The 111,740-nt window shown below is 59.0% G+C and carries 107 protein-coding genes and 7 pseudogenes; 52 read left to right on the top strand and 62 right to left on the bottom strand.

Going from position 1 to position 111,740, the window contains the following annotated elements:
* Nucleotides 1–48: 48 nt before the first annotated feature.
* Complete coding sequence (locus AC1DQM_RS00570; RefSeq protein ID WP_138867763.1) at nt 49–390, top strand: hypothetical protein; 342 nt, start codon at nt 49–51, stop codon at nt 388–390.
* On the opposite strand, the gene AC1DQM_RS00565 is transcribed toward AC1DQM_RS00570, so the two are convergent.
* A complete protein-coding gene (locus tag AC1DQM_RS00565; protein WP_477745647.1) occupies nt 380–1,306 on the bottom strand; it encodes a LysR substrate-binding domain-containing protein in 927 nt (308 codons plus the stop codon). The two genes, AC1DQM_RS00570 and AC1DQM_RS00565, sit on opposite strands and share 11 nt — an antisense overlap.
* 105 nt (nt 1,307–1,411) lie before the next feature.
* On the opposite strand from AC1DQM_RS00565, the gene AC1DQM_RS00560 reads away from it, so the two are divergent.
* Complete coding sequence (locus AC1DQM_RS00560; protein WP_477745646.1) at nt 1,412–2,020, top strand: LysE family translocator; 609 nt, start codon at nt 1,412–1,414, stop codon at nt 2,018–2,020.
* On the opposite strand, the gene AC1DQM_RS00555 is transcribed toward AC1DQM_RS00560, so the two are convergent.
* Nucleotides 2,017–2,781 carry an ArsR/SmtB family transcription factor gene (locus AC1DQM_RS00555; RefSeq protein WP_477745645.1) on the bottom strand — a complete coding sequence of 255 codons (765 nt, stop codon included), beginning with the start codon at nt 2,779–2,781 and terminating at the stop codon, nt 2,017–2,019. The two genes, AC1DQM_RS00560 and AC1DQM_RS00555, sit on opposite strands and share 4 nt — an antisense overlap.
* 81 nt (nt 2,782–2,862) lie before the next feature.
* On the opposite strand from AC1DQM_RS00555, the gene AC1DQM_RS00550 reads away from it, so the two are divergent.
* Complete coding sequence (locus AC1DQM_RS00550) at nt 2,863–3,981, top strand: cytochrome P450 (RefSeq protein WP_477745644.1); 1,119 nt, start codon at nt 2,863–2,865, stop codon at nt 3,979–3,981.
* 359 nt (nt 3,982–4,340) lie between these two features.
* Here AC1DQM_RS00550 and AC1DQM_RS00545 read toward each other — a convergent pair whose 3' ends face one another.
* Nucleotides 4,341–4,679, bottom strand: a complete 339-nt coding sequence (locus AC1DQM_RS00545) for an FKBP-type peptidyl-prolyl cis-trans isomerase (RefSeq protein WP_033064132.1) — start codon at nt 4,677–4,679, stop codon at nt 4,341–4,343.
* Between the two features lie 165 nt (nt 4,680–4,844).
* Between AC1DQM_RS00545 and AC1DQM_RS00540 the strand changes: the two genes are divergently transcribed.
* From AC1DQM_RS00540 to AC1DQM_RS00530, 3 genes are all read left to right on the top strand, one after another.
* A complete protein-coding gene (locus AC1DQM_RS00540) occupies nt 4,845–5,918 on the top strand; it encodes a diguanylate cyclase domain-containing protein (protein WP_477742944.1) in 1,074 nt (357 codons plus the stop codon).
* A gap of 171 nt (nt 5,919–6,089) precedes the next feature.
* Nucleotides 6,090–7,382 carry an MFS transporter gene (gene tcuC / locus AC1DQM_RS00535; RefSeq protein ID WP_019579428.1) on the top strand — a complete coding sequence of 431 codons (1,293 nt, stop codon included), beginning with the start codon at nt 6,090–6,092 and terminating at the stop codon, nt 7,380–7,382.
* A 32-nt stretch (nt 7,383–7,414) separates the two neighbouring features.
* Nucleotides 7,415–8,191, top strand: coding sequence for a substrate-binding domain-containing protein (locus AC1DQM_RS00530; protein ID WP_018929737.1), 777 nt, complete (start codon nt 7,415–7,417; stop codon nt 8,189–8,191).
* Here the strand turns inward: AC1DQM_RS00530 and AC1DQM_RS00525 are convergent.
* Nucleotides 8,181–9,095, bottom strand: coding sequence for a LysR family transcriptional regulator (locus AC1DQM_RS00525; RefSeq protein WP_018929738.1), 915 nt, complete (start codon nt 9,093–9,095; stop codon nt 8,181–8,183). The two genes, AC1DQM_RS00530 and AC1DQM_RS00525, sit on opposite strands and share 11 nt — an antisense overlap.
* Nucleotides 9,096–9,288: 193 nt before the next feature.
* On the opposite strand from AC1DQM_RS00525, the gene AC1DQM_RS00520 reads away from it, so the two are divergent.
* Nucleotides 9,289–11,097, top strand: a complete 1,809-nt coding sequence (locus tag AC1DQM_RS00520; protein ID WP_477745643.1) for a monovalent cation:proton antiporter-2 (CPA2) family protein — start codon at nt 9,289–9,291, stop codon at nt 11,095–11,097.
* Between the two features lie 83 nt (nt 11,098–11,180).
* Here the strand turns inward: AC1DQM_RS00520 and AC1DQM_RS00515 are convergent, their stop codons facing one another.
* Nucleotides 11,181–11,753 carry a cytochrome b gene (locus AC1DQM_RS00515; RefSeq protein WP_064618341.1) on the bottom strand — a complete coding sequence of 191 codons (573 nt, stop codon included), beginning with the start codon at nt 11,751–11,753 and terminating at the stop codon, nt 11,181–11,183.
* 186 nt (nt 11,754–11,939) lie between these two features.
* On the opposite strand from AC1DQM_RS00515, the gene AC1DQM_RS00510 reads away from it, so the two are divergent.
* From AC1DQM_RS00510 to AC1DQM_RS00480, 7 genes are read left to right on the top strand one after another with little or no spacing between them, the layout of a single operon-like run.
* A complete protein-coding gene (locus AC1DQM_RS00510) occupies nt 11,940–12,617 on the top strand; it encodes a thermostable hemolysin (RefSeq protein ID WP_477745642.1) in 678 nt (225 codons plus the stop codon).
* Nucleotides 12,607–14,088: an AMP-binding protein gene (locus AC1DQM_RS00505; protein WP_477745641.1), complete on the top strand. Its 1,482-nt coding sequence runs from the start codon at nt 12,607–12,609 to the stop codon at nt 14,086–14,088. Before AC1DQM_RS00510 ends, AC1DQM_RS00505 begins: the two co-directional genes overlap by 11 nt.
* The gene (locus AC1DQM_RS00500) at nt 14,085–14,759 is read left to right on the top strand and encodes an iron-containing redox enzyme family protein (protein WP_349747417.1); all 675 of its coding nucleotides are present in this window, start codon (nt 14,085–14,087) and stop codon (nt 14,757–14,759) included. The genes AC1DQM_RS00505 and AC1DQM_RS00500 overlap by 4 nt, the downstream gene beginning before the upstream one ends.
* Nucleotides 14,746–15,555 carry an SDR family oxidoreductase gene (locus AC1DQM_RS00495; RefSeq protein ID WP_436275454.1) on the top strand — a complete coding sequence of 270 codons (810 nt, stop codon included), beginning with the start codon at nt 14,746–14,748 and terminating at the stop codon, nt 15,553–15,555. Before AC1DQM_RS00500 ends, AC1DQM_RS00495 begins: the two co-directional genes overlap by 14 nt.
* Nucleotides 15,552–16,196, top strand: a complete 645-nt coding sequence (locus AC1DQM_RS00490) for a tetratricopeptide repeat protein (RefSeq protein WP_477745640.1) — start codon at nt 15,552–15,554, stop codon at nt 16,194–16,196. The genes AC1DQM_RS00495 and AC1DQM_RS00490 overlap by 4 nt, the downstream gene beginning before the upstream one ends.
* Before the next feature lie 12 nt (nt 16,197–16,208).
* Nucleotides 16,209–16,871, top strand: a complete 663-nt coding sequence (locus AC1DQM_RS00485) for a response regulator (protein ID WP_018929746.1) — start codon at nt 16,209–16,211, stop codon at nt 16,869–16,871.
* Nucleotides 16,868–18,244, top strand: a complete 1,377-nt coding sequence (locus tag AC1DQM_RS00480) for a sensor histidine kinase (protein WP_477745639.1) — start codon at nt 16,868–16,870, stop codon at nt 18,242–18,244. The genes AC1DQM_RS00485 and AC1DQM_RS00480 overlap by 4 nt, the downstream gene beginning before the upstream one ends.
* A 235-nt stretch (nt 18,245–18,479) precedes the next feature.
* Here AC1DQM_RS00480 and AC1DQM_RS00475 read toward each other — a convergent pair whose 3' ends face one another.
* Nucleotides 18,480–19,376 (bottom strand): LysR family transcriptional regulator, encoded by an 897-nt coding sequence (locus tag AC1DQM_RS00475; protein WP_018929748.1) that lies wholly within the window; start codon nt 19,374–19,376, stop codon nt 18,480–18,482.
* Nucleotides 19,377–19,509: 133 nt separating this feature from the next.
* Between AC1DQM_RS00475 and AC1DQM_RS00470 the strand changes: the two genes are divergently transcribed.
* Entirely contained in the window at nt 19,510–21,159 is a 1,650-nt protein-coding gene (locus tag AC1DQM_RS00470) for a GMC family oxidoreductase (RefSeq protein WP_064618346.1), read from the top strand.
* A gap of 80 nt (nt 21,160–21,239) precedes the next feature.
* Nucleotides 21,240–22,862, top strand: coding sequence for an MFS transporter (locus AC1DQM_RS00465; protein ID WP_096480041.1), 1,623 nt, complete (start codon nt 21,240–21,242; stop codon nt 22,860–22,862).
* Nucleotides 22,863–23,036: 174 nt separating this feature from the next.
* Here the strand turns inward: AC1DQM_RS00465 and AC1DQM_RS00460 are convergent, their stop codons facing one another.
* Nucleotides 23,037–23,399, bottom strand: coding sequence for a DUF427 domain-containing protein (locus AC1DQM_RS00460; protein ID WP_111453470.1), 363 nt, complete (start codon nt 23,397–23,399; stop codon nt 23,037–23,039).
* A 222-nt stretch (nt 23,400–23,621) separates the two neighbouring features.
* Between AC1DQM_RS00460 and AC1DQM_RS00455 the strand changes: the two genes are divergently transcribed.
* The 4 genes from AC1DQM_RS00455 (at nt 23,622) to AC1DQM_RS00440 (ending at nt 27,495) form a co-directional block, all read left to right on the top strand.
* Nucleotides 23,622–25,571, top strand: coding sequence for a DNA topoisomerase III (locus AC1DQM_RS00455; protein WP_477745877.1), 1,950 nt, complete (start codon nt 23,622–23,624; stop codon nt 25,569–25,571).
* Nucleotides 25,572–25,633: 62 nt separating this feature from the next.
* On the top strand, nt 25,634–26,173 hold the full coding sequence (locus tag AC1DQM_RS00450; RefSeq protein WP_477745638.1) for a GNAT family N-acetyltransferase: 540 nt from the start codon (nt 25,634–25,636) through the stop codon (nt 26,171–26,173).
* 537 nt (nt 26,174–26,710) lie between these two features.
* The gene (locus tag AC1DQM_RS00445; protein ID WP_018929754.1) at nt 26,711–27,040 is read left to right on the top strand and encodes a hypothetical protein; all 330 of its coding nucleotides are present in this window, start codon (nt 26,711–26,713) and stop codon (nt 27,038–27,040) included.
* 152 nt (nt 27,041–27,192) lie between these two features.
* A complete protein-coding gene (locus AC1DQM_RS00440) occupies nt 27,193–27,495 on the top strand; it encodes a hypothetical protein (protein WP_018929755.1) in 303 nt (100 codons plus the stop codon).
* 1 nt (nt 27,496) lies between these two features.
* Here the strand turns inward: AC1DQM_RS00440 and cynR are convergent, their stop codons facing one another.
* Complete coding sequence (gene cynR / locus AC1DQM_RS00435; RefSeq protein ID WP_477745637.1) at nt 27,497–28,381, bottom strand: transcriptional regulator CynR; 885 nt, start codon at nt 28,379–28,381, stop codon at nt 27,497–27,499.
* A 118-nt stretch (nt 28,382–28,499) separates the two neighbouring features.
* Between cynR and cynS the strand changes: the two genes are divergently transcribed.
* The gene (cynS, locus tag AC1DQM_RS00430) at nt 28,500–28,967 is read left to right on the top strand and encodes a cyanase (RefSeq protein WP_018929757.1); all 468 of its coding nucleotides are present in this window, start codon (nt 28,500–28,502) and stop codon (nt 28,965–28,967) included.
* Between the two features lie 206 nt (nt 28,968–29,173).
* Nucleotides 29,174–29,833: a carbonic anhydrase gene (locus AC1DQM_RS00425; protein ID WP_477745636.1), complete on the top strand. Its 660-nt coding sequence runs from the start codon at nt 29,174–29,176 to the stop codon at nt 29,831–29,833.
* Between the two features lie 118 nt (nt 29,834–29,951).
* On the opposite strand, the gene AC1DQM_RS00420 is transcribed toward AC1DQM_RS00425, so the two are convergent.
* The 4 genes from AC1DQM_RS00420 to glsB all read right to left on the bottom strand — a co-directional run bounded on the left by AC1DQM_RS00420 (nt 29,952) and on the right by glsB (nt 34,116).
* Nucleotides 29,952–30,302: a BON domain-containing protein gene (locus tag AC1DQM_RS00420; protein ID WP_081625598.1), complete on the bottom strand. Its 351-nt coding sequence runs from the start codon at nt 30,300–30,302 to the stop codon at nt 29,952–29,954.
* 111 nt (nt 30,303–30,413) lie between these two features.
* Nucleotides 30,414–31,916, bottom strand: coding sequence for an aldehyde dehydrogenase family protein (locus AC1DQM_RS00415; RefSeq protein ID WP_064618355.1), 1,503 nt, complete (start codon nt 31,914–31,916; stop codon nt 30,414–30,416).
* Between the two features lie 83 nt (nt 31,917–31,999).
* Nucleotides 32,000–33,118 carry a DUF3616 domain-containing protein gene (locus tag AC1DQM_RS00410; RefSeq protein ID WP_477745635.1) on the bottom strand — a complete coding sequence of 373 codons (1,119 nt, stop codon included), beginning with the start codon at nt 33,116–33,118 and terminating at the stop codon, nt 32,000–32,002.
* Between the two features lie 89 nt (nt 33,119–33,207).
* Nucleotides 33,208–34,116 (bottom strand): glutaminase B, encoded by a 909-nt coding sequence (gene glsB, locus AC1DQM_RS00405; RefSeq protein ID WP_018929762.1) that lies wholly within the window; start codon nt 34,114–34,116, stop codon nt 33,208–33,210.
* A 228-nt stretch (nt 34,117–34,344) separates the two neighbouring features.
* Here glsB and AC1DQM_RS00400 point away from each other — a divergent pair, with 228 nt between their 5' ends.
* From AC1DQM_RS00400 to AC1DQM_RS00385, 4 genes are all read left to right on the top strand, one after another.
* A complete protein-coding gene (locus AC1DQM_RS00400) occupies nt 34,345–34,974 on the top strand; it encodes a ferric reductase-like transmembrane domain-containing protein (RefSeq protein ID WP_477745634.1) in 630 nt (209 codons plus the stop codon).
* A gap of 186 nt (nt 34,975–35,160) precedes the next feature.
* Nucleotides 35,161–35,676, top strand: a complete 516-nt coding sequence (locus AC1DQM_RS00395) for an HvfX family Cu-binding RiPP maturation protein (RefSeq protein WP_477745633.1) — start codon at nt 35,161–35,163, stop codon at nt 35,674–35,676.
* 47 nt (nt 35,677–35,723) lie between these two features.
* On the top strand, nt 35,724–36,422 hold the full coding sequence (locus tag AC1DQM_RS00390) for a dienelactone hydrolase family protein (protein WP_018929765.1): 699 nt from the start codon (nt 35,724–35,726) through the stop codon (nt 36,420–36,422).
* A 53-nt stretch (nt 36,423–36,475) separates the two neighbouring features.
* The gene (locus AC1DQM_RS00385) at nt 36,476–37,663 is read left to right on the top strand and encodes an MFS transporter (RefSeq protein ID WP_086946209.1); all 1,188 of its coding nucleotides are present in this window, start codon (nt 36,476–36,478) and stop codon (nt 37,661–37,663) included.
* Here AC1DQM_RS00385 and metC read toward each other — a convergent pair.
* The 6 genes from metC to AC1DQM_RS00355 all read right to left on the bottom strand — a co-directional run bounded on the left by metC (nt 37,660) and on the right by AC1DQM_RS00355 (nt 44,261).
* Nucleotides 37,660–40,419 (bottom strand): cystathionine beta-lyase, encoded by a 2,760-nt coding sequence (gene metC / locus AC1DQM_RS00380; RefSeq protein WP_477745632.1) that lies wholly within the window; start codon nt 40,417–40,419, stop codon nt 37,660–37,662. The two genes, AC1DQM_RS00385 and metC, sit on opposite strands and share 4 nt — an antisense overlap.
* Nucleotides 40,416–41,012 carry a cysteine dioxygenase family protein gene (locus AC1DQM_RS00375; RefSeq protein WP_258668818.1) on the bottom strand — a complete coding sequence of 199 codons (597 nt, stop codon included), beginning with the start codon at nt 41,010–41,012 and terminating at the stop codon, nt 40,416–40,418. Before AC1DQM_RS00375 ends, metC begins: the two co-directional genes overlap by 4 nt.
* A 17-nt stretch (nt 41,013–41,029) precedes the next feature.
* Nucleotides 41,030–41,866, bottom strand: a complete 837-nt coding sequence (locus tag AC1DQM_RS00370) for an amino acid ABC transporter ATP-binding protein (protein WP_477745631.1) — start codon at nt 41,864–41,866, stop codon at nt 41,030–41,032.
* Nucleotides 41,853–42,641, bottom strand: a complete 789-nt coding sequence (locus AC1DQM_RS00365) for an amino acid ABC transporter permease (protein ID WP_477745630.1) — start codon at nt 42,639–42,641, stop codon at nt 41,853–41,855. Before AC1DQM_RS00365 ends, AC1DQM_RS00370 begins: the two co-directional genes overlap by 14 nt.
* On the bottom strand, nt 42,631–43,353 hold the full coding sequence (locus AC1DQM_RS00360) for an amino acid ABC transporter permease (RefSeq protein ID WP_477745629.1): 723 nt from the start codon (nt 43,351–43,353) through the stop codon (nt 42,631–42,633). The genes AC1DQM_RS00365 and AC1DQM_RS00360 overlap by 11 nt, the downstream gene beginning before the upstream one ends.
* Nucleotides 43,354–43,418: 65 nt before the next feature.
* Nucleotides 43,419–44,261, bottom strand: coding sequence for a transporter substrate-binding domain-containing protein (locus AC1DQM_RS00355; RefSeq protein ID WP_086946203.1), 843 nt, complete (start codon nt 44,259–44,261; stop codon nt 43,419–43,421).
* Between the two features lie 240 nt (nt 44,262–44,501).
* Between AC1DQM_RS00355 and AC1DQM_RS00350 the strand changes: the two genes are divergently transcribed.
* From AC1DQM_RS00350 to AC1DQM_RS00340, 3 genes are all read left to right on the top strand, one after another.
* The gene (locus tag AC1DQM_RS00350) at nt 44,502–45,362 is read left to right on the top strand and encodes a LysR substrate-binding domain-containing protein (RefSeq protein ID WP_477745628.1); all 861 of its coding nucleotides are present in this window, start codon (nt 44,502–44,504) and stop codon (nt 45,360–45,362) included.
* Nucleotides 45,363–45,478: 116 nt separating this feature from the next.
* Nucleotides 45,479–45,640, top strand: a complete 162-nt coding sequence (locus AC1DQM_RS00345) for a hypothetical protein (RefSeq protein WP_018929777.1) — start codon at nt 45,479–45,481, stop codon at nt 45,638–45,640.
* A complete protein-coding gene (locus AC1DQM_RS00340) occupies nt 45,637–46,284 on the top strand; it encodes a helix-turn-helix domain-containing protein (protein WP_258668832.1) in 648 nt (215 codons plus the stop codon). The genes AC1DQM_RS00345 and AC1DQM_RS00340 overlap by 4 nt, the downstream gene beginning before the upstream one ends.
* A gap of 261 nt (nt 46,285–46,545) precedes the next feature.
* Here AC1DQM_RS00340 and AC1DQM_RS00335 read toward each other — a convergent pair whose 3' ends face one another.
* Nucleotides 46,546–47,058, bottom strand: a complete 513-nt coding sequence (locus AC1DQM_RS00335) for a hypothetical protein (protein ID WP_081626563.1) — start codon at nt 47,056–47,058, stop codon at nt 46,546–46,548.
* A 335-nt stretch (nt 47,059–47,393) separates the two neighbouring features.
* Between AC1DQM_RS00335 and AC1DQM_RS00330 the strand changes: the two are divergent.
* Nucleotides 47,394–47,534, top strand: a pseudogene (locus tag AC1DQM_RS00330) (AsnC family transcriptional regulator); the annotation flags it as partial.
* 20 nt (nt 47,535–47,554) lie between these two features.
* Here the strand turns inward: AC1DQM_RS00330 and AC1DQM_RS00325 are convergent.
* Entirely contained in the window at nt 47,555–48,196 is a 642-nt protein-coding gene (locus AC1DQM_RS00325; RefSeq protein ID WP_477745627.1) for an FMN-dependent NADH-azoreductase, read from the bottom strand.
* Nucleotides 48,197–48,300: 104 nt separating this feature from the next.
* Here AC1DQM_RS00325 and AC1DQM_RS00320 point away from each other — a divergent pair, with 104 nt between their 5' ends.
* The 3 genes from AC1DQM_RS00320 to AC1DQM_RS00310 all read left to right on the top strand — a co-directional run bounded on the left by AC1DQM_RS00320 (nt 48,301) and on the right by AC1DQM_RS00310 (nt 50,454).
* Nucleotides 48,301–49,155, top strand: coding sequence for a LysR substrate-binding domain-containing protein (locus AC1DQM_RS00320; protein WP_477745626.1), 855 nt, complete (start codon nt 48,301–48,303; stop codon nt 49,153–49,155).
* A 47-nt stretch (nt 49,156–49,202) separates the two neighbouring features.
* Nucleotides 49,203–49,628 (top strand): GNAT family N-acetyltransferase, encoded by a 426-nt coding sequence (locus tag AC1DQM_RS00315; protein ID WP_018929784.1) that lies wholly within the window; start codon nt 49,203–49,205, stop codon nt 49,626–49,628.
* 307 nt (nt 49,629–49,935) lie between these two features.
* Entirely contained in the window at nt 49,936–50,454 is a 519-nt protein-coding gene (locus AC1DQM_RS00310) for a cysteine hydrolase family protein (protein ID WP_105345673.1), read from the top strand.
* 122 nt (nt 50,455–50,576) lie between these two features.
* Here AC1DQM_RS00310 and AC1DQM_RS00305 read toward each other — a convergent pair whose 3' ends face one another.
* From AC1DQM_RS00305 to AC1DQM_RS00280, 6 genes and pseudogenes are all read right to left on the bottom strand, one after another.
* The gene (locus tag AC1DQM_RS00305) at nt 50,577–52,436 is read right to left on the bottom strand and encodes an ABC transporter ATP-binding protein (protein WP_258614476.1); all 1,860 of its coding nucleotides are present in this window, start codon (nt 52,434–52,436) and stop codon (nt 50,577–50,579) included.
* Between the two features lie 322 nt (nt 52,437–52,758).
* Nucleotides 52,759–53,955, bottom strand: a complete 1,197-nt coding sequence (gene fabV / locus AC1DQM_RS00300; protein WP_477745625.1) for an enoyl-ACP reductase FabV — start codon at nt 53,953–53,955, stop codon at nt 52,759–52,761.
* A gap of 211 nt (nt 53,956–54,166) precedes the next feature.
* Nucleotides 54,167–54,346, bottom strand: a pseudogene (locus tag AC1DQM_RS00295) (integrase); the annotation flags it as partial.
* Nucleotides 54,347–54,564: 218 nt separating this feature from the next.
* Nucleotides 54,565–55,161, bottom strand: a complete 597-nt coding sequence (locus AC1DQM_RS00290; protein WP_019579479.1) for a LysE family translocator — start codon at nt 55,159–55,161, stop codon at nt 54,565–54,567.
* A 108-nt stretch (nt 55,162–55,269) separates the two neighbouring features.
* The gene (locus AC1DQM_RS00285) at nt 55,270–56,106 is read right to left on the bottom strand and encodes an AraC family transcriptional regulator (RefSeq protein WP_019579480.1); all 837 of its coding nucleotides are present in this window, start codon (nt 56,104–56,106) and stop codon (nt 55,270–55,272) included.
* A gap of 397 nt (nt 56,107–56,503) precedes the next feature.
* Nucleotides 56,504–57,718, bottom strand: a complete 1,215-nt coding sequence (locus tag AC1DQM_RS00280; protein WP_477744683.1) for an MFS transporter — start codon at nt 57,716–57,718, stop codon at nt 56,504–56,506.
* Nucleotides 57,719–57,816: 98 nt separating this feature from the next.
* Between AC1DQM_RS00280 and AC1DQM_RS00275 the strand changes: the two genes are divergently transcribed.
* Nucleotides 57,817–58,758 carry a LysR family transcriptional regulator gene (locus tag AC1DQM_RS00275; protein WP_064618400.1) on the top strand — a complete coding sequence of 314 codons (942 nt, stop codon included), beginning with the start codon at nt 57,817–57,819 and terminating at the stop codon, nt 58,756–58,758.
* 599 nt (nt 58,759–59,357) lie between these two features.
* Here AC1DQM_RS00275 and AC1DQM_RS00270 read toward each other — a convergent pair.
* The 3 genes and pseudogenes from AC1DQM_RS00270 to AC1DQM_RS00260 all read right to left on the bottom strand — a co-directional run bounded on the left by AC1DQM_RS00270 (nt 59,358) and on the right by AC1DQM_RS00260 (nt 63,761).
* Nucleotides 59,358–62,069 (bottom strand): AAA domain-containing protein, encoded by a 2,712-nt coding sequence (locus AC1DQM_RS00270; protein WP_477745624.1) that lies wholly within the window; start codon nt 62,067–62,069, stop codon nt 59,358–59,360.
* 68 nt (nt 62,070–62,137) lie between these two features.
* A pseudogene (locus AC1DQM_RS00265) lies at nt 62,138–62,817 on the bottom strand (transposase); the annotation flags it as partial.
* Between the two features lie 47 nt (nt 62,818–62,864).
* The gene (locus AC1DQM_RS00260) at nt 62,865–63,761 is read right to left on the bottom strand and encodes a LysR family transcriptional regulator (protein ID WP_018930328.1); all 897 of its coding nucleotides are present in this window, start codon (nt 63,759–63,761) and stop codon (nt 62,865–62,867) included.
* A 129-nt stretch (nt 63,762–63,890) separates the two neighbouring features.
* On the opposite strand from AC1DQM_RS00260, the gene AC1DQM_RS00255 reads away from it, so the two are divergent.
* Nucleotides 63,891–64,349 carry a DUF6196 family protein gene (locus AC1DQM_RS00255; RefSeq protein WP_230139439.1) on the top strand — a complete coding sequence of 153 codons (459 nt, stop codon included), beginning with the start codon at nt 63,891–63,893 and terminating at the stop codon, nt 64,347–64,349.
* 166 nt (nt 64,350–64,515) lie between these two features.
* Here the strand turns inward: AC1DQM_RS00255 and AC1DQM_RS00250 are convergent, their stop codons facing one another.
* Both AC1DQM_RS00250 and AC1DQM_RS00245 read right to left on the bottom strand, forming a co-directional pair.
* Nucleotides 64,516–64,899: a tautomerase family protein gene (locus tag AC1DQM_RS00250; RefSeq protein WP_018930326.1), complete on the bottom strand. Its 384-nt coding sequence runs from the start codon at nt 64,897–64,899 to the stop codon at nt 64,516–64,518.
* Between the two features lie 210 nt (nt 64,900–65,109).
* Nucleotides 65,110–65,688, bottom strand: a complete 579-nt coding sequence (locus AC1DQM_RS00245) for a DUF4337 domain-containing protein (protein ID WP_018930261.1) — start codon at nt 65,686–65,688, stop codon at nt 65,110–65,112.
* 230 nt (nt 65,689–65,918) lie between these two features.
* Here AC1DQM_RS00245 and AC1DQM_RS00240 point away from each other — a divergent pair.
* Nucleotides 65,919–66,532 (top strand): annotated as a pseudogene (locus AC1DQM_RS00240) (LysE family translocator).
* Between the two features lie 91 nt (nt 66,533–66,623).
* On the opposite strand, the gene AC1DQM_RS00235 reads toward AC1DQM_RS00240, so the two are convergent.
* The 4 genes from AC1DQM_RS00235 to AC1DQM_RS00220 all read right to left on the bottom strand — a co-directional run bounded on the left by AC1DQM_RS00235 (nt 66,624) and on the right by AC1DQM_RS00220 (nt 69,514).
* The gene (locus AC1DQM_RS00235) at nt 66,624–67,040 is read right to left on the bottom strand and encodes a nuclear transport factor 2 family protein (protein WP_064618410.1); all 417 of its coding nucleotides are present in this window, start codon (nt 67,038–67,040) and stop codon (nt 66,624–66,626) included.
* Nucleotides 67,041–67,130: 90 nt separating this feature from the next.
* Entirely contained in the window at nt 67,131–67,751 is a 621-nt protein-coding gene (locus AC1DQM_RS00230; RefSeq protein ID WP_477745623.1) for an NADPH-dependent F420 reductase, read from the bottom strand.
* Between the two features lie 114 nt (nt 67,752–67,865).
* Nucleotides 67,866–68,831, bottom strand: coding sequence for an SDR family oxidoreductase (locus tag AC1DQM_RS00225; RefSeq protein WP_138867794.1), 966 nt, complete (start codon nt 68,829–68,831; stop codon nt 67,866–67,868).
* A 47-nt stretch (nt 68,832–68,878) separates the two neighbouring features.
* A complete protein-coding gene (locus tag AC1DQM_RS00220) occupies nt 68,879–69,514 on the bottom strand; it encodes an NADPH-dependent F420 reductase (protein WP_477745622.1) in 636 nt (211 codons plus the stop codon).
* Between the two features lie 161 nt (nt 69,515–69,675).
* Here AC1DQM_RS00220 and AC1DQM_RS00215 point away from each other — a divergent pair, with 161 nt between their 5' ends.
* Nucleotides 69,676–70,128 (top strand): winged helix-turn-helix transcriptional regulator, encoded by a 453-nt coding sequence (locus tag AC1DQM_RS00215; protein ID WP_018930255.1) that lies wholly within the window; start codon nt 69,676–69,678, stop codon nt 70,126–70,128.
* 60 nt (nt 70,129–70,188) lie between these two features.
* Here the strand turns inward: AC1DQM_RS00215 and AC1DQM_RS00210 are convergent, their stop codons facing one another.
* The 4 genes from AC1DQM_RS00210 to AC1DQM_RS00195 all read right to left on the bottom strand — a co-directional run bounded on the left by AC1DQM_RS00210 (nt 70,189) and on the right by AC1DQM_RS00195 (nt 72,558).
* Nucleotides 70,189–70,605, bottom strand: coding sequence for a nuclear transport factor 2 family protein (locus AC1DQM_RS00210; RefSeq protein ID WP_111453437.1), 417 nt, complete (start codon nt 70,603–70,605; stop codon nt 70,189–70,191).
* Between the two features lie 47 nt (nt 70,606–70,652).
* The gene (locus AC1DQM_RS00205; RefSeq protein ID WP_225602926.1) at nt 70,653–71,084 is read right to left on the bottom strand and encodes an ester cyclase; all 432 of its coding nucleotides are present in this window, start codon (nt 71,082–71,084) and stop codon (nt 70,653–70,655) included.
* Between the two features lie 80 nt (nt 71,085–71,164).
* Entirely contained in the window at nt 71,165–71,764 is a 600-nt protein-coding gene (locus tag AC1DQM_RS00200) for an NADPH-dependent F420 reductase (protein ID WP_138867796.1), read from the bottom strand.
* Nucleotides 71,765–71,823: 59 nt separating this feature from the next.
* Complete coding sequence (locus AC1DQM_RS00195; protein ID WP_018930253.1) at nt 71,824–72,558, bottom strand: SDR family NAD(P)-dependent oxidoreductase; 735 nt, start codon at nt 72,556–72,558, stop codon at nt 71,824–71,826.
* A 112-nt stretch (nt 72,559–72,670) separates the two neighbouring features.
* On the opposite strand from AC1DQM_RS00195, the gene AC1DQM_RS00190 reads away from it, so the two are divergent.
* From AC1DQM_RS00190 to AC1DQM_RS00180, 3 genes and pseudogenes are all read left to right on the top strand, one after another.
* Nucleotides 72,671–73,033 (top strand): winged helix-turn-helix transcriptional regulator, encoded by a 363-nt coding sequence (locus AC1DQM_RS00190; RefSeq protein ID WP_018930252.1) that lies wholly within the window; start codon nt 72,671–72,673, stop codon nt 73,031–73,033.
* Nucleotides 73,034–73,261 (top strand): annotated as a pseudogene (locus AC1DQM_RS00185) (transposase); the annotation flags it as partial.
* Between the two features lie 227 nt (nt 73,262–73,488).
* Nucleotides 73,489–73,887: a hypothetical protein gene (locus AC1DQM_RS00180; protein ID WP_245220381.1), complete on the top strand. Its 399-nt coding sequence runs from the start codon at nt 73,489–73,491 to the stop codon at nt 73,885–73,887.
* Nucleotides 73,888–74,006: 119 nt separating this feature from the next.
* Here the strand turns inward: AC1DQM_RS00180 and AC1DQM_RS00175 are convergent, their stop codons facing one another.
* Nucleotides 74,007–74,729: a tetratricopeptide repeat protein gene (locus AC1DQM_RS00175; protein WP_477745621.1), complete on the bottom strand. Its 723-nt coding sequence runs from the start codon at nt 74,727–74,729 to the stop codon at nt 74,007–74,009.
* Between the two features lie 228 nt (nt 74,730–74,957).
* Here AC1DQM_RS00175 and AC1DQM_RS00170 point away from each other — a divergent pair, with 228 nt between their 5' ends.
* Nucleotides 74,958–75,119 (top strand): DUF2986 domain-containing protein, encoded by a 162-nt coding sequence (locus tag AC1DQM_RS00170; protein WP_018930247.1) that lies wholly within the window; start codon nt 74,958–74,960, stop codon nt 75,117–75,119.
* Nucleotides 75,120–75,254: 135 nt separating this feature from the next.
* Here the strand turns inward: AC1DQM_RS00170 and AC1DQM_RS00165 are convergent, their stop codons facing one another.
* The 3 genes and pseudogenes from AC1DQM_RS00165 to AC1DQM_RS00155 all read right to left on the bottom strand — a co-directional run bounded on the left by AC1DQM_RS00165 (nt 75,255) and on the right by AC1DQM_RS00155 (nt 78,632).
* Entirely contained in the window at nt 75,255–76,304 is a 1,050-nt protein-coding gene (locus tag AC1DQM_RS00165; RefSeq protein ID WP_477745620.1) for an alpha/beta hydrolase family protein, read from the bottom strand.
* A gap of 235 nt (nt 76,305–76,539) precedes the next feature.
* Nucleotides 76,540–76,710: pseudogene (locus AC1DQM_RS00160) on the bottom strand (LysR family transcriptional regulator); the annotation flags it as partial.
* Nucleotides 76,711–76,730: 20 nt separating this feature from the next.
* Entirely contained in the window at nt 76,731–78,632 is a 1,902-nt protein-coding gene (locus tag AC1DQM_RS00155; RefSeq protein ID WP_477745619.1) for a potassium transporter Kup, read from the bottom strand.
* Between the two features lie 517 nt (nt 78,633–79,149).
* On the opposite strand from AC1DQM_RS00155, the gene AC1DQM_RS00150 reads away from it, so the two are divergent.
* Nucleotides 79,150–80,496, top strand: coding sequence for a PAS domain S-box protein (locus AC1DQM_RS00150; protein WP_477745618.1), 1,347 nt, complete (start codon nt 79,150–79,152; stop codon nt 80,494–80,496).
* 35 nt (nt 80,497–80,531) lie between these two features.
* On the opposite strand, the gene AC1DQM_RS00145 is transcribed toward AC1DQM_RS00150, so the two are convergent.
* Nucleotides 80,532–81,152 (bottom strand): cell wall hydrolase, encoded by a 621-nt coding sequence (locus AC1DQM_RS00145; RefSeq protein ID WP_064618431.1) that lies wholly within the window; start codon nt 81,150–81,152, stop codon nt 80,532–80,534.
* A 182-nt stretch (nt 81,153–81,334) separates the two neighbouring features.
* On the opposite strand from AC1DQM_RS00145, the gene AC1DQM_RS00140 reads away from it, so the two are divergent.
* The gene (locus AC1DQM_RS00140) at nt 81,335–82,186 is read left to right on the top strand and encodes a CAP domain-containing protein (RefSeq protein ID WP_064618433.1); all 852 of its coding nucleotides are present in this window, start codon (nt 81,335–81,337) and stop codon (nt 82,184–82,186) included.
* A 43-nt stretch (nt 82,187–82,229) separates the two neighbouring features.
* Here AC1DQM_RS00140 and AC1DQM_RS00135 read toward each other — a convergent pair whose 3' ends face one another.
* The 5 genes from AC1DQM_RS00135 to AC1DQM_RS00115 all read right to left on the bottom strand — a co-directional run bounded on the left by AC1DQM_RS00135 (nt 82,230) and on the right by AC1DQM_RS00115 (nt 85,247).
* A complete protein-coding gene (locus AC1DQM_RS00135; RefSeq protein ID WP_064618435.1) occupies nt 82,230–82,628 on the bottom strand; it encodes a YfeK family protein in 399 nt (132 codons plus the stop codon).
* Nucleotides 82,629–82,686: 58 nt separating this feature from the next.
* Nucleotides 82,687–82,911 carry a hypothetical protein gene (locus AC1DQM_RS00130; protein ID WP_081626573.1) on the bottom strand — a complete coding sequence of 75 codons (225 nt, stop codon included), beginning with the start codon at nt 82,909–82,911 and terminating at the stop codon, nt 82,687–82,689.
* Nucleotides 82,912–83,034: 123 nt separating this feature from the next.
* The gene (locus AC1DQM_RS00125; protein ID WP_007942075.1) at nt 83,035–83,271 is read right to left on the bottom strand and encodes a hypothetical protein; all 237 of its coding nucleotides are present in this window, start codon (nt 83,269–83,271) and stop codon (nt 83,035–83,037) included.
* Between the two features lie 61 nt (nt 83,272–83,332).
* The gene (locus AC1DQM_RS00120) at nt 83,333–84,121 is read right to left on the bottom strand and encodes a DeoR/GlpR family DNA-binding transcription regulator (RefSeq protein ID WP_064618439.1); all 789 of its coding nucleotides are present in this window, start codon (nt 84,119–84,121) and stop codon (nt 83,333–83,335) included.
* A gap of 232 nt (nt 84,122–84,353) precedes the next feature.
* Nucleotides 84,354–85,247: a LysR family transcriptional regulator gene (locus AC1DQM_RS00115; protein WP_477745617.1), complete on the bottom strand. Its 894-nt coding sequence runs from the start codon at nt 85,245–85,247 to the stop codon at nt 84,354–84,356.
* A gap of 86 nt (nt 85,248–85,333) precedes the next feature.
* Between AC1DQM_RS00115 and AC1DQM_RS00110 the strand changes: the two genes are divergently transcribed.
* The 5 genes from AC1DQM_RS00110 (at nt 85,334) to argE (ending at nt 90,521) form a co-directional block, all read left to right on the top strand.
* Entirely contained in the window at nt 85,334–86,128 is a 795-nt protein-coding gene (locus tag AC1DQM_RS00110) for an NAD(P)H-dependent oxidoreductase (protein ID WP_477745616.1), read from the top strand.
* A 659-nt stretch (nt 86,129–86,787) separates the two neighbouring features.
* Nucleotides 86,788–88,098: a flavin-containing monooxygenase gene (locus AC1DQM_RS00105; protein WP_086946176.1), complete on the top strand. Its 1,311-nt coding sequence runs from the start codon at nt 86,788–86,790 to the stop codon at nt 88,096–88,098.
* A gap of 24 nt (nt 88,099–88,122) precedes the next feature.
* Complete coding sequence (locus tag AC1DQM_RS00100) at nt 88,123–88,539, top strand: RidA family protein (RefSeq protein ID WP_477745615.1); 417 nt, start codon at nt 88,123–88,125, stop codon at nt 88,537–88,539.
* A gap of 156 nt (nt 88,540–88,695) precedes the next feature.
* Nucleotides 88,696–89,373, top strand: a complete 678-nt coding sequence (locus AC1DQM_RS00095; RefSeq protein WP_138867805.1) for a DUF1028 domain-containing protein — start codon at nt 88,696–88,698, stop codon at nt 89,371–89,373.
* On the top strand, nt 89,370–90,521 hold the full coding sequence (gene argE / locus AC1DQM_RS00090; protein WP_477745614.1) for an acetylornithine deacetylase: 1,152 nt from the start codon (nt 89,370–89,372) through the stop codon (nt 90,519–90,521). Before AC1DQM_RS00095 ends, argE begins: the two co-directional genes overlap by 4 nt.
* Nucleotides 90,522–90,536: 15 nt before the next feature.
* Here argE and AC1DQM_RS00085 read toward each other — a convergent pair whose 3' ends face one another.
* On the bottom strand, nt 90,537–91,448 hold the full coding sequence (locus tag AC1DQM_RS00085; RefSeq protein WP_019648652.1) for a LysR family transcriptional regulator: 912 nt from the start codon (nt 91,446–91,448) through the stop codon (nt 90,537–90,539).
* Nucleotides 91,449–91,908: 460 nt separating this feature from the next.
* Here AC1DQM_RS00085 and AC1DQM_RS00080 point away from each other — a divergent pair, with 460 nt between their 5' ends.
* From AC1DQM_RS00080 to AC1DQM_RS00070, 3 genes are all read left to right on the top strand, one after another.
* Nucleotides 91,909–93,324 carry a purine-cytosine permease family protein gene (locus tag AC1DQM_RS00080; protein WP_111453417.1) on the top strand — a complete coding sequence of 472 codons (1,416 nt, stop codon included), beginning with the start codon at nt 91,909–91,911 and terminating at the stop codon, nt 93,322–93,324.
* A 248-nt stretch (nt 93,325–93,572) separates the two neighbouring features.
* Nucleotides 93,573–93,860 (top strand): hypothetical protein, encoded by a 288-nt coding sequence (locus AC1DQM_RS00075; protein WP_111453416.1) that lies wholly within the window; start codon nt 93,573–93,575, stop codon nt 93,858–93,860.
* Between the two features lie 104 nt (nt 93,861–93,964).
* Nucleotides 93,965–94,279 (top strand): hypothetical protein, encoded by a 315-nt coding sequence (locus AC1DQM_RS00070; RefSeq protein WP_177431090.1) that lies wholly within the window; start codon nt 93,965–93,967, stop codon nt 94,277–94,279.
* Between the two features lie 141 nt (nt 94,280–94,420).
* Here the strand turns inward: AC1DQM_RS00070 and AC1DQM_RS00065 are convergent, their stop codons facing one another.
* Nucleotides 94,421–94,843 (bottom strand): HD domain-containing protein, encoded by a 423-nt coding sequence (locus AC1DQM_RS00065; protein ID WP_477745613.1) that lies wholly within the window; start codon nt 94,841–94,843, stop codon nt 94,421–94,423.
* A 510-nt stretch (nt 94,844–95,353) separates the two neighbouring features.
* Here AC1DQM_RS00065 and AC1DQM_RS00060 point away from each other — a divergent pair.
* The gene (locus AC1DQM_RS00060; RefSeq protein WP_477745612.1) at nt 95,354–95,647 is read left to right on the top strand and encodes a fructose-bisphosphate aldolase; all 294 of its coding nucleotides are present in this window, start codon (nt 95,354–95,356) and stop codon (nt 95,645–95,647) included.
* 72 nt (nt 95,648–95,719) lie between these two features.
* Here AC1DQM_RS00060 and AC1DQM_RS00055 read toward each other — a convergent pair whose 3' ends face one another.
* From AC1DQM_RS00055 to AC1DQM_RS00005, 11 genes and pseudogenes are all read right to left on the bottom strand, one after another.
* Nucleotides 95,720–97,480, bottom strand: coding sequence for an isocyanide synthase family protein (locus tag AC1DQM_RS00055; protein WP_477745611.1), 1,761 nt, complete (start codon nt 97,478–97,480; stop codon nt 95,720–95,722).
* Between the two features lie 27 nt (nt 97,481–97,507).
* The gene (locus tag AC1DQM_RS00050) at nt 97,508–98,224 is read right to left on the bottom strand and encodes an HAD family hydrolase (protein ID WP_064618464.1); all 717 of its coding nucleotides are present in this window, start codon (nt 98,222–98,224) and stop codon (nt 97,508–97,510) included.
* Nucleotides 98,224–99,219, bottom strand: coding sequence for an L-tyrosine/L-tryptophan isonitrile synthase family protein (locus tag AC1DQM_RS00045; protein ID WP_477745610.1), 996 nt, complete (start codon nt 99,217–99,219; stop codon nt 98,224–98,226). Before AC1DQM_RS00045 ends, AC1DQM_RS00050 begins: the two co-directional genes overlap by 1 nt.
* A gap of 310 nt (nt 99,220–99,529) precedes the next feature.
* Nucleotides 99,530–100,174 (bottom strand): amidase, encoded by a 645-nt coding sequence (locus AC1DQM_RS00040; protein WP_477745609.1) that lies wholly within the window; start codon nt 100,172–100,174, stop codon nt 99,530–99,532.
* 98 nt (nt 100,175–100,272) lie between these two features.
* Complete coding sequence (locus AC1DQM_RS00035; protein WP_477745608.1) at nt 100,273–100,485, bottom strand: hypothetical protein; 213 nt, start codon at nt 100,483–100,485, stop codon at nt 100,273–100,275.
* Nucleotides 100,486–100,779: 294 nt separating this feature from the next.
* Entirely contained in the window at nt 100,780–101,337 is a 558-nt protein-coding gene (locus tag AC1DQM_RS00030; protein WP_477745607.1) for a hypothetical protein, read from the bottom strand.
* Nucleotides 101,338–101,758: 421 nt separating this feature from the next.
* On the bottom strand, nt 101,759–102,007 hold the full coding sequence (locus tag AC1DQM_RS00025) for a hypothetical protein (protein WP_168206144.1): 249 nt from the start codon (nt 102,005–102,007) through the stop codon (nt 101,759–101,761).
* A 219-nt stretch (nt 102,008–102,226) separates the two neighbouring features.
* The gene (locus tag AC1DQM_RS00020) at nt 102,227–102,859 is read right to left on the bottom strand and encodes a hypothetical protein (protein WP_477745606.1); all 633 of its coding nucleotides are present in this window, start codon (nt 102,857–102,859) and stop codon (nt 102,227–102,229) included.
* Nucleotides 102,849–111,302, bottom strand: a complete 8,454-nt coding sequence (locus AC1DQM_RS00015) for a two-partner secretion domain-containing protein (protein WP_477745605.1) — start codon at nt 111,300–111,302, stop codon at nt 102,849–102,851. Before AC1DQM_RS00015 ends, AC1DQM_RS00020 begins: the two co-directional genes overlap by 11 nt.
* Before the next feature lie 15 nt (nt 111,303–111,317).
* Nucleotides 111,318–111,458 (bottom strand): hypothetical protein, encoded by a 141-nt coding sequence (locus tag AC1DQM_RS00010; RefSeq protein WP_477745604.1) that lies wholly within the window; start codon nt 111,456–111,458, stop codon nt 111,318–111,320.
* A gap of 24 nt (nt 111,459–111,482) precedes the next feature.
* Nucleotides 111,483–111,740, bottom strand: a pseudogene (locus AC1DQM_RS00005) (ShlB/FhaC/HecB family hemolysin secretion/activation protein); the annotation flags it as partial.

Genomic DNA, 111,740 nt, shown 5'->3' with positions numbered 1-111,740 from the left:
CACTAGACTTGCCACGTGCAACCGCCATCAACAGGTGCCACCACAACCATGGATAAATTCTGGCGAAAGTATCTGGCCTTGCTGGAAACCGACTTCACCACGCAGGTGTTCGACAACATCAAGAACCTGCTGGTGTGCGCCCTGCTATTCGCGGCGGGCACCAACGCGTTGCACGGCGGTCATCAGCTGTTCATGGGAATGCTCGCCTCAAACCTCGCCGGCTGGGGGTTGATTGCAATATCAGCACTGTTGATGCTGCTCAGTGTCAGCGACGGCTTGCGCCGGCTGTCCAGGTTGCCGTATCACACGGCGTTCCAGATCATCCTGGGTCTGGTTTACCTGGTGCTGGCGGTGCGGGTGGTGGAGATCGTCTGGGATTTCAGAGCCTAGCGGTCACGGCACGAGGTGTCTGCCAACTCAGCTCATCCTGAGCAATCCGGGCAAATAACCACTCCACAAAGATCCGCGTGTGAGCCGTCACGTCCGGCGCAACACCGTAGTAATAACGCGGCAACGGCATGCGCAACTCGGGTAACGGGCAGATCAGGCGTCCGCTCGAGATATGGCTGCCCAGCAAAGAGGTCGGGCACAGGGCAATGCCCTGTCCATCCACTGCGGCCTGAAGCACCAGGTGCATGTGATCAAACTGCCGGGTGACCTGAGTGGCTGACTGGCTTTGACCAAAGTGCATGGCCCAATTGTGCCAGTCTTCGCGACGGGCCTTGGCGGTCAGTAACGTATGCCGACTCAGGGACGTGAGGTCTTCAAGTGGCAGGCGCTCGATCAGCGCAGGGGCCGCGACCAGCAACAGTTCGTCTTCGAACAGCGCTCGCGCCTCAATCGCCGGTGCCCAATCGTCACGACCACGGCGAATGACGATATCGAACCCGTCGCGTGTCTGATCGGGTGCCTGGGTCTGGGTGATCACCTGCGGTTTGATGCCGGGGTGCCGCGCAACGAAATCCGCCAGCCTGGGCGTCAGCCAAAGCATGGCGAAGGACGGACGCACATTGATCTTCACCGTAGGCAGCGAGGCATGCTGCTTGAGCGCAGTGGCGGCATTGGCGATCTGCGACAGCCCGGCGCTGACCTGCTCATAAAAGCGCTGGCCGGCCGGCGTCAGCACCGATTGACGGATACGTCGCTCGAACAGCAGCACCCCCAGGTATTCCTCGAGCAATTTGATATGCCGGCTGACGGCACTGTGGCTGACATGCAGCTCTTCGGCCGCCAGGCTGAAGCTCTGATGACGAGCAGCAACGGCGAAGGCGCGAACAGCATTAAGAGGCGGTAATGGATTGATCATGCGTCTAATTTAGTCACCTATGCGCTGTAATTAAAGCGTTTGTCACGCCCTCCTCGCCACGCCAATCTGCCAGCACGCAGCCAATGCCACCTGACGGAGCAAGCCATGACCAGTTACGGACTCTTTGTACTCTTCGCCACCCTGACCATTTTGAGCCCGGGACCTGGTGTGGTCCTGACCCTGTCCAACGCGGTGCGCCACGGTTGGAGGGGGGCCGTGCCGGGCATTCTGGGAATTGCGTCGGGGGCGTTTGTGGTCGCTGCCATCAGCGCCACCAGTGTTGGCCTGATACTCAGCACCTCGGCGAACGCCTTTATCGCATTGAAATACGCAGGAGCCGCCTATTTGTTGTACCTGGGCTACAAAAGCTGGCGCTCGGATCGTTTCAGCACGCTGCTTGAAACGCGCCCTTCAAGCCCGGGTTATCGCTTCCTTGAAGCGGCTTCGATGCAGCTTCTGAACCCCAAGGCGGTGTTTTTCTTTTTGGCGGTGTTCCCGCAATTCATCGACACTTCGGCGCACTTCTACAGCCAGTTCATCAAGCTGGTCGCCTCCTACGGCGTACTGGTGATCCTGGTGCATGGCAGCTATGCCTTGCTCGCCAATGCCGCCAAAGGCTGGTTGTCGAGCCCGAAAGGTTCCTGGCTGACCGCAAAAGTTTCGGGCGTGACCTTCGCCGGTTTTGGCGTGCTCATGGCCTCGGCCAGTCGCTAAGTCGCAGGACTGGCGATCGCGCGGCGCCTGTTCCCGGTGGACGTGAGTGGCGCTGTCATTCCCTGAATCGGCAGTTCAACGGCGAACCGGTGACCGAGTTCCTTTCGCCCCACCGCCGTCAACGCCAACGCCCGACTGTCCAGATCCTGCGTCACCCATTGGCGTTTGATCGCCGTTTGCAGCAACGCCGCGCCCAAGGCACCGCCCAGGTGCGGCCGACGCATGCTCCAGTCCAGGCACGGGCAGGCAAAGCGGCGGCGCAAAGTGCCGAGGTCTTTGACGTCGATGCCCAATCCTTCGAACAACGCTTCACCACTGTCGCTCAATCGATAAGCCTGCTCATCGGTTTGCAGCAACCACCCCGCGTCGATCATCCGGTCATGCAGCACCACTGCCAACGTGCCGGCCATGTGGTCGTAGCAGGTGCGGGCGAATTGCAGGCGGTCCGGGGTGCGCGGGTTGAACGTCGGCACGGCGTTCTGGCCGATCACCATCAGTGCTTCGAGTGCCTGGGCCACGCGTTTGTCCGCGAGGCTGTAATAGCGATGGCGGCCCTGAACGTGCAAACGCACCAGCGCCAGTTCCTTGAGCTTGGCCAGGTGTGCGCTGGCGGTCGAGGCGCTGACTTCGGCAACCGCCGCCAGCTCGGTGCTGGTGCGGGCATGGCCGTCCATCAGCGAGCAGAGGATTTTCGTCCGCGCAGGCTCTGCAATCGCTGCGGCCACTTGAGAGACGCCAACGTCATGTTGTTCTGCGTTCATATTTCGCTCCCGGACGAATCAAGGCCCTTTCGGACTGGTGATAGTAGCAACACTTTTCAACCATCGATAAGGCTGCGACCCATGGACCCGATCATCGCTGCGACTCACGCCGATCCTTACCCCTACTATGCGCAACTGCGTGCCGAGGGTGGATTGGTTTTTCATCAGGGACTGAAACTGTGGGTGGCCAGCAGCGCCCGAGCGGTTGCTGCCGTGCTGGCGCATCCGGATTGCCATGTGCGGCCGGCGCATGAGCCGGTGCCCAAGGCAATTGCTCAAGGCATGGCCGGCAAGGTGTTCGGTCAGTTGATGCGGATGAGCGAGGGTGAGCGGCAGCGTTGCCCGAGGGCGGCGATTGAGCCGGGGCTGGCGCTGATTGATGTGAATGAAGTCAACTCACTGGTCAGTGCTCGGTTGATTACCCCTGGAGCCGATGGGTTGTACGCGGCGATGTTTCGCGGGCCGGTCTGTGTAGTGGCGGCGTTGCTGGGCTTTTCTCCGGCTCAGGGCCGGGCCATTAGCGAGCTGACCGCTGACTTCGTCGCCTGCCTGTCACCCCTCAGCGACCAGGCCCAACTGGACGCTGCCCATGTTGCGGCAGAACAGCTGAAGGGATATTTCATCGAGCTTCTGGCTGATCCGAACAATCGAAGCACCCTGCTCGCCGGTATCCGGCAGCGCTTCGCCACCTCAACCGACCCGCAAACCTTGATCGCCAACCTGATTGGCCTGTTCTCCCAGACCTACGAAGCCACCGCCGGGCTGATCGGCAATGCGCTACTGGCGTTGAGCCGAAACCCGCAGATCGACTCGACTCAAGTCAACGACCTGATCGCCGAAGTGCAGCGCTTCGATCCTCCGGTGCAGAACACCCGCCGCTTCGTCGCCGCACCGTGCGAAATCGACGGCGTGAACCTGAACCCCGGCGACGTCATTCTGGTGCTGCTGGCCTCGGCCAATCGTGATCCGCTGCTCAATGACGATCCCGATACATTCCTGCTCGAACGCCCAAACCGCCGCAGCTTCACCTTCGGCGCCGGCCGTCATCAATGCCCAGGGCAGGTGCTGGCCTTGAGCATTGCCCGCGCGACGTTGGTTGATATCCTGGCGATGAAACCTGTTTTGGGCCGGTTGACCTGGCACTACCGCGCCTCTCTGAACGGGCGCATTCCTTTGTTTACTGATCTGCCGAACGCCTGACAGAGCGTGTCATCGTTCATCGCGAGCAGGCTCGCTTGCACGCATCGCAACACAGTACTTGAGGTTCAGCAGTCAGCATATTGGGCAAACTGACCGTGAACCGGGCGCTGGACAACATCGATCCACGGAAACAGCGGCTGAATTGTGGCGAGGGAGCTTGCTCCCGCTCGGGTGCGCAGCAGCCGCAAAACTGGCGAGTGGAGATTCCCTGAAACGCCGCATGCACAGGTTTCAGGGTCGCTGCGCAACCCAACGGGGGCAAGCCCCCTCGCCACAGCAAGCCCCTCGCCACAGATAGCAAAAACCCCGCTCTCTCCTCTCAGAAACAGCGGGGTTGATCATTTCAATTCACTCGCCCATCAATCATCCCGCGTCAGCACTTCCAGCAATTCAATCTCGAAAATCAGATTCGAATTCGGCGTAATCGCCCCCATCGAGCGCTCGCCATAGCCCAGGTGCGCCGGCACCAGCAGTTTGCGTTTACCGCCGACCTGCATGCCCATGATTCCCTGGTCCCAGCCCTTGATCACCCGCCCGGTGCCAATCACGCACTGGAAAGGTTTGCCCCGGCTATAGGAAGAATCGAATTCGGTGCCGTCTTCCAGCCACCCGCGATATTGGGTAGTGATCAGCGCGCCTTTGACGGCAGCTTTGCCGTCGCCCACTTCAAGGTCGATTACCTGCAACTCATCATTCATTACATTCACTCTATCTGTGCGCTTGCCCGAGCGGGCTTGATGGGCGCCGTTTTCCCAGAAATGCAGGCCATTGGCAACCGTTTCGCTCTGTATCCGGCAGTGGTCGTGAACTAATATACCCGCCACCTCCCCCACGGTTCGATACGCCATGAGCGCAATTCCTCAATGAGTCAGCTCTGGACCGACGTCACCATCGGCTCGCTGACCCTTGCCCTGATCGTCGCGCTGATTTGGCGCGATCGTTCGTTGCAAAAGCAGTTGGCCGAGTGCCGTGCGCTGATCGATAGCCTCACCGAGGGACAAAGTATCCACCAGGAAGGCGACGCCGAGCGCTTCAAACGCAGCCAATACTTCGCCCGCATCGGCACCTGGGACTGGGAGGTTGATACCGACAAGCTCTATTGGTCGGATGCAATCTACGGGATGTTCGGGTTCAAGATCGGCGAGGTGACGCCCTCCTACGCCCTGTTCTGTTCCTGTGTGCACCCGGACGACCGGGTCAAGGTCCGCGCCGGTGAATTGCGTTGCCTGGAAACCGGCGAAAACCACGACGAGGAATACCGCGTGGTCTGGCCGGACGGCAGCATCCGCTGGCTGCGGGAGACCGGCAATGTGGTCAAGAATGAGCATGACGCAACGATCAAGATGATGGGCGTGGTCCGCGACATCACCGAAGAAAAAGCCTCCGCCAGTTATCTGCAGCACCTGGCCCATTACGACCCGCTGACCGGCCTGCCCAATCGCCTGGTGCTCGAAGAGCGCCTGTCCGCTGCCCTGGAACACGCCCGCCTTAGCGCCACGCGGGTGGCGCTGGTGTTTGTCGACCTCAATGGGTTCAAGGCGATCAACGACCACTACGGCCATGCGGCCGGCGACCGCGTGCTGATCACCACCGCGACACGCCTGAAGAGAATCCTGCGCTCAACCGACACCGTTGCCCGGATCGGCGGCGACGAGTTCGTGGTCATCCTCCAAGGACTTCCCCAAGGCAACAGCCTGCAAGACGAAGCCCGCAGCATCTGCCAGAAAATCTTCATCGAACTCGCACCGCCAGTGACCATCGGCAACGACCAGCGCCACATCGGCAGCAGTCTCGGCGTGGCGGTGTTCCCGGACCATGCGCCGAGCATGGACCGGTTGATTCACATTGCCGATCTGGCGATGTATGAGGCCAAGCGCAGTGGGAATAATCAGTATCGGTTGGGGAACATCAGCCCAATACGCGTTCACAGCGAATAGCCTTGGGCAAACGCCGCGTCTCTGGGTCGGCAGCATTGATCCGCTTCATGCATCAATACATACCAACTATGCAATTAACATATCGATGTCCCTGCTCCACTATCCACCCTAATAAGAACCGTGCACCGCGTCCAGGCAGTGCACGTCATAAAAGCGGTGGAGTACACGTCAATGACAGCATCAATCCATTCCGGTCGCTCCCGGACCAGTGCGATTTTCCGAGTGACCTCGGGCAACTTCCTCGAGCAATTCGATTTCTTCCTTTTCGGCTTCTATGCCACGCAGATCGCTGCCGTATTTTTCCCTGCCAGCAGCGAGTTTGCGTCCCTGATGATGACGTTCGCGGTGTTCGGCGCGGGCTTCCTGATGCGTCCGTTGGGCGCCGTGATACTGGGCGCTTACATCGATGATGTGGGGCGCCGCAAAGGGCTGATCGTCACCCTGTCGATCATGGCCAGCGGTACGATTCTGATTGTGCTGGTGCCCGGATACGAAACCATCGGGCTGTTCGCCCCGGCCATCGTGCTGATCGGCCGATTGCTGCAAGGCTTCTCGGCCGGTGCGGAACTGGGCGGTGTATCGGTGTACCTCGCGGAGATCGCCACTCCTGGCAACAAAGGTTTCTTCACCAGTTGGCAATCAGCGAGCCAGCAAGTGGCGATCATCGTCGCGGCGGCTTTGGGCTATGGTCTGAACCAATGGATGGCGCCGACGATGATTGCCGATTGGGGATGGCGGATTCCATTTTTCGTCGGCTGCATGATCGTGCCTTTCATCTTCTTCCTGCGCCGTAACCTGGAAGAAACCGAAGAGTTCGCCGCCCGTAAACACCGGCCAAGCATGGGTGACGTGTTCCGCACCCTGGGACAGAACTGGGTCATCGTGTTCGCCGGGATGATGATGGTCGCCCTGACCACTACCGCGTTCTATCTGATCACCGTGTACGCGCCGACCTTCGGCAAAACCGTGCTGCACCTCAATACCTCCGATGCGCTGTTGGTGACCTTGCTGGTGGGCGTTTCGAATTTTTTCTGGTTGCCGATTGGCGGCGCGCTTTCAGATCGCATCGGTCGTCGCCCGGTACTGATCGCTATGGCGTTGCTGACGTTGGCCACGGCCTACCCAGCGCTGACCTATCTGGTGCAAGCACCGAGTTTCATCAACATGCTGTTGGTGCTGCTGTGGCTGTCGTTCATTTATGGCTTGTACAACGGCGCAATGATCGCCGCACTGACGGAAATCATGCCGGTCGAGGTTCGGGTCGCAGGTTTCTCTTTGGCTTATAGCCTGGCGACGGCGGTGTTCGGCGGTTTCACACCGGCCATATCGACCTTCCTGATCCAGTACACCGGCGATAAGGCCGCACCCGGTTACTGGATGAGTTTCGCCGCGTTCTGTGCCCTGTGCGCGACGCTGTTTCTCTATCGCCGTGCCTCTGGCCGCCTGCAACCGGCCGTGTCGTGAACCACCCAACCTCTAACTGCGAGAGCTATTTGATGAAAAGGTTTTTCAACTTTACCGCCCTGGCCCTGGTGGCCAGTCTCGGTCTGAGTTCGATCGCCCAGGCTGAAGAAATCCGTGTAATGACCTCCGGTGGTTTCACGGCGGCCTACAAAATCCTCGGTCCGAAATTCGCCGAGTCTAGCGGCAACACCCTGGACACCGCCCTCGGTCCATCCATGGGAAAGGCCCCGGAAGCGATTCCCAATCGTCTGGCCCGCGGTGAGAAAGCCGACGTGGTCATCATGGTCGGCTATGCCCTCGACGACCTGATCAAGCAAGGCAAAGTCGATCCCGCTTCACGGGTCGAACTGGCGGATTCGCGGATCGGCATGGTGGTGCGTGAAGGTGCGCCGAAGCCGGACATCAGCTCGGTGGAAGGCCTGAAAAAAACCTTGCTCGACGCCAAGTCAGTCGCCTACTCCGACAGTGCCAGCGGCGTGTATATCGAGGATCAACTGTTCAAGCGTCTGGGCATCGAAAACCAGCTCAAACCCAAATCGAAGATGATCCCGAAAATCCCGGTGGGCTCGGTGGTTGCCACCGGCGATTATCAACTGGGCTTCCAGCAGGTCAGCGAATTGCTACCGGTGCCTGGGGTGAGTTTTGTGGCGAAAATTCCGGAATCGGTGCAATCGGTCACCCGTTTCGCCGCCGGTATTCCGGTCAATGCGCAACACCCGGCCGAGGCCAAGGCGCTGCTTGAGTACCTGGCCTCCAGCGCAGCCCAGCCGGACGTAAAAGCGACGGGGCTGGACTCAGTCAGCCACTGACCGAAGGTTGCTGGACTTTCATTTCCACTACAAGACGCTCCAACGCCAATGCCGCCGGGGTTAACGTACGACCCCGGCGCTTGATCAACCCGACATTGCGCATCACCTGCGGATCGGTCAACGGTACCCGCGTCAGAATCGGGTGGTCCGCCGCCGGCATCGCCATCAACGGCACGGCAGCCACGCCCAACCCGGCCTCCACCAGACCGATCATGGTCGTCACATGACGGGTTTCGCAGATGCTCGGCCGCTGTGGCACCACGCCAGCCAGCGCTTGATCCAGCAAAAAGCGATTGCCCGAAGTCTTGTCCAGCGAGATGTAATCCTGCTGATAAAACTCATCCCATGTCACGCTGCTGCGTCCTGCAAGGGGGTGATCTCGTCTGCACGCCACCACATAACCTTCCTGCACCAGCGGCTCGAATTCGACTTCGGCCTCCAGGGTGCCCATGAAGCTCAGGCCAAAGTCCGCTTCACCGTTGACCACGGCACTCAATACCTCGTGAGCACTGGAGTCGAGCACCTTGACCTTGATCCGTGGAAATTGCCGATGGTAGTGGGCGATCACACGCGGCATGAAGTAGTACGCCGCCGACGGCACACAGGCGACGGTGACATGCCCGAGCCGGGTCGAGGCGACTTCGCTGATGCCCAGTAGCGCCACGTCCAGGTCATCCAGCAGGCGTTCGACGCTGGGCATGAAACCACGCCCGGCCTGAGTCAGGCTGACCCGGCGAGTCGTGCGTTCGAACAATTTCACGCCCAGAGCGTCTTCGAGCTTTTCGATCCGCCGGCTGAGGGCTGGTTGGGAGATGCGTACGGTGTCCGCAGCCTTGCGAAAGCTGCCCTGCTCAACCACGGCGCGAAAGGCTTGCAGATCGTTAAGGTCGAAGTTGATGGTCATGGTGCGCACTCGGGAACGAACAGATTGATCAGCTTATCCTATGAATGTCACTAATTGATGCTAAATGTAACGACATCTTGGGTGCCTGCAAAATTGCCATCGCGAGGCCCAAACATTTTCGTTCATGGCTGACGCATCCGGCTCCAGCCTTTATCCTTATCGCCCCCGCCGTATCGAGTTTTTGGAGTTTCACATGCCCCATGAAGGCAACCTGTTACAAGCCGCTGTCGTCTTTTTGTTCGCGGCGGTGCTCGCCGTTCCCTTGGCCAAGCGCCTGCAATTGGGGGCGGTGCTCGGCTATCTGTTTGCCGGGGTGATCATCGGGCCGTCGGTGCTGGGTTTGATCGGTAATCCACAAAGCGTCAGCCACATCTCCGAACTCGGGGTGGTGTTGTTGCTGTTCATCATCGGCCTCGAGCTGTCGCCGCGACGTTTGTGGGTGATGCGCAAATCGGTGTTCGGCGTGGGCCTGGCACAGGTGCTGCTGACCGGTTCGGTGATTGGTGTGCTGGCGTTGTTCGTGTTCGGCCAGTCCCTGAACAGCGCCATCGTGTTGGGCCTCGGCCTGGCGTTGTCGTCCACCGCGTTTGGCTTGCAAAGCCTGGCCGAGCGCAAGGAACTGACCAGCCCCCATGGGCGGTTGGCGTTCGCGATTTTGCTGTTCCAGGACATCGCCGCGATCCCTTTGATCGCGATGGTGCCGTTGCTGGCCGGCAGTGATCACACCAGCAGCGCGGCCGAAGATTTGAACCATGGCTTGCGGGTGCTGGGCAGCATCGCGGTGGTGGTGATCGGCGGGCGTTATCTGTTGCGCCCGGTGTTTCGCGCGGTGGCCAAGACCGGTCTGCCGGAGGTGTCCACCGCCACCGCATTGCTGGTGGTGATCGGTACGGCGTGGCTGATGGACCTGGTGGGCGTGTCCATGGCACTCGGCGCGTTCCTCGCCGGCCTGCTGCTGGCGGACTCCGAATACCGTCACGAACTGGAAGCGCAGATCGAACCGTTCAAGGGCCTGCTGCTGGGGCTGTTTTTCATCAGCGTCGGCATGGGTGCCAACTTGAGTCTGCTGCTCAGTGCGCCGGTTGTGGTGCTGGGGCTGACCCTGCTGCTGATCGCCATCAAGCTGCCGCTACTGTTTGTGGTCGGTCGACTGGCCGGAGGGTTGGGCAAGGTTAATGCGATTCGTCTGGGGATCGTGCTGGCGGCCGGTGGTGAGTTTGCCTTCGTGGTGTTCAAGATCGGTCGGGACCAGGGCTTGTTCGAGCCGCGCCTGTACGACTTGCTGGTGCTGACCATCACCCTGTCGATGGCGCTGACGCCGCTGTTGCTGCTCGCCTGCGCACGCCTGGTCAAACCCAAGGTGCAACCGGTGGAGGTGCCGCAGAAGTTCCGCGAAATCGACGCCGACACGCCCCGCGTGGTCATCGCGGGCATGGGCCGTATGGGTCAGATCGTGGCGCGGATTCTGCGGGCGCAGAACATCAAGTTCATCGCCCTCGACACCTCGGTGGAAACCATCGAACTGTCCCGCAGCTTCGGCGGCGTGCCGGTGTTCTACGGCGACCCGATGCGCCCGGAAATCCTCAGCGCGGCCAAGGTCGAGCAAGCGGAGTTCTTTGTGATCGCCACCGATGATCCGGACACCAACATCAAGACGGCCGAGGTGGTGCACAAGCTGTATCCGCACATCAAAATCATCGCCCGTGCCCGTAACCGTCAGCATGTGCACCGGTTGGTGGATGTCGGGGCGCAGGCGGTGCGGGAAACCTATTACTCCAGCCTGGAAATGACCCGGCGCACCCTGGTTGGACTGGGGCTGACCCAAGCCCAGGCGGATGCGCGGATCAAGCGCTTTACCCATCACGACGAACAGGTGCTGGAGGCTCAGCACGCGGTGTATGACGATGCGGCCAAGGTGATGCAGACGGCGCAGGAAGCGCGGGCGGAACTGGCGAAGTTGTTTGAATCGGATCAGCTGGAAGAGCAAGCGGGCAAGGTTTGAGGTGACAGTGATGACTTCATCGCGAGCAAGCTCGCGATGAACGATAACGCAGTGTTCGAGGCAGCCCGAACGTCCAGGGAAACTTATCGCTGACGCTCGTTGACACCCGCACCAAAGCCCTTGGGCAGCATGCGCGTGAGCGTGTTGTCGCGAACCCAGTAGTGATGGACCAACCCCGCCGCCGCGTGCAAACCGATCAGCCAGTAACCGGCACTGCCGAGCCACTCATGCCAATGCTTGAATTGCTTGGCCAGCACGGGATCAACCGCCACCGGCGCCGGCAGGAAGAAATCGAAATACGGCATTGGCTTGCCGCCGGCGGCCAGCATCAACCAGGCCAATAGCGGGGTTGCAATCATCAGCACATACAGCGCCAGGTGCATGAGGTGCGAGACGCCGGTCTGCCAGGTTGACAGAGCCGGGGTAATCGGTGGCCGGGGGGTGAGGCGCCCGAGCAGGCGGACCCAGACCAACGCAAAAATGCTCAATCCGAATAAGCCGTGAAGCCCCAGAAAAAGACCCCTCAAATCACTTCCACGGGGCAGTAGCCCTTTGATCTCGATGCAGCCATAAACGCCGACGAACAGCGCCAACATCAGCCAGTGCAAGGTGATCGAGAGTTTTCCATACCGGTGTACTGCTGAATCTCGGGTCATACAGAGCCTCTTGAAGATCGGTGGCGGCTGCCGACTCATTTCGTGCAGCCTGGATCCGGTTTCGTCGAACCGACCGGCGCCACCCTGCCTGTCCAGTCTTAAGACAATCTGAAGATAACCTTCAGACTTCGTTAAGAATCGCCTTTGATACTCCCCCCAAACTGACTCGGGGAGGCGTTCTTGCCCATGCACGATTTTGACTGGAACATTCCTCTGCCCCTGCACTTCGGTCAAGCCGAATCCTCGCAGATGAGTCTGGCCAGGGCCTTGCCGGACGATACCCAGCGACCCGTCTTCGAAGCTTTTATCCAGCAGCGTTTTCGCAAGGCCCATGGCGCCGATATCCGCCATTTCATGCCACAACTGTTCGGCCTGAGCGATGAGTCCGACACGCTGTGTGCGGTGGCCGGCTTACGACTGGCCAGTGCCGAACCCTTATTTCTGGAGCGTTACCTGGACGAGGCGATCGATCCGCTGATCAGCGCCGCTGCCGGCCAACCGGTGGACCGGGCCGGGATTGTCGAGGTCGGTAACCTCGCAGCCAGCGATACCGGTAGCGCGCGGCTGAGCATCGTCGCCATCACCTATCTGTTGGCCATGGGCGGGCTGGAATGGGTGGCGTTCACCGGCAACATCGGGCTGGTAAACAGTTTTCATCGCCTGGGTTTGAAGCCGGTGACGCTCTGCGCCGCCGATCCCGAGCGGTTGGGCGACGACCGTCACCACTGGGGCAGTTATTACGAGAGCCAGCCATGGGTGCATGTCGGCAACATCCGCGCCGGTTTCATTCATCTGCGCAACATCGGCCTGTTCAATCGCCTGGGGCTGCCAACCTCCCTTGAGGAGTCCAGCCATGTCGCCTGAAATGGAGCGTTTCAAACAAACCCTGCGCCATCACGCCGAACACAAAGGCAACGCCGTCGCCCTGTGGGGCGATCAGTTGAAACTCGACTACGCCAAGCTGTACGCCGAGGTCACGGATCGCCAACAGCGTCTTCGTGATGAGCACGTCAAAGTGGTCGCGCTGGCTCTGGACAACGGTACCGAGGCGATGCTCTGGGACCTGGCCATCCTGTTCGAAGGCCTGACCTGCCTGACGTTGCCGCCCTTCTTCAGCCCGGCACAACGCATTCATTGCCTGCAACAGAGCCAGGCCGAACGGGTGATTGCCGAGCCGGAACTGGACGCCGAACTGCAAGGGACCGGCTATGAACACACAGGCGAATTCTGGCGTCGTTCCTTCAGCGGCCCGAACCTCATCCCCGAAGGCACCGCCAAACTCACCTTCACTTCCGGCACCACCGGCACACCCAAAGGTGTATGCCTGAGCGCCGAAAGCCTTTTGCGAGTGGCCCGTGAACTGGATCAGGCGAGCAAGCCCACCCATCCGCGACATCACTTGGCACTGCTGCCCCTGGCGATCCTGCTGGAAAACCTCGGCTGTTATGCTGCGCTGTATGCCGGCGCGACCCTCAGCGTGCCGAGCCAGAAAACCCTGGGCATTCAGGGGGCCAGCGGTGTCGATGTGCCGCGCTTGTTGGGGTGTCTGGCCTCCCGCGCGCCCGAGAGCTTGATCCTGGTGCCACAGTTGCTGCTGATGCTGGTCAGCGCCGCCGAGCAAAAAGCGTTCAACCCCCAATCGTTGCGTTTTGCCGCCTTGGGCGGTGCGCGGGTTTCCGAAGAACTGCTGCATCGTGCCCAACGCATCGGCATGCCGGTGTATGAAGGTTACGGGTTGTCAGAATGTGCGTCGGTGGTGTGCCTCAATCGCCCCAGAGCACACCGCCCCGGCAGCGTCGGCCGGCCCCTGCCCCATGTAGAAATTCGCCTGGCCGACGACGGCGAAGTGCTGGTCAAGGGCTCGACCCTGCTCGGCTATCTGGGGCAAGCGCCCTACCACGATGAATGGTGGCCGACCGGCGATCTCGGCGAGTTCGACCCGGAAGGCTTTCTCTACCTCAACGGGCGCAAGAAACATCAGTTCATCACCAGTTTCGGCCGCAACGTCAACCCGGAATGGGTCGAGGCCGAACTCACCCAGCGTCGCCACATCGCCCAGGCGTTCGTCTACGGCGAAGCGATGCCGAGCAACTACGCCCTGCTCTGGCCCCATCGACCGGACTGCACCGATGAAGAGCTGGCCACCGCCGTGGCCCAGGCCAATGAGGCCTTGCCCGATTACGCCCAGGTTCATCACTGGACCCGTCTCGATCAACCCTTCACCCCCGCCAACGGCCTGCTGACCGCCAATGGCCGACCGCGCCGCGATGCCATTGTCGAGCGTTACCGGGCGCTGCTCACTGAATCCGTTTTCCCCGAGGTATCTGCACCATGAGTTTTTTCGACACGCTGCAAGAAGCCACCTATCAAGAACGCCACGAGCTGTTCAATCTGCCGATCATCCGCGATGCCCTTGAGGGCAACGTGAGCCTGGACAGCTACCGCGCCTTCCTCACCCAGGCCTACTATCACGTGCGCCATACCGTGCCGTTGATGATGGCGTGCGGCGCACGTCTGCCGCAGCGTCTGGAATGGCTGCGCAAAGCGGTGTGCGAGTACATCGAGGACGAATACGGCCACGAACAGTGGGTGCTCGACGACATCGCAGCCTGTGGCGGCGACAAAGACGCCGTGCGTGATGGTCGTCCATCGCTGCCGATCGAGTTGATGGTCAGCTTTCTTTACGACTTGATTGCCCGGGACAACCCGGTGGGCCTGTTCGGCATGGTCAACGTGCTGGAAGGCACCAGCATCGCCCTGGCCACCCACGCGGCCGGCAGCATCCGTGAACGCCTGGCGCTGCCGGAAAGCGCCTTCAGCTACCTCAGTTCCCACGGCTCACTGGATATCGAACACATGCAGACCTACCGCCGCTTGATGAACCTGCTCGAAGACCCGGCCGACCAGGCTGCGGTGATTCATGCCTCGAAGGTCGTGTACACGCTCTACACCGACATGTTCCGTGGCCTGCCGCGCGATGGGGAGAATCTGCATGCGCCCGTCTGAGGCTCGCGTGGTATTGACCGGTGCCAGCGGCGGCATCGGCCTGGCCATCGCTGGCACCCTGTGTGCCAGTGGTGCACACGTATTGGCCGTGGCCCGGCATCGAGAGTCGCTGGAGCCCTTGCTCGAGCGCTACCCGGAGCAGTTGCGCTGGGTCGGGGCGGACCTGACCCTGCCCGACGACCGGCGCAAAGTGCTGGCGGCGGCCGAGGCCATCGGCGGCATCAACCTGCTGATCAATGCCGCGGGCGTCAATCACTTCGCCATGCTCGAACAGCTCGATGACAGCGAGATCAACGCCATGCTCGCGGTGAACGTCGGCGCGCCGATCAGCCTGACCAAGTTATTGCTGCCGCTGCTCAAGCAGGCCGAGAGTGCCATGGTGGTGAACGTCGGTTCGACCTACGGCTCCATCGGCTACCCCGGTTACGCCAGCTATTGCGCCACCAAGTTTGCCCTGCGCGGTTTCTCCGAAGCCCTGCGCCGGGAACTGGCCGATACCCGGATCAACGTGCTCTATGTCGCTCCCCGGGCAACCCATACCAGCATGAACAGCGCGGCGGCCCAAGCGCTGAACGATGCGCTCAAAGCCAATGTCGACGACCCGCAGACCGTTGCCTCGGCGGTCATCCACGCCATTGCCGGTGACCGTCGCGACTTGTACCTGGGCTGGCCGGAACGCTTTTTCGTGCGCCTGAACAGTCTGTTGCCGCATCTGGTGGACCGTGGCTTGCGCAAGCAATTGCCGCTGATCCGTCGCCTGAGTCAGAAGACCGATAAGGAGAGCCTCAAACCATGAAGAAAATCCTCACCTGCTTGTTGCTCGCCGTGCTGAGCCAAAGCGTCTGGGCGCTGGACGCCGCCGATCAGCAGCGCCTCAATGCAATTCAACAAAGCTGGGCGCACATCCAGTACGAATTGCCCGCCGAGCAGCGCAGCGCCGCCTTCGAAAAACTCGCAGCCCAGGCTTCCTCGTTCACCCGGGAGCGCCAATCCCTGGCCGAAGCGTGGATCTGGTCCGGCATCGTCACCAGCAGTTGGGCCGGCGCCCAGGGTGGCCTCGGCGCCCTGAGCAAGGCCAAGGCCGCCAAAGTCGATCTGGAAAAAGCCCTGGCCATCGATCCCAAGGCCCTGCAAGGCTCGGCCTACACCAGCCTCGCGGCGCTGTATGATCGGGTGCCCGGCTGGCCTATCGGTTTCGGCGACGCCGACAAGGCCGAAAAACTGTTGAAGCAGGCCTTGGACCTGAACCCGACCGGCATCGACAGCCTGTACTTCTGGGGCGATCACCTTTACCGTCAAAAGCGCTATGGTGAAGCTCGGGACGCACTGCAAAAAGCCCTGCACGCCGCGCCCCGTCCTGGCCGGGAAAGCGCCGACGCCGGGCGTCGCAAAGAGATCGAAGCATTACTGGGTGATGTGAACAAGAAACTCGACTGACAGGAGTCCCGTGTGCGCTTATTACTGATCGAGGACGACGTAGCCCTTGGCGAGGGCATTCATCAGGCCCTGGGCCGTGAGGGTTACACCGTCGACTGGCTGCAGGACGGCAGCAACGCCTTGCATTCACTGCTCAGCGAAACCTTCGATGTGGCCGTGCTCGACCTCGGCCTGCCGCGCATGGACGGTCTGGAAGTGCTGCGCCGCTTGCGTGACAGCGGCTCGAACCTGCCGGTGCTGATCCTCACCTCCCGGGATGCCACTGAAGACCGCATCGCCGGGCTGGATGCCGGCGCCGACGATTACCTGGTTAAACCCTTCGACCTGGCCGAACTCAAGGCTCGCCTGCGAGCCTTGTTGCGCCGCAGTGCCGGTCGCGCGCAAGTGCTGATCGAACACGCCGGCATCTGCCTGAACCCCGGCACCCAGCAAGTCAGCTATCAGGGCGAACCGGTGGCGCTGACGCCCAAGGAATATCAACTGCTCCATGAATTGCTCTCGCCTCCGGGCCGGGTCATGACCCGCGATCACCTGATGCAACTGCTTTACGGCTGGAACGAAGAAGCCGAAAGCAACACCCTGGAAGTGCACATCCATCACTTGCGCAAGAAGTTCTCCACCGACCTGATCCGCACCATTCGTGGAGTGGGTTATCTGGTGGAGGAGCGTCGATGAGTTCGATCCGGCGTCGTACCCTGACGCTGATCATCGGCCTGATGCTGACGGGGTTGGCAATCCTCAGCGTGTTCAACCTGCACGACAGCAATCACGAAATCGCCGAAGTCTACGACGCCCAACTGGCGCAGAACGCCCGGCTGCTGCAGGGTGTGATGCGCATGCCGCTGGCCAGCCATGAACACGCCGAACTGTATCAAGCGTTCAACAAGGCCTTGAGTGAAGCGGTGCCGGGCGTCGATGGTCACCCCTATGAAGGCAAAATTGCCTTTCAGGTGTGGAATAGCAAAGGCGAAGTGCTGGTGCACACCGCCAGCGCCCCCTCCTTCACCGTGCCGCCGACGACACATGGTTTCAGCGATGTGGTGGATTTGAGCAGCCGTCATTGGCGGGTGTTCGTGCTCGAAGACAAAGAGAATGACCTGCGCATCTGGGTCGGTGAACGGGACGACGTGCGTGCAGACCTGGTCGACCGGATCGTGCGTCACACCCTGTGGCCCAATGTGCTGGGCAGCCTGATGCTGGCGGCCATGGTCTGGCTGGCCATTGGCTGGGGGCTCAAACCCCTGGCCGATATGGCGGCAACGTTGCGGGCACGGCACAGCGGTTCTCTGGAGCCGTTGCAACTGACCCCGTTGCCTAGCGAACTGGAACCGATGCAAGCGGCGCTCAATCGGATGCTCGCGCAAATTCAAGAGGTGCTTGGCCGTGAGCGGCGCTTCATCGCCGACGCCGCCCACGAATTACGTACGCCACTGGCCGTGTTGCGGGTGCATGCGCAAAACCTGCTGGAAGCCGGCACGGAACAGGAGCGTCGTGAGTCCCTGGCGTTTCTGATTGCCGGGGTCGACCGCGCCAGCCGTCTGGTCAATCAATTGCTGACCATGGCGCGTCTCGAACCCAAGGCCGTGGTGCCGGTGCTGCACAGCATCGACCTGAGTGAAACCGTGCGCGCCAGCCTGGCCCAGCTCACACCCTGGTTACTGAGCAGGAACCTGGAACTGGCTTTCGACGCCGAGGACCGGCCTTTCAAAGTCCTCGCCGACGCCGGCACCATCGACATCGCCCTGAACAACCTGGTCACCAACGCGGCGAATTTTTCGCCGGAGCATGGCGTCATCACCGTGCAATTGAGCCAGGATGACGGGTTCTACAACTTGAGCGTCCAGGACCAGGGACCGGGCATCGACGAAGCGGATCGCGCACGATTGTTCGAACGCTTTTACAGCCGTGGAAACACCGGCGGCGCGGGCCTGGGGCTGGCCATCGTCAATACCATCGCGACACGGCTGGGTGGGCGGATTACCTTGGTCAATCCGCCAGAAGGTGGGTTGCGGGCGACGCTGTCCATTCCTGTTGACCAGCACCATTGAACACTCTGTGGCGAGGGAGCTTGCTCCCGCTGGGCTACGTAGCGGCCCCAAAATCTGAACAATCGCCGATTTTTGTGAGTGCTACGCACTCAAGCGGGAGCAAGCTCCCTCGCCACAGGTTTCTCACTGACTCAAGATTCCATTACCCGAGCGAGGCTAGCCCGCGAAGAACGATAACGCGGTATGCCAGACCTGACGCCTTCGCAGGCAAGTCGGATCGCCGCACCGCTCGTTCCTACAAAGGAATGGAGCCTCGCAGCAGAGCCTGCTCACGCTCACACAACTCCACCACGTAATCCCACAACACCCGCAGCCGCACCGATTTGTGCAGCTCGCGCCGCGTACTGATCCAATAACTGCGCTGGATGCTTTCGTCCGGCAGCAACGGCACCAGTTCAGGATCGGCGCTGGCCATGTAGCACGGCAGCACGGCGATCCCCAGGCCCGAGCGTGCGGCCTGTTGTTGGGCGATGACGCTGGTGCTGTGAAACACCACCTGGGGGTTACGGCAGAAGCTGTTGAGGAACATCAGTTCCTGGCTGAACAGCAAATCATCGACGTAGCCGATCCACGCGTGGCGGCCGAGGTCTTCGCGGCTGCGCAGCGGTGGCGAGCGGTCCAGATAGGCCTGGCTGGCGTAGAGCGCCAGTCGATAGTCGGTGAGTTTGCGGGTGACCAGCATATCGGCGGCCGGGCGTTCCAGGTGAATGCTGATCTCTGCTTCACGGTTGAGGATGCTGACGAAGCGCGGCACCGCCACCAGTTCCACTTCCAGCCCCGGATAGCGTTCGAACAAGCCGTTCATGCGGCTGGCGAGGAACATGATGCCCAGCCCCTCCGTTACCCCGACGCGGATCTTGCCCAGCGGCGCGGTGGATTGGGTGATTTCTTCCTGGGCCAGCAACGCGACGTTTTCCATGGCCTCGGCATGCTTGAGCAGCGCTTCGCCAGCCGGGGTCAGTTCGTAGCCTTGGGCATGCTGGACGAACAGTGCGGTGCCGAGGCTTTTTTCGATGGCCTCGATGTGCCGGGCCACGGTGGCGTGGGTGGTGTTCAAGCGGCGGGCGGCGGTCAGCAAGCGGCCGCTGCGCTGCAATTCAAGAAAAAACCGCAGGTCATTCCAGTCGAACATGAACCATCCTTGACGTTATGCCGTTAACAACGCTGTTTAAAAACGCACAGCAGCTGCGCAAAAACTAACATTCTTTTAACGAAAGCTAACAACTAGGATGACTGACAACAAGAACAACAATACGAGGTCAGGGATGCAGACTTCCCTTGATGAATACGATTACATCGTGGTCGGCGCCGGGCCGGCCGGGTGTTTGCTGGCCAATCGACTGTCAGCCAACCCGCAACACCGCGTGTTGCTGCTCGAAGCCGGCGGCCGCGACAACTATCCGTGGATTCACATCCCCGTGGGTTACCTGTTCTGCATCGGCAACCCGCGCACCGACTGGTGTTTCAAGACCGAGTCGCAACCGGGCCTGCAAGGCCGCGCCCTGAGCTACCCGCGCGGCAAGGTACTCGGCGGCTGTTCCTCGATCAACGGCATGATCTACATGCGCGGCCAGGCTGGCGACTACGATGGCTGGGCGGCCGAGGGTAATCCTGGGTGGGGCTGGCAAGACGTGCTGCCGCTGTTCAAACAGAGCGAAAACCATTTTGCCGGCGATTCGGAGTTTCACGGCGCCGCCGGCGAATGGCGGATCGAGCGGCAACGTCTGTCGTGGCCGATTCTCGATGCCTTCCGCACTGCTGCCGAACAAAGCGGCATTGCCAGCATCGATGACTTCAACCAGGGCGACAACGAAGGCTGCGGCTATTTCCAGGTCAACCAGAAAGCCGGGGTGCGCTGGAACGCGGCCAAGGCGTTTCTCAAACCGGTCCGCCACCGCACCAACCTCACGGTGCTGACTGATGTTGAAGTCGACCGCGTGCTGCTGGAAAACGGCCGTGCCTCGGCGATCAGCGCCCGTTGGCAAGATAAGGCGAAAACCTTCAAGGCGCGCAAGGAAATCATCCTGTGTGCCGGCTCCGTCGGTTCACCCGGCATCCTCCAGCGTTCCGGCATCGGCCCTCGCCCGCTGCTGCAACAACTCGGCATCGGCGTTGCCCATGAACTGCCCGGCGTGGGCGGCAACCTGCAGGATCACCTGCAACTGCGGCTGATCTACAAACTGGAAAACGCCCGTACCCTGAACCAGATCGCCGGCACGCTGTGGGGCAAGATGGGCATGGGCCTGCGTTATCTGTATGACCGCAGCGGCCCATTGTCCATGGCCCCAAGCCAACTCGGCGCCTTCGCCCGTTCGGGGCCGGAACAGACCTCGGCGAACCTCGAATACCACGTGCAACCCCTGTCGCTGGAGCGCTTTGGCGAACCGCTGCACGCCTTCCCCGCCTTCACCGCGTCGGTCTGCGATCTGCGCCCGCAAAGCCGTGGGCGCATAGACATTCGTTCCGCCGACCCGCGAGAAGCGCCGCTGATCCAGCCCAATTACCTGAGCCATCCCGAAGACTTGCGAGTGGCGGCCGACGCGATCCGCCTGACCCGCCGCATCGTTCGCGCCCCCGCCCTGCAAGCGTTCAAACCGGTGGAATACCTGCCCGGCGACAGCTTGCAGAGCGAAGAGCAATTGCACGAAGCCGCCGCCCGAATCGGCACCACCATTTTCCACCCGGTGGGCACCTGCCGGATGGGCAACGACGCGGACGCGGTAGTCGACGCTGAGCTGCGCGTTCATGGCATCCCCGGCCTGCGCATCGCCGACGCCTCGATCATGCCGCGCATCACCTCGGGCAACACCTGCTCGCCGACATTGATGATCGCCGAGAAAGCCGCGCAACTGATCCTCGAAACAACCGCAAGGAGTTTTGCCCCTGACGAAAAAGCACTGACCGCAGTCTCTTGAGCAAAGGAATAGCGGCACCCGCCCACAAGGCTGGCGTCGACAGTGGAACAACAAAAACAATCACTGTGAGGGATACCGATATGTCAGAACATGTTCAGCCCCTGGAAGCCGTCCGCAGCGCGGGCACCAGTCAGGAAACCCAGAAAGTCATCTTCGCCTCGTCCCTGGGGACGGTGTTCGAGTGGTACGACTTTTTCCTCTACGGCGCCCTCGCGGCGGTCATCAGCAAACAGTTCTTCGCCGGGGTCAACGACACCACGGCGTTCATTTTCGCGCTGATGGCCTTCGCCGCCGGCTTCATCGTGCGCCCGTTCGGTGCGTTGGTGTTCGGACGGTTGGGGGACATGATCGGGCGTAAATACACGTTCCTCGCGACCATCGTCCTCATGGGCCTGGCAACCTTTTGCGTCGGTTTGCTGCCGACCTACGCGAGCATCGGCATCGCCGCGCCGATCATCCTCGTGGTGCTGCGCATGCTCCAGGGCCTGGCGCTGGGTGGTGAGTACGGCGGCGCTGCCACTTACGTCGCCGAACACGCACCGATCGGCAAACGCGGCTTCCACACCAGCTGGATTCAATCCACCGCCACCCTCGGCTTGCTGCTGTCGCTGCTGGTGGTACTCGGTTGCCGTTACTTCACCGGCGACCAGTTTGAAGTCTGGGGCTGGCGCATCCCGTTTCTGTTTTCGATCGTGCTGCTGGGCATTTCCACCTGGATTCGCCTGAGCCTGCACGAGTCGCCTGCGTTCGTGAAAATGAAAGAGGAAGGCAAACTCTGCAAGTCGCCGCTGCGCGATTCCTTCGGCAAATGGGAAAACCTTAAAGTGGTGCTGATCGCCCTGTTCAGCATCAACGCCGGGCAAGCGGTGACCTTCTATGCCGCGCAGTTCTACGTGCTGTTCTTCCTCACGCAGTTCCTGAAAATGGACCCGGCCCTGGCCAACAGCCTCCTGATTGTCAGCGTGATCATTGGCGCACCGTTCTTCATTTTCTTCGGCTGGCTGTCGGATAAAGTCGGGCGCAAACCGGTGCTGATGATCGGCCTGCTGCTGGCGACTGCACTGTACTTTCCGATCTTCAAGTCCATCGCCCACTACGCCAACCCGGCCATCGACCAGGCCAGCCGTCAGGCACCTATCACCGTGCTGGCCGACCCGGCCACCTGCACCTTCCAGTTCGACCCGGTGGGCAAGGCGAAATTTGATAGCCCGTGCGACAAGGTCAAAACCTTCCTGGTCAAACAAGGCCTGCCCTACAACAGCGAAGCGGCCCCGACCGGCAGCGGCGTGCAGGTGAGCGTCGGTGACGTGAAGCTCGACGGCTTTGACGAAGCGGCCCTGCGTGGCGCAGTGACCCTGGCCGGGTATCCGTCAAAAGCCGACATCCAGCTGATCAACAAACCGATGATCGTGGTGTTGATCGTTGCGCTGATCATCATCTCCGCCATGTGCTACGGCCCGCTGGCGGCGCTGATGGTTGAACTGTTCCCGACCCGCATTCGCTACACCTCGATGTCCCTGCCCTATCACATCGGCAACGGCTGGTTTGGTGGTTTCCTGCCGACGGTGTCGTTTGCCCTGGTGGTGTACACCGGGGATATTTTCTACGGGCTGTGGTACCCCGTGGTGATTACCGGGGTGAGCCTGGTGGTGGGGATGATGTGTTTGCGGGAGACGAAGAACGTGGACCTCGATAAAAACTGACGACACAAACCTCTAGCGAAGTCTTACCTGTGGCGAGGGGGCTTGCCCCCGTTGGGTCGCGAAGCGGCCCTGAAACCTTATTCGGTGTGTCAGGTACGCCGCGATTGCAGGTTCTGCGACTGCTGCGCAGCCGAACGGGGGCAAGCCCCCTCGCCACAAAATGTTTTCTGCACATCAGGTCTTGAGCACCTCAAACGTCACTTCGTCAGGATAGAACGCCACATACCCGCCAATCTGCGCAACCGACACCTTGGGGTGCTCATAACTCCATACCGCATTGGCACCTTCATGCCCGGGGATCTGCAGGCTGTAATAGCTGGCATCGCCCTTGTACGGGCAATAGCTGGTGTGGTCGGTGCGGGCGAAATACTGTTCGGCGATGTCCTCCCGCGGGATGTAGTACACCGGAGGATAATTGGTCTCATGCATGACCAGCGCCCGAGTGGACGACGCCACTTGAATGCCATGGAACTTCACCACCACGCAGCCGGATTGGGGGACGATGGAGATGGGACTACCGGCACCTGGGACTTTCATGAAGTAGGTTCCTCTGTTGCTGTTGTGCGGTTTCCGCGCCCCAACAGGTATACCCCATGTTCTGGTATCGCGAGTACTTCGCAGCCGAACGGGAGTCGCTGGATTGACCGCTGTCATCAACCGCAACAGCTCAAGCTGTACATCCATACAGATAAAGATTGCTCCATCGCTCATCAACCGCCATTCTGTGCACCTCTCGAACACTGATCGATGATGGTGGTTATGCGGCTGTACCTCTGTGAAAAACCTTCCCAGGCCAAAGATATCGCGGCCGTGCTCGGCGCCAGGCGTCGAGGCGACGGCTGCTGGCTGGGAACGGACGTCACGGTGACCTGGTGCATCGGCCACCTGCTGGAAACCGCGCCGCCGGATGCCTACGACGCGCGTTACAAGCGTTGGGTGCTGGCGGATCTGCCGATCATTCCCGAAAAATGGAAAATGACCGTCAAGCCGCGCACGGCCAGCCAGTACAAGGCAGTCAAACGCCTGCTCGGCGAGGCCAGTGAACTGGTGATTGCCACCGACGCCGACCGTGAGGGCGAGATGATTGCCCGGGAACTGGTGGAACATTGCCGTTATCGCGGGCCGATCCAGCGGCTGTGGTTGTCGGCGCTGGACGATGCGTCGATCCGCAAGGCGCTGGCGGCGCTCAAGCCCGGGGCCGAGACGTTCAGCCTCTATCATTCGGCGTTGGGGCGCTCCCGGGCCGACTGGTTGATCGGGATGAACATGAGTCGGCTGTTCACCCTGCTGGGGCGTCAGTCCGGCTATCAGGGCGTGTTGCCGGTCGGTCGGGTGCAGACGCCGACTTTGCGCCTGGTGGTGGATCGCGACCGCAGCATTGCCGATTTCGTCCCGGTGGCCTACTGGGCTATCGATGTGCAACTGCTGCACGATGGCACGGCATTCATGGCCCAGTGGCGTGCGGCGTCCGATGCTTGTGACGATCAGGATCGCTGCCTGAACCAGGCGCTGGCCCAGCAGGCGGCTGCAGCCATTGGCAATGCGGCGAGCGCTCGGGTGATCAAGCTACGTACCGAGCGCATGCGCGAAGTCGCGCCGCTGCCGTTCGACCTGGGTACTTTGCAGGAAGTCTGCTCGAAAAAACTCGGGCTCGGCGCCCAGGAAACCCTCGATATCGCTCAGGCCCTGTATGAAACCCATAAAGTCATCACCTACCCGCGCAGCGACTGCGGCTACCTGCCCCTGAGTCAGCACAGCGAAGCGCCGGGTATTCTGGCGGCGCTCCGGCAAGCCGATCCGGCCCTGAACGCCTTGCACGATTATCTGGAGCCGCAACGCCGATCGCGGGCCTGGAACGATGCCAAGGTCAGCGCGCACCACGGCATCATTCCGACCGCCGCGGCGAAGAATCTTGATCGACTGGTGGGCAAGCAACGGGCGGTCTACACCCTGATTCGTGCGCGTTACCTGGCGCAGTTCCTGCCCAACCATGAATACGACCGCACCCAGGCCGACTTCGACTGCGCCGGTGAAGCCTTGCGCGCCGTGGGCAAGCAGATTGTCGAGCCCGGCTGGAAACGCGCCCTGCCCGAAGCCCTCGCGCCCGCCAAGGGCCGCGAAGCACCGGCACCGCAAACACTGCCGACACTGGCCGAAGGGCGTGACTGCGCGGTGGCCGACGTGAAGCTCAAGGACCTCTGGACCCAGCCGCCCAAGCCATTCACCGAAGGCGATCTGATCAAGGCAATGAAGAACGTTGCCAAACTGGTGGAAGATCCGCAGCTCAAGCAAAAGCTCAAGGACACCACCGGCATCGGCACCGAAGCCACACGCGCCTCGATCATCCAGGGCCTGCTCGACCGAGGTTATCTGATCAAGAACGGCAAGGCCCTGGCCGCGACGCCGGCGGCTTTCAGCCTGATCGATGCGGTGCCGCGCGCGATTGCCGACCCCGGCACCACGGCGATCTGGGAACAGGCGCTGGACATGGTGCAGAGCGGTGAAATGAGCCTGGAAGAATTCGTCACCAAACAGGCCGCGTGGATGAGCAAGCAAGTGGCACGCTGCGCCGGCCTGAACCTGACCATCAGCGGGCCGGCAAGCCCGGCCGGGCGTGGCGCCACACCGTGGAAAAACAAACGCAAACCCGCCAAACGCAAGCCTTCGACTGGAACCAAGCGCGCGGCGAAACCGGCGGGCAAGGTTTGAGGGCAGCGAATCGAAATGGTCTAGTGTTCTTCAATGTCAGTTAAGACACGGAAGGTACGACCATGGCGACAATCAGGAGCCAGCCCTCGATAGAACTGCACGCCGCCCAGCGCGACGAACTGGAAACCATCGAAAACCTGATGCAGTTCTACATGTACGATTTCAGCGAATGGCTGCCGCTGAAGCTCGGGGAACATGGTTACTTCAACATCCAGCCCAAACTGGACTACTGGCGCAACCCGGCAACCCGGCCGTTTCTGATCAAGGTCGACGGCGAGCTGGCAGGGTTCGTGACCGTGGATAACGAAACCCATATCGTCGGCGCCGAGTACAACATCGGCTACTTTTTTGTCAGTCGACGCTTTCGTGGCCAAGGTGTCGCGAAGTTTGTCGTCTCTGCCCTCTTGAGCCGCTTCCCCGGTCAATGGCAGATTTTCCACATCGATGCCAACCAGCCTGCGCGGCTGTTCTGGGCCAGGGTGATGCCCGATCTCACGGCCGGAGTGTTCACCGTGCATCAGCTGCCGATCGACGGTTATCCATGCACCGTTTACCGCTTTGAAAGATCGCAGCCCTCGGCAACGCCTACGGGGCCGGGGTAAGCGCTGCCGAAGATTCCAAACGGTGGCCACGCTGACTTTCTAATTCCAAAACCACTTTGTCCGACAATATGTAGTGAACAAAAATAATCACTACAAAACCGTTGACGCCTCCGATTTGCCCTTGCATGATGCAGACGTCTCCCCGATCGGGAGTACAGGCAACACGTTTGAGCAAGTTCGTCTGACCGCCGAGCTGTTTTTCCCGGATACACGCTGCCCACAAGGCAGATTGAAGAAGCTGACCTGGCCTGAACGTCCAGTACAAGGGCGAGAAACGCTAGCGATCAATCCTCATGAAGCTTGTGGCCGACCCTGAAAACGTCGGCAGTGGCCTCCAGGTTTTCGCTGCTTCTCTTCGTTGTGACGCTATTGCGTAGCAGTTATTCAACACGACTACATGCAACAGATGCGCGACCCCGTCGTATTGACGGTCGACCGCTGACGTCCTGGTTTCGGTGCCAGGGATCAACTAACCGATGGGCTACCTGTATTAGCGAATCAACTTTGAAAGATCACCAAATGGTCAAGGGGCTTACAATGAATCTGAACAATCAACCTACTATCGATGAACTGGCTCGTTTGTTCGCTGCGCAAAAAGACAGCCATGACAGCCATATTCTGTGGATCAGCAAATCGGGCCAGGTCCATATCGACTGCCTGTCGCCCCATGCCCACGAAGAAGAGTTCGACAAGAACAACCAGAACCTGCTGGCCCGCATGAAGATGTACCGTCGCGGCCAGGGCTATGTCGGCAAGAAAGCCGCGGCCGACAAGGACTTCATCGGTAATGTGCTGCAAACGCTGACACAGGCGTGGGCCTCGCTGCAGAACCAGAATGAAGTTCGGGTGATTGATCGGTTGTACTGATCTCTCCCAAACACAAGAAGGCCCCGCTCGTTTTATCGAGCGGGGCCTTTTTTATTCGTCACCGTCTGCACCTCTGACTTTGCACCGGGTCAAAAGAACAGGGCTATGGTTAACAGTGCGCTGGACATCGGTTTATCCGCTGGAGGTCTGCGATGAAAACAACCCTGACATTCATGCTACTGGCATTGGCGAGTGCAGCCCATGCGAACAGTCTCCCCGGCATTCCCGCCTTCGATGTGGACTGTCCCGGGAAAATCATGGTCCACGCCGACCAGGATGGTCCGGTGATGATCAACAGCAAAGAAGCCCAGACCAAAATGATCAATGATCGCCTTTTCGAGGCCAAGGGGCCGGATGTGACGATCTCGATCAGCATCGCGGATGACGACACGGTAGCCGTGACCTATACCAGCAAGAAAGGCGGCAATGGCATCTGCCAGTCGGTGGATGATTGATTCACACGCTGGTGCTGCCGGCCATCACCAGGTTCGCGAACGCCACAGACGCGGCACTGTGATAGTTGTTCTTCCTGCGCAGCAATGCCGCGTCGCGCCGGGGTGCCTCGCCCTGTAATTCAATTCGGCGCAATGCCCGTTCCGCCGTGGCGATGGGCTCCGGGAGGATGGTGGCCATCGGCGTGTGGCGAATGACCTCCAGCAACGTACTCACCGAATTCACCTCGATCGCCACCTTGGGCGTGATGTTCTGCTGCCGAAAATACTCGTCGACTGAGGATCGGGTGATGAAGTCCGGCGTCAGCAACGCGAATTCCAATTGCGCCATCTCCTTGGGCGATAGCGGGATCTGCCGTTCGTACAACGGATGACGGTGCCCGACCACCACACCCAGAGTCTCGACAAACGCCGGCACGCACTCGATATCCGGGCTCCTCACCGGGGTGAAGGCAATGGCAATGTCCAGCGAGTCATCAAGCAACCCCGTCTCGATGTCATCCATCGACAACTCGAAAATCTGCAGATGGATGTTCGGAAACTTCGCCGCGTAATCGCGCACCAGCGGCCCCACCAGATACGCCATGAACGTTGGCGTCATGGCCAGTCGCAAGGTGCCGCGAGACAAGTCCTTCACATCATGCAGCGCGCGTTTGCCCGCTTCCAGTTCCACCAGCACCCGCCGGGCGCATTCGATATAGGCCTGCCCCGCGTCGGTCGCTTTGACCGTGCGCGAGGTGCGGTCGAACAGGCTGACACCCAGGGTTTCCTCCAGTTGCCGGATCTGCTGGGACAGTGTCGGTTGGGAGACGTGCAACGCCTCCGCAGCGCGGGTGAAGCCGCCGTGGTCGGCGACCGCCAGCAGGTAGCGCAAATGTCGGAGCAGCATGGGGCTCATCATCTATAGGCAGGACTTATGCAAAGCATTGTATATCGATCTTGGACGCTATGGATCAATCAACCGAAGATGGCTCAACTTTCCAGCCACAACCGATAGGAGTCACACCATGCAACAGTCCCACGCTTACCAGGACACCAGTCTGGCCCTGACCACTTCGATCCTCGATGCCAAGGCGCGCAAGAATCTGTCCTGGCAGGATCTGACCGACGGCACCGGCCTGGGTCTGGCCTACGTCACCGCCGCCCTGCTCGGCCAGCATCCACTGCCGGAAGCCGCCGCCAGAGTAATCGGCGAAAAACTCGAGCTGGACGCCGACTCCGTGGCCCGCCTGCAAATCATCCCGCTGCGCGGCAGCCTGTCGGGTGTTCCGACCGACCCGACCATCTACCGTTTCTACGAAATGATCCAGATCTACGGCACCACGCTCAAAGCCCTGGTTCACGAGCAGTTCGGCGACGGCATCATCAGCGCGATCAACTTCAAGCTGGACCTGAAAAAGGTCGAAGACCCGGAAGGCGGCTCCCGCGCCGTGATTACCCTGGACGGCAAGTTCCTGCCGCTGCGTCCGTTCTAAGTAACTGGCCACCTTTAGCAAGCGATACCCCGTAGCAGCTGCCGAGCCTGCGAGGCTGCGTTCGGCGGCGGAGCCGTCGTAAACCCGGTGCACACGGTCTACCTGAAAGACCGCGCTGCTTGATTTCACGACTGCTTCGCAGCCGAACGCAGCCTCGCAGGCTCGGCAGCTGCTACGCCCCCTCATTCATTGCAAGGAAGTCCGCCATGAAAGCGCTCATCGAAGGTTTATTGAAGTTTCAGAAAGAAGCGTTTGCGCAACGTACCGACCTGTTCAAACACCTGGCCACCACCCAGCATCCCGGCACCTTGTTCATCACCTGTTCCGACAGCCGCGTGGTACCGGAACTGCTGACCCAGCAAGAGCCCGGCGAACTGTTCGTGGTGCGCAACGCCGGCAATATCGTGCCCTCTTACAGCCCGCATCCGGGCGGCGTGTCGGCCACGGTGGAATATGCGGTCGCGGTATTGGGCGTGACAGACATCGTGATCTGCGGGCATTCGGACTGTGGCGCCATGACCGCCATTGCCCAGTGCAAATGCATGGATCACCTGCCCGCCGTCAGCGGCTGGTTGCAGCACGCCGAGTCGGCCAAGGTGATCAACGAAGCCCGCCCTCATGCCAGCGACGCGGCCAAGGTCAGTTCGATGGTGCGGGAAAACGTCATCGCCCAACTGGCGAATATCCAGACCCACCCGAGCGTGCGCCTGGCCCTGGAAAAAGGCCTGTTGAACCTGCATGGCTGGGTCTATGACATCGAAACCGGCTCGGTCGACGCCCTGGATGCCGGCAGTCACAGCTTCGTGTCGCTGGCCGAACACCCCGGCACTTGCGCTGTGCACGGCAAAACGGTCGAAGCCGCCTGAAGGTGTCGACCGCACAAGCTGTACCAGGCTTGGCGCAGCGTTACAAAGTGGACAGGCGCGCTACTGCGCCCGTCCTCGTTTCCCGGCCGGGGATGTGCCACTCACACGATCGCCCTTGTTATTTGTCGTCCGTCTTGGCTGACGATTGTGGCCGACGTTCAGGTGTGTCTTCAGCGTTGGGCGCTTCTGGAAAACTGCCTGGGGTGAACACATGAGTGAGCAATTCGCTGGCATCGATGTTGACGACACCAGGAACCGAACGGGCCAGTGCAACAGCGTGCTCACACTGTCTATGGGTATTGACGCGACCGCTCAATGCCACCGCACCCGCATGGGTTTTGACATGGACATTCAGGCCAAGAGTGGTATCGGCCAATGCCAGGGCCGACTTTACCCGGGTGGTAATCCACGTGTCGTGAACGACCGTTTCCAGACCATGGGAGTAATGTTGGAAGTCATGAAGTTTCATGGCGCAATCCTCTCACACGTAATCCCCGCGAAGAGGGAGTGTCAGTCAACATTGATGTCGCCTGACACACCGCTTTCGCGGGCAAGCCACGCTCCCACAGGTTTGCGCGTCTCAGCGTTTGACCGACAGACTCGTCTGGGTCATGCGGCTGCGGATCGTGAACACGCCATCACCCGAGAGAATCGCGCTGCGCGCAAACAGGCGACCGCTCTCCCAGTTCGAAAGCCCCAGTTCCGGCTTGTTCAGCGCGTACTGTCCGTCGACCCAGCGGGTGATCCCGTTGCCGACAAAAGGCGCGTTGACCGCGTTGTAGAACCGCGCCTGCGCCTGGGCATCTTCACTGATCAGCGACACGGTGAATTGCGGGCTGTAGCGGTTGAACAAGGCAATGGCCTGATCCAGATCGTCGACGATCTTCAGGCTGACTTCCGGGGTTTCTTCCCATTCCCACTCGCGGCCCAATTGGTCCTCGGGCAGCGGTTCGGCCTGTGCTTCGGTCTGATAGCCTTCGGCGCGGTACACCTCGACGCTCGCGGTGCGCCAATCGCTCGGCAAATGCTGCTCGCTGCCCTCGACGATGTGCAGTTTGCAGCCCTGGCCCCGCGCGGTGCCAGCCTGTTGCAGTGCATCGAGAAACAGCGGCACCAGTTCGGCTGCTCGGTCGCGGTGGATCAGGCAAACGTTCAAGGTGTTGCAGACTTTGCGGTCCAGCGAATTGCGCACCACGGCGGCGAAGCGCTGGGCATCGGCATCTTTATTCGCGATCAGCCAGGCGCCACCGGTGCCATGCAGGCTGACGGCGGTGCCGGCCTGTTGCGCGATGCTGCCCAACTGGCTGACCGCATGCCCCGAACCACGGGCCACGGCCAGCGACAGGCGCCGGTCGGCGAACATTGCCCAGCCGGCGGCGTGATTGACACTTTCGACCAGCGACACTGCACCGCTCGGCAACCCGGCATCGGCCAGTGCCGGATTCAGTGCATGGGTGACGATGGCCTGAGCGGTGCCCAACGCGTCGCTACCAATACGCAGCACCGCGGTGTTGCCAGTGCGCAATACACCGGCGGCGTCGGCAAAGACATTGGGCCGGCCTTCGAACACAAAAGCGACGATGCCCAGCGGCGAAACCACCTGCTCGACTTTCCAGCCGTCGTGCTCGACGCAGCTCACGACTTGACCGCGGGTGGCCGGCGCATCGCGCCAGGCCCGCAGGCCGGCGATCATGTCGCGGCGCATGCGCTCATCAGCCAGCAATCGCGTGGTGGAACGCCCGCGTGCCTTGGCCCGCTCGATGTCGGCCAGGTTGGCGGCTGCAATCAAAGCCCAGCATTCCGGGGTTTCCAGGCGTTGCGCGAAGCGATCGAAGAACTCGCTGATGGCGTGATCCGAAACGCTGGACATTGCGGCAAACGCCGCCTCGGCGCGCTCGATGGCGACCGTCGCCGCCTGCTGATCCGCCACCGGGATCAGCAACAACTCGCCGCTGACCTGCTCCACCAGCAGATGGTCGCCGGGCTGAAAGCGCGCCGCCAGTTCGGGGCTGACGACCGTGACACGATTACCGGCAAATGGGATCGGCGTGCCAGCGACTAGACGTTCGAGCGCAAGAGACATGAAGCGGTTTCACCATGCAGGGGGGCGGTCGGAAAATGTATAGGAAAATCCGTGGAGCGTCATTCACCGGGACGCGGTGGCGGTTACTTTTTCGCAAGTCGAAATACGTCCTGCTCCAGTCCATTGCTACCCTGTTTACGCTTATCCGAATTCACGTCATAAACCACCAGCAACAAGGGCTCTTCTACGCCTTCGGTGCCGATAAAGGTCATCCCTTCGGCATGATCGCAGCCTTTATCTTCTCCTTGCCCGTAAGGAACCTCCAGGACCGACGTCAATTGTTCGCTGAAAACGAAACCTTCATCTGCTGGCCTGGCGCCGTCGCGCCATCGAAATACAGTGACGGGCCCGTCGAGGTCCATCGTCGGTCCAGCCAGGATCAACATATCGTCACCATCGAGGCATAAGTCCCTGACGCCGAGCCCATTCAGCTGGAAGAAATGCTTTCGATACTTTCGCCCACCCGGCCCGATTTTCTTCAGCCTCAGTGTGTGAGCAAGCTTGGGATGGTCTTCGGGTTCGACCTCCAGAATGATTGCCCATCCCCGCAGCACAGGCCCTCGCAACCCGATAAAAACACGCTTGCCATTGACCTCGAGGCCTTCGGTATCGAACCCGTTGTCCTTGCTGGGAATGTGCAGGAATACCCCGACATGTTCGTCGTCCTTGAGTTCATCGAGCAATTCGTTACCCAGTTGATTGCCGGCCAATTGAGCGGCGACTCGATCATCGCTGGCGGTACTCTTCACCAAAGTGAACGTCCCGTTTTCTTCGACCAGAGGAATCCGGGCCAGGAGAAAACGATTGCCATCACGGCTGACAATGGCCAGACGTTCAGCGTTTTTCTTCAGGGACTTGGTGCTATCGGGCTTTTTCCGTTTCAGGCTGTGAGAGCCCACGATCCAGAGATACCCTGTGTCGCGGTCGTAGCTCATGCCCTCCAGGTCTGCTTCAACGTCTTCTTTGCCAACGTCCGGCATGACCGGCAGCGTCAACAGGGATGCCAACGGGAACCGCTTCTGCTGATCAAACAGAAATTCGCCCGGGCTGGCGCGCTCGCGCTGGGTGAAACGTTCAAGGCTCAAGGATTCATCATTGGCGACCCACAGGGTATTGCCAATCTGCACCACGGCAGACAACCCGTCGCGCAAATGAGCGTCCGTCTCATTGAAGACGAGAAGCGCGGAACCGAACTTCATCATGGATTCACCCGCGCCTCCACCCGATCGGGTGAGCAGTCAAAAGATCTACTTCACGTTAGCGACCACCCGGTGCAAGTCAAGGAGCGCCATCAGAACACCGACCAGCCAATCCGCTGACTCAACAACTCCAGCGCCGCCATACCCGCAAGAGAGTTGCCGGCAGCGTTCAATTCCGGGGACCAGACGCACACCGTGAATTGCCCCGGCACCACCGCGACGATCCCCCCGCCCACGCCGCTCTTGCCCGGCAGACCGACGCGATAGGCAAAGTTGCCCGCTTCGTCGTACAGCCCGCTGGTGGCCATGATCGAGTTGACTTGTTGGGTCTGGCGGGCGCTGAGGATCTGTGCGCCGCTGTGTTTGCAGAAGCCGTCGTTGGCCAGGAAGCAGAACGCCCGGGCGAGGTCCACGCAACTCATGCGCAGCGCGCAATGGCTGAAGTAGCTGCGCAGCACCGCCTCGACATCGTTATGGAAGTTGCCGAACGACTGCATCAGATACGCCATGGCCGCGTTACGCGCGCGGTGCTGGTATTCGGATTCGGCGACCTTGCCGTCTACCATGATGTTCGGGTTGCCGGACAAGCGCCGGACGAAATCGCGCATCGACAGCGCTGGAGCGGCAAAGCGCGATTGATTGATGTCGCAGATCACCAGCGCACCGGCATTGATGAAGGGATTGCGCGGGCGCCCGCGCTCGAATTCCAGCTGCACCAGCGAGTTGAACGGCTGGCCCGACGGCTCGTGGCCCAGGCGTTCCCATATCGCTTCGCCGGAGTGTTCGATGGCCTGCACCAGGCTGAACACCTTGGAAATACTCTGCACCGAGAACGGCGTGTCGGCGTCCCCCGCGCAAAACAACTCGCCGTCATTGCCATAGACGGCAATGCCCAATTGATTGCCCGGTACCTCGCCGAGGGCGGGAATGTAGTCAGCCACTTTGCCCTGACCGATCAACGGTCGGACTGCGTCAAGGATCTCGTTCAACAGAGCTTGCATGCCGGGTTCCGAAGTCTCGCCCCATGGGATTGCGGGGACACTGTCGCTAGACGCCGCTGAGCGGCGTTGAATCACAGTTTTGTATGGGAATGTATCTGTCGCGGCCCGGGATACACCAACTTGCACCGGGTGGTCTTTCAGACATATCGCCAATACAGCTGATTGCAACACTTCTGTCGTCCGCTGACCACCGGCAAACCGGATCAGCCCTTGCTCAGGAGTGTTGTCATGATGACCCAAGTCCCCCGTTACCATGGTTGGTCGCTGTTTGGCCTGCTGGCCATGCTGGTGCTGCTGATGACCGGCCTGATTCTGCTGCTCAACCCCGATCTGGTAGAAGCCACCCGCAGCGCCATTCGCGCCACCGCACGCACTTCGTTTGCGCTGTTTCTTGCTGCATTCACTGCATCGGCCCTGGCGGTGCTGGTGCCCTCGCCTTTCAGCCACTCGCTGGTGCGTGAACGACGCTTCATCGGCCTGGCCTTCGCGTTTTCCCATCTGGTCCACGCCATTCTGATCTACAGCTACGGCCAACTGAACCCCGAGTTCTGGCCCGACCGCACCACGGTCGGCAATATTCCGGGTTCGGTCGGTTACCTGTTCATTCTGTTGATGGCATTGACCTCATTCAAAACCACGGCGCGCCTGATCGGCCCCAAAGCCTGGAAAGCCCTGCACACCTGCGGCATGTGGGTGATCGCGGCGGTGTTCGCCTTTTCCAACTTCAAACGCATCCCACTGAGCGCCTGGTACGTCCTGCCGTTCGGCCTGATGTTTTCAGCGATTGTCATTCGGCTGCTGGGCACGATTGCGCAGAAGTACAAACGGTCCGCCAGAAACACGCTATTGACCGAATAAAACCTCAACACCACCAATCCCCCGTGGGATCGGGCTTTTGTGGCGAGGGGGCTTGCCCCCGTTGGGTTGCGAAGCAGCCCCAAAATCTCTGATGCATCAAAGATCTTGTGAGTGCTACGCACTCAAACGGGGGCGAGCCCCCTCGCCACAGTCCGCTCCCACAATGAATCCCTTGGAGCTCAAACCATGAACACCTCTCTCTCATCAGCCATCCAGGGCCTGCACCTGAACCTCGACCGCGTCGGCAACTGGATCGCGCCCCTCACCCTGCGGCTGTTTCTGGCCTGGGAGTTTTTCGAGTCTGGCCTGGAAAAATGGAACGGCCAGAACTGGTTCGCCGACATCCAGGACCGCTTCCCGTTTCCCTTCAACCACGTTCCCGCCACGCTGAACTGGGAACTGGCGATGTGGGCCGAGCTGATCTGCGCCCTCACCCTGCTGGCAGGCCTCGGGACACGGCTCTCGGCGATTATTCTCGTGGTGGTCACGGTCGTCGCGACCGCTGCCGTCCACTGGCCGGCCGATTGGTCTACATTGAGTGAACTTGCCCAGGGTTATGCCATCAGCAACAAAGGCCACGGCAACTTCAAGCTGCCGTTGATCTACCTCGCAGCCCTCATGCCGTTGTTGTTCTCGGGGGCCGGCAAACTCAGCATGGACGCGTTGTTGGCTCGACTCTTCTGGCGGCGCAGTCACCGCTGAGACGCCAGCGTCTCGATACCCCATCCAACTTATGCAAAGGAGCCATCATGAGCGTAACCAGCCAATGGATCGAAATCAGCAGCCCCGAAGGCACCTTCGGCGCTTACCTGGCCATCCCCCACACCCGTAAAGGGCCGGGGATCGTGCTGATTCAGGAAATCTTCGGGGTCAACGAACACATTCGCTCGGTTGCCGAGCAATACGCCGCCGATGGCTATCTGGTCATAGCGCCGGATCTGTTCTGGCGCCACGGCCACCGTATCGAACTGGGCTACGACGAAGCCGGCTGGAAACGCGCCGTCGAATTGATGAACGCCACCGACCGCTATAAAGCCCAGGCTGACATCAAACTGGCCATCGATACCCTGAAGACGCATACCGGGCTCGACGGCAGGATCGCCTCCATCGGTTACTGCTTCGGCGGCATGCTGTCGTACAACACCGCAGCCAACGGTTTCGTCGACGTGGCGATCGCCTATTACGGCGGCGGCATTCAGAACCAACTGGATCGGGCCGGTGAAATCAAGGTGCCGCTGCTGATGCACTTCGGCGAACAGGACAGCCACATCCCCATCGACGCCGTGAAGCAAATCGCCGAGCGTTTCGAGTTCAACGACGATGTCGATATCGAGGTGTATCCGGGGGCCGAACATGGTTTCAACTGCTCGCACCGTGACAGCTACAACCAACGGGCGGCGGCCGAGGCGCATGGCAATACGTTGATCTTTTTAAGTCAGAACCTTTGATAGCCGAGGTTGGCGCTATCAATACTCGATGAGTATTCAGCCCGGAAACCAGCATGGACAACCTAGCAAAACCCAGACCAGCCTCACTGCGTATCCCCTCCACGGTCTGGGCCCTGGGTTTTGTCAGCCTGTTCATGGACCTTTCGTCAGAGCTGGTGCACAGCCTGTTGCCGGTATTTCTGGTCACTACTTTAGGCGCTAGCGCACTGACCGTCGGGGTGATCGAAGGCATTGCCGAGGCGACGGCGATGGTGGTCAAGATATTCTCCGGCGCCATCAGCGACTTTATCGGCCGGCGTAAAGGCCTGCTGTTGATGGGCTACGGTCTGGCGGCGTTGTCGAAGCCGCTGTTTCCCCTCGCGCACTCGGTTGATGTGGTATTCACCGCGCGCTTTCTGGATCGCATCGGCAAAGGCATTCGTGGCGCGCCGCGCGATGCGCTGGTCGCCGATGTCGCCCCCGCCGAAATCCGTGGTGCCTGCTTCGGCTTACGCCAGTCGATGGACACCGTGGGGGCGATTCTGGGTCCGGTTCTGGCGATCGTGCTGATGCTCTGGCTCGGGCAGATCCATCTGGTGTTGTGGTTTGCGGTGATCCCGGCGGTGATATCGGTGGCGCTGATTGTCGGTGGCGTTAAAGAGCCTACCGATGTCGCCGGGAAACACACCTTTCGCTCGCCTATCCACTGGAAGGTACTGCGGGAGTTTTCCCAGGGTTACTGGTGGGTGGTGATCGTCGGCGGGCTCTTCACGCTGGCCCGTTTCAGCGAGGCCTTTCTGGTCTTGAAAGCGCAGCAGACAGGTCTGACGGCCACTTGGGTGCCGATGGTGATGGTGGTCATGTCGCTGTTGTATGCGGTGTCCGCCTACCCGGCCGGCTGGCTGTCCGACCGGATCAGCCGCACCAAGTTGCTGTGTGTCGGCATGGGGCTGCTGATCCTGGCGGACCTGCTGCTGGCGCAAGCGGATTCAATCATGACCATGCTGGCGGGCGTAGCCCTGTGGGGTCTGCACATGGGCTTCAGCCAGGGCATTCTCGCGACGCTGATCGCCGACACCGCACCCGAGCATCTCAGGGGCACGGCGTTCGGCCTGTTCAATCTGATCAGCGGCGTGTGCCTGTTGATCGCCAGCGTACTGGCTGGCGCGCTATGGGAAACCTCGGGCTCCGCCAGCACTTTCATCGCCGGGGCGGTGCTGGCGGCTGCGGCGTTGGCGTTGCTCCTGTTGCGCAAGTCCTAGTCCGCGATCGCGGTGAACCCGCGTTGCAAATCCTCGATCAACGCGTCGACATCTTCCAGGCCAATGTGCAACCGCAGCACCGGGTTCAATGCGCGATCTGCCGCACTGTTGCGATCCTGGGTGTCGGCGACGGTGACCAGGCTTTCATAGCCGCCCCAGGACGCACCCAGACCAAACACCTGCAACGCATCGATGAAGCGCTCTACATACGTAGCGTCGGCATCACGCAGTTCGAAGGACAGTAAGCCGTTGCTGCCCGTGAAGTCCCGTCGCCACAGGGCATGATGGGGATGATCGGCCAGCGCCGGATGGAACACCCGTTTCACCTGCGGTTGCGCTTGTAGCCAATGAGCGATTTCCAGGGCCTGGCGTTCGTGCACCTCCAGGCGTGGCGCCAGGGTTCGGGCGCCGCGCAGCACCAGCCAGGCGTCGTCAGGGCTGACGGCGCTGCCAAAGGTGTCGCTCATGGACGCCAGCGGCTGCCAGACTTCTTGCCGGGTACAGACGCTGCCCATGACCACATCGCTGTGGCCGCACAGGTACTTGGTCAACGCCATGATCGAGATGTCCGCGCCCAGCGTCAGCGGCCGGTACAGGTAGCCCGAGCCCCAGGTGTTATCGACGGCCAGCAGAATGCCTCGTGGTTTGCACAGCGCGGCGATGGCCGGCAGGTCGCTGAGTTCATACAGCAGCGAGCCGGGCACTTCGGTGTAGACCATTTTTGTATTGGCTTGCAGTTGCCCTTGCAGGCCGCTGCCGTCAGGCGCGAAGTAGCCGACCTGGATGCCGAACGGCCCAAGCAGCTCCCGAGCCAGACGCCGCACGGGCGCATACACCGCGTCGGTAATCAGCACATGATCGCCGGGCCGCAGGTAGGCCAGGAACGTCTGCGCCACCGCCGCCAGCCCGGTGCCAAACAAGCGGGTGCGATAACCGCCTTCCAGCTCCGTCACCAGGTCTTCCAAGGCAAAAGCGGTCGGATTGCCCCGAGCGCCATAGCTCAGCACCCGCTCCCGGTCACGGCGAGCACGGGCATCGCGCATCTGCGCCAGGTTGTCGAACAGCACCGTACTCAAACGAGTGACGGGCACGTTGACACCTCGACTGCCACTGCCCTTTTCGGTACGCGCCGCCTGCACTAGACGGGTACGCACCCGCGCATCACGAGTCGCTTGAGACGGCGCGCGCAGCGGTTTCAGGCTGGCGATTTCGTCTGCGCTCATTTGCGCCAACAGGCCGATTTCCCAGGCCAGGTACTGACGCGCCGCGTCCTTGTTGCCGGCGTGGCGATCATGGGTAAAGAACAGAAAATCGATGCACTGCTGATCGGGCGGCGTATTGGCATCTTCTTGCAACGCAAAACCCGCCTCGCGCCAGGCGTCAACGCCGCCGCTCAACAGCCGGGTTTGCGCACGTTGAACATCGGGCAATTCCAGCGCCGCGAACGCTGCCAGCTGCGGGTCATCGGCCAGCAACACCAGAGGTCGCTGTTCACCGGCCACTTCACTTGCCAGCAACGAACGAATCGACCAGCGCGAGCCGGCGATATGACCTTTGCGGAAGGTCATGCTCGGGCGCAGGTCAATCAATGCCACCGCGTCATCCTTCAACGCATCGGCCAGGGCTTGCGCGGTGGTCACGGGCAATGTTTCGTGAACGGATACCTCAAGCGCGGGCAATGCCAGACCGCTACTCACCCCACCTTCCAGCACATAAGCTTCATGCCCCAACTGCCGAAGCCAACTGGCAACGATCGGCGCCCGTATGCCATCGCTGTCGATCGGCACCAACCGCGCCTGACGCACGCCGATATACAGGTCGGTAGACTGAATCAACTGCCCGCCCGGCGTGTGTTGCGCACCGGGCAAACTGCCGGCGACAAACTCCTCGGCGGTGCGCACATCGCACAGAAACAAACTGCGTGCGGCCTCCCCGGCCCACTGCTCGACTTGCGCCGCCGTAACGGTTTCTACCCCGGCCCGTGCGGCCAGTTGTGCCGCGGCGAGGCGTTGTTGCGGCAAGGTCTTGGATGACACCTCATCGGCATAGCGGCGGGTGCTGCCATGTTCCAGCCGGAAATCTTCCAGGTACCAGCCCTGCGTACCGTTTTCCAAGGCGTAGACCGGATTCTTCAATCCCAGATTGATCAGGGTCTGGGCGCCAATAATGCTGCGGGTTCGACCGGCACAATTGACCACGATCGGCGTGCTGTCGTCCGGCACCAGATCCTGTACGCGATAGCCCAGCTCGCCGTTCGGGCAGCAGACAGAACCGGGGATGGTCATCTTGCGGTATTCGTCGAACGGCCGACCGTCCAGCACCACCAGAGGCTCGCCCCGGGCTTGCCATTCAGCCAGCTGCCTGGCGGTGACATGCGGCGTATCACTGGTCTCTTCCACCAATTCGCCAAAGGCTTTGGACGGCACATGCACACCCGCGAACAGTTGCAGGCCTGCCGCCTGCCAGGCATCGGCACCGCCGTCGAGAATATGCACGCGGCTGTACCCCAGCGCCTGCAAACGCCGAGCAGAGCGCACCGCGATGTCCCCGCCGTTCTGGTCATAGATCACCAGCCGCACCTGAGGATTCGGCGCCAGGCGTCGGACCTCCAGCTCCAGGCGACTGTAGGGCAGGTTCACCCCGTGAAACAGGTGGGCTTCGCCATATTGGCCATGCTCACGCACATCAAACAGGGCAATTTCCTGCCCGTCGAACAGCCATTGCTGCAGTTGCCCTGGGGTTACGGTCTGGCTCATGTGTAGGCCTTGATCGACGGCGCCATTTGCGAGGCGTTGTAATTGAGAATGCGCCCGTCGGCCTCGACCCCGTAACGGCCGTTGAGCGATTCCAGCGGCAAACCGTACAGGTGGAAATGCAGGGTCGGCTGCTCGCCTTCGACACGGATGCCATGCAGGTCTTCACCGAGAAACGAGATCGATGTGCCGGGTTGCACGATCACTTCCTTTTCCAGGTGCAACGTGGTGAACCCAGGCTCGCGGCCCTCGTCATCACGGGTGTAGACGTAGTTGATTTCCTGGCCTTCGACGGCGCTGATGATTGCCCAGGTTTCGTGGTTGTGCGGGATCGTACTTTTACCCGGCAACAATGAGTTGAGGTACAACGTCGGCGTGTCGCCATCGTCGTTCAGACGGTAGCGAAACGCGGTGCTGCCCTGCCCCGGCACTGGCGCCGGGAACACGTCGAAATTGAACAGATCGCGACGCTCGGCCAGGGTTTCGAGCAAGGCGACGATCTCCGTCAACGCGGCGCGGTCGACGCCACGCTGATGGATGACGCGGATTTTCTTGAGGAAATCCTCGATGACGGCGGCACGGTTATCGGTACTCATGAACAGACTCCTCGGTATTAGACGGACAGGCTGTAGCGGCTCAGGTTACTCAACAGATACGGATCGTTGGCGACACGGGGACGGCGTCCCGGATCGCCCAGGGCGTGACGCAGAAACTCCTGGGTCCGCTCACTGGTGGGGTACTGGAAGATCTGCTCGGCACTGCCGCGTTCGACAATCACGCCGTTTTCGGTGAAGTAGACGATGTCGCTGATCTCTTCGGCGAAACGCATTTCATGGGTCACCAACACACAGGTCATGCCCTCTTCGGTCAGCTCGCGAATCACCGTCAGCACCTCGCCAACGGTCTCCGGATCGAGGGCAGAAGTCACCTCATCGAACAGGATCAATTCCGGACGCATGGCCAACGCCCGGGCAATCGCCACCCGCTGTTGCTGACCGCCGGAGAGTTGCCCCGGATAAGCATCGGCCTTGTGCTCCATGCGCACCTTGGCCAGCAAGGCGCGGGCGTCTTTTTCGGCCTCGGCGCGGTTGCGCCCCAGCACTTTGCGCGGGGCGATTACCAGGTTCTGAAGCACCGACAAATGCGGGAACAGGTTGTACTGCTGGAACACAAACCCCACACGCTTGCGTAACTCGATGCGCTGGGTTTCCTGGGCCAGGGTGTGAACCTCAGTGCTGCCGACGCGGATGGTGCCGCGTTGGGGCTGCAACAAACCGGTGATGCAGCGCAGGATCGTCGACTTGCCGGAGCCGGACGGGCCGATGATCGACACGGCCTGGCCGCGATGCACGTCGAGGTCGATGCCCTTGAGTACCGGGTTGCTGCCAAATGACAGGTGCAGGTCGCGCAGGCTGACCAAGGGCTCGGCGACGGTTTCAGTAGAAGGCATAACGTCGCTCCAGGCGTTGGGTGAGTCGGGAAATCGGGTAGCAGTAAGCAAAGAACAGCACCAGCAGGCTCAGGTAAATCACCACGGTGAAGCCGGTGAGATTCACCGTGTTGCTGGCGATTTGCGCGGTGTCGATCACGTCATGCACGCCCACCAAAGACGCCAGTGCGGTGCCCATGGTGATCACCGCGTAGAGGTTCATCCACGGCGGCAACATGCGCTTGAAGCACTGCGGCAGGATGATCGAGCGGAAAATCTGCCCGCGAGTGAAGGCCAGGGATCGCGCCGCTTCCCACTGGGTACTGGGGATCGAGGCGACGGCACCACGGAAGATCTCCGCAACATTGGCGCTCGCCGGCAACGCCAGGCCAATCGTGACCTTGACCCAGTCCGGGAACGCGACATAAGCGCTGCCGATGTGGATCTCGAACGGGAACACATAGGTGGTGAAATAGATCAGCACCAGCCACGGCGCGTTGCGAAAAATCTGCACCCAGATCCGCGCCGGCAAGCGCAGCAGCCACAACGGCGACAACGTCAGGGCACCGACCAACAACCCCAGCAACGAGCCCAGCCCGATCGCCACCAGACTGATCAGAATGTTCTGGCCAAACCCGACGACCAAGGCTGGCGACCATTGCAGCAAAGCCTTGAGTACCGGGCTGTGCGGCGCGAAATACACCAGCCAGAGCACGGCCCCCACCAACAGCAGCAACTTGCCGACATGCCGACGCGGCCAGGCCCGCGGCGCGGTGACGGACGATTCAATGGCCATAACCGGGCATCCTCAGGCGCGCTTCGAGCAGGCGTCCCACACAATTGACGGTAAAACTCAGCAAGCCGAAAAACGTCAGGATCAGAATCATCAGCTCCAACACGTTATCGCTCTGGGTCCAGATCATGATCGCCGCGTAGGTGATGTCGCCGACGGCAATGGCCGAGGCGACGGCGGTCATTTTTACCAGGTCGATCAGGTTGTTGATCAGCGACGGCAAGGCGAAGCGCAAGGCCAGTGGCAGTTGCACATTCCACAACAACCGGCGGCTGCTGAACGCCAGCGAACTGGCTGCCTCCATCGTCACCGCCGGCACCGCTTCGATCCCGGCGCGCAAGGCTTCGGCATGAAACGCGCCTTTGTGCAGCGAAATCACGATCACCACCCAGGCGAACGGCGTCAGCGGGTTGGCCGCGCCAACGGCCTGGGTCAGCAGCATGTTCAGCACCAGAAATGCGCAATACAGCTGCACCAGCGTCGGCGTGTTGCGAGTGACTTCGACAAACACCCGCGCAGGTTTTGCCAGCCAGGTTTTACCCGAGGTCAGCATCGCCGCCAAACCGACCCCCGCCAGCAGGCTGCCGACGATGGTGAACAGGCACAGCAGCACCGTGGTCAGCGCGCCCTTCTCCAGGGTTCCGCGCTGATAAGCGTCCAGCAGAAAGCCGTAGTTCAGGCCGAATCCGGCGGCCCAGTGGACGAACAGTTCCATCCGGTGATTCCTTGAGCGACCGCCGAGTTCTTCGACTGCCTGTTGAAAACGATAAGGTGAACCGCTCAGGCGCCGTTGGCCTGGAACTGTTTCTGCAACTCCACCAAGGCCGGTGACGCAGGGGTGATGCGGTTGCGGGCCTGGGCGTCAATCAGCCAGCCGCTGCGGTGCAGTTCCTTGACGATGGGGTCGAGCCGGGCCTGGGTGTCGCGTTCGCCAGGTCGGGTCCAGATCACCGAAGGGGCCGGGTTGAGCTCCGGACTCAGCGCCCGATAGCCCTGCCATTCGGCGTTGTCGGCGATCAACGGGTTGATCAGCGTGGCGTCATGCACTGCCGCGACGCAGTTGTTGCCACGCAGCGCGAGCAAGGATTCCGACGAGCTCTTGAACGCCTTGATCTCCACACCCAGCTCGGTGAGCGGCTTGATGTAGCTGCTGCCCTGGGAGGTGCAGACGGGCTGGCCCTTGAGGTCTTCCCAACGACTGATCTTGCTGTCCTTGAGCAGCGCCGCGGTACCGCCGACACGGTAGAAAGGCGTTGGCACAAAACCGAGGATCTCACCGCGCTCGGCGGTCCATTCCATGTTGGCGATCAACAAATCCACTTTGCCCTGCTGCAAAAACTGCACGCGGTTGGCAGGCAATACCGGCACTAGTTGCACCTCGGCGCCCAACTGCCGACCCAGTTCCTGAGCGAGGTCGACGTTCAAGCCCCGAGGTTTCTGAGTACCCGGATCGATACTGCCGAAGGGGCCGCCGGACAGTACGACCCCCACCGTCAGCACATGCCGTTGCTGGATCTTGTCCAGCGTGGCATCAGCCTGAGCCCCGGCACTGGTAGCCAATGAGATCAAGGCGCCCAGCATCACAGGCAACCATCGTTTTACAGGTGAGCGCTCAAGCAACATGGATTTCCCCTCATGGATGATCGGCGTTCCCCGACCTGATGAGGCGGCATCCTAGGTACAGTCCTGAAGTAACGGAAATTCAAATATCTAATATCGTTATAACTTGCCGTATTGCTGCTAAGCGAAAATCCTCACAGCGCCCGTAGTTACCGCACTAGCACTAAAATATCGCCAAAAATACATAAACAAATGTAATGTTTATGTTTGCAGCCCTGATATAAAAACAGCCCGGAAATGGCCATGCCGACCTCACCTACCCTCGATCTCGAATTGCTGCGCACCTTCATTGCCGTGGTCGATCACCACAGTTTTGCCGAGGCCGGCGCGCAACTGGCCCGCACACAATCGTCGGTCACCCAGCACATGCAACGCCTGGAACAACAAGTGGGGGTGAATCTGTTCGAGAAGCGCGGGCGTCAGAAGCAACTGACTGAAGCCGGTTTGCAGTTGTTGCGTCATGCGCGGCAGATGCTCTCGCTCAACGACGATGCGTTGAATTCCCTGCGCGAAAGCAACTTGAGCGGTGTGCTGCGGATCGGCTCGCCCCATGACATCGCCGACACCATCCTGCCGCCGATCCTCAGCCATATCGCCCGCTCGGCCCCGCGCTTGCGCCTGGAGATCGATGTCGGCCGCAGCCCGTTTCTGATGGATGACCTGCACCGGGGCAAGGTCGACATGGTGATCTCTACCCGCGAAGACCCGACGCTCGAAGGCTTCGCCTTGCGCACCTCACCGGTGTGGTGGATCTGCTCGGCACAGTACATTCATACGCCCGAAGAACCCTTGCCGCTGATTCTGGTGGATGAACCGAGTATCTATCGTCGCTACGCCCTGGAGGCGCTGGAGCGCGCCAACATTCCATGGCGCCAGGCGTACCTGGCGTCGAACCTGATCGGCATCAAGGCCGCAACGCGCGCCGGGCTGGGCGTCACGCCCAGAAGCATGGAAATGCTTGGCCCGGACATGCGCGTGCTCGGCGAAAACGATGGCCTGCCACGGCTGCCGGACGTGACCTACCACTTGTGGATTCGGCCCAACACCGTGAACCCGCTGGTGCGTCGGGCCTATGAGTTGATCAGGAACAGTCGAGGGCTTTGACGCGGCCATTAAAGAACTAAATAGCATTAATAAATACAAATTCAGTATTTATCGTTATAAAAATATCCGCGTACTCTCAGCTCATCCCGTCATTCATCACCACAGTGAAGTGCCCCATGAATCCGACTGACAACCTCATCGACTTCGCCAGCTACCGCAAACGCAAACAGGCTCAGCAACGGGCACGGGCCATGTGGGAAATGTACGCACGCAACGCCGCTCTACAGGCCTTTCAGTGGATCCAGGCCGCCCAGTCGACCGAGACCCGTCACGCATGAACGCGCAGCAACCCTCGCGCTTTCTGGTGAGCGCAGGCGAACCCGTGACGGACTTGAATAACCTCGAACAACTGGAAGAAGACCCGATCTGCGAGCGGGTCGCGCAGAACCTGCAGCGGCTGCGGGGCAAGCGTCATCTGTCCCTCGACGCTCTGGCCCGGCAATGCGGCGTGAGTCGGGCCATGCTGGCGCAGATCGAATCCGGACGCAGCGTGCCGTCGATCAAAGTGCTGTGCAAAATTGCCAAGGGCTTGAAGGTTTCGGTGGCGGCGTTTCTCGAGCACCGGGCTTTCGAAGGTGTGGCCGTGCTGTCAGCGAACCAGAGCAAACGCCTGGTCAGCGCCAGTGGCGCCTTCGTCAGCCGCGCGCTGTTTCCGTTCGACGTGGCACGCCAATCGGAATTCTACGAACTGCGTTTGAGCCCGTTGGGCGAAGACCACTCCGAGGGCCATGGCCCCGGTGTGCAGGAGAACCTGGTGGTGTCACAGGGTGTACTGGAAATCAGCGTCAACGATGAGCGTTACCTGCTGTCCACCGGCGACTCGATCCTGTTCTACGCCGACCAGCCCCACCGCTATCGCAACCCCGCCGACAGTGAGGCCGTGGCTTATCTGGTGGTGACCTACCCGGAGCGCCTGGACTAACCCCCAGAAGCCATGAACCTGTTGGAACGAGCCTGTGTGGCGAGGGGGCTTGCCCCCGTTGGGTCGCGAAGCGGCCCCAAAACTTGCAATCGCGGTGCATCAGGTACACCGCATGCAATGGTTTACGACTGCTGCGCAGCCGAACGGGGGCAAGCCCCCTCGCCACACAAACTCGCTCACACAGTAGCTTTATCAGCGCCACACGAAAAAGCCCCCGCAACCGTCAGGTCGCGGGGGCTTTTAAATGTCTGCTGCCAGGGATCAGCAGGTGCAGCACATCATTGGCATGCCGTTGCAGCTCATCATCATCGGCATGCTGCAATCGTTCATCATTTTCATCATCAGGGCGCAGCAGCTTTTCATCATGTCCATGTTCATGCCGGCCATCGGCATGATTTTGCACATCATGCCGTCGGCCATCATGGTGCATTCCATCATGCACTTCATCGATGGCATCGGCATGCCCATCGTAGGCATTGCCATCATCATGTTCATCATCGGCATGGCCATGCCTGCCTGAGACATGCACATCATGCTCATGTTGCCGCAATGCATCATCATCGGCATGCCGCAGTTCATCATCATCTGCATCATTTCAGCGCTGTTCTTGAACATCGCCATGTCCATGCCAGCAGCCGGCATCATTTTGCACATCATGCCGTCATCCATCATTTCGCAGCTCATGGTCGCCATCATCATCGGCATGCCCATCATAGGCATCATCGGCATGTTGGCGTTCATCATCGGCATTGGCATCTGCATGGCGTTCATCATGGTGTAACTCCCTAAGCGATTCGATAGTTGGACGAAGCTGATGGGGGCGGATTCTAAGGACTGGCGAAGGGACGACAAGATGATGGCCGAGCAGCAGAAATTGATGTTGAAACCGCTTTAGTGCCGTGGCGGGGACGCCGCTGTCTGCTATAGCGCCCCTATGGAATTCATCGCAGACAGAATCAAAGCGAAGACGTGGTTTTGTCGGTTATGGATATTCGACCCAGCGCTATATAAAGAACCGAAAGAAATAATCGATCTAAACAGCGCAGAGTTTTTTACCTGCAAAGGGAGCTAGCAAGGCTTGTGCATTCGCAACCAGGCCTGCTGGCGCTGTTGCGGTCAGGAGCATGCAGCAGCACACCGACCTGACCCGCGAGTTGTTCTTTGAGAGCAACAACGTCAAACGCTTCAAAACCCTTGTTTCGATGAGCACCGTGAAGCTGGGTTTGAATATCCCGTTGGGCGTTGAATAGCCTACGGTGCAGTGGAAGCGTCAGCGACCAAGACTATCCGCCAATCTCCTGGCCTGCTGAGTCGCGACCTCACGCGCGCAGAGGTCAACGTCTTCCCCCAGGATGGTCTTCTCTACAGTCACCGAGTGCACATCCGTCACGCCGATAAATTTCAGCCAGGCTTCCACGTAGGGCTTCTGGAAGTCGAAGCGCTCTGCCGGGGTGATCGACTGCGCCGAAAAATCCAGGCCGCGGGCATACATCACCACAGCGGTTTTGTTGTGCAGCATGCCTTCCAGACCGCGCTCCGGGTCGAAGCTGAACAGGATGTCTTTCTGCGACACCAGGTCGATGAAGTGCTTGAGTTTGTACGGGATGCTGAAATTCCACAGTGGCACGGACATCACCAGCACATCCGCGCTGTGCAGATGCGCGGCCAGCGCTTTCAAGGTGTTCCAGGCGTCGTCTTGCGCCGGGGTCAAGGACGTGCCGTTGAGTCCGGCGTATTTGGCCTCCATGACCAGATCATTGAATTCCGGCAACGCCATGTTCCAAAGGTCAAGGGTGATGATTTCGGTGTCCGGGGTGTTTTCCTGATAGCGCGCAATGAAGCTGCGGGCGACTTCAAGGGAGGCCGAGCGCTGTTTGCGCGGGGAACATTCGATATGTAGAAGAGTAGTCATGGCACGCCTCGGGTAATGGGAGATGGGGGGCGGCAAACATTGCAACATAGTTTTATTTGGAATATAAATCGTAAATAAATAAGCCATTAATCACATATCAAACTATGTTCGATGCTCTGCTACTCAAGACTTTTGTCACAGTCGTCGATGAAGAAGGCTTCAGCCGTGCAGCCGAGAAGCTGCACCTGACCCAGTCCGCGGTCAGTGGGCACGTGCGACGACTGGAAGAACAGATTGGTAAACCCCTGTTGAGGCGTACCACCCGTTCCCAGCGACTGACGCCCGATGGCGAACGCCTGGTGGCTTATGCACGCACCATCCTTGCGCTGAACCGTGATGCCTGGGCTGAACTGACGCGCACGCCGTTTCACGGGCGACTGCGGATCGGGGTATCCGAAGATTTTGTCGAGTCGCGATTAATGCGCACTTTTCAGGATTTCGCGGCGCAGTACCCGGGGATGGAGATCGACGTGCAGGTGGGCATTCCGGGCACATTGCTGGCCTTGATGAAGCAAGGGCATCTGGAACTGGTCATCGGCTCTCTGTGCGAAACCAGCGACACGGGGCTGCTGCTATGGCAAGAACCGCTGGTGTGGGCCTGGTCGGCGCAGCCCGTCACCGAGTTACCGACGCCGTTGCCGCTGGCCCTGTTCCCCGAGCCGTGCCCTTATCGCGAGGTGGCCCTGACACAACTGGCTCGGGCGGGGATCGCCCAACGAACGGCGATGTTGTGCAGCAGCACGGCCGGATTGCGAGCCGCGGCGCTTGCTGGCTTCGCGGTAGCGCCCATGCCAGTCAGCCAGTTGGGGCAAGGACTGGCGGTTCTTGGTGCGGAACAAGGATTGCCGGATTTGCCCGATGCGCAGTTTCGGTTGTTCAGCGCTCCTGAAGCGGATCAGGCGATTGTGGCAGCGGTCACTCAACTCATTGTGGAGTATTGCTCTGCGCGCAGGACTTAAGAATCATACCTTGTTGACCCCGTTACTCACTGCTCAGGGAGAGCGCCATGTCTGTAGAAATCCAGCTTTCGGAAAATGCGACCGAAGCAGAGCGACTAGGCATTTTGACCCCATTGCTGGCCCATAACCTGGCCAACGGTGGCGACGACGCCTATGAAACTTTTGCTCTGTTGCTACGAGACGCTGACAGTAACGAAGTTATTGGTGGGCTGTACGGCAAGATCTCTTATCGATGGCTGCTCATCGATCTTGTCAGCGTTCCCGAGTCAATGCGCGGTCAGGGTATCGGAGAACGGCTAATGCGCATGGCTGAAGAAGTCGCGCAGAAAAAACACTGCATTGGTATCTGGTTGGAGACCTTCAGCTTTCAGGCTCCCGGTTTTTATCGAAAACTGGGTTACTCCGAATTCGGACGCTTGGCAGACTATCCACCAGGACATACCCGGCTCTATTACCAGAAGTTGTTGTGCTGACCGCGTTTTCGATCCAGGGCCGTTAGTTGTGCTTTACAGCGGACGGCTATCGGCCAACAGCGAACCTTAACGATGGTGAATCAGTCCTCACCTTCATGCGCTCATTTGCCAACCCGGTGCCGTGCAGCTACTGTCAGCGTTATGAATCAGCCACGAATTGCCTTGACCACGACTACCACGACCGCCAGAGGCGGGTCGTGAGAGGTGTCGTGAGCCAATAACACACGAACTTCAAAGGCCCGCCAGTGATGGATAGGGCCTTTTCTTTTGCCCTTGTGTCGCTGGCCCAAACGCAAGGAAAAGCACTATGTATGCACTCTTGATTCTCGATATGCAGGTTGGGTTGTTTCATGGTCCGGAAAAACCATGGGCTGGCGAAGCGCTGCTAGACACGTTGAATAACCTGTTGAGTAAAGCCCGGCGTGCAGGTGCGCCGATTTTTCTCGCACGCCATATTGGTCCACCTGGTTCGCCTATCGAGTCCGGAAGTCCGTTGACGCAACTGGTGCAGGAACTGGAGCTACAGGGTGACGAAGTGATCTTCGAGAAAAGCCGACCCAACGCCTTCACCAAGACAGCTCTGGCCGATCAGCTACGAGCTTGTGGCGCTCAGGGCGTGGTCATTACCGGAATGAAGACCCAATACTGTGTCGATAGCACCTGCCGCGCTGCACGGGATTTTGGATTCGATGCAGTGCTGATCGCCGATGGCCACACCTGCAACAGCACCCCTGCGCTGAAGGCTGAAGAGATTGTTGCTCATCACAATGCGACTCTGGCGGGACCATTCTGTCGCGTCGTATATGCTGAGGACTGGTGTTTCTAACCGCCATCGACAGACCGGTCCGAGTCAGGACCGATCTGCCCACTTTGGGCCGACAGCAGCCGTCGCCGAGTGGCAACGGTCGTAGCCCGCCCCTATCGCCCCCGGCTGCGCCCTCTTCACGCTCACACCTGATCCATAGCCTCGACCACTCCCTGATCCTCACCCAGAAACCCGCCGCTTTGATGCTGCCACAGCCGCGCATAAATCCCGTTCTTCCCGAGCAATTCGGTGTGGGTGCCCTGCTCGATGATGCGTCCGTTGTCCATGACGATGAGCCGGTCCATGGCCGCAATGGTGGACAGTCGATGGGCGATGGCGATCACCGTCTTGCCCTGCATCATTTCATCGAGGCTTTCCTGTATGGCCACTTCGACTTCCGAGTCCAGCGCGCTGGTGGCCTCGTCAAGAAGCAGGATCGGGGCATTCTTGAGCATCACCCGGGCAATCGCGACGCGTTGGCGCTGGCCGCCCGACAGCTTGATGCCGCGCTCACCCACAAGGGTGTCGTAACCGGTATGGCCTTGCCGGTCGCTCAGTTGGCTGATGAACTCGTCGGCCTGGGCATTGGCCGCGGCGCTGCGGATTTGCGCGTCGGTCGCATCGGGGCGGCCGTAGGCGATGTTGTCACGAATGGAACGGTGCAGCAGGGAGGTATCCTGCGTGACCATACCGATGGCGCCGCGCAGGCTGTCTTGCGTCACTTTTGCGATGTTCTGGCCGTCGATGCGAATCTCCCCGCTGTCGACGTCATAAAAGCGCAGCAGCAAGTTGATAAGCGTGGATTTGCCGGCGCCAGAGCGGCCAACCAGACCGATCTTTTCGCCCGGACGGATGTGCAGGCTCAGGCCATCGAGCACCTGACGTTCGCCATTGTAGTTGAAGCTCACCTTATCGAAGGTGACCGCGCCGCCGGAGGTCACGAGCACGCCCGCGTCCGGCGCATCCTGCACCTTTGGGCCCCGGGTAAAGGTTGCCATGCCATCCTGCACAGTGCCGATGCTCTCGAACAGCGAGGTCATTTGCCACATGATCCAGTGCGACATGCCATTAATACGCAACGCCATGGCGGTGATTGCCGCCACGGCTCCTGCGCCGACCTCACCCTGGTGCCATAGCCACAGGGCATACCCCCCTGCTGCCATGATCAACGCCACCACCAATGCCTGGTTGACGATCTCGAACTGGCTTACCAGGCGCATCTGGCGAAAGCCGGTTTGTTTGAAATCCTCCATCGCTGCACGCGCGAAATGCGCTTCACGATTGGAGTGGGAGAACAGCTTCACCGTCGTGATGTTCGTGTAGGCGTCTGAGATACGCCCGGTCATCATCGACCGCGCATTGGCCTGTTCCTGCCCGACTTTCCCCAGGCGGGGCACGAAGTACCACATGGCCAGCCCGAACAACACGACCCAGGCAATGAAAGGCAGCATCAGTTTCAGGGCGAAGCCGCCGGCCAGTGCGATGATCGCGATGAAATATACCCCGATCCCGGGCGCGATCTCGATAAGGGTGAATAGCATGTCGCGCACCGCTAGCGCCGTCTGCATCACCTTGGTCGTGACCCGGCCGGAAAACTCATCGGAAAAAAACGAAAGGCTTTGCCGCAGCATCAAGCGATGGAAGTCCCAGCGCAGCCGCAACGGCAAGTTAATCGCCAATATCTGATGCTGCACCATGGTGCGCAACGCCACCAGCCCGACACTGGCCACCATGATGATGCCCATGCCCCACAACACGCGACTTTCCTGCGCAGCCGCTTCACCGCCTGCCTGCCAGGTCGAGAGCAGGTCCACGACCTGCCCGAGGAAGGAAAACAGCCAGGCTTCGTAAATCGACACACCGGCACTGAGCAGCGCAAACACCAGAATGTAACCGCGGGCACCCCGCGTACAGGCCCACAGGAAGCGAGCCAGGCCGTCGGGTGGCGGTGGTACCTCGTCAGGAGGAAAAGGGTCGAGCCTTCGTTCAAACGCACGAAGCATGGTGTTCTCCAAAACGATCAAGTTGAGGAGATTCTGCCATTGAACGGTTGCTTTGAGGGGGTTGCGAAGTTAGAGGTATGGCGCTTAGGCAGGTCGCTCTGAGGATTGGGCTGCCGGGGGCGGCCTCTTATACGCTGCCAGAGATCCGCTCGGCAGGGATAAATTTGTCGGTATCGAAGGGGGCTGGCCAAGAACGGACGTTCATCCAAGGACCGCTTTCGGCTGTGAATTCAACCGGTCAAAAACAGACATCCCGTTACAACCCCTCTTGGGCAGCAGCTGCCTCTGCATGGGCATCGAGGCAGCTATCCATACTTACGACCTAAGCTTGGAGCAGGTTGTAGATCTTGACGTCCGGATCGACGTCAGCCTCGTAGTCCACCCCTTCGATCCCGAAACCGAAGAGACGCAGGAACTCCGCCTTGTAACCGACAAAATCAGTAAGTTCATAAAGGTTGTCATTGCTGACCTGATCCCATAGTTGCTTGACCCGGTCCTGGACTTCGGGAGCCAGCTCCTTGTAGTCCGCGCGCAGGCGACCCTCTTGATCCATAACTGGAGAATGGCCGTACAAGCTGTCTTTGTAGAGCGCGTAGACCTGCTCGACGCATCCCTCGTGTGTGCCCTGCTCCTTCATGACTTTGAACAACAATGACAGATACAGCGGCATGATCGGGATAGCTGAACTTGCCTGGGTAACCACCGCTTTCAATACCGAGACCCGCGCGTCACCTCCCAGAACAGCCAACCGTTCACGGATACCAAGGACTTTCTGATCCAGGTCCTTCTTGGCCGCACCAATGGAGCCGTTCCAGTAGATGTCATGAGTCAGCTTTTCGCCCAGATAAGTGAACGCGGTCGTTTTCACCCCATCAGCCAGAACACCCGCTTCGTGCAAGGCATCGATCCACATCTGCCAATCTTCGCCGCCCATCACGGCCACCGTGCCATCGATTTCGCTTTGGATCGCGGGTTGTAGCGTGGTGTCCTTGACCACTTCCTTATCAGTATCCAGGCCCCGCAAGGTCACGGCCTTGTCGAGCGGCTTAAGGGTAGAACTGAATACTTCACCCGTCTTGGGGTGTGTCCGGCGCGGTGCGGCAAGACTGTAAACAACCAGGTCGACCTTCCCGAAGTCGCGCTTGATAACGTCGATAGTCTTCTGTTTGATCTCATCGGAAAAAGCATCGCCGTTGATGCTCTTGGCGTAGAGGCCGTCGGACTCGGCAAACGTGTGAAAGGCCGCTGTGTTGTACCAGCCGGCGGTGCCGAGCTTGCCCTCATCGCCTTCACGTTCGAAAAACACACCGAGAGTGCTGGCGCCACAACCAAAAGCTGCCGTTATCCGCGCAGCAAGTCCGTATCCGGTCGATGCACCAATCACCAGTACGTTCTTTGGCCCCCCGGTGATCAATCCTTTCGTAGTAACGTAATCGATCTGATTCTTGACGTTGGCTTCGCAGCCAGTGGGGTGGGTAGTCACACAGACAAAGCCGCGAACGCGCGGTTTAATGATCATAAAAGATCTCCCTCTTCCAGGATGAGAGCCAACCTTGGCTACGAAGTTATAGACGCCTGGATAGCTGGAACGTCACGATGAAAGATCTGCAGCGATTGGTGCCTCGCCAAGCAATGCTTGAACAAATCCTTCCTACTGGTCATATAGCATTGGCAACCTAGAGCCTGGCAAGAGACTGCGACGGTCTAGCCTCGACCGTTGCAGTGGGTGGTCAGAGGTCCATCTGTTCCGCCATTTCCAGGGTGTCATCGACCTCGATCCCCAAGTATCTAACGGTACATTCAAGCTTCGTACGGCCAAGCAGGAGTTGCACTGCTCTCAGGTTCTTCGTCCTGCGATAGATTAGCGATACCTTGATTCTCCGTAGCGTGTGGGTACCGTACATGGTTGGAATGTCCTGCATCGGCAGCCTCTCTACGAAAGTCGTTAGGTTCAGCGGTTGTTACGGAGTGCCCATTGGCTCGCGCAAATGGACGGAATCCGTGTGTCAGTCCGCACTTGGCCGTTTTTGACTATCTATCGCCACCGGCAGCTTTGGGTCGTTTTCTGCCTGTCGTGACAGGCGGGGTCTGGCTGCTGATTAAAGCGCCCTGCCCAGGCATGCTCGACCTACACCAGCACGGTCAACCAGGCCGACACCAGCAGCAAAAAAGCCAGTGCATGGTTCACGCGTTTGAACGCCTGTGGCGAACCAAAAAACCGAGCACTACCCACGCCGAGCAACGCCCACAGAGTCATGCACGGCAAAGAGACCAACAGGAACACCAGCGACAACAACACCAACCGCATGGTCTTGTCGCCGCCACCGGCAAACACGCTCACCACCGCCACCGCCATCATCCAGACTTTGGGGTTGAGCAATTGCAGGGTGGCGGCACCGAACACGCTCAGGCCCTCATCGCGCGGGGTAGTCGGGTTCAGGGACGGCGGCGCGCTTTGAAAGATCTGCCAGGCCAGCCAACTCAACCAGAACACCCCGATCCAGGCCATCGCCTGCTGCACTCGCGGAAACCGCAGCAGCGTCTCGCCCACGCCGAGCCCGACGGCAAACACAATCAGCGCCGCCGCCACGCATGCGCCAAAAATGATCGGCAGCGTAGCGCCCAGCCCCCACCGCGAACTGTGGCTCAGCACCAGAATATTGGTCGGCCCCGGGGTGATCGAGGCAACGAACGCAAACAGCAGGAAAGGCAACAACGATTCCATGGCTCAGACTCCCTGAGGACACATCGAAGGCGCAGAAAGGAACAGCGAAAAAGACATGGCATGGACTCCTTGATCAGATAGGAGGCCATGGTCGCGGGTCAGCGGGATTCAGTCTGGAAGGTTTGAGCAGCGCTTGCGGTAGTCCGCTGGCGTGAGCTGGTAGGCACGGCGGAACCAGCGCCCCATATGGCTTTGATCGGAGAACCCGAGAGCACTGGCCACCTGCGCCGGCGACTCGCCCCGCGCCAGTAGCTGCCGCGCCTTGGCCAGGCGCAGCTGGATCAGATAAGCATGAGGCGCCAGCCCAAAGGCTGCCTTGAAGGCCCGCGTCAAGCGAAAGCGATCAACACCACAGGCTTGAGCCAGATCATCCAACCCGATGTCCTCGTAGACATGGGCATGCAGATAGTCACGCGCAACCTGGGCCACCAACGGCAGACGCGGATCAAAGGCCTGCCGCTTGCGCCAATCAAGGTGGCAAGTGAGCGACCCCAACAAGGTATCGATGGCGCTCTGGCGCACGATGCGCAAGTCACCCTCATGGAGCACGTGGAAGGCTTGATAAATGGCAGTGGCCAGGCCCGGATCCTGGCTCAGGGTGTCGGCAAAGCCCGGCTGACTATCGGCTGGCGCGTGCTCGAACAACGCATGCAACTCCCGTTCAAGCCAGTGCGGATCGAGGTAGAGCATGGAATAGGTAAACCCTTCCTCGGTCGGCGCATGCCCATCGTGGATTTCCCCCGGCTCCAGCATGAATACCTTGCCCGGCGTACTAAGATGGCGAACGCGTCGGCAATTGAACTGCTGCACCCCCTGTTCGGTGACCCCCACCAGAAAACTGTCATGCCAGTGCGGATCGTAGGCATGCCCCTGAAAATGGGCACGAATCGATTCAATCCCGGTATCGGCATCCTGGGACAGCTCAATCCAGTTGCGTTTATCCACGGAAGGCTCCAGAGGTATGGTTCAGCTTTGAACTGTGCGGGCGACTAAATTACCGCGCTTTTGAAAAGAACGTTTAGAAGATTTGTGCGGTTTGATGCTGAGCCATAGCTGCCTATGCTGAAAGGCAGAAAACGGGTCGATCTCCGTCAGTCGTGATAGGCAGAAAGCGACCAGAAACAGCCTTTCGCGGATAGAAATCGACCAGCAGCTGACCGCGTTTATAGGTAGAGATCGGTCACTTGCTCATCACGAGGGCGATCGCGAGCACAACTACGGAGGCTCATTGAAGGGATCGCCCTTAAACCAAGGGTGTATCAAGGCCAAATCAAATGAAGCCTCAATGATCACCTCTGCCCACCCTCTTAGGGTTGATAAATCCTCAACACCTCGGCAGTAGTTAACGCCTGAAAGCATGCCCCTTGGCTATCGAAACAATCAACAGCGCTGGTAGTAACAATGCCAGCGCTACCCAGGGAATAGCACCTGCCCCCCATGTTTCCAGGAAAATGCCGCCGATCACACCACTGCCTGCAAACGCCAGATTGAAGACGGTCACCAACATTGATTGCGCAATATCAGCGCCGTCACTGGCAACATCAGCCAAGGAGGTTTGCAATAAGGTTGGCGCACCACCGAAGCTCATCCCCCACAGGACGATGCCGATATAGATCGCACTGACGGGCAGGTCACCCAGGCCCAGGGCAAACGAAACCAGGATGAATGCTGTCAGGCTGAGCAGTACCAGACTCCGAAGCCTGTCATCAATCAGCGTGCCGATCATCCATAGACCGAACAAGGCCGCAATACCGAATGAAAGGAGGCCCCGATCTATCTGATCGGCCAATCCAACAGAAGCCAGGAACGCAGCAATATAGGTATAGAGGGTGTAGTGAGCCAGGATCCAGAGCATGACCACCGCCAGCACGGGCCGCACGCCTGGGGTTTGCAGGACCCTGCGTAGCGGCAAGCGTCGATCGGAGCGTTGTCCGGGATAATCAGGCACTTTCAGATATATCCAGGCCATCAGCAAAAGGCTGAGTCCTGAGAGAGTCCCGAACACACAACGCCATCCCAGCAGCTTGCCGAGCCAGGCACCTAGCGGTACGCCTAGGGCAAGTGCCAAAGGGATGCCGAGCATGGCCAGCGCCATTGCGCGACCGTGCTGCTGTGGGGCGACCAATCGTCTGGCATAGCCGGCCAGCAGGCTCCAGGCCAGACCGGTTGCGATACCCACCACGAAGCGGGCAGCCAGCGTCAATGAAAACCAGGGCGACAGGGCGGTCACCGCATTACAGGCGCAAAACACCCCGACAGCCAGTAATAGCACCAAGCGCCGACGCCAGCCCTGCAACGCGAGAGTCAATGGAATAGCCGCTAACCCTGAGCCCAGCGCACATAGGGTCACCATCTGACCAGCCCACGCTTGCGACACACCAAATGCCTCGGCGATTTGCGGCAAAAGTCCTGCTGGCACCGTTTCGTTGGCGGTGGCGATAAAGCTCCCCATTGTCAGCGCCAACAGGGCCGCCAATGGGAGACGCCCAGTAGTGAGGTATTCGGTATTGCCCGATGTCGTGAAAGAGCCATTTTCAAATTGCGATTTGCTGGTCATGACCTGTGCTCAGAGGAATGGGAGACGTGAGTGTGATGAATTGCTACGGATTTGATAATTGGTCTACCATTTGATGAACCATCAAATTTGAATTGAATATGGCTACTGACCGATTGGGCGACATGCGTTTGTTTGTCGAAGCGGCAGCACTCGGCAGCTTGTCTGCCGCAGGGCGCAAACTGGCGCTGTCGCCGGCCGCGGCCAGCGCGCGACTTATCAAGCTTGAGGCGGCGCTGCGCACCAAGTTGTTTGATCGCACAACGCGTCAGTTGCGCCTCACGGAAGAAGGTCGGTTTTATTTGCAGCAATGCTGGGTCGCATTGCGGGCTATCGATGAGGCGGAAGCTGGACTTCAAGCCAGTCAAACAGAGGTGCGTGGCAAGGTCCGGATATCCGCATCCGCCGATTTTGGCCGCAATCTTTTAAATGACTGGCTTGAGACATTCAGTACATTGCACCCGGAACTGTACGTCGCACTGACGTTGTCGGACTCGGTGTCAAATCTGGTGCAGGACGATGTCGATCTGGCAATCCGGTTTGGACAGCCGCATGACAGCTCGATGATCGCCAGGCAGTTGGCTCCCAACTGGCGAGTACTGTGCGCTTCGCCTGATTATCTGGCGCGATACGGTGAACCCCAAACCCCTACTGACTTGCCTAGCCACAAGTTCATCGTGCTGGTGACGTCTGCAGGTCCATTGAACACCTTTCACTTTGTGGTGGATGGTCAGGAATGGAACCACACCGTTCCCATGAGCCAGGCATGGGAAACCAACGACGGCGCCCTCGCGCGCGCATGGGCGTTGGCTGGACATGGCATCGCACGCAAGACCATTTGGGATGCGGCAGCCGATATCCGTGCTGGACGACTGAAGGTCCTGTTACCTGACTTTTGTGTCCGAGAGGCCGGCGTCTACGCGGTATTACACGGCAATCGTTACCGGATTCCCCGCGTGCGTGTATTGCTGGATTTCCTTACCGACCATTTTGATCGCGCAACCGATGAGCTGTTGTTCGACCTTAAAGTACCTAATGCCTGATGTTAGGAGGTTGTAAGCCACGCCATACCGGATAAGAGTTGCCGTCAAGTGCGCAATGAGGTTGCCTAGGTCGGGGGCAGACAATTTCCAGTAAGTTGAATGGCCCTCTGGTCTCGTAGACACATCTGACTGGCTGCTGGAGTGTCCGCTATGGGTCCAGGCTGTGTAAAAACGCAGGCCTCGTTTTGAAGTCTGTGTCGCTACGTAAAATCTGACCGTGATTGGCAGATCAGTTCAGTGGTCCTGAAATTTGCGTAGGAACGCGGTTTTCGTTCCGATTCGAACCTTCAAACCTGCTCTAAAACGTTTTTACACAGCCTGGGTCGAAAGCGGTCCCTCACCAGCGGCTGCTTTCGACCCGATCCCTGAAGCGATTACTGACCAAGCCTGATCCTTACATGCGAAATGCTGTCTCTGGCATCGTGTTGGATGGCAAGGGCTTCGCCCGTGTTCGCGGTGGTGCGGCACTCCGGTAAGCCCGCTCCCACAGGAGTCGCGAATACTTTCGGTAACCCTTCGATCGGCTAGCTTGCGGCTTGGCTACAGGCAGCTTCGGGTCGATTGCTACCATCAACGACTGACGACCTCTGACCCAGTGCTTATGCGCCATGCGTAGGACTAGCCCACTGCCCGATAAAGTCGCCAACTCTCCGCTCAATGTCACTCTCAACTGTCCGCAGCCGCAGAATAGGAATGCCACTTCTAGCCAAAATCTCATTTTTCATGGCGTCCCGAGCTGCCTGCACGGGTCGGTCATGGTACCCGCCATCAACCTCGATCACCCCTATCGGTTTTTTACCCACTTTGAAATAGATCACGAAATCGCAACTGGCGCGCCTCATGAACGCCCGCTGGGGCTCCGTCCAGTCGAGGCTACCCGGCGATGCAAGCTTATCCAGCTGGATCTGTGTGTGGTACTTCAATGCCTGGCACGCCGGGGCTGACAGCGCTTCACGCAGCAACTGTGCCACGATCTGCTCGGACTTGTAGCGTGAATCCTCGGGCCGCAGGCGGGCGTCCAAGCGTGCCAGAGACTGGTCGTACTCGCGGTACAGCAAGTCGAATGCCGACACCACCGGCGCGCGTACGATCTGATCGTCCTGCGCGTAATAGCTGATGTAGCGAATCAGCGCGGCGATGTGGCCATTGTTGTCAGTGAACACCTCGTCGCCAGTCACCAGGGTGAAGCGATGTTTGGCCCGCGAAACTGCCACGTTGATCATGCGTGGGTCGTCGACGAAATCCAGGCGTGTTCGCGCCTGGTTGTAGCGCTTCTTGTCCAGCACGGTGGAGAAGACGATCTCGTCGCATTCGCGCCCCTGAAACTTGTGCACGGTGTCCTTGACGAAATCCGTCGGCAAGTGCGTGTCGGAAAGGTTGACTTGCGCCCGGAACGGGGCGATGTAACCGCGGCCTTCGCCGTCCATACCGACGGGCGGCCCCTCGTCCCCAAGCACCTTCAGCAGGGAGTCCAATTCCCGAAGGTTGGTGTTCTTCCTGGCGTGGTTGCCCTTGGCTGTCACCACCAGGCGCAGGGGGGCTTCGCCCTTGTCCTCGGTCATCGGCACCAGTGCGTTGTCGTAGAACTGCTGGTTGCAGAACTGGATGATCCTGGGGTGGCAGCGGTAATGTTCTTTCAGCAGGGTTCTGGGCAGCGTGTCCTGAAACACGGCAATGCACGAATCCAGCAGGCTGTAGTGCTCGCAATCGTAGACTTCGGCGGGCGCTTGAAGCCCCAGTGCCACAGGGATATGCGGCAACTGGCGGTTGTCTCCAACGACGATCAGGTTCTTTGCGCAGCCCAGTGGCAGGATGCCCGGCACGATGTCCTGCAAAGAGGCTTCGTCGATGATCACGTAGTCGAGGACCGCTCCCGGCGCGATCGAATTGACGATGGAGTGCGTGCCGCTGCCCAGGATAGGGAAGCGCTGCAAGAAGACATCGAAATGCCTGCGGTAAGTTTTGACATCAAAGCTGTCCGACGGCGGTACCTGAAGTTGCAGATGCTGCTTGAGATGGTGCATCGATGCTGTTGTCAGTTCTTTCAGCAGGGCCGTGAAATTCGCGCGTGCCAACGATTCACGGCACGCCCGCAGCTCCGCTTCCTTGTCCCGTAGCGACTTGTCGTAGTAATGCATCTGCAGTGCATGGAAAACGGCCATGCGCGCCTCGCCCTCGGTGAATGGCTTGGTGCGAAAGATTCTGAATTTGAACAGAAGCTCGATACGGTCTTTGAGATGAATGCGCTGCTCGCCGAGGTACGCCAGGTAGGCCATGAGGTCCGCAGTCTTGCGCGGTGTCAGGCCGTACTTGTCGAGCGAGACTGTGGCCTGTACATCGCTTTCTGCCTGCCACTGCTGCAGGTAGCGCCGCTCGATGACCAGCTCGTCCAGCTCGATTTGCAGTTGTGCCGCCCTGTTGTGGTCTTGCAGGTGCTGCTTCAAGCGGATCAGCAAGGCCTGGGTTTCATCTAGGGATGGTGCCGGCTCGGGCGCGCTTGATGGCCAAGCAGGCAGATCGGCAAAGAAGGCCTCACGTTTGTCCTGGTTGCCCAGCTTGGCGACCAAGTAGCCCAGGCCGTATTTCTCCAGCTTTTCGTAGACGTTTTCCACGGCAGCATTGTTGTTGGACAGCACCGCTACCGTCTGCCCACGTAACAGAATATTGGCGAGGATGTTGAGGATCGTCTGGGTCTTGCCGGTCCCTGGCGGGCCTTCGATCACGCTGATTTGCGCGCTGAACGCCCGCTCGACCGCCTGAAGCTGACTCTCGTTAAGCCCGAACGGATAGATGAGCCCCTGACCCGGCGCCAGCGTGCCGTTGCGCCCCGTACAATAGGCTTGCAGGGCAGTGCCAGCGATGGCGGGCAGTTTTCCGAGCTGGCGCACCACATTGTCGGCAATTTCACGATCAGTTTTCAACTCAGCGTGATCCTGTCGGGCATTCGCCACGAGAGTGAAATAGCGGAAGACCGGTGTTTCCTTCATCGATGTCGGGGCGGTAAAGCCGATACCGTCCATCTTGTAGACATAGGGCTTTTCGGCGCCCGGGTAGTGCACGACGGCATATCGCTCGCCGTAAATCGTAGCTTTGGCAATGGGCGTGACGATCGTGCTGCCGGGCTTGTGCAGCAATACATTGGTCAACTCGCGGGTGGGCGAAACTTGGCAGTTACTGAGCGCACGGGTGTATTTTTTCTTGGAGGGGAAGTGACAGGTCAGTTCCAGGGCTTCGTACTTGTCGCTCCAGCGAATCGCCCAGTCGCTGATCTTTGCGGTCTTGTCCTCACCATCCACCTGAATCGAAACCATATTCCTTATCCCTATGCGCATGACATCCGGCTTCGCCTCGCGCCGAATGTTACTTTCTCCAAGATGAGTCATATTGCCATCATTGCGTGCAGGATCAATAGCCGGTTCTGCACTGCGACGGCCAGCGTGAATTCGTCGGCCGCACCACTCATGCCCCGTAGTCGCAGGCGATCCAGTTTCAGGATGCGCTTGAAGCGGGCAAACAGCATTTCGACCTTCTTGCGCTCATGGTGAGAGCGCACGTACTCCGGCGTTGCTGCAATGCGTCGAGCCACATCACGAGCGGCTTCATGGACGCTGCGAGCAATCTTGCGAATCGAGGTGTTCGGACAGCACTTGGCTTTCAGCAGGCATGTCGCGCAGTCGGTCTGCCTGGATCGGAAGATGATGGTGTTGGTGACGTGCGAACGCTCGTCTTGAAGGCTCGCCATTCGCTGCGTAATACGTTGCCGGCCGGGCAGCGGTATTCCTCGGCCTCTTCATTCCAGTGGAAATCGTTACTCGAAAAGCTGTCGTTCTTGCGCTCAGTTTTGTCCCACACCGGCATATGCGGCTCGATGTCTTTTTTCTCCACCATCCAGGCCAGCATCGGCGCAGTACCGTAAGCGGTGTCGCCAATGAGGCGCTCTGGCTTGATGTCGAACTGCACTTCGACCCGATCGATTATCGTCTTGGTGCTCTCGACTTCTGGGGTTCGATGAGCCGGTGTGGGTTCCACATCCATGATCACGCAGTGCTCGCCATCCATCGACTGGCACGCTCGCTCAAGCTGTGTGCAATCAGCTCTAGCTGCGGTCAACCCAAGCTTTGGATGACCTCATCCACGAAGTGTCGGAGCTTTGCTGAAGGGCGACGGTCGGCGGGGTAGATCAGGTTGACAGGGTAGATGGGGCCTTCGAAGTTCTCAAAAAGCACGACCAACTCACCTCGTCGCACGTAGGGCGTCAGCACGTCCTCGACGCAGAGCGTAATACCGAAACCCGACAATGCGGCGTTCACCTTGGCCATGGTGTTGTTTACTTTCAGTCGACTCGCAATGGGGATCGTGAACGTCTGCATATCTTTAGTGAATCGCCAGAGCTTGTCTGTCATTCGATCGGAAAACAGGTAGCCCAGACAGTCATGGTCCACGAGCTGCTCAGGATGGAGCGGGACCCCTTTGCGCGAGAGATAAGCGGGGGATGCGCAGGCTAACATCCTGAAAGGTTTCAAACCGCGTTGAACCAGAGCTGCACTGTCGGCCAGCTGAGGTTTTCCCAGCCGGAAGACGACTTCGTAGCCTTCTTCCACGACATTCACGAACCTGTCCGTCAACTCCAACTCGATTTCCGTTTCGGGGTAACGCGTCAGGTATTGGGTGAGGAACGGGATCAGTCGATGAGAGCCATAATTATACGGCGCACTGATCCTTATTTTTCCTCGCGGTGTTGAGTTCGCTGCCAAGGCCAGAGCATCGGCGTCATCAACGTCGCTCAGAATGGCTTTGCAGCGTGAGTAATATTCCCTGCCCACGGCAGTCAAGCTTTGACGGCGAGTGGTTCGCGTGATCAATTTGAGGCCTAGCTCAGATTCCAGATTGCCGACCTGTTTGGCAATCAATTGCGGGGTCACGCCTAACAAGGCAGCGGCTGCCGAGAACGAGTCTGATTCGGCTGCCGCCACGAACGCTGCCATGCTTTTCAGCTTGTCCATATCTACAACCTTTAGTTGTCAATGTTATTAAATCTTGAGCATTTATCTTCAAGATCTTGCTGTTCATCATGCCTCTGGTCAATCAAAGTAATAGCGCCTTGCGCTTCGTAGAGCGGAGATTATGAATTGGTGAACATATCGCATGAAACGGCAGCGGATACCGAGCGCCGACTGCTGCACGTGACCTCTCAGGCGCGCGTCCGGTTCTTTCCTGGCACATATACGTTTTTGGAGTTTCCCTTGTCATCGTTTCCTGGTGCGGCATATCCCGACGCACTGGCGCTCGTTCGAGACGACAAGGTATGGAGTCAACTGGTCCCTTGCGACGACATCGAGCGAGAACTGTTCGGCGTCTTCCGTTTCCATTTCCCTGAAAACGTAGACAACAGCGGATTCGTGGGCTGGTTGGCGATGCGTCTGAAGCGGCATTTTGGAACTGGCGTTTTCGTCACTTGCGGCCAAAACAGAGATGAGGGCGGGATATTTGATTATTGGGGCGTCCCGGCCAGCCTTGCTTCGGGTGTCTTCGCAGAGATCCAGGCTTTGGTTGATGGCCGAGCGGCCGGGGAAATGGGAGTTTCCCGGTAGCGGATATGGTCGCGCGTGCCCAAGTGTTCGCTTTTGGCCGATTGAATAGCAGCCGTTCCCGGAAGACCTAAACCGGCCAAAAAGTGGATGATTTGAGTCGAGAAAATAAATCAAGGAACCGCGGTACGCGGTCCCAGAGAGCGAAGCGAACGGCTTGAACCGCTTGTTATACGTTAACCCTGTAACTCAAGGTTGCCTCATCGCCTGTGATCCCTCGGAATCCCCAGCAATGACTTGGTTGCTCAAATATTGTGATTTCAACGTCAACCGGATTTATAGCCAAGTTTCGCTCAAAGTCTGTAAATATTTGCTTTATGAGCTTCTTTTTTGTTTCTTCCGTTCGCCCAGAAATCATGCTTATTTCGATTACTGTGTATTTTTCAGATCTGCCGCCGGGGTAATAGAAATTAGTTTTATCTAGCGGGACGAAACGGTGAGCACGCTTGTCTTCGGGTAACCCAAGAACGGTAGTCATGCAATTATGTAGCACATCGGACATCTGTGCTTTTTTGGCATTTAAATTGTAGTCAATTCCATAGACGGTGATCATTGCGATTCCTTGCAAGCGTATAACTACTATAGGTGACATGCCATGTCGCGATGGCGTGCCGTATAAAGTTCCTTGTCGTCCTGTAAGTCCTTGTCTAGCTTTGCCATCACCGTGTCCACCGTCCACTTTTGACCGATTTCTGCCGTTCGTGAAGGGCAGAAATCGACCAGTAGCGGTCGCATTCGACAGGTGAACGTCTGAGCGCCTCGCTCAGATATGCAGCCAAGCCAGCGAACCCAGCATGACGCCAACACCCGCGGCCCCAAACGAGAGCCGCTTGAGCCATTCCTTACGCGTCAGCAAGGTAATGGCCGCCAGTGAAATTGCTATTTGAATCGCTGTCATTGCCTGGGCCCAGCGGTGATGCTGATGCAACGCCTGCTCTGACTTCTCGTCCCACTCCCTTGCCCGTTGTTCGAATGCTTCAGCCTTCTTGCGCGCCTCCTCCTTCTGTTCCCCGTACCGCCGCGCCTCAGCAACATAATGGGCGGAATCCAGCCCTGGGAGATGGCTTGCCAGATCCGACAGGTTCTGCCGGCTGGACTTGGCCTGGTAGTAATTCCACTCGTTGGCGGCTTCGGTTTTCTGGATGGCGGCGTTGTTTTTGTCCATGGCCGCCTCATTCTCCGTTGAGCCGGCCTGATAGCTCATCAGGGCGCCGACGGTCGCCATGATGGCTGTCATCACCGCAATCTTGCTGGCAAAGCTGTCGCCTTGTGCATGCGCATGATGGGTGGTGTGCTCAATGTGTTGCTCGTGTGGGCTGGGGACTTCGAACTCTTCAGGCATGGGTGTCGATCTTGGAGGTGTTAGTGGAGATGGACAGCATTATGAATTGTCCCTGATTCTTTGGACACAATTGACTGGCAGCCAGTGGTCCAAAGTGTGTAAAAAGCCCCTGATCTCGATAACGCTGTGCAAGACTCTTATTTCGATGGACGTTGAGGTCACAAACGACCTTAGCTCTTAGTACATCTCACCCGTGACGATCACCGTCCACTGGACTCGCGAGGAAGCACATGATCGATGGTTCCGCCGTTTTGACAGTCTTTTTGGTCTACTTGGCCGGCGTCGTTATCCCCGGGCCAAATTTCGTTGCGGTGGTCCATAAAGCGGTGGCTGCTACGCGGTCAGAAGCTCTGGCTTTGGTCGCGGGCATCGTACTGGTCAACTTGTTCTGGTCCACCTGTGCAATTGCAGGTCTCGGGGTTGTATTTGCTGCGCTCCCTTGGGCTGCGCTTGTTGTAAAGGTTCTGGGCGCCGCCTACCTGATGTGGTTCGGATTCCGACTGCTGATCAACGCAGGGAAGAATGCGCTTGGCCCGCTAAATGATGCCGTCGCCGGCAGCTGCCGGCAGTCCTTCATTCAGGGTGTGGTTACCAATATTGGCAACCCCAAGTCCATGGCTTTCTATGCCGCTGTCTTTTCAGCGCAGCCCCCGCCCACGTTTCGCCAGGCACGTTTTTGTCGATGCTGGCAGTTGTCGTGGTGGTTTCAATGACCTGGTATGGAATGGTCGCAATCGCTCTTTCGCAACCCAAGATCGCTGCCGGGTATCAAGGGAGGAAAAAAGCAATTGATCGACTGTGCGGTGGGTTGATTTTGTCTTTGGGGATTCGCCAACTGGTTTAGCAATCCTCTCCTTTATCCGAGAAGAAGGAGACACACTTCGCGATGTCTTCCCCGCTCCCCTCCCCGGCTGCGTACAGTTCTTCTCGATGGGTCAGGGCCTGGAGCCCACGTCCATTTCGCAGGCCCGCGACAGTGCTTGCGTATCGATATACTCCCGGATGTTCGTCAGCTTTCCATTTCGCACGGTAATGGCGAAGACCCAATCGTCCTCCCACGTTTTATTCGTGGCTTTGATTCTCCCCTTGGCGAAGCCGACGACCAGAACCCGGTCACCCTGCGCCACGTATTCATGGAACTCCATGACAGAGGTTTCCATCTTTTCGGAAGCCTTCTGAAGCAGATCTTCCAATTCCGCGTGCCCGCGATGCGTGCCAGCCAGCGGCCAGTCCTCGCCCGGAATGATCCATTCAATATCTTCGGAAGTCAGCGCCATTAGACCTCGCCTATCGCTGCGGCCCATTGCAGTAAAGAAGTCCTTAACAACCTGAACATTCTTTTGTGTGTTCACCAAAATCTCTCCGCTTCTCTCGCATCTGCTCGCGTCCGTTCTACTCAGATACCTTGTGGACCTGCCGGTGAGGGGCGTGGTGTCGGAGACTCAGCCGATATCGACTTTCAAGGCGATGTCCCAAGTGCCGGCGCCGTTTTTCGCCAGGCCGATCATCATCAGGCCGAGCGCCTCGAGCGTCTGGGCCATGTGCAGGCCACCAACATCCAACGGACGCAGCCCGAGACTTTCGATGAACGTCGAGACGCGCGCCTTGGCCTGCGGATCGTCGGCGGCGATGAACGCATCGAGGGGGCCTCCCTTGGCAAGGACGTGGCCGAAAAGGGTGTTGAATGCCTTCACGACATGCGCGCTGGCGGGGGCGATCCTGGCGATCTCCTGCGCACCAGAACTGCCGGCGGGAGAGACGAGACCCGTGAGGTCCGGCGAGGCCGTGTTGGTGATGTCGATGATCACCTTGCCGTCGAGCGCGTCCCCGTAATCGGCCACCACCGAGGCCGCACCGGTGTAAGGCACGGCGAGGATGACGATGTCGCCGGCGGGCGCGGCTCCATAGGTTCCTGTGGTCGCTCCTGCTGCGAGCTTGTCGACTAGCACCTGCGCCTTGGTGGGGTCGCGGCTGACCACCTCGACGGTGTGTCCAGCTTTGGCGGCACGACCGGCAATGGCCGCAGCCATGCCTCCTGAACCGATGATGCTGATAGTGCTCATGTGTAATCTCCAAATGAGTTGGGGTATTGCCCGCAATCTCTGAACGGGCTTCCCCCGGTTGGTATCCCGTGTTGTGCCGGGCTCGTTGCGACCCGGCGAACAGCCTCAGCTCACTCAGGCGGCAGGGAAGTAATGGCCATTGTCCATATCGGCAAACAGGCCCGGCTGCATTGGTGTCCAGCCGAGCATCCGGCGCGTGATATCGCTCGACGCCGGGGTATCCAGCGTCACCAAGTTCGCGAGGAAGCCGAAGAAACCCGGCCCCATCATTACGTCCGCAGGAATGGGCACGACGGGAAGGTTCAGACGGCTGCCAATGGCCTGCGCGATCTCGCGGTACGGGATAGCCCCTTCGGCAACCGCATGCCAGGATCTGCCAGCGGGCCCCTTCTCCAGCGCCAGGCGGAACAGGGTAGCGAGGTCGCGGGCATGCACTGCCGCCCACCGGTTGGAGCCGTCGCCGGGGAAGCCAACGACGCCCTTTTCCTTTGCTTGCCCGATGAGGACCTGAAGGAAACCGGCCTTGTCGGTTGAGCTGTGCATGATTTCAGAAATGCGCACGACCGAAGACCGTACGCCCCGCTCTGCGAGACCGATTACAGTCAGCTCCACGATGTTACGAACCCGCAGGGAGCCCTTATATTGATCGCCAGCCGGAGAAAGAGCCGGATCTTCCTCGGTCGCCGGTCGGTTCTGGAGCGGCCCAGGAACCGGCCAACCCTCGTTAGTCGGCGAACCAATGCTGCCCGACACGACCAGCGGCTTTCCCGTTCCAGCCAGTGCATCACCGTATGCGAGCATGATCTGGACCTCCGCTGCGGCAACAGCGTCGATCCCGCCGACCGGAAGCAGGTCTTGTCGGTGCGCGACGTGGATTACGCCGTCGGCGGCTGCAGCCGCCTCCTTGAGCCCCTCGAGATCATCGAGATCACCGCGACGCACCTTTGCGCCGAGCGCAGTGATCGCCTCCGCCGCGCTGTCTGACCGGGCCAAAGCGGTGACCTCGTGGCCGGCAGCGATGAGGTCGGAGATAATGTATGGACCGGAATGGCCGGTCCCGCCAGTTACGAAAACGCGCATGTTGGTGTTCCTTGTAAGTGGAATAAAAAATGGTGCTGCGGGTGCACTCAGCCGCGAAGGCTGACGCCGATTGAGAAATGGGTGTGCTTGACGGAGTGGGCGATGAGGCCCAGCGAAAGCAGGCAGGCGTGCTCCAACGTTCGCGCCATGAGCAACGGCCCGGTGTCCATCGGGCGTAATCCGAGGCTCTCGATGAATGCCGAGACGCGTGCCTTCGCCTGCGCGTCGTCTCCAGCGATGAATACGTCCAACGGGTGGCCCTCGACAGGACCGGCAGCCAGGACGTGGGAGAAGTGGGTGTTGAACGCCTTGATGACTTCGGCGTCGGCTGGGGCTGCTTTGGCGATTTCCTGCGCGCCGAAACTATTCTCAGGGGTCACAAAGCTTGTGAAGTCGGGGGCGACGGGGTTGGTGATGTCGACAAGAAGCTTGCCTGCCAATTCTTCGCCGTACTGCTTCACCACGTCGAGAACGGCTGAATAGGGAACCGCCAGGATGACAATATCCCCGGCCGGCGCGGCGCCGAACGTTCCTGTCGTCGCGCCGGCTCCGATCTGCTCGGCCAGCGCCCGCGCCTTGGTGGCGTCACGACTCATCACCTCGACGGTGTATCCGGCTTTGGCGGCAAGGCCGCCGATCGCTGCGGCCATTCCACCTGAGCCGATGATGCTGATAGTGCTCATGCGCAGTTTCCTTGCAGGTATGGGGGTTGATCATTCCATGGCTGCTGGTGCGATCCGGCGAACTCATTCAACGTGCGATCCATGCTGGTCGCTTTACTTGCAAATAGCAAGTGATCTATGGAATTTTACTTGCGACATGCAAGCGATGCTAAGATCCAGCCATGAAGACAACTCTTAAAGAAGACTTTCGATCCCATTGCGCGGTGAACTACGGCGTGGAGATTTTTGGCGACCGGTGGTCGCTCTTGATCATTCGCGACATCGTTTTTGTTGGAAAGAAGACGTATGGCCAGTTTCTGAAATCGGAAGAGGGAATCGCGACCAATGTTCTTGCTTCCCGACTTGCCTTTCTTGAGGAGCAAGGCGTTCTCTCGAAGGCGCCCAGCCCCGACGACAGACGCAAGGACTTTTACACGTTGACCGAGAAGGGCCTGGACCTCATTCCCATCGTTATCAACATTGTGCTCTGGAGCGCGAAGCATGATTCGAAGTCGTACGTGCGGCGCCACGAGGACTTAGTTGCTCGATTAAGTCAAAACCCCATGCAGGTGAGCGAGGAAGTGAAGGCGCTGGTCCGCAATGGCGGGTGCCTCTTTCCTGAGAGCGGGGGATGAACAAGGCAGCGAACGCGCCCTGTCACAGCGCGCAAATGAGTTGGTATCAGTTCCGATGACTCAGGTCCGAGGGCTCGCGACCATTTCCGAGGCCCGCGCCAATGCTTGCGTGTCGACGTACTCCCGGATGTTCGTCAGCTTGCCATTGCGAACAGTGATGGCGAAGACAAAATGGTCCTCAAACGTCCTGTTCGTGGTTTTGACTTTCCCCGTAGCAAAGCCGACGACCAGGACCCGGTCTCCCTGCGCTACGAACTCGGGGGGCTGCGGGGAGGAAACTTCCATCTCTGCGCAAGCCTTCTGAAGCACGTTTGCCAATCCCGCGTGCCCGCGGTGCGTGCCGGCCAGCGGCCACCCCTCTCCCGGAATGATCCACTCGATATCTTCGGCAGACAACGCCAGCAGACCTTGCCTATCGCCGCTGCCCATTGCTGCAAAAAAGTCCTTCACAATCTGGATATTCTCTTGATTGCTCATAAAGACTTCTCCCTTGCTCTTACAAAGGATCGCGTAGTGTCCGTCATTCAGCGGGGGACGAGGCCGAGTTGTTGCTGCATCGCAGAAGCCTCGTTGTAGCAATGGAAAGATTTGACCTTCCCGCCTTCGAGGTGGAAAACATCGCATGACGGGACATCTATCTTCTTGCCCGTGGGAGCTAGCGTCCCTGAAGCAAGTGGCAGATCACCCTTGTGCGTTCCCCGAATCGCGAGTTCGACAACGACGACGTCTCCCGCGACATGGACGTTGAATATCTCACGGTGGACATCGGGGAACGCACTGACCATACCCGCGATAGACTCACCAATGGCCTTGCCGCGAAACTTCATGCCGGATGCCATATCCCACATGTAGCCTTCCTCAGAGAACATGGAAACAAACTTCTCGATATCCGTTCCCTGCCCTTCCGCGGCGGCGCAGAGTTCTCTGATTATTCTTTCATTATCAAGCATCATCATTCCTCTCCTTCATTATTGAGCACTTACCAACTCGTATAAGTTGTGGCCAGGACCGCACCAACATTTACGATCGCGATTCATCAGCCGAACTTGACCAAGTCCTTGAAGATCAGTTGACCCCAGGTATTTCCGCGCGCCTGCACAAGCAGTCCACCTTCCGAAAGCCCGCCCAGTTTGATCGGCGAGAAACCGAGATTTTCTGCAAGCGCACCCACTTCCGTTGCGGCGCCGTCATCGTCGCTCGCCAGGAACACGACTCTCCTGCCACCCTGTACGGCCGGATCCTGGCCAAGGACGGCAGCGCCCAAATGATTGAAGCCCTTGACCAGTCGTCCACCAGTAAAGGCCTGCGCGACGACTCTGGAAGATGGCTCTCCTCCCAGTTCTTCAGGGGACACGCCGTAGGCATTGGTCACATCGATGATGGTCTTCCCCTTCCAGGTCGGCAACGCCTTAGCGACATCCGGGTGCGACTCGAAACGGACAGCCAAAAAGACGATGTCCGCCTTGACCGCGTCCGCCAGGTTTTTGGGAATGATCTGAGGTCCGATCGCTGCTGCGACGGATGCAAAGCTTTCCGGGGCGCGCGTGGTTGCAACGGCTACTTCGATGCCGTTGCGGGCAAACGCCTTGGCCAGGGCCTGGCCGATATTGCCGAAACCGATGATTGCGTAGCTCATATATTCTCCTCAGGTTTACCACGCCCGGCGGCGCCAAATAGCGGACCGGGCGTGGCGAGTCAGATTTGCGCCAGGCCGCCGTCGACGGCGACCTCGCTGGCGGTCATGAAGCTGCTGTCCTGCGACGCGAGAAAGGCAGCCACCGCTCCGATCTCCGCTGGATCGGCCATGCGCTGGAGCGGATTCATCGAGGCGAAGACCTTCATGCCCTCCTCGCCTAGCGCTGCCTTCGCGAGTTCGGTCGCCGTCGGCCCGGGCGACAGCACGTTTACCCGGATGCCGGTGCCCTTCAAGTCCTCCGCCCAGGTCCGCGCGAGGTTGCGCACTGCCGCCTTGCTCGCGCTGTAGACGCTGAATGCCGGGGCGCCCGTGGTGCCGGCGCTCGACCCGGTCAGAATGATCGAACCGCCCTGGCCCATCAGCGGCAGCGCCTTCTGGACCGTGAAGATCGTCCCCTTCACATTGGTTTCGAAGGTTTCGTCAATGTGCTCGGCAGTGAGCTTGCCGAGCGGAAGCGGGCCTCCCGCCCCGGCATTGGCGAAAACGATGTCGAGGGTTCCGCGCTCGGCCTTCACCGCCGCGTAGAGTCGGTCGAGGTCGGCCTCATCGGAGACCGAGCCCTTCACCGCGCGGGCATTGGGCCCAAGTTCGGCCACAGCGGCGTCAAGCGCTTCCTGCCGGCGGCCAAAGATGAAGACGAAGGCGCCCTCCTCGATGAAGCGTTTTGCAGCGGCGAGGCCGATGCCCGTAGCGCCACCGGTGATCACAGCGGTCTTTCCATTCAGTCTGGTCATGTCGTACATCCTTCCTAAGCGTTGTATGGAAGCAGGGAGCTGCTTGCTTGAGAACGACTATGCGGATCTAATAACCTAACGACAAGTATGCACTTTTAGGTAAGTACCCAATATGACCACACCTTCTGAAACCTGCGACCCCGGCTGCGGGCTCAACGCCACGCTGCGCATCATCTCGGGCAAGTGGAAACCGCTGGTCCTGTTTTTCCTGCGCGACGGCCCAAAGCGCTATGGCGAACTCAAGCGTTTGATCCCTGGCGTCAGTGACAAGGTGCTGATCCAGCAATTGAAGGATTTGGAGGCCGATCACGTGCTGGCGCGGACCGACTACAAGGAAGTGCCGCCGCGCGTGGATTACACGCTGACCCCGCTCGGTCGCAGCCTGGCTGACGCGATCATCCCGCTGTGCACCTGGGGAACCGAGAACATGGCGGAAGTGGCAAGCATCTTCGCCAAGCGCGACACGCTGCCCTAGCGGGATGTGGCTCGGCATATTGCAGCGACACCGGAGTACATGCGCTCTCGCCACGAACGCAAGAATCTTGAAATGTCGTTTGCCCACCTCAAGCGCATCTTGAAAGTGGATCGTTTACGACTACGTGGCATGAGTGGCGCAACCGATGAGTTCACGCTGGCCGCCGCAGTGCAGAACCTGCGCCGGCTGGCCAAACTTTTACCGCAAGGGCCACCGGTCACGGGATAGGTGCGCCTGCACCAAGTAATAAATCTCAAATTAACCCAATCCACTAGATAACAAACCTCAAAGAAGCCGAACAATGAGGTCGTCGGCTATTTAAGCCGCGGGGTCCTAGAACTTTTCTCTTTTTATCGGTCTATGTGGACAGGCACATCCTCGGTAAGCGCGACCTCGCAGGCTTCCCGCAGTCAGATGGCCACACGTCCATTGTCAATCAGAGGTTGTCTTCGCTCATGAAATTCCATGACCCACGGATGGTGCTCTTCGGCCTGTTCGCGTTCGCGGCAATGGGCTCCGCATCAGCAACACAAATGAAGACCTCAACCCCTGTTTTCGCAACTGAAGTGGCAGCCGTTCAGGCTCCGGTCGAGGCCGCCGGTAACCCTTGGCCAACCTTGGCCAGTACGGCCGGCAAACAGCCAGGCCCCTTGCTGGCCCATGACGACCGATACTGGCATGACGGCCGTTGGCACGATCGTAGAGACGATTGGCGCCGAGACGAATGGCGTAGAGAACAGTGGCGCAGAGAGCAAGCCCGTCGAGAAGCTGAACGCCATCGTTATTGGGAGCGCCACGATGATCGGCCCATGCGGCACCGCTACGAGGACGATCACCGCTACTATCGTCGCTAGCCTGAGAATAGATATCGATGATGCCTTGGGAATGGCGGAACAGACGGAAGTCTGACAATTGATGTGACGCGACGGTCGAAGCTGGACCGTCGCCGACCCGCCAGAAGACACTCAGAAACTCATCCGTGTACCAGATAGGCTCCCAACGGAACCCGATGCCGTAGCTTCTTGCATTTGCCCGGTGGGGGCTGATGCCCGGGCGGACGATCAGGAAACCAGATTCGGCATTTACCCGGAGGCGGCCAATGGCCGCGGGGAATCTCAACTCCATCGTACGCGGGCGCTGGCTCGGCGGAAGCCGATTGCAACTCTCCTTCGGGCATTGCGCGAGCGAAGTTGCCAGCATCGCGCCCAGTATCCGGAGCGGCTTGTTCAGCAGCGGCCATTTCTGCTTCGCGCAGCCTTTGGGCCTCCTCTTCAAGCCCCTTCTGTACTGCGACCTGGTCCTCTTTGGCGTTGGGTGAGGTGCTCGATGCGGTGGCCTGCTGCGCCGCCTGGATCAATTGGAAGTTGCGGTTGCGTAACGCTACGTTGCTACCAACTCTCATGTTCGAGCGCACCGCCAACGTTTCAGCCTGTTGGTACTGCCCCTGCTGAAGACGCAACACACCGAGATAATGCAGCGTCGCGGGATTGTTCGGCTGGATATGCAGAGCACGCTCCAGCGTGGCAGCGGCTTGGTCCAACTGGCCATCTCCATACTGCCGCGATGCGGTTTCGATCAGGGTGGTTGATGCGCTGTTGCTTTGCGAGGGCGCCCTTCGCTCGGCAGCAACCGAACAAAGCGACGTGACGGCGCAGAACGCCAGGAGGAGGCTCGGCAGAGAAATCTTGGTTGGCATCAGGGGGCGGACTCAGCTGATCTCGGACGGCACTGTCGTAAAACAGGCCACCAGCACTGCTCGGCATCTGCGACACAGGGCCCCCATTGACCTGACCAGTACCCTGAAGTTCCCGCCGCAACGGCCATTGCGGACGGAGTGGAATTCGCAGGCCGCCGCACCGGTATCAATTTTTACCTGAAATTTTAAGCTGGTATCATTCAAGCACTGACAAACCGAGCAGAAAATATGAATCGTCGTAAAAAAATAAATCAGTTATTAAAGGCTAACGCCAAAAAGGCCAGCGCCAAACTGGCACCGAAAAGCAAGACTAAATACATTAGTAAAGCTGACCGATTGAAGCTGGCGGCTGAAGCCGGTCAGGACTCAATCACTTGCGCTGAGAGCTGATCTACCTAGCCTTCGCGACCGACCGCTTCCGCCCCAGAGCCCACTTCCCTGCCCAACCGATCTGACAGATCGCGCGGACGCCAAAACTGCTACAGCGGTTTTTTGTTGAGCTGCAGCAGTTCCCGCACCATGAGTTTACAAACTTGCTTCTTTGTAGGATGACTGAAGAAACTCTGCTATCAGCGATGTGATCTGCTGCTGAATCACCCCACGTGAGCGACCGCCGTCGCCATCCAGGCAAATGATGCCATCGCCTGGTACATCTTCTTCGAGCAGTTTCTGCGCGCCAGGTTTGCACATCGACAAGAAGCTGAAATGGCTTGCGTCGCTGATTTCGACGTAACGGCTTGTCGCCGCAGGCAAGCGTTTGGCCAGGTTGGCAGACTCCAACTCAGCAGGAAGCTCGCGCGACGGTACACCGGCAGCGATCACCAGCGTTGGTACCGGCAGCGCCGCCAGGCTTTCATCGGTCAGGCCCCGTGAAAGGCCCAGGTCCAATGTGACCACAGCAGAGACGCGTTTATCGCGCAAATCGGCGGCCAACGCGGCCTTTGATTTTGAGGTGCTTGAAGGGTTTATCGTTTCGTAGACGGTGCAACTCGCTAACTGCGGGTGAGCTTTGCAGTCAAGGGCGAAGCGGTCTGGATCGAAACGAGCACCGGCGATCTCCAGGGCGGTCCAGCCGCCGAGTGAATGGCCCACTACTGCAATTCGGTCATTGGCGACCAAGCCGAATTTTTCTGGTTGAGTCGTGACCGCATCTATGGCTCGGCGTAAATCAACCGGGCGCTGCCATAACTGCGCCGCAGCTTGAGGGCTACGGTCATGAGTGGTGGTGCCAGGGTGATTGATTGCGGCGACGATGTACCCCCTATGAGCCAGAGCACTGGCAAGCCAGATCTGGTTGCTCCAGTTCCCCCTGTATCCGTGGGAGAGCACCAACAAGGGATGCTTGCCAGCAGCGGGCGGCGCGTTACGAACGGCAGAAGCACCGACAAACACCACATCATCGCCGATCAATTGCGTGGCGGCGGTAGTCGCACTGGGGTACCAAACGACCATCTCCAGTGAGCGGTCACTGTGCGGGTCCGGCAGTGTGGAAGATTGGAAGCCGACAGGGTTCTCGTCAGCGAGTGCGAGAGTAGTCAGGCAGATCAACAACAGGGCGCCAAAAGCTATTTTCAATGTCGTTTCTTCCTTGATTGGACAAGTGCACAGCAACCTGAATCCGCCGTCAGGCGCATCCACCTTCGTACAGAGTCGAAGCTAACGTGGCTGCATAGTGAGCACGGACATTAAAGCCCACAATCGAATCCACGGGCATAAATTTCATCGTTAACTCTGTTCGCGGTCTTTTAGAGAGAAGGCTGAACGTCCGCTTTCCCGCGGGTCTTGCCTAGTGGAAGGCAGTCACCACCCGCTAAGCATCCTGCAATTTCTCACGCAGAAACTCGATGAACCGTTGGGTTTTCGCCGGTAACAGTCGCGTCTCGGTGAGGGCATAAACCGAGACGGGCGGAGCCTGCCACAGCGGCAAGACTCTGCGCAGCGTGCCATCGGCGAGGTCTACCTGTGGGAGCAGCGCACCGCCGCTCCCACAGGGATGAGTCGCTACATCTCAACCTGCGTACCCAGCTCAATCACACGATTGAGCGGCAAATTGAAGTATTTGAGGTTGCTGTTGGCGTTCTTCAGCAAGAACGCGAACAGGGTCTCGCGCCAACGGGCCATGCCGATACGCTTGGTCGGGACGACCGTCTCGCGGCTGAGGAAATAGGTGGTGCGCATCGGACTGAAATCCAGCTCTTTCAAATGGCACAGACTCAACGCCAGCGGCACATCGGGCTCCTCTATAAAACCGAAGTGCAGACTGACCCGGAAGAACCCTTCGCCAAAAGACTCGATCTCGAACCGCTGATCCGCAGGCACACGCGGGCGGTCTTCAGACACCACGGTGAGCAACACCACCTGCTCGTGCAGCACCTGGTTGTGCAACAGGTTGTGCAACAGCGCATGGGGAACGGCATCGGATCTGGCCGTCAGAAATACCGCGGTACCTTGCACACGATGGGGTGGTTGCGCGCGAATGCTGCTGATGAACAACGGCAGCGGCAGAGCGGTTTCGTCCAGTCGCTCGACAATGATCTTGCGGCCGCGCTTCCAGGTGGTCATCAAAACGAACAGGGCAATACCGGCGATTACCGGGAACGCACCGCCCTGGAAGATCTTCGATATGTTGGCGGCGAAGTACAGGCTGTCGACCACGAGAAAACCCAACAGCATCGGAATCGCCAGCCAGCGCGGTGTTTTCCACAGCAGCAGGACCACGGCCGAGGACAGGATGGTCGTGATCAACATGGTCCCCGTCACCGCCACGCCATACGCCGCTGCCAGCGCACTGGACGACTCGAAGCCGATGACCAGCAACACGACGCCGACCATCAGCGCCCAGTTCACGAGGCCGATGTAAATCTGCCCCTGCTCCTGACTGGAGGTGTGCTGGATAAACATACGCGGCACGTAACCCAGCTGAATAGCCTGGCGAGTCAGTGAGAACGCCCCGGAAATCACCGCCTGGGAGGCGATGATGGTGGCCAGTGTCGACAGCGCGACCATCGGCAGCAGCGCCCAGTCGGGTGCCAATAGATAGAATGGGTTGCGTACCGCTTCCGGGTTCCCGAGGATCAACGCCCCCTGGCCAAAGTAATTGAGCACCAGGCCAGGCAGCACCAGCATGAACCAGGCACGGGCAATCGGTTTGCGACCGAAATGGCCCATGTCGGCATACAGCGCTTCAGCACCGGTCAATGCCAATACCACGGCGCCCAGAATGGCGATGCCAATGCCCGGATGAACCACGAAGAATCGCACCGCCCAAGCAGGATTGAGCGCTTGCAGCACTTCCGGGCGTTGCAGAATGCCGAATGTACCGAGAATGCCCAACACCACGAACCACAGCACCATGACCGGGCCGAACAGGATGCCGATACGTGCCGTGCCATGTTTCTGGATCAGGAACAGTGCTACCAGGACGATAACGGACAGCGGAACGACCCAATGCCCAATGCCCTCGAACGCAAGTTGCAGACCTTCAACCGCGGAGAGCACCGAAATGGCCGGGGTGATCATACTGTCCCCGTAAAACAGTGCCGCGCCAAACAGCCCGAGCAACACCAGGTTCCGGCTCATTTTCGGATAAGGCGCCGAGGCCCGGCGTGCCAGTGCCGTCAAGGCCATGATGCCGCCCTCGCCCTGGTTGTTGGCGCGCAGGATAAACAGCACGTACTTGATCGAGACGACCCAGATCAGCGACCAGAAAATCAACGACAGAATGCCCAGTACACCGTCCTGATTGGCCTGGACGCCATAGTGGCCGGCGAACACTTCCTTGAGGGTGTAAAGCGGGCTGGTACCAATGTCCCCATAAACCACGCCGACCGCGGCGACGAGCAAGCCCACTCCTGATGTTTTGGCGTGGGAGTTTTCATGGGCGGGGATCGCTGTTTCGCTCACGGGTAGCTTCTCTGAGATTGAAGGAAATAAATGGCATGCCACCTTCGAGCAAGAGGGTTTGCGGGGCTACCGGGCAAACATTGGAACTCAGCCTTGAAACCCCACGGCTTGATAATGAGATTAGTCCATGGGTGTCATGCCGTTCGTTCAAGCGACCTGGAGAGTTTGCAGGCCTGTCGACGATCAAAAAAACGCGGCAAGTATCCTCGCAAGGGAAAACACCTACCGTAAAGAAAGCGTAAAAATGTACGGGCAGCAGCGAGCGAATTTCGATCAAGCTTCTTGTGCGCGACCAAAAATAGTCCTTAATTAGAGGCAAGGTTCTTTCCGGGACCTCGCCACATCGCTATATCCTGTGTTTCAACCCGAATCACCTGAATCGAGTGCCAAGGCACCACCAGCATGGAGTTTGCGAATGAGCCAAGGGCCTGTCCATGAGGACGACACCGCTATTGGACCTACCTGTACACCCTCAGAAGGTAGCGAGCAAACCTCCCCGTCCCTTCATGACCTGGGGTTGAGCGATGTCCTTGAGGCACTGCCCGAGGCCATCTACACCACCGATGCCAAGGGTCTGATCACCTTTTACAACCGTGCAGCGGTGGCACTGTGGGGAGTGACCCCGACGCTTGGGGAGAGCACCTTTTGCGGCTCCTGGAAGCTCTATTGGCCTGACGGCACGCCGCTGCCCCACGATGAATGCCCCATGTCCATGGCATTGAAGGAACAACGTCCTGTCAGAGGGATTGAAGCCATCGCCGAGCGTCCGGATGGCACACGCGTTCGTTTTCTGGCGTGCCCCTCGCCGATCTTCGATGCAGAAGGCAGCCTGATAGGCGCCGTTAACATGCTGATCGATCTGACTGACCAAACCGTCGCCGACAAAGCCGCGCTGATCCATGACGCGCTGGTCGAATCGTCCGCCGACGCGATCATCGCCAAAGACCTGAACGGCACGATTACCAACTGGAACGCTGGCGCCCAGCGACTCTTCGGTTACACGGCCGAGGAAGCGGTCGGCCAACCCATTGATATGCTCATCCCCCTGGATCGGCGGGATGAGGAACCCGGCATTTTGGCGCGCATCCGTCGAGGCGAGCGCATCGAACACTATGAAACCCTCCGGCGGCGCAAAGACGGCAGCCTGGTCGAGATCTCTCTCGCCGTCTCCCCCATCAGAAATCGGCAAGGCCGTATTGTCGGAGCGGCCAAAATCGCTCGCGATATCACCGAGCGACGACAGGCGGAAGAACAAAAGAGCCTGCTCATCAGAGAGATGGATCACCGGGTGAAAAACCTGTTCACCCTGGCGAACAGCGTGGTCTCACTGAGCGCCCGTTCGGCAACGACCCCCGGTGAACTCGCCTCCGCCGTTTGCGCACGGCTGAACGCATTGGCGCGAGCCCATACCCTGACCATACCGCACGGTTTGAGTAACGAGCAGCCAACGACATTGCATGCCCTCATTCAAACCATTCTCGCGCCTTATGCCGATAGCGGGGATAACAGCCAGTCACGCGCCGTCGTGACCGGCCCTGACATAACGATTGACGGTGCATCAGTCACCAGCTTCGCTTTGCTGTTGCATGAGTTTGCAACCAACGCCGCGAAATATGGGGCGCTCTCTTTGCCTGAAGGGCTTTTGGATATTGCCTGTAGAGAGAGTGAGGAGGTATTCACCGTGGTCTGGAGCGAAAGGAATGGCCCGCTCATTGACCGGGAGCCCGACAGCACCGGGTTCGGCACCCTTCTCGCCAAAGCGACCGTGCATGGCCAGCTTCACGGCGAAATCCGCCGTGACTGGAAGCGCGAGGGGCTGACCATCACCGTAGCGTTTCCCTCCCGTAGCATAAGCGGCCAGTAGAGGGTTGGCTCCAGATGGTGCGAAGCGATTCGCACCTACTTTGCCGTTCCGCCACCAGGTTTATAGAACAGAAACTTCCGGGTCTCGCCCGTCTTGATGTACTGCTTCGCCCAGTCGGGTTTCACCGTTCTGTCGTGGAAATACAAGGCACCGTGGGTGCGGTCCGTCAGTTGCTTGTTGAGTGCCTTGCGCGCGATCTCCTTGGCGATGGCATATTCGTCGTCTTCCTTTACCTGATCCGCACGCCCGTCGCACCACCAGGAAAACTGGCAGGCATGCTTTTCGGAACCTTGCTTGACCACGGCGCACACCGTATCCGGAAAACCTTCGTGACCCAGCCGGTTCATGACCACGCTGGCGACGCCTTCCATGTCGGCAGCAGTCACCCCTTTGGCTTCCCAGTAGATACTGCGTGCAAGGCACGTAATGGCATCCTCCAGCGGCGCCGTGCCCGCCGGATCGACCGCCTGCGCTTCGGAGGGGGTGATGACCTCGGATTTGGGCACCGGAGCTTCGCTACCCTTCTCTGCCGCTTTCTGCTCCAGAACCTGCGCCTTTTCTTCGGCCACTTCCTTTTTTTGCTCCTGGTCGGTTGCCCACACCTGGCCGCACAGAAGGCTGATTGCGAAGCAGGTGGCTACCCCTTTGAATCGCATGTTCCGACCCTTCTGATTGAAACCTTCGTGAGCAACGAAACGATCGCAGACCTGGGTTGATTGTAGTAGCCGGAATTCATACCGACAGGCAGGCAATAAACTGCATTTGAGCGCGAAAAGGCATTGCATTGGGAGGGGGGACATCGCGCATCATGGGTACAGATCGTTCAAGGGAGATTTACATGCTCAGCCTGTCATCCGTTTTGCATCTTGGCGTGTTGTCATTCGGGTTGGTATTCAGCGTCATCGCATCGGCGGCCGATGAACAACAGCTGGTAGAGTCGATCAACGTTTACCGCAGCCAGGTACAGCGCTGTGCCGGACAGGCGTCTTCGGAGTTACCACCGCTGGCCAGCGATCCGCGCCTGGTGCTGTCCGCCAACAGCATCGGCGACCTGCAGCAGGCACTGGCCCGCGCGGCGTACCCGATGGTTAATGTGCAGGCAATCAGCTTGTCCGGCCCGCGTGATGCGCCCGCCGCGATGAAGGCGATTCAGGAGAGCTTCTGCCGGGTGGTGCTGGACCCGCAATTTGTCGATATCGGCGTCAGCCGGGAGGGCCGCGAGTGGCGCATCGTGCTGGCGCGCCCGCTGTTGACGGGGCGCTTGGGCGACTGGCAGGCGGAGGGACAGAAACTCCTTGAAGCGATGAACAGCGCCCGCACGCAAGCGCGCCAGTGCGGTACCCAATCCTTCGCCGCCACCACGCCGATGGTCTGGAACGCCACGCTGGGATCAGCCGCCGAGGGCCACAGCCGGGCCATGGCCAACCAAAACTTTTTCGATCACAAGGACCGCGACGGCCGCACGCCGGGTGATCGGGCTGAACTGGCGGGGTACGCCGGCCAGCAGGTCGGTGAGAACATCGCCGCCGGGCAGGACACAGTGCGCAAGGTGGTCGATGGTTGGCTGGCCAGCCCGGGGCATTGCGCCAACCTGATGAACCCACAATTTCGCGAATTGGGTGCAGCCTATGCGGTGGACCCGAAGAGTGACGCGGGTATTTACTGGACGGCGATGTTTGGCACGCCGTAAAGGCGGCTGCTTGATTGTGCTGCGCTAGCGCATCAAGACACCATCAATGACGTTGCCGTTGCCGCTGTAGCTCGGTCTTCAACCAGAGGTTGGCCGGTTGTATGCCTGCCGGACAGCGCACTTCATAGGCGCGGCCACTCATGCTGCTTTGGGTGGCCGCCAGCTCAATAAAGTCTTCGGCGCTGTTCACCCTGTCCTGTTCTTCAAGGTACTCCAGCTTCTTCTCCAGATGCGCCCGGGCTTGAGGGCCGCCGTATTCGCTTCCGTTGCGCACAAACCGGCATTCACTGTGCTCGACAAAGTCCAGCAAGCTGTTTATTTCCTGAGTGGCTTGAGGTGGGATTTGTGCCTGTGCATTGAACACCACGGCAGTCAGGCCGATACCTGCCGCCGTCAGCCATTGAGTGAGGGGTGCAACAATATGCCCAGTCAGCCTTCGCATGATTATTCCTCAGGAGATCAGAGCGGTGATGGCCGCTCTGGAGCTGGGCAGAGACAGGTCAATCGTCTCGGTCGTCATGGTCGCGGTGCCGACGGCGATCATCACGACGATCATAATCCCGGTCATACCCACGATCATCACGGTAATAATAGCCACGATCATGGTCGCGACGGTATTCACGGTGATCCCGATCGTACCTGTCTCCCTCTTCCCAGTAAGGAAAGCAACCTCCCAGCAGGAGAGTACTTGCAATGGCCAGGGTCATTATCGCGGTGCGCTTCATTTTAACGTCCTAAAAGGTCAGAACTACGGGGATGAGGTGACGCTAGCGGCGAATCGATCGCAGTGCGTTCAAACCCATAATTACGACCCTCAAGCCGGTCAATGATTCCGTTATCACCGGGCCTTACAGCGTTCTCTGGCTGTTACCGATGGTTTTGGCTTTTTCGATGGCCCACTCCATCGCCGCTTCCATGTCCAGCAGATGCGGCGAGGGGTGCTTGTCCTCGACAATGGCCGAGCCGTCCGGCCAATAGACCCCCATGAACATCTTCAGCGAACCGTCTCTCAATATCTCGGCTTTGACCTCAATCGTGCATCCGTTCGACAGCGTTTCCGAGTGGGTTATATGACGCTCAGTCATGACTGCATTCCTCCCGTCGTTGCTATCAGCGTAACCCATGCAGCGCCGGGCGCGATGACGCTCAGGCGTCTGCCTGCACCACCTCGATCCCCAGTCTTTGATAGTCCTCGAGATTGCCCGAGGCCACATGACGTTCGGTGATCAGCGTGTGCACACGGGCACAAGGCGCAACCACAAAGGGCTCCACGGCACCCAGTTTGTCCGCGGTGGTCACGGCAATCACGTGGGAGGCGCTGGCGAGCATCGCCTGCTTCACCGGCACTTCATCGAAATGCAGCGAGCTGAGGCCGACTTCCGGATGAATGGCACAGACCCCGGTGAACACCAGGTCGGCCTTGATGCCCTCGATCAATCGCAGGGTTTCATGCCCGCTGGAAGACATCGTCGCAGGGTTGAGCTGACCACCGGCGACGATCACCGTGATGCCTTTGTATTCGGCCAGCGTGATCGCAATCATCGGCGACGCGGTGACGGCCGTGATGACAATGTCGGAAGGCAGCGAGCGTGCGATCTGCAGCGTGGTGCTCCCGGAATCGAACATCACGATCTGGCCGTCCTTGACCCGGCGCGCGGCGAGCTGCGCCAACCGGGTTTTCACCTCGTCGGTTTCGCTGACCCGAGTGAAGTAATCCTTGCCCGTGTCCTTGGGCCGCGGCAACGCCCCGCCGTGCACCCGCTGCACCAGCCCGGCACTGGCCAGCTCCGACAGGTCCCGGCGAATGGTGTCCTCGGACACGGCGAAATGCTGACTCAGCTCGGAAGCCATGACCTTGCCGTCACGTTCGAGGATCAGCAGGATTTTTTGGCGGCGCAGTTGGGGGAGTTCGGCGGAGGAATGCTCGGCTTGCATGGTTATGCCTGTTTTTGCGTGTTTGTGCGAGATTAGCCAAACACCTCAATGAACACAAGGCGCGGAACCTCTCTGGGAGCGCCTGTGGCGAGGGGGCTTGCCCCCGTTTGAGTGCGTAGCACTCACAAGATCTTTGGTGCATCAGAAATTTTGGGGCTGCTTCGCAGCCCAACGGGGGCAAGCCCCCTCGCCACAGGCGCTCCCACAAGGGATTGTGTTTGATTGATACCCATCACAAGGCACTCACGATGAACTCACGCAACCATTGATGCCCAGGGTCGCGGTGACAGCGCTCGGGCCAGAGCATCGACATCTCGTATCCCGGCACTTCAAGCGGGGGCTCGACCATGGTCAAGGCGTGCGTATCGCGAACCAGGCGCGCTGGCAGCATCGCGACCATGTCGGTGCTCTCCACCACCGACGGGACAAACAGAAAATGGGGGAGCGAAAGCACCACTCGGCGCGTCATGCCCAGCTGGGAAAGCGCCTGATCGGTGACACCCTGAAAGCCTCCGCCATCCCGGGATACGATGACGTGGTCGAGTTCGCAGAACTGCGCGAGTGTCGGTCGCTTTCTCAACAGCGGATGGCCAGTACGCCCCACCAACACATAGCGTTCGGTAAACAATGCACGACGTCGCAAGCCTGGGGGAGCATCCTCGGTGGTATGAAACGCCAGGTCGATTGCGCCCTGCTCCGCTTGTTTGGCCAGTTGTGACGGCATCAGGTCAAACACCGCCAAACGCGTGCCGGGTGCCGCCGAACGCAGCCCGGCCAACGCGGGCAAGATGATGGTCGACTCGCCGTAGTCCGACGCCATGACATTCCACGTCTGCCGTGCCTCGGCCGGGTTGAAAGGGTTGGCGGGCGACACCGCGCGCTCCAGGGCTTCCAGGGCCTGGCGCAACGGCTCGCGCAACTCATCCGCCCGAGCCGTGGGCCGCATGCCCCGTGGCCCTGGCAGTAACAGCGGATCGTTGAAAATATCCCTCAATTTGGCGAGATGAACGCTCACCGAAGGTTGCGACAGATTCAGACGTTGCGCCGCACGGGTCACGTTGTGTTCCGAGAGCAGGACATCAAGCGTCAGCAGCAGGTTGATGTCCAGACGTCGCAGATTATTCATGACAATACCTGGCATATTGGTTATTCATTTCCAATATACCTGGTAAGACCTGATTCTGCTGGCTTCTGACAACGGAGACTCAGCCCATGAATGTTCTGCTCGTTTACGCCCATCCCGAACCCAAATCGTTAAACGGTTCGCTCAAGGACTTTGCCGTCAAACGCCTGGAAGCTGCCGGCCACCAGGTACAGGTTTCCGACTTGTATGCGATGGACTGGAAAACCTCGCTGGACGCCGATGACAGTTTCGGCCGGCCTGCCGACGCACGGTTCGATCCGTCGCAAGACTCCAAGCGTGCCTTCAAAGAAGGCCGGCAACGCCAGGACATCGTCCTCGAACAAGAAAAACTGCTCTGGGCCGATACCGTCATCCTGCAGTTTCCGCTGTGGTGGTTCTCGATGCCGGCGATCCTCAAAGGCTGGGTGGAACGCGTCTATGCCTATGGTTTTGCCTACGGCGTAGGGGAGCATTCCGATGCGCGCTGGGGCGACCGTTACGGGGAAGGCACGCTGGCGGGCAAACGGGCGATGCTGATCGTCACCACGGGTGGCTGGGAATCTCATTACAGCCCACGGGGCATCAACGGGCCGATCGACGATGTGCTATTCCCGATCCAGCACGGCGTACTGTTCTACCCCGGCTTCGACGTGCTGCCACCGTTCGTGATCTATCGGACCAGCCGAATGGATGAGGCGAGATTTTCAGCAACTTGTGAGGCGCTCGGCCAACGGCTGGATGACCTGTGGGAAACCGCGCCGATTGCGTTCCGACCGCAAAATTCAGGGGCGTATGACATTCCGCAACTCACATTGCGTGATGAGATTGCTGCAGATCAGACGGGCTTTGCGGCTCACATCAAACAGGCAACACACTCGTTGTAGCAGCTGTCGAGCCTGCGAGGCTGCGTTCGGCTGCGAAGCAGTCGTCAAACCAGAACTCGCGGTGTGTCAGGCAGACCGCGTCGGCCGGATTCACGACTGCTGCGCAGCCGAACGCAGCCTCGCAAGCTCGACAGCTGCTAAGGCGAACACGAAAAAGCCCGCACAAGGCGGGCTTTGGAAATCGAGTAGGTGGCCAGCGCTGGTCTCTGGCTTACAAGGTTTATCGGGCCTCTCACAGAACAGGATTTTTAGCTTTGGGCTGTTCTGCCTCACACGGCATAAGGGCTGGATCTCAGCGCGGAGATCTTTCTAACCGTGTACCCTTGGGAGCGCGCCCCACGCCTCCTCGCTATCCCTTTGCGCATCAGTCTGCGTCTTCACCTACAACCTCAGAATAGCAAACCATTCGAAGCCTGGGTCGGGGTTTTTAGACTGATTTTTTTCAAGGGAAATGATGGGTAAATGGAAAAATACTAACGCCGCGAGACGGGCTTCCGCGCTGCCTCCAACACGCCCGCAATCTTTGCAGGCGCTACATCGGTAATTTGTATTCAAATGCCAGCTTTATAATATTTTACCGATCCAGGGGTGATCCCTAGTCTTGACCCAAGAAATGGCAGGCCACAACCGACCTGATTCCAACTTCGATGGGTATAGAGATGACCACTGAAAAAACAAAAATAGATACGCTGATTGTGGGCGCCGGTCAGGCTGGCGTGGCCATGAGTGAACACCTGAGCAAACTCGGCGTGCCTCACCTCGTACTGGAGCGCAGCCGCATCGCCGAGCGCTGGCGCAGCGGTCGTTGGGATTCGCTGGTGGCCAACGGCCCGGCCTGGCACGATCGGTTTCCGGGCCTTGAGTTCGACGATCTCAGCCCCGACAGCTTTGCCCCGAAAGAACGGGTCGCGGATTATTTCGAAGCCTACGCGAAGAAGTTCAACGCCCCCATCCGCACCGGCGTGGACGTGAAGAAAGTCGAGCGCAATGTCGGTCGTCCAGGCTTCACCATTGAAACCTCCGAAGGCGTGATCGAGGCCAACCGCGTAGTGGCCGCCACCGGACCTTTTCAGCGCCCGGTTATTCCGCCGATCGCGCCGAAAGATCAGCCATTCACCCAGATCCACTCCGCCGAATACCGCAACCCGCAGCAACTGCCAGAAGGCGCTGTGCTGGTGGTGGGCGCCGGCTCGTCCGGGGTGCAGATCGCCGATGAATTACAGAGTGCCGGCAAGCAGGTTTACCTCTCGGTGGGTGCGCACGATCGCCCTCCTCGCGCCTATCGCAACCGTGATTTCTGCTGGTGGCTGGGCGTGCTCGGCGAGTGGGATCAGGCCGCGATGAAACCCGGCCGGGAACACGTGACCATCGCGGTGAGCGGCGCCCATGGTGGCCGTACGGTGGACTTCCGTGGGCTGGCCCATCGCGGAATGACGCTGGTGGGTCTGACCCAATCGTTCAATGGCAGTGTGGCGACGTTCCAGCCCAACCTTGCCGACAACCTGGCACGCGGCGATGAGAACTATCTGGCGCTGCTCAATGCCGCCGACGCCTACGTCGAGCGCAATGGCCTGGACCTGCCGGAAGAACCTGAGGCGAGGCATACCTTCCCGGATCCGGATTGCGTCACTAACCCGATTCTTGAACTCGACCTGGCCAAGGCTGGCGTGACGTCGATCATCTGGGCCACCGGGTTTGCCACGGATTACAGCTGGCTGAAGGTCAACGCGTTCGACGACAACGGCAAGCCGCAGCATCAGCGCGGAGTGTCGAGCGAGCCTGGGGTGTATTTCCTCGGCCTGCCATGGCAATCGCGTCGCGGCTCTTCGTTCATCTGGGGTGTTTGGCACGACGCCAAGTACGTGGCTGATCAGATCGCCATTCAGCGCTCATACCACGACTACCGCGATGCCCTGCAACGCGAAGCTGAAACCGCCCCCGTCGCGCATAAAACCACCGTCAGCGCTTAACGAATAGTTCTTCAGGAGCCTCAGATGTCCACGCCAACCCATACCCGTATTCGCATGTTCAACACCAAGGAAACCTACCCGAACCAGAGCCTGGAGAATGACCTGTGCCAGGCCGTGCGGGCCGGCAACACCGTTTATGTTCGCGGCCAGGTCGGCACCGATTTCGAAGGCAACCTGGTGGGCCTCGGCGACCCGCGTGCGCAAACCGAGCAAGCCATGCGCAACGTCAAACAGTTGCTGGAGGAAGCTGGCAGCGACCTCAGCCACATCGTCAAAACCACCACTTACTTGATTGACCCGCGTTACCGCGAGCCGGTTTATCGGGAAGTGGGCAAGTGGCTCAAAGGGGTGTTTCCGATTTCCACCGGGTTGGTGGTGTCGGCACTGGGGCAGCCGCAGTGGCTGATGGAGATTGATGTGATTGCGGTGATTCCTGAGTAAGCAGGTAGACCGAGTCGCGGCTTTCGCGAGCAAGCTTCGCTCCTACAGTAGATCGCTGTTTCATGAACGACCCTGATCATCTGTAGGAGCGAAGCTTGCTCGCGAAGACGCCCGCACAGACAACAACTTTGCCAAGGCCAACCAAGGAGCAAAACCATGACCTTCTCCATCGCCGCCCGTTGCCCCGAAACCGGTCAGTTCGGCATTGCAATCAGTTCCTCAAGCATCGCCGTCGGCGCCCGCTGCCCCTGGCTATTGCCCGGTGTCGGCGCGGTCTCCACACAAAATATCACCCTGCCATCCCTCGGCCCGGAAACCCTCGCCCTCATGGAACAAGGGCTCTCACCTGCCGAGGCTCTGGACAAGGCATTGACCCGCAACGGCTACAGCCAATACCGACAAATCACGGCGATTGACCACCTCGGTCGCACCGCGCATTTCAGCGGCTCAGAAACCCTGGGCAACCACAACGCCGTGTCGGGCGAGCAATGCGTGGCCGCCGGCAACATGCTCGCGGACCGAGCCGTGATCCAGGCCATGGTCGAGGCGTACGAACATGGCGAGGGCCAACTGACCGACCGCTTGCTCACCGCGATGAAAGCGGCGGTGGTCGCAGGCGGTGAAGCCGGGCCGGTGCATTCGGCTGCCGTTGTAGTGGTCGGCGAACTGACCTGGCCGATCATCAACCTGCGGGTCGATTGGGCTGATGAAGATCCGATAGGCAAATTGCAGCAGTTGTGGGACGCCTATCGCCCACAGGTCAAGGACTACATCGACCGCGCCCTCGCCCCCGACAAATCCCCTGGCTACGGTGTTGCCGGAGACGATCGATGAGCAACAGCCGCGATTTGCTTGAAGCCTTGGTGGCGTTCGACACCACCAGCCGCGAATCAAATCTGCAGCTGATCGAGTTCGTCCGCGACTACCTCGCCTGCTTCGAGGTGCCTTGCGAACTGATCTACAACGACGAACGCAGCAAGGCCAATCTGTTCGCCACCATTGGCCCGGCGGATCAGCCGGGCATCGTGTTGTCGGGGCACACCGATGTGGTGCCCGTCGACGGCCAGCCATGGACGGTTGCGCCCTTCAAGCTCACCGAACGCGACGGCAACCTGTACGGTCGCGGCACCGCGGACATGAAAGGCTATATCGCCTGTGTACTTGCCCTCGTCCCTTCACTGGTGCAAGCCTCGTTGCGACTGCCGGTGCACATCGCGCTGTCCTACGATGAGGAAGTCGGCTGTCTCGGCGTTCGTTCGCTTTTGAAAGCCCTCGAACAGCGCCCGGTCAAACCGATGCTCTGCATCATTGGCGAACCGACCGAGCTCAAACCGGTGCTCGGCCACAAGGGCAAGCTGGCGATGCGCTGCGACATTCATGGCGAAGCCTGCCATTCGGCGTACGCGCCGCTCGGGGTCAATGCGATTGAATACGCCGCCGAACTGATCGGCGAACTGGGGCGGATTGGCCACAGGCTCAAGGCACCGGAGCATCACGACACCCGTTTCGATCCGCCGTTCAGCACTGTGCAAACCGGCGTCATCTCCGGCGGCAAGGCCTTGAACATCGTCCCCGCCGATTGCCGCTTTGACTTTGAAATCCGCGCCCTGCCCTCACAAGACCCTGGCCTCGTTGCGCAGGAATTGCAGACCTACGCCGAGCAACAAGTGCTACCGCGCATGCGCGCCGTGAGTGATCAGAGTGAAATCCGCTTCAGTGAATTGTCGGCCTATCCCGGTTTGGCGACCGATGCGCACAGCGAAGCCGCTGAGCTGATCGCGGCATTTTCCGGTTCTGGGGAGTTCGGTACGGTGGCATTTGGCACCGAGGGCGGTCTGTTTGACGCGGCGGGAATTGCGACAGTGGTGTGCGGTCCGGGCAGCATGGATCAGGGTCATAAGCCGGACGAATTTGTCAGCCTCGAACAACTGAACGGCTGCGACCAAATGCTGCAACGGATGCTGCTATCAATCAGCCGCTGATCATTGGCCCGACGCTCAGGTGTACAGTCGGGCCAGTTCTTCCTGGCAGTAATCCACGAACAGCTGTACCGGTTTGGTCAGCTGCGACCTTCTCAACCATGCCGCCGACAGACCCGAGCCGGTCACGGTTTCGGCCAGCGGAATGCACACGACTTTCTGCCCGTCATAGGTGTATTCGGAAAACGGTTTGGTGACCAGAATCGAAAAGCCAAAACCGCGCCCGACCATCCCCCGCACCATCTCGATCGAAGGCGAGCTGAACACGATGTGTGGCGTCAGCCCACGCTCTTCAAAAATGCTCACGAAGTAGGTCCGGCTCGGCACCACGTCCAGCAATATCATCGGCTCCAGCACCAGGTCATTCAGCGACACTTTCGCCTGTTGCGCGAAGCGGTGATCCGCCGGCAACAAGGCGTAGGGCTGTTGCGGCGGCATCAGCGGCACTGTCTCAATCGTGCTGTCCAGATCGTGTTCGAACAGCATCGCCAGGTCGATGCTGCCGGCGGTCAGTGCCTGCACCAGTTCCTGCTGCTCGCCATCGCGAATGCGGATCTCCACACCTGGCCAACGCTCCTTGAAACCAGCAATCAAACGCGGCAGGTACAGCGGCGCCACCGTTTCAAAACAGCCAATATCGATCTGCCCCGCGACCACGTCGTTGTCCGCCAGCGCGTTCTGCTCAAACTCATGCGCGACCCGCAGCAGCTCCAGCGCCTTGCGATAAAACCGCGACCCACTCGGCGTCAGCGAAACACCCTGGGCGTGATGCCGGATAAACAGCTGCACGCCAAAACTTTCTTCAAGGTGCTTGATCGCCGTCGACACCGACGGCTGCGCGATATAAAGCTTGCGCGAAGCCTCCGCCACGCTGCCGCAGTCGGCGGTGGTGACGAAATACTTGAGCTGTCGCAGGTTGTAAGCGGCCATGGGGACCTCCAGACACAACACATCAAAATCAAAAAACTTCCGCGGAACACAATTACTGTAAGAGCTGGCGAAGCCTGCGGGATCAGTCGACGCACAACTCTGTGGCGAGGGGGCTTGCCCCCGTTGGGTCGCGAAGCGGCTCCAAAACCTGCAACCATGGTGTATCAGGTGCACCGCATGCAGCGGTTTTACGACTGCTTCGCAGCCGAGCGGGGGCAAGCCCCCTCGCCACAGGTAACAAAACCAGGCATTACGGAGTATCCAAGGACGCTCAGGATCAAGGCTGAACATACCCGACACATCAAAACCCCGGGCATATATTTTTTAAGGTTTGAAGCAACAAACTTACTAATTTATCTATCCCGACGCATTGCACATCATCGCTCCAACAAGAAAAGCGTCGCTCGCGCGGCGCTCACCGAAGTACGTCCACGTACTCATCCTTGCCTTGGAGTTCACCATGTCCACCGCAGCAACACCCTCCGCTCCGCTCATCGAAAAACACACGATTGGATACGTCCCCCCGGAAGATCGCCACGGAAAGGTAAGAGACCTGTTCACCCTCTGGTTCGGCGGCAACATCGCGCCGCTGCCCATCGTCACCGGCGCCCTCGGCGTGCAGCTGTTCCAACTGAACCTGGTGTGGGGCATCGTCGCCATTCTGGTCGGCCACCTGGTCGGCGGCGTGCTGATGGCCCTGCACTCGGCGCAAGGCCCGCAGATGGGCATTCCACAAATGATCCAGAGCCGCGCCCAGTTCGGCTCCCTCGGCGCCCTGCTGGTGGTGCTGATCGCCGGCATCATGTACATCGGCTTCTTCGCCTCCAACATCGTCCTCGCCGGCAAGTCCCTGCACGGCGTGGTCGACAGCGTGCCGGTGCCAGTGGGCATCGTCATCGGCGCGCTCGGGTCGGGCATCATCGGCATCATCGGCTACCGCTTCATCCACGTGCTCAACCGCATCGGCACCTGGGTGCTGGGCATCGGCATCGTGCTGGGCTTCGGCTACATCCTCACCCACGTACAGACCGCCGACTTCCTCACCCGTGGCAGCTTCAACATCTCCGGTTGGCTGGCCACCGTATCGTTGGCCGCGCTCTGGCAAATCGCCTTCGCCCCTTACGTGTCCGACTACTCGCGCTACCTGCCGAAAGACGTGCCCGTCGCCGCCACGTTCTGGACCACTTACCTCGGCTCGGCACTCGGCTCCAGCCTGTCGTTCATCTTCGGCGCCGTCGCAGTCCTCGCCACTCCCGTCGGCATGGACACCATGGACGCGGTCAAACTCGCCACCGGCTCCATCGGCCCATTGATGCTCGTGCTGTTCCTGCTCAGCGTCATCAGCCACAACGCCCTCAACCTCTACGGCGCCGTGCTGTCGCTGATCACCCTGGTACAAACCTTCGTCTACCGCTGGATCCCCACCGCCAAGAGCCGCGCCGTCCTCTCGGTCATCGTCCTCGCCGGCTGCTGCTTCGCCGCCGTCGGCGCCTCCGCCGACTTCATCGGCCACTTCGTCGACATGGTGTTGGTGTTGCTCGTGGTGCTGGTGCCCTGGACCGCGATCAACCTGATCGACTTCTATGCCATTCATAAAGGTCAGTACGACATTGATTCGATCTTCCAGGTCGATGGCGGGATCTATGGCCGATACAACCCGCAGGCGTTGTTGGCGTATGCGATAGGGATTGCGGTGCAGATTCCGTTCATGAACACACCGCTGTACGTCGGGCCGATCTCGGCGCACATCAATGGGGCGGATTTGTCCTGGGTGGTGGGGTTGTTGGTGACTTCGCCGTTGTACTGGTGGTTGGCGAATCGTGACACGGCTTACAGACGTCGGCTGTCTACCGGAAAACTGGCCAACAGCCTCTAACCCTGTAGGAGCCAGGCTTGCCGGCGAAGACATCCTCAAATACGCCATCGCCGGCAAGCCATTCCTCTGGAGCTGCCGAAGGCTGCGATTTTTTGATCTTCAGCGCCGAAAGCCGGACTCAGCCCAACAGATGGGCAAAGCGTGAATACTCGCCCCCCGGATTCAGGCATCATCGGTTATCGTTTTATCGACAGGGCTCAGCTAGCTCGTAGCTTTAAGTATGCGGACCGCACGTTCGGAGAAGTAATGTGATCAGCGCGAGTAAACCTGAATATTCGTTCGCACGGTGCAAAGAGCCGGGCGAGTTTGGTGTGACATCTGTCGTTTTGATTGGATTGGTCAGCACCGAGGGTGATGCGCTCTACCTGCTTATCAGATACGTCGACTACGAGACAGGCGTGGTAGAGGGTGATCACATTTATCATTCACTTGAAGAAGCGTTCGAGTCGACCCGTTCAGATTATGGGATTGGCCCAGGAGACTGGCGGAGTTTATCTGAGACAGAAATTGCTGTCGTAGATGCCCAAATCAGCTAACACCGAAATACTGGGGCAGACCACAATTTCAGAAACCGTTGACCGGAAAGACCGTGGTCCGATCAAGGCTACAATTTGGACATCCCCCCCACTGGAAAAGCTTGATGAGACAACGATTCCTTATACGTTTGATGTTCGAATGGGGTGGCGGGGTTCTGTGGTGCGGGAACGAAGCCGCACGCGAACAGTTTTCGGTAGGCCCAATTGAAGATCGACTGGCGCTTACTGACAAAACCCGAACGTGTCTGGACGAAATGACACATTGGCATGACACGTCCCTGAATTGGGACTACCCACCAGATCCCGGCCCTTGGGAAATGGAAGAGTACGAACGGTTTGATTCTGCCGCGAACGCTCTGCTCACGATTATCCAAACCGAACTTGGACCTGAGTATGAAGTGATTTATGAAAAATTATGAGGCAGACCATGATTTCAGAAACCCCTGAATGGAAAAATCGTGGACTGTCCAAAATTCAAATGCAAACTCGATCCGCGTAGGAGCTGCCGATGGCTGCGATCTTTTGATCCTGTCGCCAAGTCCCGGAATGGTCGGCATTCACTACGAACGCAACACCCCCATCGCCCGCCGATACTTCTCCACGCGCTCCAGATCGTCCCAGGACGGCTGCGCAATCCGCGACAAGTCGCTGTTCTCTTCCAGATCAGCCAGCTTCACCACCCGCCCGATCGGGTTCTTCGCCGCGCGCTCGACGAACGCCTCGTAGGACTCGCCCGGCACCTTGGTCACCGACGCAATCGCCGTCAGCACCGCTTCACTGAAACCTTCCTTGCGCAGATCGTCGACGCTGATGCCGCAGTCCTCGACCACGTCATGCAGCACCGCGACGATGCGCTCTTCCAGCGTGTTCACCCGCAGCATGACTTTCAGCGGATGCAGGATGTAAGGCGCCCCGCCCTTGTCCACCTGCCCTTCATGCGCCGCGGCGGCGATGGCAATGGCGCGTTCCAGTGTCTGACTCATGGGATTCTCCTTGGGTTAAATGCCGTAACGGCGCGGCCAGGATTTTGAAGTCTGCAAAATATGTAGGAATTTGCCCTTTGTGGCGAGGGGGCTTGCCCCCGTTGGGCTGCGAAGCAGCCCCAAACCCTGCTAGCCCGTTTCCTCAGACACACCGCAACGCCCGGTTTTGCGGCGGCTGCGCCACCGAACGGGGGCAAGCCCCCTCGCCACAGTGACCGCGTGTGGTCCTACAGCCCGGTTGCGGCTACCAAAATCACTGCCTAGAGTGGGTCTGTCGCTGAGCGAATTCAGCGATAGGGTTTCGCAGCCCCAAGAAGAGATGACCTTCACCGTCGAATGAAAACTCTGGCAAAATTCGCCGCGTTTCATTTCATGGCGGTTGTGCGTGGGAGACTTTCGAGTCTGCCGGGTTTAGGTCATCTCTCGGTCTGCGAACCCGCGTACAGCTGCCACCCAATTGTTTCGCAGCGAAAAGGTGGCACCTCTATTTACTTTCTTAGAGAACTACCAATGACCATGAACAACCCGCTCCGCCACTACTCCCCAATGTCCCACTTCGCCACCGACCACCCCGTCCTCCTCATCGACGCCGACGCTCCGATACGCGAACTCCACAGTTGCCTCAGCGAACGCCTCAACGCCGTCCTCAAATACCTCAACCTCATGGCCTGCACCAGCCTCCCCGACTACGCCGAACACGACATCAACACCGTCACCAACATCGCCCGGATCATGGTTCAGGATGTGAGCGATGTGTTTCGGGTGATTGAGCAGCGTGGGTTCGATACGCCCAAGGGGCAGTGATTAAATTTCAGTCGTAGAAAAACCGCATTACTGCGGTTTTTCTGCTTCCTGCTCCGACTCTGACAACAACAATCAGTAAACCTGCACCCGCCACAACTCCCGCGACGAAGAACCCGCCGACATCGGCAGTCGCCCATGCAACGTCCGATAGTTGTCGATCAGCACCAGATCACCCTCACTCCATTGATGAGCAATCAGGCACTCCGGGTCATAAACCAGTGCATTGACCTGTTCCAGCAACGCCTGCTGAGCCTGCTCGTCATGGTCCTGCACCGACTGGCTCAAGGTCTGCAATGTCGAGTCGGTGCCCTCTTGGTAGCGCAGGATGAGCTCGCCGCTGCGGGGGTGGTGATCCACCAGGCTGTACATGCGCGGCGAGCCGCCGAAGTAGGTCATTTTGGTGTAGTAGGTGATGTTCACGCCCTGCCATTGTCGGGCGACTTGCTGCCCGACTTTGCGCAGTACGTTACGGCTGTCGACGATGGTGGTCTGGCCCTCGCCCGGCTGCGGCGCGGTCTTGCAGTACAGCATGAATTTGCTGGCGCAGAATTTCGGGTTGCGTTGAACTTGCGCGTCGCTGTCGGGCAGCATGTTCAGGTCCCAGTGCAACGGAGTTTTTTCCAGCGAGTGCACCACGCCTTGGGGTTTGTCCGCAGGCTTGACCACGTGGACGGCACCGAAGGCCCATTCGTAGAGCGTGCCGAAGCGTTCGCAGCTGCGAGCAAAGCTATCCTGGTCGTCGAAACGGCAACCTTTGAGGCAGACGAAACCGAAGGTTTCCACCAGGGCTTCCAGCAGGCCGGTGGACAGTCGTTCGAACCCCAGCCCCAACGGGTCTCGCACCACCAGGCCAAACAGCGGAAGTTTTTGCAGTTCGTACTCGAAGCCTTGGGCCTGCGGGTTTTCTGTTTGATGGTAGAGCCATGGCCGCCCCTCATAGGTGACCAGCACATGGTGGTCGAGGTCGACCTGGGCGCGGGCGCGAAGGGTTTGGCCGCCATCCAGGTTGCACACCGGCACGGCATGCCAAGGGCTGTCCGCGCGGGTCAGCCCTTCGGCCAGGCCGAAGGTGAATTTGGGGCCGGCATTGCTGTATTGATGGACCGACAAGCGAATGTCATCGCCGAAGAAACGGTCCACTGCCGCGTTCAATGCGTGCCCGCGATACATCATTTGGTAGGCTTTGAAGTTGATTTGTTGCAGGTACTCGTCCTCGCTCTGCCCTTCTTCGCGGCACAGACGCAGGTCGTTGTAGAGGTGACTGCAGAGGTTGTCATGCGCCCGGCTGAGGGACTCATCGTCGCGGCTCTGCTCGATCAGGTCACCAAGGTTTTTCCACGGTAGACGGGCCTGCTTGATCAGGCTGGCGCGAACCGACTCGGCACTTTGGGCCTGGGGAAACAGGTCTTCCATGCTGACCCACTCAATCGTGTGGGTGGTGCACAGTTCACGCAACGCCCGGTTGTAAGCGGCGCGAACGTCGTCGGCCACGCCGACGATGTCATTGAAGGTCGTGCCGTCGCTGAGGATCGACACCACGCAGCCCGGTGCGTGCAACGCGGCGATGGCTTGGCCGAGTTGGTCGAGGCGCTCGATGGCCATGACCTCGCCGTAGTCCGGCAGCACGCCGAAGGTCTGGTCGCTGGCGTTTGGCGACTTGCAGGGAAAGCCTGGCAAAACCAGACGCACTGGCAGGCCCTGATCGAAGCAGTGCCCCAATCGAAGCGCCAGGTGTGCCCTGCCTTGTGTGTCGAAACAATCATCCGTGCCTTTGAGCAGATAACCGGCCAGCAAATCGCTGACGGCAGCGATCCAGGCATCTCTATGTTCCATAGAACAACTTCCTTGAGGGTGTGTGTATCAATAGGATTTGACGGTGTCGCCATGCTCGGTGAACGCATGCGCAGCCCCGCAGGCTCGCTGCAAAACGCGCAGCAATTCGGCCGGGTGTTCACAGCACAAGTTCGGGGCCTGGGTCTGCAAGTCTGGTGTCAGGCCATAACCCCAAGTGACTGCCGCCGAATACATGCCTGCAGCACGGGCCGTTTGCAGATCGATCTCCGTGTCACCGACGAACAAGCAGCGTTGCGGATCAACCGACAACCGCCGGGCGGCTTCCCATGCCACCTCCGGTTGCGGTTTGAGCGACCTGCCTGCGCGATGCCCCAGAATTGGCCCGAAAGCATTCTGCGGCAGCAACGTTCTGGAAACCTGCAACGCCATTTCCTCGGCCTTGTTGGTCACGATAGCCAACGGTAGCTGCAACTGTCGGCAGCCTTCGAGCAATTCCAAGACACCGCTGAATGGACGGGAAAATTGAACCAGGTTGTGCTGATAGAGCGCCACATAGCGCTGGTGCAAGGCGACCGCATCGACTATGCCAAACTGCGCGGCGACCCGCTCGCTCATCGCCGTGGTGCCGCCGCCGATATACCCCCGCACTGTTTCCGAGGTCAGCGCCGGGCAACCATGTTCGAGCAGCACTTGGTTCAAGCACCAGGTGATGTCGGGCAAGGTGTCGACCAGAGTCCCGTCCAAATCGAAGAGTACGGCTTCGACCCGCAACCGAGACGCCATCATTGAGCACTGGCGTAGTGACAAGGACGCCCCTTGCGGAACACCAGGCGGTGATAGCGCTCATCGACATTGCTGCGTTTTTCGAGGGTGACCACACCCCGTCGCTTGATGGCCACCGAATGCCAGGGCGTACGCCACAGGTCACTGGTTGGCACCAACCGGATACCGATCTTCGTCGAGACCGCCAGCTGCGGGTGAATCGACAGGCGCAGGCAATGCGGGTAACGCGCCTGCAACAGCGCACCCCAGGCTTCACTGCGCTGGATCACCCGCTGCGAGGCCGGTTTGGCGACCTTCTTCACTGCGTTGAGGCTCATGCCAGCGAATACTTTCAGTCCCGAGTAATCCTCGGAAAGAAAGCGATGGATGCCGCAGTACATCAACATCATGTGCGGATCATCCTTGAAGCGCTGCTGCAACAAGATCAATGACTGACCGTGCTCGATCATCATCTCTTCACGCATGGCGTCCAGACAATCCAGCTGTGGGTAGGCATCTTGGAGGTCGAAATGGGCGAACGTGCCGGGATAGTGCTGTTCGGCGTAGTCCTGGATAGCGTCGGTGTAGGCCTTAACGTCCGCATCGGGAACATGCACCAAGTCAGAGAACACATAGCCATCGGAGCAGATATGAATCAGCGCCCCCGGTGCGTAGATCTCCTGGATCTCTGTGCACAGGCGGTTTAACTCATCGATAGCATGATGTTCAGCAAGATCGGGCAGATGACTCAGGGTTTTCTTGCGGCTGGGCGATTTGCCGGGAAAGGCTGGCAAGACCATTTCAATCTTGCGACCGCTCTCGACCGCCTGCATGACCTTGGTCAGATGGGGCTCCAGCACCTGCGACGAAAGTTCGTGATCCTGCCCCGGGGCGAGGCTACGACGGCGAAACAGGCATTCGAGGATTTGCTCGGCAATGTTCATGTGTGGGGTGTTCTGATGCTCGTGCACCAGCTGACCGCACACCTGTTGAGCAACGGTGTTTGAACCCTGCATAGACAATCCCTTGTGTGGTGAACAACGGCCATCTTTTGGCCATCAACAGATATCCCTTACCTGCGGGCGGCTAAATTCCTACAAGTCGTGAGGGCTGTCAATCGTGGCAATCCGGAATATTACGGCACCGAAATCATCGAAAAACCCTCACACAGGCTCATGCAACGTCCAGGCTGGCAAGGCCATACTGCGGCCACACAAGTGTGTCTGGTCCTGATTCCATTACGCTCTCCTGAAAAAGAGATCGGAAGGTGTAAACCTTGTTCAGGACGGGACACCGTCCCCTTTTCTCGTTAGCCTGACAATCTGGTCAGTGCCGGCCACAGTTAGAATCAGCGGGAGGCTCAAAATTGAGTACGTTCGACAATGGACGACTAGATTTCCCGGACGGGACCACCTCATACACACTAAACGCACATATTGCCTGTCCGTTACCCTCAGCGGTGGGCCGATAAACAAGGCCGATATAGGCTTCATAGCTCTTGTTTTCTTCAAAGACAAAAAGCCGCGTGGCTTCGGGGCAGGACTGGTACGTACTGCCGTAACTGCCAGCGAAAAGCTTCAAACGTTCCAACAAAAAAGGCTTACCCGCAGGGACAAGGTATTCAGGGGCCATCTCGGTGTAGGCACCCTCAGCCATTCTCGTCGCCCCCAGATACTCCGGCATTTTCGGTGCGAAGCGCGTAACCATATTCAGTTGCTGTGGCACGAGAGGCATCTGTGGGTAGTTCACGCTAGGCTGATGCTCACCGAAAAAACGACCCGCCTTCGCCAACACCTTGGTATCTGCGCTACACCCCGTGTATGCATTGCCACGCACATAACCATTGGTAATCACCCGAAGCTTCGCCGTCGGAACGTCCGACGCGGGTTCGATGTAGGGTTCCAGTGGTTTGATGCTGCAGGCGGTGAGTAGAGAGAAGGTGGCGATGAGTGTTTTTTTCCTGAGGTCCATGTTCTGACTCTTGTACGAATTTGACTGCCATTCGGGACACCCATTAGCCGGTCTCGAGTCAAGGCTAATGGGCGTCCCCTTTTTACAACCTCTGCAAACTAATCAATAAAAAATTCCGCCTTCAACTTCCCTACAACTTCACGCATAACGACAAGCGGACAAGCACCACCTTGAGAATAGATGCTACATAAAGCCATATCTTCTGGATAACAAAAATCCGCATAGACCTCCTGAAGTCTATCAATCTTGCGCTCATCACTATCGTCTGACAAATCAATACACAGTAAAAAAGCCAAACGCCACTTATCCATATCAGCGACATCATCTGATATTTTTATTTGTTTTGAGACAACCCCAAGCAACTCATCATCACTTAGATATCTCCCTCCTGCGAGAACAGCAACATCCTCACTCTCACCACCGTTCAGAAGCTGACTGAAAGCATATTCAATAAGGAAAACGGGGACAGACCACGATTAAATTGAAGGAGCATTATCCAGCCCCTCGATAAATGTGGTCTGTCCCCGCTTTCGGACCACAAATAAATTGAAGGAGCAGTATCCCACCCTCGATAAACGTGGTCTGTCCCCGTTTTTCCTTTTTTCCTATATCACACATAAAGCAGTAATAACTTGATTGGGATGATCTTCCAGAGAAACTCCCCAGCCGGTAACTTCAAGCCCACCATAGTTTTCGTCGGTATAAAACCACTCTTCAGCCTCGTCAAACTCTAAAGTTGTAAATGGCAATAAATCCGAAACCAAACCACCCAAACCAATACTTTCCGGCAAGGCACCCTTATAAATTAAACTTTGAGCCTGCTCACCAGAAAAGCTAAAATCATAAACTTTAACAGCGCACACCTCACCACTTTTAATCACAACTGATAAAGCAGGGATAAATTTATTTAAATCATTAACAACACTTACATCCGCCAGAGCAAAAGAATAGCCACCACTTCCGCTTTCGTCCAAACTATAAAACTTTAAACGAAGCACTGGAGAGCCATCGAATTGGTATAGAGAGTTACTCTCATCAACCAAATACCCTAACAACACGCACTTCAATACATCCGCATCGACATGCAACGGTATTCCTGCAAGTGACACAGATGGCACAATTGGCGCCACCCACGATATTGAAAACTCTTTAGACAGGGTCATTTTGGCACCCACGTATTGCTAGCAGGGTTAAACATTACTTTTTGACCCTGTGGATTCAAGTAAACTGTATTTACATCATAAATAGGCTTACCCTCATAAAATTTCGGCCTATACGCCGCAGGATCAACCACTTTAATCTTACTCCCACCAATATGAGTCGACTGATTTACGCTATCAACAGTCGACGAGGGGAAAACGGGGACAGACCACGATTAAATTGAAGGAGCATTATCCAGCCCCTCGATAAATGTGGTCTGTCCCCGCTTTCTTGAAGACTCCAACCCTTACAAGTTTCCTCTGTGCCAAATAACTAACATTTACTCCCCTAAAAAATTGGACAGATTTAATTTCTGACCAACGGACAAACCAAACAAATAAATTCGCCCCCTTTCCTGTCCCCTTCCCTCTTTTCCCATCACCATCAGTGAAACTCAATGGCATCCAGAATAACTTGTAACTTTACCGGATCAGCGGCACCCCCAAAGTAATATTCATTACCGCCAAAATCTTTTAGATCTTCAGGAGCCCCCTTCCAATAAAGCACATAATAAACCTCATCAAAAATCTCTTCCAGCGCGCCGCCATCTTGAAATGTTGACACGCGAATATAAGGACCATAAACCTCATCCAATTGAACCAAAATTCGCTCGCCCGTTTTTGAGTCAATCATCTCATCAGTCCCACTTAATACTATTAAACCATTCCAACTCCGCTTTTATCGGAGCTCGCTTATCACCTTATTTATTCACAGCATCGTCAAATTTACCGATCTAGTGGGGATACAGGGATACAGGGATACAGGGATACAGGGACAGACCACGTTCAAATCGAAAGCGCCCTGCCCCAAAAAAAACGTGGTCTGCCCCCGCTTACTCCTTTCTATTCCTTTTCACGAAAGTCGACTTATCATATCCGGAGAACCAAATATCGAATACCCTTTTTCACAATCATCAAACTCACCCACCAAATCCAAAAGCATCCCCTTAACCGCGCTAATAGAGCAGATCAACTTAATATCTTTACTGATATCACCAGACCACTCTGCATTAATTATATCTTTAGCTATATTTGCTTCCGGCAAAAAAACAATGTAGGAGCACTGCTCGCTCAGTAGAATTTTAACAACAGACTCAACAGAAACATTCGAGATACGTACTGCTCCTGAAAACTTAACCCCTAATACACTCTCAATTGAGCTCTCTTGAAAGTCACTTCCACCCAAAACATCAAAACCACGAAACTTCAAAGCAGCCCACAACCTTCTATGCCATACAACTTTGGTATTCGGTTGCCAAGCAGAGTTTCTAACAATCAACCACCCCTCCCAACCAGAAAACCCAGCACCCACCAATATATATATATCCCTAAATAGCCTCAGCATCGCCTCCAACGAAGGACTCTCAAGCAACCAACTTCGCGCTGAAACACCAATATCAAAATCCGGTATCACACCATGAACATTAATTACTTCATTATCCGAAAAAACATCAGTCACTCGTACAATCCGAACGCTAGTAGTCATAATGATTTCCTGGCTGATCGTTAAAATGTGGACCGCGATTTTGTGAGTTTCCGTCACCGAAATCGTGTCCTCCAGCATCATCACGGATTCTAACTGTTTTAATACCTCCGCCAGGTGTCGGAACCTCAAATTCATAAATGGTCCCTGGCTGAGGGTTGCCGCGCTTATCGACGTTCGGCAATACGCGACTTGGTTGCTGGCTTGTCGGGATACCTGATTGACGCTTGGCTTCGTTAAAAGCGCCACTTCGACCAGCTCCAGGAGGACTCATGTCTTTTGGGGGGACGCCCGCCTTCCCGCCTCCCTTACTAGGGAAAATGGCTGCTCCCAGTGTCGCAACACCTGTCGCTAATTTAGTCCATATTCCACCCTCGCCCCCCTGAATATCCGCGGCAATGGCCCCTGCGGAGCTTAGATTCCCTTCCTGTACATGACCTACGTAGAAAGCTGCCCCCCCCTTACCTTCAGCTCTCAGTTGCTCAATCAGTGCTGTCAGTTTCTGATCATCATCCACCAGGCCATGAGCAATTGCTTGACAGATTTCGGGGGACCGCTTGCAAAGCTCATCACGCTCCAGCTCACGCTGCTCGTCGAGGGCGGTGTATCGATCTCTAACAGCTCGCTTCTCTTCCTCAGTCTCCTTGCTATCCATTTCCGCCAGCATTTCTTTCACCTCACGGTGATAGAGATAGTTGTAGGTCGTGGCATTCTCCGCAATGTTGGCTCCCTGCTGAAGATCCCCATCTACCGCCGCAGCAGCCACAAGCCCCGTCAACTGCGACATCATTACTTGCAATTGATCGTTGCCATTCGCAAGGCTGATCAGCTGATTCATCATCGCTTCGTTGAGCCCCGCCGCCGCTGCGCCAGTGGCAAAATCGCCCCCCATCGCCTTCGATAGCAAGCCGCCCATCAACGCATGAGCGACTACTTTCTCGAGACTGCCTTCCGGGAACTTGATCGTAATGTCGCCAATCCAGTTAAACCCGGTAGCCATGGCCACATTGCCCGCCTCCCCCACCAGTGCCGCACCGAGGTTGTCGCCAAAACTGCCGCCCCCAATGGCGGTTGAGATGCCGCTGGAAATCACCGCACGCCCAGCCACCCGTGTCGCAATGTCGGTGAAGTTGGTACTGGTGAGAATGGACTTTGTACCTTCCGACGCACCGGCAAACCAATTGGCGTCCGCGTAATCGAGCATGCCCGCAGTAAATCCAGCAATGGCGGCGCCTTTGAGGCTGTCAGCACTGAATGTTTCCTTGAATGCCGCGCCCAGGTTGCCTTTATTACTGATGGTGCTGGTGACCGCAGTGGTCGCCAGGCTGGTGACAACTGCTCCCCCGGCGCCAGCGCCCACCGAGCCCAGTCCCGCCGGCCCCATGATGAAAGACATCAGGATGGCGATGGCGATTTTTGCGCCGGCACCAAGCCCTGAGGTGTCATACTTAAAGCTCTCGTGAATCTCCTTCACCTGACGCCAGTCGATGTCGCCTCGAGCCTCAGCCTCTTTCATCCAGGCAAGGGCCGGGTCGGCTTTCACCATGGCGTCAATGGTCTGGCTGACGCTTTGCTGGTCGACTTGTTTGATGTCGATGCTGATCTGGCCAGCCGCTTTGATCACCAGTCGTCCCTGGGCGACGAGTTGACTCTGACGGAGGGTTTCATCCGTGGTGCCCGAACCTTTGGCCTTAAACCAGGCCAGATCCCCATCGCTTTTGGTATGGCTCTCGTCGTGAAGGTCCTTCACACCTTCAAACGTGATGTTTCCACCACTGTCGAGAATGATGTCCTGATCACTATTGAGCTTCGCCACCTGATACCGCTGATCCCCACCACTGGACAGCGTCAGGTCACCACCGGACTTGATCTGCGTACCGATGTGGGTGATCTGCGTCACTTCATCGTGCTGGGTCTTTTTACTGCCCCAGCTGCCGCTTTTTTTCATGTCGTACAGTGTGTAGTCGCGGTCCTGTGCAGCCAGCAGTTGCAGGTCGCCGTCGGCGTGCAGGTAGGCTTCTTTGCCGGCGCTGATATCGCTGGCAACCAGGGTCATGTCCTTACCGGACTTGAGGGTGAGTTTGCCGCCGGCCTCCAGCGTGGTGCCGATCTGGCTGACGTGGTCTTCCTGGCGGGTTTCCTTTTTGTCCTTGAAGTAGCTGTGTTGTTCGTCGGCGGCGGTGGCGAACAGCAGGTCGCCCTTGGCGTCCATCGTCACGTCGCCTTTGGCGTCGAGCTTGCTCGCCACCACGGTCACGTCGCCGCCGGAATTGACCGTCAGGCCACCGCCCGCGCTGACGCTGGCGCCGTGCTGGGTGAGGGTTGAGTCGAGGAAGTCGGTACGGCTGTCGGAGTGGCGCTCTTCTACGGCGGTGATGCTGACATCGCGCTTGGCATCGATGGTCATGTCGCCACCGCTTTTCAACACACCGCCGGTGTTGAGGACGTCGCGCCCGGCGTTGATCACCAGTTTGTTCGCGGCCTCGATGCGGGCGGCGCTGTCCACGAAGTCGCGCGCGTGGCTGTAGTCGCCGACGCTGCTGTCGTGGGAGGTCACCGTGCGTTCGTTGACGACGTCGCCGTTCGTGGCCTTGAGCGTCACGTCTCGCCCGGCAATGATGCCCCCCGCCTTGTTGGTCAGGTTATTGGTGGCGAGCAAGTTCAACCGTTCCCCGGCCTCCACCAACCCGCTGCTCACCAGATCATTCTTGGCCGTCGCCTCCAGGTTCTGGCTAGCGCGCAGAGTGCCGGCGTTGTTCAGGTTCTTGCCGGCGATCAGGGTCACGTCGCTGCCCTGGATCAACGCGCCGTTGGCGGCGAGGCGGTTGTTGGCGTTGGCCAGGTACAGCACCGGCACCAGGACTTTTTCGCCGTTCACTTCGTGTTCTTCGAGCCAGACGATGTCGTGGGTCAGGGCCGCGACTTGCTGTGACGTGAGGGTTACGCCGAGGCTCAGGTTGAGTTGGCTCTTGCTGGCGATGGCGTTGTTCATCAGGTACTTGAAAACCGCCTCGTCCGAGGTCTGGCCGTCGATGAAGCGCTGGCCGGTGCGGGCGACCACGGCTTGCTGGATCAGTTTCTGCTCGTAGAGGCCGTCGCCCAGGCGCTTGGCGCTCTGGTCGGGGTTGTAGCCCAGGCCGGACAGCAGGTAGTCCGAACTCATGAATTGCTTGAGGTCGGTGAGTACCGGGTTGGTTTCGATCAGGTATTTGTGCGGTTGGGATTTGCCGGCGTTGCTTGGCAGACCTTGGACACGGTTGAGGGTGACCGGCGTAGACGATGCACCGGCGGTGACTTTGCCGCCGCTAAGCGTCCAGCTCTGCGGGCCGGTCGAGGTCGGGGCGCTGCTGCCTTCCTGGCTCAGACGGAACAGACCGTTCTGGCTGGTGGGCAGGTTGAAGCCGGGAAGCGTGAGCGGGTTGACTTGTTGCTGGGCCAGATCCGGCGACAGTTGCGCGTTGATAGTTACCGGCGTGGAGTAGCCGTTGCCGGCCCCCGTGTCAGTGTTGGTCTTTCCACCAGCGACGTAACTGTAATAAGGACGCACCACACTGTTGTCGATGGTTTGCGTCGCGTTGAGTGAAATGCTGCCGCCGGCCTGGATCACCGCATCATAGGAACTGCCGGAGCCCGCTACCGTGGTGGTGCTTTCGGTCAGCATGCCGCCGCCCAGCAGGCTGATGAAATAGCTCAGATCCGACTCGACAGTGGCCGAGGGTGTCGGACTGTTTTTATCGTTGAAAGCCGCCGCCGCGGGCACCGTGGCGAAGATTTGGTCGACGTAGTTCCAGAAAGTGCGCTTGGTGATGATGTCCTGCTCTTGCAGGCCGGTGTTATTGATCGTGTCGGCAGTGACGGTGATGTTGCCTGTGGACGCGATGGTGCTGCTGGTGTTGTTCAACGCCTGAGCGTTGATCGTCATGTTGCCGCCGCTGGTCAGACTCGCGGCCGCGCTGCTGTCAGAGACCTTTAGGCGGTCGGTCTCGGCAATCTCCCAATGGCCGTTACGACGCGATCCGCTACGGAAGTCGCACCCCGCAATCGGGATCAGATTGCAATCCAGCTCGGTGATAACCACCGAGCTTTTCTCATGCGCGGTGTATTCCAGAATGTCCCGTACGTTGTTCACGGTCAGGGCATTGATGGTCAGGTCCTGCGCGCTGTAGATATCGCCGGAACGGTTGTCCAGCAAGTCGGCCTTGCCGCTGTCGCGGTCCCGGCCGATATGCACGTTGCTCAGGCCATAGACCTGGCCATAGGCGTTGGTGAAGCTGGACAGCAGCAGCCGCATATCGCCGCCACTGGAAATCAGGCCGCGACTGTTGAGCAGTGCGCCGGTGGTGAGGGTCAGGTCTTTACCGGAACCGATCGTGCCGTAGTTGTTAAGGTTGGCGGCGCTGATGATCAGGTCGCCGCTGGAGGTCAAACGGCCCTGGTTGTTCAACTCGCCATTGATGTTAACCGTGGTATTGCCACCACCGGCGATGCTGGTCGCCGCGTTGAGGGTCAGTTGATTGGCTTTGAGTGTCAGATCACCGAGGCTGCTGGTGCGACCATTGCCGCTGTAGTTGCCCCAGAGGGTCAGATTGAGTTTGCCATCGCTGGCGATCAAGCCATCGTTATTCCAATTGCCGCCGTTGCCGGTCAATTGGCTGACCGCCAACAATTGGCCGCCGGATGTCTGATTGAGGCTATTGACGTTGACGGTCAGGCGATCGGCCTGGATCACACTGCTGTTGGTCCAGCCGTCGGCGTTGAGCGTCAGGCTGCCACGGGTGACGAAGGTGCCGCCGGCGCTGCCGATTTGACCCGTCGCGATATCGAAAATACCGGTACCGACGTGCAGCACGTTGCCGCTGACGTTCAGCAAACTACCGGCAGTGAGGGTCAGGTTGGTGTTGGCGGATTCCACGGTGCCATTGCGGTTGTCGAACAGGCCCCCGATGGCGAACGCGGTTTTACCATTGTCGCCCAGTGCGCGAAGTTGACCGGTCTGGTTGTCGAGGCTGGCGGCGGTGATGGTCAGCGTGCTTTCACTTTCGATGATGCCCAGGCGGTTGTTCAATGCACCGCGCAGGCTCAGGTCGATCTGTTGCCCGCCGATCTGCCCGTCGTTGTCGCCGCTGTTGTCGAAGTTATTGCCGGTGACGCTGACCCGACCCTTGGCGTAGAGGCCGCCATTGCGGTTGTCGAAGTTGCCGTTGGTGCCGGTGTCGACGATGGCGTCACCGGTTTGCGCGGTGATACGCCCGCCATAGTTGTCGAGGCCGGCCAGTGCCTTGAGGTTCAGGCTCTGGGCCTGAATGACCCCGCCCTGACGGTTATTGTTCAGGTCATAGCCGTTGCGCAGTACGCCAGAGATATGGCTGCTGAAGGCGCCTTGCAGGCTGGAGAGCACACCGCCACGGCTGTCGAGGCTGGCGGCGGTGATGTCGAGGTTGCCGCCCTTGGCAACGATGCGCCCGCTCTGGTTATCGATGGCGCCGCCGGTTTTCACCGTCAGGTCGCCCTGGCTTTGCAGGGTGCCCTTGGCGTTGTCGATGCTGGCGGCGTTGAGTGTCAGGCCGGCGTTGCTGCTGAAGATCTGACCGTTGGCGCTGTTCTGTACGACGCCACTGGCCGTGATCGTCAACAATTCACTGGCCGCGACAGTGCCGCCATTGCGGTTATCGAGGCCACCGGTCAACAGGCTCAGCAAAGCCTGGCTTGCAAGCTGGCCGCCCTGGTTGTCGACCTGCTGCGCGCGCTGAATCACCAGCGGGCCGTTGCTCGCCAGTTTGCCGCTGGTATTGGTCAGGGTGCCGAGCAAATCGAGGGTGATCGCGCCCTTGCCCGCGAAGGTACCGGTGCTGTTGTTCAGATCGGTACCGGTGAAGCTGATGTCCTGCTGGGCATTGATGGTTGCATCGGCGTTGCTGAGGGTTTGGGCCTGGATATCCAGAGCGGCGCCGCTGTCGATCAAACCACCCTGGGCGTTATTCAGTGTTCCGGCAATGACTAAAGTTTGCGCACCGGCACTGGAAAGAATGCCGTTGTCGCTGTTGTCGAGGCTGGCCGCCGTGACCTTCAACGTGCCGTGACTGACCAGAGCGCCTGCGTTGCTGTTACGCACAGCGCCGGTGAGGTCCACCAGCACGTCACCGTCGCGGCTCGACAACGTGCCCTCATTACGGTTGTCGAGGCTGCCGCCTAGAAGGCTCAGGCTTTGCCAACCGGAAATCAGTCCATGGAGGTTAGTGGTGGTATCGGCGGTGAGGTCCAGTTGCTGACGGCTGATGAGTTTGCCGTCGCTGTTGTCCAGGTTGCGGCCCGTCAGCGTGTAGCTTTGGCTGCTGGAGAGTTCACCGCTGCGGTTGTTCAAGTCCCGCAGGTTGCGGATGCTCAGTTGACCGGTGGTGGTGATCAGGCCGTTGGCGTTGTTCAGGTCGCCCATGACGCCGCTGAAGTCGATGGTAATGGCGCTGCCGAGCAACGAGCTACCGTTCTGATTGTTCAAACTCGCCGCGTTGATGTTCAGGTTTTGGGTGGCGTTGATCAGCCCCTTGTCCTGGTTATCGAGCTGGCCGGTAACCCGAAGATCGAGGTTGGTGCGGCTGGTAAGGGTGCCCTCGTTGTTGTTCAGGCTTCCGGCCTGTACATCGACGCTTTGCGCCGCGACCACGCCTTTGACGTTGGTCAGGGACTGCTGCACGCGCAGGGTCACGGCCTGGTTGCCGAGCAGTTTGCCGTTGCTGTTGTCGAGGCTGTCGGCCGCCAGCGTGAACGCTTGGGCACTGGATATTTCGCCGTTGCGGTTGTCCACTTGCGCGAGGTTTTTTAGCACCAGCAACGGGGCGTTAATCAAACCGTTCTGGTTGTTCAGCTCGCCGTGATTCAGATCCAGCGCCAACGACGTAGCGCTGGTGAGCTGCCCACCATCATGCTGATCGAGACTGGCGACACTGGCGGTCAGCGCTTTGTTGCTGGCAATCCGGCCCCCGCTGCTGTTATCGACCTTGCCGGCATTGAGGCTCAGGGCGTCGAGGCTGGTGAGTTTGCCGCCCTGATTATTCACCGTCGCCGTGGCGGTGATGCTCAAGGCCTGACCGGCGTTCACCAGCCCTGCCACGTTATCCAGAGTCGCCATGCGCAACGTCGCGGCGGCCAGGCTCGAGAGTTCGCCAGCGCGATTGTTCAGATAACCAAGGGTGGCGTTGAGATTACCGGTACTGGTAATCAGACCATTGCCATTGAGGACCTGATTGGCCGCGAGATTGAGACTGCCGTTACTCAACACCCGACCTTTGTTCTGGTTATCCAGGGTCCCGGCGGTGATGTTGGCGGTTTGCCCGGCGCTCAGCGTACCGCCCTGGTTAGTCAGGGTCTGCGCGGTATTCGCGGTGAGATTGCGACTGGCAACCACGCTTTTGCCGCTGTTGTTGAGATTCTGCGCGCTCAGGCTCACATCGCCCGTGGCATTACGACTGGTATCAGCATTGACCCCGGCTTCGATGATGCCGTTGTTGGTCAGCACACCACCGGCACTCAGAACGATGCTGTCTCGCGCCGCAAGGGTTTGCTGGTTTGTCAGGTTGCCTTGGGTTTGTACGTTGACGGAGGTGCCGGCATAAACCGGGCCTTGGGCATCAAGGCTGGCGGCTTTGACATTCACCGCACCGGCAGCAGAAGTCTGCGCCAGGCTGAGATGGCCATTGGCATCGATCTGAATATCGCCACCACTGGCCGCGAGGTTGCCATCGAGTTTCACCCCGACCCCGGCCTCGGTGCCGACCAGTTTGATCGCCCCGGCGTACATCCCGCCCAACGCGGAGGAGTCGATCGCCAGTTGTGGTTTGACACTGCCGTCATCGGCGCGAGCAGTGGCGTTGAGGCTGTCGGCGTTGACGTCGTTGCGACCGGCAACGATGGTCAGGTTTTTCGCCTGAATCTCGGCGTTGATCTTCGCGCTGCGGGTGATGATTTCGAAGCTGTCGACGTTGTTGGCATTGAGCCCGACGCCATCAATCGTGACGCTACCCTGATCGACCTGAAAGCGATCCAGTCGACCGTTGTCGAGCACCGGTTTGCCGGTGGTCAACGTCACGCGTGGCGTGTTGATGAAACCGCAACCGTTGCAGCTGATGCCGTACGGGTTGGCGACGATGACCCGCGCCGATTGCCCCGCCACTTCGGTGTAACCGCGCAACTGGCTCGGGCTGCCACCGACGACTTCGTTGAGGATGGTTTGCGCCGCGGCCCGGTTGGTCAGGTTGGGGTTGCCGACGATGATGCCGCCCAGTTGCGTCGCGCCGGTCTGCGCGGCGACGTTGTTGAGGATGACGCCTTGGGTGCCGACGTTGTAATCCTGAAACTGGTTATGCGACAGGCCGGTGCCGTTGGGGGTGGCGATCTGGATGATCGGCACGCCATTGCCCGCCTGCCCGAGGCTGGTGCCCGGTGTAGCCACGACGATGCCATCGGCCTACGCCCACATCGGTTGCCAGAACATCACGTTGGCCAACAGGAACGCCAGTCCGCGCTTGGGCATGCCCAGGAAGTGCTCGCGGGTTTTCACGGCGGCAGAAGGTTGGCGAGCGAGAAAAGCGTAGTGGCGAACGTCCATGTGAAAGGTCCCGATGCAGCGAAATTAGAGGAAGAAATCCASGCGGAARTAGATCGGCGCTTCGCGCTCGGTCAGSRYGTCMGGRCGTTCCAGGGAATGGGCAAARGTCACGCTGGCGGCCASRTGCTGACCYCGGGCGAACAACTCCACGGAATCGCTGGACATGCGCCCGTGCTGATCGCCGTTATAGCGGTCGCCACGGATCACACCCTGGTCGTAACCGAGGCTGGTGCCGTACTCGGCGAACACCGGGCGCAGCCATTCCAAAGTGATCGGATGGCT

This window comes from Pseudomonas sp. 01L34 (assembly GCF_056400265.1).
This window is presented reverse-complemented; position numbering and strand designations above follow the sequence as displayed.

Bases quoted from the DNA above. Each gene is read 5' to 3' on its own strand.
- argE (WP_477745614.1), top strand. From the start codon at position 89,370: ATGAGCAACAGCCGCGATTTGCTTGAAGCCTTGGTGGCGTTCGACACC.
- AC1DQM_RS00360 (WP_477745629.1), bottom strand. From the start codon at position 43,353: ATGGAACTGTTCGTCCACTGGGCCGCCGGATTCGGCCTGAACTACGGC.
- AC1DQM_RS00140 (WP_064618433.1), top strand. From the start codon at position 81,335: ATGCTCAGCCTGTCATCCGTTTTGCATCTTGGCGTGTTGTCATTCGGG.
- fabV (WP_477745625.1), bottom strand. From the start codon at position 53,955: ATGATCATTAAACCGCGCGTTCGCGGCTTTGTCTGTGTGACTACCCAC.
- AC1DQM_RS00180 (WP_245220381.1), top strand. From the start codon at position 73,489: ATGAAATTCCATGACCCACGGATGGTGCTCTTCGGCCTGTTCGCGTTC.
- AC1DQM_RS00565 (WP_477745647.1), bottom strand. From the start codon at position 1,306: ATGATCAATCCATTACCGCCTCTTAATGCTGTTCGCGCCTTCGCCGTT.
- AC1DQM_RS00340 (WP_258668832.1), top strand. From the start codon at position 45,637: ATGAACGCGCAGCAACCCTCGCGCTTTCTGGTGAGCGCAGGCGAACCC.
- AC1DQM_RS00190 (WP_018930252.1), top strand. From the start codon at position 72,671: ATGACCACACCTTCTGAAACCTGCGACCCCGGCTGCGGGCTCAACGCC.
- AC1DQM_RS00085 (WP_019648652.1), bottom strand. From the start codon at position 91,448: ATGGCCGCTTACAACCTGCGACAGCTCAAGTATTTCGTCACCACCGCC.
- AC1DQM_RS00210 (WP_111453437.1), bottom strand. From the start codon at position 70,605: ATGAGCAATCAAGAGAATATCCAGATTGTGAAGGACTTTTTTGCAGCA.
- AC1DQM_RS00055 (WP_477745611.1), bottom strand. From the start codon at position 97,480: ATGGAACATAGAGATGCCTGGATCGCTGCCGTCAGCGATTTGCTGGCC.
- AC1DQM_RS00120 (WP_064618439.1), bottom strand. From the start codon at position 84,121: ATGCAAGCCGAGCATTCCTCCGCCGAACTCCCCCAACTGCGCCGCCAA.
- AC1DQM_RS00390 (WP_018929765.1), top strand. From the start codon at position 35,724: ATGAGCGTAACCAGCCAATGGATCGAAATCAGCAGCCCCGAAGGCACC.
- AC1DQM_RS00035 (WP_477745608.1), bottom strand. From the start codon at position 100,485: ATGGATAAGTGGCGTTTGGCTTTTTTACTGTGTATTGATTTGTCAGAC.
- AC1DQM_RS00220 (WP_477745622.1), bottom strand. From the start codon at position 69,514: ATGAGCACTATCAGCATCATCGGCTCAGGTGGAATGGCCGCAGCGATC.
- AC1DQM_RS00415 (WP_064618355.1), bottom strand. From the start codon at position 31,916: ATGTCTCTTGCGCTCGAACGTCTAGTCGCTGGCACGCCGATCCCATTT.
- AC1DQM_RS00245 (WP_018930261.1), bottom strand. From the start codon at position 65,688: ATGCCTGAAGAGTTCGAAGTCCCCAGCCCACACGAGCAACACATTGAG.
- AC1DQM_RS00130 (WP_081626573.1), bottom strand. From the start codon at position 82,911: ATGAAGCGCACCGCGATAATGACCCTGGCCATTGCAAGTACTCTCCTG.
- AC1DQM_RS00135 (WP_064618435.1), bottom strand. From the start codon at position 82,628: ATGCGAAGGCTGACTGGGCATATTGTTGCACCCCTCACTCAATGGCTG.
- AC1DQM_RS00520 (WP_477745643.1), top strand. From the start codon at position 9,289: ATGCCCCATGAAGGCAACCTGTTACAAGCCGCTGTCGTCTTTTTGTTC.
- AC1DQM_RS00290 (WP_019579479.1), bottom strand. From the start codon at position 55,161: ATGGAATCGTTGTTGCCTTTCCTGCTGTTTGCGTTCGTTGCCTCGATC.
- AC1DQM_RS00545 (WP_033064132.1), bottom strand. From the start codon at position 4,679: ATGAATGATGAGTTGCAGGTAATCGACCTTGAAGTGGGCGACGGCAAA.
- tcuC (WP_019579428.1), top strand. From the start codon at position 6,090: ATGACAGCATCAATCCATTCCGGTCGCTCCCGGACCAGTGCGATTTTC.
- AC1DQM_RS00370 (WP_477745631.1), bottom strand. From the start codon at position 41,866: ATGCCTTCTACTGAAACCGTCGCCGAGCCCTTGGTCAGCCTGCGCGAC.
- AC1DQM_RS00445 (WP_018929754.1), top strand. From the start codon at position 26,711: ATGAATCTGAACAATCAACCTACTATCGATGAACTGGCTCGTTTGTTC.
- AC1DQM_RS00375 (WP_258668818.1), bottom strand. From the start codon at position 41,012: ATGAGTACCGATAACCGTGCCGCCGTCATCGAGGATTTCCTCAAGAAA.
- AC1DQM_RS00010 (WP_477745604.1), bottom strand. From the start codon at position 111,458: ATGGACGTTCGCCACTACGCTTTTCTCGCTCGCCAACCTTCTGCCGCC.
- AC1DQM_RS00350 (WP_477745628.1), top strand. From the start codon at position 44,502: ATGCCGACCTCACCTACCCTCGATCTCGAATTGCTGCGCACCTTCATT.
- AC1DQM_RS00470 (WP_064618346.1), top strand. From the start codon at position 19,510: ATGCAGACTTCCCTTGATGAATACGATTACATCGTGGTCGGCGCCGGG.
- AC1DQM_RS00260 (WP_018930328.1), bottom strand. From the start codon at position 63,761: ATGGACAAGCTGAAAAGCATGGCAGCGTTCGTGGCGGCAGCCGAATCA.
- AC1DQM_RS00175 (WP_477745621.1), bottom strand. From the start codon at position 74,729: ATGCCAACCAAGATTTCTCTGCCGAGCCTCCTCCTGGCGTTCTGCGCC.
- AC1DQM_RS00100 (WP_477745615.1), top strand. From the start codon at position 88,123: ATGTCCACGCCAACCCATACCCGTATTCGCATGTTCAACACCAAGGAA.
- AC1DQM_RS00335 (WP_081626563.1), bottom strand. From the start codon at position 47,058: ATGATGAACGCCATGCAGATGCCAATGCCGATGATGAACGCCAACATG.
- AC1DQM_RS00230 (WP_477745623.1), bottom strand. From the start codon at position 67,751: ATGAGCACTATCAGCATCATCGGTTCAGGAGGCATGGCTGCGGCCATT.
- AC1DQM_RS00045 (WP_477745610.1), bottom strand. From the start codon at position 99,219: ATGCAGGGTTCAAACACCGTTGCTCAACAGGTGTGCGGTCAGCTGGTG.
- AC1DQM_RS00215 (WP_018930255.1), top strand. From the start codon at position 69,676: ATGAAGACAACTCTTAAAGAAGACTTTCGATCCCATTGCGCGGTGAAC.
- AC1DQM_RS00365 (WP_477745630.1), bottom strand. From the start codon at position 42,641: ATGGCCATTGAATCGTCCGTCACCGCGCCGCGGGCCTGGCCGCGTCGG.
- AC1DQM_RS00385 (WP_086946209.1), top strand. From the start codon at position 36,476: ATGGACAACCTAGCAAAACCCAGACCAGCCTCACTGCGTATCCCCTCC.
- AC1DQM_RS00465 (WP_096480041.1), top strand. From the start codon at position 21,240: ATGTCAGAACATGTTCAGCCCCTGGAAGCCGTCCGCAGCGCGGGCACC.
- AC1DQM_RS00305 (WP_258614476.1), bottom strand. From the start codon at position 52,436: ATGCTTCGTGCGTTTGAACGAAGGCTCGACCCTTTTCCTCCTGACGAG.
- AC1DQM_RS00315 (WP_018929784.1), top strand. From the start codon at position 49,203: ATGTCTGTAGAAATCCAGCTTTCGGAAAATGCGACCGAAGCAGAGCGA.
- AC1DQM_RS00200 (WP_138867796.1), bottom strand. From the start codon at position 71,764: ATGAGCTACGCAATCATCGGTTTCGGCAATATCGGCCAGGCCCTGGCC.
- AC1DQM_RS00275 (WP_064618400.1), top strand. From the start codon at position 57,817: ATGGCTACTGACCGATTGGGCGACATGCGTTTGTTTGTCGAAGCGGCA.
- AC1DQM_RS00125 (WP_007942075.1), bottom strand. From the start codon at position 83,271: ATGACTGAGCGTCATATAACCCACTCGGAAACGCTGTCGAACGGATGC.
- AC1DQM_RS00550 (WP_477745644.1), top strand. From the start codon at position 2,863: ATGGACCCGATCATCGCTGCGACTCACGCCGATCCTTACCCCTACTAT.
- AC1DQM_RS00420 (WP_081625598.1), bottom strand. From the start codon at position 30,302: ATGAAACTTCATGACTTCCAACATTACTCCCATGGTCTGGAAACGGTC.
- AC1DQM_RS00495 (WP_436275454.1), top strand. From the start codon at position 14,746: ATGCGCCCGTCTGAGGCTCGCGTGGTATTGACCGGTGCCAGCGGCGGC.
- AC1DQM_RS00310 (WP_105345673.1), top strand. From the start codon at position 49,936: ATGTATGCACTCTTGATTCTCGATATGCAGGTTGGGTTGTTTCATGGT.
- AC1DQM_RS00170 (WP_018930247.1), top strand. From the start codon at position 74,958: ATGAATCGTCGTAAAAAAATAAATCAGTTATTAAAGGCTAACGCCAAA.
- AC1DQM_RS00395 (WP_477745633.1), top strand. From the start codon at position 35,161: ATGAACACCTCTCTCTCATCAGCCATCCAGGGCCTGCACCTGAACCTC.
- AC1DQM_RS00025 (WP_168206144.1), bottom strand. From the start codon at position 102,007: ATGATTGACTCAAAAACGGGCGAGCGAATTTTGGTTCAATTGGATGAG.
- AC1DQM_RS00455 (WP_477745877.1), top strand. From the start codon at position 23,622: ATGCGGCTGTACCTCTGTGAAAAACCTTCCCAGGCCAAAGATATCGCG.
- AC1DQM_RS00510 (WP_477745642.1), top strand. From the start codon at position 11,940: ATGCACGATTTTGACTGGAACATTCCTCTGCCCCTGCACTTCGGTCAA.
- AC1DQM_RS00480 (WP_477745639.1), top strand. From the start codon at position 16,868: ATGAGTTCGATCCGGCGTCGTACCCTGACGCTGATCATCGGCCTGATG.
- AC1DQM_RS00280 (WP_477744683.1), bottom strand. From the start codon at position 57,718: ATGACCAGCAAATCGCAATTTGAAAATGGCTCTTTCACGACATCGGGC.
- AC1DQM_RS00570 (WP_138867763.1), top strand. From the start codon at position 49: ATGGATAAATTCTGGCGAAAGTATCTGGCCTTGCTGGAAACCGACTTC.
- AC1DQM_RS00030 (WP_477745607.1), bottom strand. From the start codon at position 101,337: ATGACCCTGTCTAAAGAGTTTTCAATATCGTGGGTGGCGCCAATTGTG.
- AC1DQM_RS00555 (WP_477745645.1), bottom strand. From the start codon at position 2,781: ATGAACGCAGAACAACATGACGTTGGCGTCTCTCAAGTGGCCGCAGCG.
- AC1DQM_RS00530 (WP_018929737.1), top strand. From the start codon at position 7,415: ATGAAAAGGTTTTTCAACTTTACCGCCCTGGCCCTGGTGGCCAGTCTC.
- AC1DQM_RS00145 (WP_064618431.1), bottom strand. From the start codon at position 81,152: ATGCGATTCAAAGGGGTAGCCACCTGCTTCGCAATCAGCCTTCTGTGC.
- AC1DQM_RS00505 (WP_477745641.1), top strand. From the start codon at position 12,607: ATGTCGCCTGAAATGGAGCGTTTCAAACAAACCCTGCGCCATCACGCC.
- AC1DQM_RS00540 (WP_477742944.1), top strand. From the start codon at position 4,845: ATGAGTCAGCTCTGGACCGACGTCACCATCGGCTCGCTGACCCTTGCC.
- AC1DQM_RS00095 (WP_138867805.1), top strand. From the start codon at position 88,696: ATGACCTTCTCCATCGCCGCCCGTTGCCCCGAAACCGGTCAGTTCGGC.
- AC1DQM_RS00400 (WP_477745634.1), top strand. From the start codon at position 34,345: ATGATGACCCAAGTCCCCCGTTACCATGGTTGGTCGCTGTTTGGCCTG.
- AC1DQM_RS00450 (WP_477745638.1), top strand. From the start codon at position 25,634: ATGGCGACAATCAGGAGCCAGCCCTCGATAGAACTGCACGCCGCCCAG.
- AC1DQM_RS00490 (WP_477745640.1), top strand. From the start codon at position 15,552: ATGAAGAAAATCCTCACCTGCTTGTTGCTCGCCGTGCTGAGCCAAAGC.
- AC1DQM_RS00080 (WP_111453417.1), top strand. From the start codon at position 91,909: ATGTCCACCGCAGCAACACCCTCCGCTCCGCTCATCGAAAAACACACG.
- AC1DQM_RS00070 (WP_177431090.1), top strand. From the start codon at position 93,965: ATGAGACAACGATTCCTTATACGTTTGATGTTCGAATGGGGTGGCGGG.
- AC1DQM_RS00410 (WP_477745635.1), bottom strand. From the start codon at position 33,118: ATGATGAAGTTCGGTTCCGCGCTTCTCGTCTTCAATGAGACGGACGCT.
- AC1DQM_RS00500 (WP_349747417.1), top strand. From the start codon at position 14,085: ATGAGTTTTTTCGACACGCTGCAAGAAGCCACCTATCAAGAACGCCAC.
- AC1DQM_RS00270 (WP_477745624.1), bottom strand. From the start codon at position 62,069: ATGGTTTCGATTCAGGTGGATGGTGAGGACAAGACCGCAAAGATCAGC.
- AC1DQM_RS00425 (WP_477745636.1), top strand. From the start codon at position 29,174: ATGAAAGCGCTCATCGAAGGTTTATTGAAGTTTCAGAAAGAAGCGTTT.
- AC1DQM_RS00325 (WP_477745627.1), bottom strand. From the start codon at position 48,196: ATGACTACTCTTCTACATATCGAATGTTCCCCGCGCAAACAGCGCTCG.
- AC1DQM_RS00515 (WP_064618341.1), bottom strand. From the start codon at position 11,753: ATGACCCGAGATTCAGCAGTACACCGGTATGGAAAACTCTCGATCACC.
- AC1DQM_RS00205 (WP_225602926.1), bottom strand. From the start codon at position 71,084: ATGATGATGCTTGATAATGAAAGAATAATCAGAGAACTCTGCGCCGCC.
- AC1DQM_RS00040 (WP_477745609.1), bottom strand. From the start codon at position 100,174: ATGGACCTCAGGAAAAAAACACTCATCGCCACCTTCTCTCTACTCACC.
- metC (WP_477745632.1), bottom strand. From the start codon at position 40,419: ATGAGCCAGACCGTAACCCCAGGGCAACTGCAGCAATGGCTGTTCGAC.
- AC1DQM_RS00105 (WP_086946176.1), top strand. From the start codon at position 86,788: ATGACCACTGAAAAAACAAAAATAGATACGCTGATTGTGGGCGCCGGT.
- AC1DQM_RS00320 (WP_477745626.1), top strand. From the start codon at position 48,301: ATGTTCGATGCTCTGCTACTCAAGACTTTTGTCACAGTCGTCGATGAA.
- AC1DQM_RS00225 (WP_138867794.1), bottom strand. From the start codon at position 68,831: ATGCGCGTTTTCGTAACTGGCGGGACCGGCCATTCCGGTCCATACATT.
- cynS (WP_018929757.1), top strand. From the start codon at position 28,500: ATGCAACAGTCCCACGCTTACCAGGACACCAGTCTGGCCCTGACCACT.
- cynR (WP_477745637.1), bottom strand. From the start codon at position 28,381: ATGCTGCTCCGACATTTGCGCTACCTGCTGGCGGTCGCCGACCACGGC.
- AC1DQM_RS00355 (WP_086946203.1), bottom strand. From the start codon at position 44,261: ATGTTGCTTGAGCGCTCACCTGTAAAACGATGGTTGCCTGTGATGCTG.
- AC1DQM_RS00460 (WP_111453470.1), bottom strand. From the start codon at position 23,399: ATGAAAGTCCCAGGTGCCGGTAGTCCCATCTCCATCGTCCCCCAATCC.
- AC1DQM_RS00050 (WP_064618464.1), bottom strand. From the start codon at position 98,224: ATGGCGTCTCGGTTGCGGGTCGAAGCCGTACTCTTCGATTTGGACGGG.
- AC1DQM_RS00250 (WP_018930326.1), bottom strand. From the start codon at position 64,899: ATGATCACCGTCTATGGAATTGACTACAATTTAAATGCCAAAAAAGCA.
- AC1DQM_RS00060 (WP_477745612.1), top strand. From the start codon at position 95,354: ATGACCATGAACAACCCGCTCCGCCACTACTCCCCAATGTCCCACTTC.
- AC1DQM_RS00560 (WP_477745646.1), top strand. From the start codon at position 1,412: ATGACCAGTTACGGACTCTTTGTACTCTTCGCCACCCTGACCATTTTG.
- AC1DQM_RS00195 (WP_018930253.1), bottom strand. From the start codon at position 72,558: ATGACCAGACTGAATGGAAAGACCGCTGTGATCACCGGTGGCGCTACG.
- AC1DQM_RS00115 (WP_477745617.1), bottom strand. From the start codon at position 85,247: ATGAATAATCTGCGACGTCTGGACATCAACCTGCTGCTGACGCTTGAT.
- AC1DQM_RS00475 (WP_018929748.1), bottom strand. From the start codon at position 19,376: ATGTTCGACTGGAATGACCTGCGGTTTTTTCTTGAATTGCAGCGCAGC.
- AC1DQM_RS00110 (WP_477745616.1), top strand. From the start codon at position 85,334: ATGAATGTTCTGCTCGTTTACGCCCATCCCGAACCCAAATCGTTAAAC.
- AC1DQM_RS00020 (WP_477745606.1), bottom strand. From the start codon at position 102,859: ATGACTACTAGCGTTCGGATTGTACGAGTGACTGATGTTTTTTCGGAT.
- AC1DQM_RS00440 (WP_018929755.1), top strand. From the start codon at position 27,193: ATGAAAACAACCCTGACATTCATGCTACTGGCATTGGCGAGTGCAGCC.
- AC1DQM_RS00525 (WP_018929738.1), bottom strand. From the start codon at position 9,095: ATGACCATCAACTTCGACCTTAACGATCTGCAAGCCTTTCGCGCCGTG.
- AC1DQM_RS00065 (WP_477745613.1), bottom strand. From the start codon at position 94,843: ATGAGTCAGACACTGGAACGCGCCATTGCCATCGCCGCCGCGGCGCAT.
- glsB (WP_018929762.1), bottom strand. From the start codon at position 34,116: ATGCAAGCTCTGTTGAACGAGATCCTTGACGCAGTCCGACCGTTGATC.
- AC1DQM_RS00345 (WP_018929777.1), top strand. From the start codon at position 45,479: ATGAATCCGACTGACAACCTCATCGACTTCGCCAGCTACCGCAAACGC.